Origin of the sequence: Microbacterium sp. AR7-10 (assembly GCF_001878835.1) — a bacterium.
GTDB classification, from domain to species: Bacteria; Actinomycetota; Actinomycetes; order Actinomycetales; family Microbacteriaceae; genus Microbacterium; species Microbacterium commune.
In genome coordinates, this window is the sequence record NZ_MJIR01000102.1 from 393 (window position 1) to 112917 (window position 112525).

111 protein-coding genes, 6 tRNA genes and 3 pseudogenes (1 of these 120 running past the window's edge) are annotated in these 112525 nt (G+C 69.7%); 22 read left to right on the forward strand and 98 right to left on the reverse strand.

Annotated features, from left to right (window positions below):
* Positions 1–171: ATP-dependent helicase C-terminal domain-containing protein (locus BFN01_RS15930; protein WP_256221169.1), on the forward strand; the 171-nt coding region annotated here is incomplete at its 5' end.
* A gap of 9 nt (positions 172–180) precedes the next feature.
* Here the strand turns inward: BFN01_RS15930 and BFN01_RS13325 are convergent.
* On the reverse strand, positions 181–1692 hold the full coding sequence (locus tag BFN01_RS13325; protein WP_071644827.1) for an L-serine ammonia-lyase, iron-sulfur-dependent, subunit alpha: 1512 nt from the start codon (positions 1690–1692) through the stop codon (positions 181–183).
* A 264-nt stretch (positions 1693–1956) separates the two neighbouring features.
* Here BFN01_RS13325 and BFN01_RS13330 point away from each other — a divergent pair, with 264 nt between their 5' ends.
* From BFN01_RS13330 to BFN01_RS13335, 4 genes are all read left to right on the forward strand, one after another.
* Positions 1957–2217, forward strand: coding sequence for a hypothetical protein (locus BFN01_RS13330; protein WP_071644828.1), 261 nt, complete (start codon positions 1957–1959; stop codon positions 2215–2217).
* Positions 2214–2384, forward strand: a complete 171-nt coding sequence (locus tag BFN01_RS15545; protein ID WP_177243877.1) for a hypothetical protein — start codon at positions 2214–2216, stop codon at positions 2382–2384. The genes BFN01_RS13330 and BFN01_RS15545 overlap by 4 nt, the downstream gene beginning before the upstream one ends.
* Positions 2381–2554, forward strand: coding sequence for a hypothetical protein (locus tag BFN01_RS15550; protein ID WP_177243878.1), 174 nt, complete (start codon positions 2381–2383; stop codon positions 2552–2554). The genes BFN01_RS15545 and BFN01_RS15550 overlap by 4 nt, the downstream gene beginning before the upstream one ends.
* A 345-nt stretch (positions 2555–2899) precedes the next feature.
* Complete coding sequence (locus BFN01_RS13335) at positions 2900–3727, forward strand: tyrosine-type recombinase/integrase (protein WP_071644829.1); 828 nt, start codon at positions 2900–2902, stop codon at positions 3725–3727.
* 98 nt (positions 3728–3825) lie between these two features.
* Here BFN01_RS13335 and BFN01_RS13340 read toward each other — a convergent pair whose 3' ends face one another.
* From BFN01_RS13340 to BFN01_RS15565, 24 genes are all read right to left on the reverse strand, one after another.
* Entirely contained in the window at positions 3826–4047 is a 222-nt protein-coding gene (locus BFN01_RS13340) for a hypothetical protein (RefSeq protein ID WP_071644830.1), read from the reverse strand.
* A gap of 14 nt (positions 4048–4061) precedes the next feature.
* Positions 4062–4277 carry a hypothetical protein gene (locus BFN01_RS13345; protein ID WP_071644831.1) on the reverse strand — a complete coding sequence of 72 codons (216 nt, stop codon included), beginning with the start codon at positions 4275–4277 and terminating at the stop codon, positions 4062–4064.
* On the reverse strand, positions 4274–4891 hold the full coding sequence (locus tag BFN01_RS13350) for a M23 family metallopeptidase (protein ID WP_071644832.1): 618 nt from the start codon (positions 4889–4891) through the stop codon (positions 4274–4276). The genes BFN01_RS13345 and BFN01_RS13350 overlap by 4 nt, the downstream gene beginning before the upstream one ends.
* Before the next feature lie 12 nt (positions 4892–4903).
* Positions 4904–5425 carry a hypothetical protein gene (locus tag BFN01_RS13355; protein ID WP_071644833.1) on the reverse strand — a complete coding sequence of 174 codons (522 nt, stop codon included), beginning with the start codon at positions 5423–5425 and terminating at the stop codon, positions 4904–4906.
* A complete protein-coding gene (locus BFN01_RS13360; protein WP_071644834.1) occupies positions 5422–6591 on the reverse strand; it encodes a hypothetical protein in 1170 nt (389 codons plus the stop codon). Before BFN01_RS13360 ends, BFN01_RS13355 begins: the two co-directional genes overlap by 4 nt.
* On the reverse strand, positions 6588–8705 hold the full coding sequence (locus BFN01_RS13365; protein ID WP_071644835.1) for a hypothetical protein: 2118 nt from the start codon (positions 8703–8705) through the stop codon (positions 6588–6590). Before BFN01_RS13365 ends, BFN01_RS13360 begins: the two co-directional genes overlap by 4 nt.
* Positions 8706–8758: 53 nt before the next feature.
* Complete coding sequence (locus BFN01_RS15555; protein ID WP_177243879.1) at positions 8759–8932, reverse strand: hypothetical protein; 174 nt, start codon at positions 8930–8932, stop codon at positions 8759–8761.
* An 8-nt stretch (positions 8933–8940) separates the two neighbouring features.
* A complete protein-coding gene (locus BFN01_RS13370) occupies positions 8941–10008 on the reverse strand; it encodes a hypothetical protein (RefSeq protein ID WP_143187253.1) in 1068 nt (355 codons plus the stop codon).
* Positions 10005–10340, reverse strand: coding sequence for a hypothetical protein (locus BFN01_RS13375; RefSeq protein WP_071644837.1), 336 nt, complete (start codon positions 10338–10340; stop codon positions 10005–10007). Before BFN01_RS13375 ends, BFN01_RS13370 begins: the two co-directional genes overlap by 4 nt.
* A 134-nt stretch (positions 10341–10474) precedes the next feature.
* Positions 10475–10810, reverse strand: a complete 336-nt coding sequence (locus tag BFN01_RS13380; RefSeq protein ID WP_071644838.1) for a hypothetical protein — start codon at positions 10808–10810, stop codon at positions 10475–10477.
* Between the two features lie 11 nt (positions 10811–10821).
* Entirely contained in the window at positions 10822–11211 is a 390-nt protein-coding gene (locus tag BFN01_RS13385; protein ID WP_071644839.1) for a hypothetical protein, read from the reverse strand.
* 1 nt (position 11212) lies between these two features.
* Entirely contained in the window at positions 11213–11653 is a 441-nt protein-coding gene (locus BFN01_RS13390) for a hypothetical protein (protein ID WP_071644840.1), read from the reverse strand.
* A 14-nt stretch (positions 11654–11667) separates the two neighbouring features.
* Positions 11668–12033 (reverse strand): hypothetical protein, encoded by a 366-nt coding sequence (locus BFN01_RS13395; protein WP_071644841.1) that lies wholly within the window; start codon positions 12031–12033, stop codon positions 11668–11670.
* Positions 12030–12362, reverse strand: a complete 333-nt coding sequence (locus BFN01_RS13400; RefSeq protein WP_071644842.1) for a hypothetical protein — start codon at positions 12360–12362, stop codon at positions 12030–12032. Before BFN01_RS13400 ends, BFN01_RS13395 begins: the two co-directional genes overlap by 4 nt.
* 2 nt (positions 12363–12364) lie before the next feature.
* The gene (locus tag BFN01_RS13405) at positions 12365–13948 is read right to left on the reverse strand and encodes an HK97 family phage prohead protease (RefSeq protein ID WP_071644843.1); all 1584 of its coding nucleotides are present in this window, start codon (positions 13946–13948) and stop codon (positions 12365–12367) included.
* Positions 13945–15063 carry a phage portal protein gene (locus BFN01_RS13410; protein WP_143187254.1) on the reverse strand — a complete coding sequence of 373 codons (1119 nt, stop codon included), beginning with the start codon at positions 15061–15063 and terminating at the stop codon, positions 13945–13947. Before BFN01_RS13410 ends, BFN01_RS13405 begins: the two co-directional genes overlap by 4 nt.
* Before the next feature lie 84 nt (positions 15064–15147).
* Positions 15148–16614, reverse strand: coding sequence for a terminase large subunit domain-containing protein (locus BFN01_RS13415; RefSeq protein WP_177243880.1), 1467 nt, complete (start codon positions 16612–16614; stop codon positions 15148–15150).
* The gene (locus BFN01_RS13420) at positions 16611–16934 is read right to left on the reverse strand and encodes a hypothetical protein (RefSeq protein WP_071644845.1); all 324 of its coding nucleotides are present in this window, start codon (positions 16932–16934) and stop codon (positions 16611–16613) included. Before BFN01_RS13420 ends, BFN01_RS13415 begins: the two co-directional genes overlap by 4 nt.
* Positions 16935–17117: 183 nt before the next feature.
* Positions 17118–17486, reverse strand: coding sequence for a hypothetical protein (locus BFN01_RS13425; protein WP_177243881.1), 369 nt, complete (start codon positions 17484–17486; stop codon positions 17118–17120).
* Entirely contained in the window at positions 17483–17773 is a 291-nt protein-coding gene (locus tag BFN01_RS13430; RefSeq protein WP_071644847.1) for an HNH endonuclease, read from the reverse strand. Before BFN01_RS13430 ends, BFN01_RS13425 begins: the two co-directional genes overlap by 4 nt.
* A 189-nt stretch (positions 17774–17962) precedes the next feature.
* Entirely contained in the window at positions 17963–18133 is a 171-nt protein-coding gene (locus BFN01_RS13435) for a helix-turn-helix domain-containing protein (RefSeq protein WP_071644848.1), read from the reverse strand.
* Positions 18134–18233: 100 nt separating this feature from the next.
* Positions 18234–18530, reverse strand: a complete 297-nt coding sequence (locus BFN01_RS13440; protein ID WP_071644849.1) for a hypothetical protein — start codon at positions 18528–18530, stop codon at positions 18234–18236.
* Positions 18527–18682 carry a hypothetical protein gene (locus BFN01_RS15560; protein ID WP_177243882.1) on the reverse strand — a complete coding sequence of 52 codons (156 nt, stop codon included), beginning with the start codon at positions 18680–18682 and terminating at the stop codon, positions 18527–18529. The genes BFN01_RS13440 and BFN01_RS15560 overlap by 4 nt, the downstream gene beginning before the upstream one ends.
* Entirely contained in the window at positions 18679–18825 is a 147-nt protein-coding gene (locus tag BFN01_RS15565) for a hypothetical protein (RefSeq protein WP_177243883.1), read from the reverse strand. Before BFN01_RS15565 ends, BFN01_RS15560 begins: the two co-directional genes overlap by 4 nt.
* A 397-nt stretch (positions 18826–19222) precedes the next feature.
* On the opposite strand from BFN01_RS15565, the gene BFN01_RS15570 reads away from it, so the two are divergent.
* Positions 19223–19591, forward strand: coding sequence for a helix-turn-helix domain-containing protein (locus BFN01_RS15570; RefSeq protein ID WP_071644850.1), 369 nt, complete (start codon positions 19223–19225; stop codon positions 19589–19591).
* Here the strand turns inward: BFN01_RS15570 and BFN01_RS13450 are convergent.
* The 11 genes from BFN01_RS13450 to BFN01_RS13500 all read right to left on the reverse strand — a co-directional run bounded on the left by BFN01_RS13450 (position 19557) and on the right by BFN01_RS13500 (position 29132).
* Positions 19557–19629 (reverse strand) — tRNA-Arg (locus BFN01_RS13450). The genes BFN01_RS15570 and BFN01_RS13450 overlap by 35 nt on opposite strands.
* A 73-nt stretch (positions 19630–19702) precedes the next feature.
* Positions 19703–20335, reverse strand: a complete 633-nt coding sequence (locus BFN01_RS13455; protein WP_071644851.1) for an asparagine synthase — start codon at positions 20333–20335, stop codon at positions 19703–19705.
* 54 nt (positions 20336–20389) lie between these two features.
* A complete protein-coding gene (locus BFN01_RS13460) occupies positions 20390–21049 on the reverse strand; it encodes a GntR family transcriptional regulator (RefSeq protein ID WP_071644852.1) in 660 nt (219 codons plus the stop codon).
* 99 nt (positions 21050–21148) lie between these two features.
* Positions 21149–21283: a methionine/alanine import family NSS transporter small subunit gene (locus BFN01_RS13465; RefSeq protein WP_071644853.1), complete on the reverse strand. Its 135-nt coding sequence runs from the start codon at positions 21281–21283 to the stop codon at positions 21149–21151.
* Entirely contained in the window at positions 21280–22899 is a 1620-nt protein-coding gene (locus BFN01_RS13470) for a sodium-dependent transporter (protein WP_071644854.1), read from the reverse strand. The genes BFN01_RS13465 and BFN01_RS13470 overlap by 4 nt, the downstream gene beginning before the upstream one ends.
* Before the next feature lie 95 nt (positions 22900–22994).
* Positions 22995–23225 (reverse strand): multidrug transporter, encoded by a 231-nt coding sequence (locus tag BFN01_RS13475; RefSeq protein ID WP_071644855.1) that lies wholly within the window; start codon positions 23223–23225, stop codon positions 22995–22997.
* Positions 23226–23227: 2 nt separating this feature from the next.
* Positions 23228–24703, reverse strand: coding sequence for a sulfatase (locus BFN01_RS13480; protein ID WP_071644856.1), 1476 nt, complete (start codon positions 24701–24703; stop codon positions 23228–23230).
* Complete coding sequence (locus BFN01_RS13485; RefSeq protein ID WP_083428822.1) at positions 24700–25926, reverse strand: family 20 glycosylhydrolase; 1227 nt, start codon at positions 25924–25926, stop codon at positions 24700–24702. Before BFN01_RS13485 ends, BFN01_RS13480 begins: the two co-directional genes overlap by 4 nt.
* Positions 25923–26837 (reverse strand): carbohydrate ABC transporter permease, encoded by a 915-nt coding sequence (locus tag BFN01_RS13490; RefSeq protein ID WP_071644857.1) that lies wholly within the window; start codon positions 26835–26837, stop codon positions 25923–25925. The genes BFN01_RS13485 and BFN01_RS13490 overlap by 4 nt, the downstream gene beginning before the upstream one ends.
* Positions 26837–27751, reverse strand: a complete 915-nt coding sequence (locus BFN01_RS13495) for a carbohydrate ABC transporter permease (RefSeq protein ID WP_218161824.1) — start codon at positions 27749–27751, stop codon at positions 26837–26839. Before BFN01_RS13495 ends, BFN01_RS13490 begins: the two co-directional genes overlap by 1 nt.
* A gap of 97 nt (positions 27752–27848) precedes the next feature.
* Positions 27849–29132 carry an extracellular solute-binding protein gene (locus BFN01_RS13500; protein ID WP_143187255.1) on the reverse strand — a complete coding sequence of 428 codons (1284 nt, stop codon included), beginning with the start codon at positions 29130–29132 and terminating at the stop codon, positions 27849–27851.
* Positions 29133–29341: 209 nt separating this feature from the next.
* On the opposite strand from BFN01_RS13500, the gene BFN01_RS13505 reads away from it, so the two are divergent.
* On the forward strand, positions 29342–30496 hold the full coding sequence (locus BFN01_RS13505) for an ROK family transcriptional regulator (protein ID WP_071644859.1): 1155 nt from the start codon (positions 29342–29344) through the stop codon (positions 30494–30496).
* A 36-nt stretch (positions 30497–30532) separates the two neighbouring features.
* Here BFN01_RS13505 and BFN01_RS13510 read toward each other — a convergent pair whose 3' ends face one another.
* The 7 genes from BFN01_RS13510 to serS form a co-directional block, all read right to left on the reverse strand.
* Positions 30533–31519 carry an aldo/keto reductase gene (locus BFN01_RS13510; protein ID WP_071644860.1) on the reverse strand — a complete coding sequence of 329 codons (987 nt, stop codon included), beginning with the start codon at positions 31517–31519 and terminating at the stop codon, positions 30533–30535.
* Between the two features lie 10 nt (positions 31520–31529).
* Positions 31530–32288, reverse strand: coding sequence for an NAD-dependent epimerase/dehydratase family protein (locus BFN01_RS13515; RefSeq protein ID WP_083428831.1), 759 nt, complete (start codon positions 32286–32288; stop codon positions 31530–31532).
* Positions 32289–32332: 44 nt separating this feature from the next.
* Positions 32333–32424, reverse strand: a tRNA-Ser gene (locus BFN01_RS13520).
* Positions 32425–32490: 66 nt separating this feature from the next.
* Positions 32491–33741: an LCP family protein gene (locus BFN01_RS13525; protein ID WP_071644862.1), complete on the reverse strand. Its 1251-nt coding sequence runs from the start codon at positions 33739–33741 to the stop codon at positions 32491–32493.
* Between the two features lie 23 nt (positions 33742–33764).
* A tRNA-Ser gene (locus BFN01_RS13530) sits at positions 33765–33849 on the reverse strand.
* 125 nt (positions 33850–33974) lie between these two features.
* Positions 33975–34769 carry an HAD hydrolase family protein gene (locus tag BFN01_RS13535; RefSeq protein ID WP_071644863.1) on the reverse strand — a complete coding sequence of 265 codons (795 nt, stop codon included), beginning with the start codon at positions 34767–34769 and terminating at the stop codon, positions 33975–33977.
* Positions 34766–36082 (reverse strand): serine--tRNA ligase, encoded by a 1317-nt coding sequence (gene serS / locus BFN01_RS13540; RefSeq protein WP_071644864.1) that lies wholly within the window; start codon positions 36080–36082, stop codon positions 34766–34768. The genes BFN01_RS13535 and serS overlap by 4 nt, the downstream gene beginning before the upstream one ends.
* 75 nt (positions 36083–36157) lie before the next feature.
* Here serS and BFN01_RS13545 point away from each other — a divergent pair, with 75 nt between their 5' ends.
* Complete coding sequence (locus BFN01_RS13545; protein WP_071644865.1) at positions 36158–37156, forward strand: diacylglycerol kinase family protein; 999 nt, start codon at positions 36158–36160, stop codon at positions 37154–37156.
* A gap of 10 nt (positions 37157–37166) precedes the next feature.
* Here BFN01_RS13545 and BFN01_RS13550 read toward each other — a convergent pair whose 3' ends face one another.
* The 3 genes from BFN01_RS13550 to BFN01_RS15575 are packed head-to-tail and all read right to left on the reverse strand — an operon-like array spanning position 37167 to position 39617.
* Positions 37167–37880 carry a hypothetical protein gene (locus tag BFN01_RS13550; protein ID WP_071644866.1) on the reverse strand — a complete coding sequence of 238 codons (714 nt, stop codon included), beginning with the start codon at positions 37878–37880 and terminating at the stop codon, positions 37167–37169.
* Positions 37881–37935: 55 nt separating this feature from the next.
* Complete coding sequence (gene cls, locus BFN01_RS13555) at positions 37936–39390, reverse strand: cardiolipin synthase (protein WP_371261042.1); 1455 nt, start codon at positions 39388–39390, stop codon at positions 37936–37938.
* Positions 39391–39443: 53 nt separating this feature from the next.
* Positions 39444–39617: a hypothetical protein gene (locus BFN01_RS15575; RefSeq protein WP_177243884.1), complete on the reverse strand. Its 174-nt coding sequence runs from the start codon at positions 39615–39617 to the stop codon at positions 39444–39446.
* Between the two features lie 162 nt (positions 39618–39779).
* Here BFN01_RS15575 and BFN01_RS13560 point away from each other — a divergent pair, with 162 nt between their 5' ends.
* Entirely contained in the window at positions 39780–40892 is a 1113-nt protein-coding gene (locus BFN01_RS13560) for a DUF4192 family protein (RefSeq protein ID WP_071644868.1), read from the forward strand.
* Positions 40893–40903: 11 nt separating this feature from the next.
* On the opposite strand, the gene BFN01_RS13565 is transcribed toward BFN01_RS13560, so the two are convergent.
* Positions 40904–42094: a MarP family serine protease gene (locus BFN01_RS13565; RefSeq protein WP_071644869.1), complete on the reverse strand. Its 1191-nt coding sequence runs from the start codon at positions 42092–42094 to the stop codon at positions 40904–40906.
* 13 nt (positions 42095–42107) lie between these two features.
* Positions 42108–43631 (reverse strand): lysine--tRNA ligase, encoded by a 1524-nt coding sequence (lysS, locus tag BFN01_RS13570; RefSeq protein WP_071644870.1) that lies wholly within the window; start codon positions 43629–43631, stop codon positions 42108–42110.
* A gap of 90 nt (positions 43632–43721) precedes the next feature.
* Here lysS and BFN01_RS13575 point away from each other — a divergent pair, with 90 nt between their 5' ends.
* Positions 43722–45518 carry a DUF2207 domain-containing protein gene (locus BFN01_RS13575; RefSeq protein WP_071644871.1) on the forward strand — a complete coding sequence of 599 codons (1797 nt, stop codon included), beginning with the start codon at positions 43722–43724 and terminating at the stop codon, positions 45516–45518.
* Positions 45519–45538: 20 nt separating this feature from the next.
* Here the strand turns inward: BFN01_RS13575 and BFN01_RS13580 are convergent, their stop codons facing one another.
* The 10 genes from BFN01_RS13580 to hpt all read right to left on the reverse strand — a co-directional run bounded on the left by BFN01_RS13580 (position 45539) and on the right by hpt (position 53962).
* Positions 45539–46237: a DUF2520 domain-containing protein gene (locus BFN01_RS13580; RefSeq protein WP_071644872.1), complete on the reverse strand. Its 699-nt coding sequence runs from the start codon at positions 46235–46237 to the stop codon at positions 45539–45541.
* Positions 46234–47979 carry a PH domain-containing protein gene (locus tag BFN01_RS13585; protein ID WP_083428824.1) on the reverse strand — a complete coding sequence of 582 codons (1746 nt, stop codon included), beginning with the start codon at positions 47977–47979 and terminating at the stop codon, positions 46234–46236. Before BFN01_RS13585 ends, BFN01_RS13580 begins: the two co-directional genes overlap by 4 nt.
* Entirely contained in the window at positions 47976–48569 is a 594-nt protein-coding gene (locus tag BFN01_RS13590; RefSeq protein ID WP_083428825.1) for a PH domain-containing protein, read from the reverse strand. The genes BFN01_RS13585 and BFN01_RS13590 overlap by 4 nt, the downstream gene beginning before the upstream one ends.
* A complete protein-coding gene (locus tag BFN01_RS13595) occupies positions 48538–49002 on the reverse strand; it encodes a DUF3180 domain-containing protein (RefSeq protein ID WP_071644873.1) in 465 nt (154 codons plus the stop codon). The genes BFN01_RS13590 and BFN01_RS13595 overlap by 32 nt, the downstream gene beginning before the upstream one ends.
* On the reverse strand, positions 48999–49538 hold the full coding sequence (gene folK / locus BFN01_RS13600) for a 2-amino-4-hydroxy-6-hydroxymethyldihydropteridine diphosphokinase (RefSeq protein WP_071644874.1): 540 nt from the start codon (positions 49536–49538) through the stop codon (positions 48999–49001). The genes BFN01_RS13595 and folK overlap by 4 nt, the downstream gene beginning before the upstream one ends.
* Positions 49538–49906 (reverse strand): dihydroneopterin aldolase, encoded by a 369-nt coding sequence (folB, locus tag BFN01_RS13605; protein WP_071644875.1) that lies wholly within the window; start codon positions 49904–49906, stop codon positions 49538–49540. The genes folK and folB overlap by 1 nt, the downstream gene beginning before the upstream one ends.
* A 1-nt stretch (position 49907) precedes the next feature.
* On the reverse strand, positions 49908–50702 hold the full coding sequence (gene folP / locus BFN01_RS13610) for a dihydropteroate synthase (RefSeq protein WP_071644876.1): 795 nt from the start codon (positions 50700–50702) through the stop codon (positions 49908–49910).
* Positions 50699–51322, reverse strand: a complete 624-nt coding sequence (folE, locus tag BFN01_RS13615; protein WP_071644877.1) for a GTP cyclohydrolase I — start codon at positions 51320–51322, stop codon at positions 50699–50701. Before folE ends, folP begins: the two co-directional genes overlap by 4 nt.
* A gap of 1 nt (position 51323) precedes the next feature.
* Entirely contained in the window at positions 51324–53330 is a 2007-nt protein-coding gene (ftsH, locus tag BFN01_RS13620) for an ATP-dependent zinc metalloprotease FtsH (protein ID WP_071644878.1), read from the reverse strand.
* Between the two features lie 80 nt (positions 53331–53410).
* Positions 53411–53962, reverse strand: coding sequence for a hypoxanthine phosphoribosyltransferase (gene hpt, locus BFN01_RS13625; RefSeq protein WP_071644879.1), 552 nt, complete (start codon positions 53960–53962; stop codon positions 53411–53413).
* Between the two features lie 84 nt (positions 53963–54046).
* On the opposite strand from hpt, the gene BFN01_RS13630 reads away from it, so the two are divergent.
* Positions 54047–54571, forward strand: coding sequence for a DUF937 domain-containing protein (locus tag BFN01_RS13630; RefSeq protein ID WP_071644880.1), 525 nt, complete (start codon positions 54047–54049; stop codon positions 54569–54571).
* Here the strand turns inward: BFN01_RS13630 and BFN01_RS15935 are convergent.
* A partial coding sequence (locus BFN01_RS15935; RefSeq protein WP_256221166.1) for a TilS substrate-binding domain-containing protein occupies positions 54572–55122 on the reverse strand: 551 nt, incomplete at its 5' end.
* Positions 55123–55124: 2 nt separating this feature from the next.
* Positions 55125–55561 (reverse strand): annotated as a pseudogene (locus BFN01_RS15940) (ATP-binding protein); the annotation flags it as partial.
* A gap of 104 nt (positions 55562–55665) precedes the next feature.
* Between BFN01_RS15940 and ppa the strand changes: the two are divergent.
* Positions 55666–56157: an inorganic diphosphatase gene (gene ppa / locus BFN01_RS13640; protein ID WP_071644882.1), complete on the forward strand. Its 492-nt coding sequence runs from the start codon at positions 55666–55668 to the stop codon at positions 56155–56157.
* 75 nt (positions 56158–56232) lie between these two features.
* On the opposite strand, the gene BFN01_RS13645 is transcribed toward ppa, so the two are convergent.
* Complete coding sequence (locus BFN01_RS13645; RefSeq protein ID WP_083428826.1) at positions 56233–57651, reverse strand: M23 family metallopeptidase; 1419 nt, start codon at positions 57649–57651, stop codon at positions 56233–56235.
* Positions 57652–57880: 229 nt separating this feature from the next.
* Here BFN01_RS13645 and BFN01_RS13650 point away from each other — a divergent pair.
* From BFN01_RS13650 to BFN01_RS13660, 3 genes are all read left to right on the forward strand, one after another.
* Positions 57881–57953: transfer RNA gene (locus BFN01_RS13650), tRNA-Glu, on the forward strand.
* Positions 57954–57979: 26 nt separating this feature from the next.
* A tRNA-Asp gene (locus BFN01_RS13655) sits at positions 57980–58053 on the forward strand.
* A gap of 69 nt (positions 58054–58122) precedes the next feature.
* Positions 58123–58195, forward strand: a tRNA-Phe gene (locus BFN01_RS13660).
* A 44-nt stretch (positions 58196–58239) separates the two neighbouring features.
* Here the strand turns inward: BFN01_RS13660 and BFN01_RS13665 are convergent.
* Together BFN01_RS13665 and BFN01_RS13670 are read right to left on the reverse strand one after the other, a co-directional pair.
* A complete protein-coding gene (locus tag BFN01_RS13665) occupies positions 58240–59109 on the reverse strand; it encodes an SDR family NAD(P)-dependent oxidoreductase (protein ID WP_071644883.1) in 870 nt (289 codons plus the stop codon).
* Positions 59109–59750: an NADPH-dependent F420 reductase gene (locus BFN01_RS13670; protein WP_071644884.1), complete on the reverse strand. Its 642-nt coding sequence runs from the start codon at positions 59748–59750 to the stop codon at positions 59109–59111. The genes BFN01_RS13665 and BFN01_RS13670 overlap by 1 nt, the downstream gene beginning before the upstream one ends.
* Positions 59751–59821: 71 nt before the next feature.
* On the opposite strand from BFN01_RS13670, the gene BFN01_RS13675 reads away from it, so the two are divergent.
* Together BFN01_RS13675 and BFN01_RS13680 are read left to right on the forward strand one after the other, a co-directional pair.
* Positions 59822–61300 (forward strand): deoxyguanosinetriphosphate triphosphohydrolase family protein, encoded by a 1479-nt coding sequence (locus tag BFN01_RS13675; RefSeq protein WP_071644885.1) that lies wholly within the window; start codon positions 59822–59824, stop codon positions 61298–61300.
* Positions 61301–61378: 78 nt separating this feature from the next.
* Positions 61379–62299 (forward strand): NADP-dependent oxidoreductase, encoded by a 921-nt coding sequence (locus tag BFN01_RS13680; protein ID WP_071644886.1) that lies wholly within the window; start codon positions 61379–61381, stop codon positions 62297–62299.
* Between the two features lie 94 nt (positions 62300–62393).
* Here BFN01_RS13680 and BFN01_RS13685 read toward each other — a convergent pair whose 3' ends face one another.
* A complete protein-coding gene (locus BFN01_RS13685) occupies positions 62394–62651 on the reverse strand; it encodes a DUF6458 family protein (protein ID WP_071644887.1) in 258 nt (85 codons plus the stop codon).
* Positions 62652–62776: 125 nt separating this feature from the next.
* The gene (locus BFN01_RS13690) at positions 62777–63286 is read right to left on the reverse strand and encodes a MarR family winged helix-turn-helix transcriptional regulator (protein WP_256221167.1); all 510 of its coding nucleotides are present in this window, start codon (positions 63284–63286) and stop codon (positions 62777–62779) included.
* Positions 63287–63396: 110 nt separating this feature from the next.
* Between BFN01_RS13690 and BFN01_RS13695 the strand changes: the two genes are divergently transcribed.
* Positions 63397–63771: a hypothetical protein gene (locus BFN01_RS13695; protein WP_071644889.1), complete on the forward strand. Its 375-nt coding sequence runs from the start codon at positions 63397–63399 to the stop codon at positions 63769–63771.
* Between the two features lie 3 nt (positions 63772–63774).
* Here BFN01_RS13695 and BFN01_RS13700 read toward each other — a convergent pair whose 3' ends face one another.
* Positions 63775–64968, reverse strand: a complete 1194-nt coding sequence (locus BFN01_RS13700) for a glycosyltransferase (protein WP_071644890.1) — start codon at positions 64966–64968, stop codon at positions 63775–63777.
* A gap of 126 nt (positions 64969–65094) precedes the next feature.
* On the opposite strand from BFN01_RS13700, the gene BFN01_RS13705 reads away from it, so the two are divergent.
* Together BFN01_RS13705 and BFN01_RS13710 are read left to right on the forward strand one after the other, a co-directional pair.
* Complete coding sequence (locus tag BFN01_RS13705; protein WP_071644891.1) at positions 65095–65358, forward strand: glutaredoxin domain-containing protein; 264 nt, start codon at positions 65095–65097, stop codon at positions 65356–65358.
* Between the two features lie 37 nt (positions 65359–65395).
* Positions 65396–67132, forward strand: a complete 1737-nt coding sequence (locus BFN01_RS13710) for an aldehyde dehydrogenase family protein (RefSeq protein WP_071644892.1) — start codon at positions 65396–65398, stop codon at positions 67130–67132.
* Positions 67133–67195: 63 nt separating this feature from the next.
* On the opposite strand, the gene BFN01_RS13715 is transcribed toward BFN01_RS13710, so the two are convergent.
* The gene (locus BFN01_RS13715) at positions 67196–68071 is read right to left on the reverse strand and encodes a neutral zinc metallopeptidase (RefSeq protein WP_071644937.1); all 876 of its coding nucleotides are present in this window, start codon (positions 68069–68071) and stop codon (positions 67196–67198) included.
* Positions 68072–68168: 97 nt separating this feature from the next.
* Between BFN01_RS13715 and BFN01_RS13720 the strand changes: the two genes are divergently transcribed.
* On the forward strand, positions 68169–69158 hold the full coding sequence (locus BFN01_RS13720) for a malate dehydrogenase (protein ID WP_071644893.1): 990 nt from the start codon (positions 68169–68171) through the stop codon (positions 69156–69158).
* A gap of 75 nt (positions 69159–69233) precedes the next feature.
* On the forward strand, positions 69234–69701 hold the full coding sequence (locus BFN01_RS13725) for a recombinase family protein (protein WP_071644894.1): 468 nt from the start codon (positions 69234–69236) through the stop codon (positions 69699–69701).
* Between the two features lie 36 nt (positions 69702–69737).
* Here the strand turns inward: BFN01_RS13725 and BFN01_RS13730 are convergent, their stop codons facing one another.
* From BFN01_RS13730 to BFN01_RS13875, 31 genes and pseudogenes are all read right to left on the reverse strand, one after another.
* On the reverse strand, positions 69738–70379 hold the full coding sequence (locus BFN01_RS13730) for a hypothetical protein (RefSeq protein WP_071644895.1): 642 nt from the start codon (positions 70377–70379) through the stop codon (positions 69738–69740).
* Positions 70376–71191, reverse strand: coding sequence for a hypothetical protein (locus BFN01_RS13735; RefSeq protein WP_143187256.1), 816 nt, complete (start codon positions 71189–71191; stop codon positions 70376–70378). The genes BFN01_RS13730 and BFN01_RS13735 overlap by 4 nt, the downstream gene beginning before the upstream one ends.
* Positions 71188–71823 (reverse strand): hypothetical protein, encoded by a 636-nt coding sequence (locus tag BFN01_RS13740; protein ID WP_071644897.1) that lies wholly within the window; start codon positions 71821–71823, stop codon positions 71188–71190. The genes BFN01_RS13735 and BFN01_RS13740 overlap by 4 nt, the downstream gene beginning before the upstream one ends.
* Positions 71820–73064, reverse strand: a complete 1245-nt coding sequence (locus BFN01_RS13745; RefSeq protein ID WP_071644898.1) for a hypothetical protein — start codon at positions 73062–73064, stop codon at positions 71820–71822. The genes BFN01_RS13740 and BFN01_RS13745 overlap by 4 nt, the downstream gene beginning before the upstream one ends.
* Positions 73065–73076: 12 nt before the next feature.
* Positions 73077–73433, reverse strand: coding sequence for a hypothetical protein (locus tag BFN01_RS13750; protein WP_071644899.1), 357 nt, complete (start codon positions 73431–73433; stop codon positions 73077–73079).
* An 89-nt stretch (positions 73434–73522) separates the two neighbouring features.
* The gene (locus BFN01_RS13755) at positions 73523–73810 is read right to left on the reverse strand and encodes a WXG100 family type VII secretion target (RefSeq protein WP_083428829.1); all 288 of its coding nucleotides are present in this window, start codon (positions 73808–73810) and stop codon (positions 73523–73525) included.
* Positions 73811–73912: 102 nt separating this feature from the next.
* The gene (locus tag BFN01_RS15580; protein ID WP_071644900.1) at positions 73913–74461 is read right to left on the reverse strand and encodes a hypothetical protein; all 549 of its coding nucleotides are present in this window, start codon (positions 74459–74461) and stop codon (positions 73913–73915) included.
* Positions 74452–75039, reverse strand: coding sequence for a hypothetical protein (locus BFN01_RS15585; RefSeq protein WP_071644901.1), 588 nt, complete (start codon positions 75037–75039; stop codon positions 74452–74454). Before BFN01_RS15585 ends, BFN01_RS15580 begins: the two co-directional genes overlap by 10 nt.
* On the reverse strand, positions 75036–75524 hold the full coding sequence (locus tag BFN01_RS13770) for a hypothetical protein (RefSeq protein ID WP_143187258.1): 489 nt from the start codon (positions 75522–75524) through the stop codon (positions 75036–75038). Before BFN01_RS13770 ends, BFN01_RS15585 begins: the two co-directional genes overlap by 4 nt.
* Positions 75525–75529: 5 nt before the next feature.
* Positions 75530–76852, reverse strand: coding sequence for a hypothetical protein (locus BFN01_RS13775; RefSeq protein WP_071644903.1), 1323 nt, complete (start codon positions 76850–76852; stop codon positions 75530–75532).
* Positions 76852–77187: a hypothetical protein gene (locus BFN01_RS13780; RefSeq protein WP_071644904.1), complete on the reverse strand. Its 336-nt coding sequence runs from the start codon at positions 77185–77187 to the stop codon at positions 76852–76854. The genes BFN01_RS13775 and BFN01_RS13780 overlap by 1 nt, the downstream gene beginning before the upstream one ends.
* 81 nt (positions 77188–77268) lie before the next feature.
* Complete coding sequence (locus BFN01_RS13785; protein WP_083428829.1) at positions 77269–77556, reverse strand: WXG100 family type VII secretion target; 288 nt, start codon at positions 77554–77556, stop codon at positions 77269–77271.
* Positions 77557–77741: 185 nt separating this feature from the next.
* The gene (locus BFN01_RS13790; protein ID WP_071644905.1) at positions 77742–82250 is read right to left on the reverse strand and encodes an FtsK/SpoIIIE domain-containing protein; all 4509 of its coding nucleotides are present in this window, start codon (positions 82248–82250) and stop codon (positions 77742–77744) included.
* A 22-nt stretch (positions 82251–82272) separates the two neighbouring features.
* Positions 82273–83631, reverse strand: a complete 1359-nt coding sequence (locus BFN01_RS13795; protein ID WP_071644906.1) for an RDD family protein — start codon at positions 83629–83631, stop codon at positions 82273–82275.
* Entirely contained in the window at positions 83628–84341 is a 714-nt protein-coding gene (locus BFN01_RS13800) for a hypothetical protein (protein WP_071644907.1), read from the reverse strand. The genes BFN01_RS13795 and BFN01_RS13800 overlap by 4 nt, the downstream gene beginning before the upstream one ends.
* The gene (locus BFN01_RS13805) at positions 84338–85996 is read right to left on the reverse strand and encodes a serine/threonine-protein kinase (RefSeq protein WP_071644908.1); all 1659 of its coding nucleotides are present in this window, start codon (positions 85994–85996) and stop codon (positions 84338–84340) included. The genes BFN01_RS13800 and BFN01_RS13805 overlap by 4 nt, the downstream gene beginning before the upstream one ends.
* Positions 85993–87369 carry an FHA domain-containing protein gene (locus tag BFN01_RS13810; protein WP_071644909.1) on the reverse strand — a complete coding sequence of 459 codons (1377 nt, stop codon included), beginning with the start codon at positions 87367–87369 and terminating at the stop codon, positions 85993–85995. Before BFN01_RS13810 ends, BFN01_RS13805 begins: the two co-directional genes overlap by 4 nt.
* Positions 87366–88175, reverse strand: a complete 810-nt coding sequence (locus BFN01_RS13815) for a PP2C family serine/threonine-protein phosphatase (RefSeq protein WP_071644910.1) — start codon at positions 88173–88175, stop codon at positions 87366–87368. Before BFN01_RS13815 ends, BFN01_RS13810 begins: the two co-directional genes overlap by 4 nt.
* Positions 88172–89437 carry an RDD family protein gene (locus tag BFN01_RS15990; RefSeq protein ID WP_071644911.1) on the reverse strand — a complete coding sequence of 422 codons (1266 nt, stop codon included), beginning with the start codon at positions 89435–89437 and terminating at the stop codon, positions 88172–88174. The genes BFN01_RS13815 and BFN01_RS15990 overlap by 4 nt, the downstream gene beginning before the upstream one ends.
* The gene (locus BFN01_RS13825) at positions 89434–91821 is read right to left on the reverse strand and encodes a transglutaminase domain-containing protein (RefSeq protein WP_071644912.1); all 2388 of its coding nucleotides are present in this window, start codon (positions 91819–91821) and stop codon (positions 89434–89436) included. Before BFN01_RS13825 ends, BFN01_RS15990 begins: the two co-directional genes overlap by 4 nt.
* Positions 91818–93080, reverse strand: coding sequence for a DUF58 domain-containing protein (locus BFN01_RS13830; protein ID WP_071644913.1), 1263 nt, complete (start codon positions 93078–93080; stop codon positions 91818–91820). Before BFN01_RS13830 ends, BFN01_RS13825 begins: the two co-directional genes overlap by 4 nt.
* A complete protein-coding gene (locus BFN01_RS13835) occupies positions 93080–94051 on the reverse strand; it encodes a MoxR family ATPase (RefSeq protein WP_071644914.1) in 972 nt (323 codons plus the stop codon). The genes BFN01_RS13830 and BFN01_RS13835 overlap by 1 nt, the downstream gene beginning before the upstream one ends.
* Positions 94052–94112: 61 nt before the next feature.
* Positions 94113–100214, reverse strand: a complete 6102-nt coding sequence (locus BFN01_RS13840; protein ID WP_071644915.1) for an Ig-like domain-containing protein — start codon at positions 100212–100214, stop codon at positions 94113–94115.
* 124 nt (positions 100215–100338) lie between these two features.
* Positions 100339–100917, reverse strand: coding sequence for a hypothetical protein (locus BFN01_RS13845; RefSeq protein ID WP_071644916.1), 579 nt, complete (start codon positions 100915–100917; stop codon positions 100339–100341).
* Position 100918: 1 nt separating this feature from the next.
* On the reverse strand, positions 100919–101746 hold the full coding sequence (locus BFN01_RS13850; protein ID WP_071644917.1) for a PP2C family serine/threonine-protein phosphatase: 828 nt from the start codon (positions 101744–101746) through the stop codon (positions 100919–100921).
* Entirely contained in the window at positions 101743–103443 is a 1701-nt protein-coding gene (locus BFN01_RS13855; RefSeq protein WP_071644918.1) for a DUF5684 domain-containing protein, read from the reverse strand. Before BFN01_RS13855 ends, BFN01_RS13850 begins: the two co-directional genes overlap by 4 nt.
* Positions 103440–103850, reverse strand: a pseudogene (locus BFN01_RS15665) (hypothetical protein); the annotation flags it as partial. The gene BFN01_RS13855 and the pseudogene BFN01_RS15665, both read right to left, overlap by 4 nt.
* 2 nt (positions 103851–103852) lie before the next feature.
* Positions 103853–105975: pseudogene (locus BFN01_RS16030) on the reverse strand (transglutaminase domain-containing protein); the annotation flags it as partial.
* Positions 105972–107345: a DUF58 domain-containing protein gene (locus tag BFN01_RS13865; protein WP_071644920.1), complete on the reverse strand. Its 1374-nt coding sequence runs from the start codon at positions 107343–107345 to the stop codon at positions 105972–105974. The pseudogene BFN01_RS16030 and the gene BFN01_RS13865, both read right to left, overlap by 4 nt.
* Positions 107342–108307: a MoxR family ATPase gene (locus tag BFN01_RS13870; RefSeq protein WP_071644921.1), complete on the reverse strand. Its 966-nt coding sequence runs from the start codon at positions 108305–108307 to the stop codon at positions 107342–107344. The genes BFN01_RS13865 and BFN01_RS13870 overlap by 4 nt, the downstream gene beginning before the upstream one ends.
* 46 nt (positions 108308–108353) lie before the next feature.
* Positions 108354–112525 carry the 3' portion of an Ig-like domain-containing protein gene (locus BFN01_RS13875; protein WP_071644922.1) on the reverse strand. 1750 nt of this gene lie beyond the right edge of the window, so the window shows 4172 of its 5922 coding nt (coding positions 1751–5922); the start codon falls outside the window, past its right edge; its stop codon occupies positions 108354–108356.

Sequence of the window (112525 nt, forward strand, 5' to 3'; positions counted from 1 at the left end):
CCCGCCGGCCGTCCGCTCGCAGTGACCGCCGACCTCGCTTCGTTCTGGTCGGGTCCGTATGCGCAGGTGCGGGCGGAGATGCGCGGGCGCTATCCGAAGCACCCCTGGCCCGAAGACCCCTGGTCGGCCACGGCGACGCGGCACACCCGTCGACGGGCGGCTCGCGACTGAGCCGACGAGTCAGCACTCGATGACGTTCACCGCGAGGCCGCCCTCGCTGGTCTCCTTGTACTTCGTCGACATGTCGAGGCCCGTCTGGCGCATGGTCTCGACCACGGCGTCCAGCGACACGTAGTGGTGACCGTCGCCGCGCAGGGCGAGGCGCGCGGCCGTCACCGCGGTCGAGGCGGCGATCGCGTTGCGCTCGATGCACGGGATCTGCACGAGCCCGCCGATCGGGTCGCAGGTGAGCCCCAGATGGTGCTCCATCGCGATCTCGGCCGCGTTCTCGATCTGCCGCACCGTGCCGCCCATCACCGCGGTGAGACCGCCGGCGGCCATGGCGCACGCCGAGCCGACCTCGGCCTGGCAGCCGCCCTCGGCGCCCGAGATCGACGCGTTCGCCTTGAACAGCGAACCGAGCGCGGTGGCGGTGAGCAGGAATCGCCGGATGCCGCGGCGCCGGTTCGCCTCGGCCACTGCGTCGTCATCGCCGTTCGACGCGCTCACGGATCCCTCGGCGGCGGTCACCGCGGGGGACGAGCGGAAGCCGAGCAGGGCGCTGCCGACCAGCTCGCCGTGCGGGGTGACCGCGTTGCCGACGCCCAGGCCGGAGTCGGCGAGGAAGCGCCACCAGTACATCGCGACAGCGGGCAGGATGCCGGCCGCGCCGTTGGTGGGGGCGGTGACGACGCGACCGCCGGCCGCGTTCTCCTCGTTCACAGCGAGCGCGAACGCGCCCAGCCATTCGCCGGGAAGTGCGGGATGCCCGTCGGCTTCGACCGCCTCGAGCTGCTGGCGGATGTCGCCCGCGCGGCGCCTCACCTTCAGGATGCCGGGCAGCGTGCCGCCGGAGTGCAGCCCGGCGTCGACGCAGGATGCCATGGCATCCCAGATCGCATCGAGCCCTGCGGCGACCTGCTCTTCCGAGCGCACCGCCATCTCGTTTCCCCGGGCTATCTCGGCGATGGACATGCCCGTCTCGTCGCACAGCGCGAGCAGCTCTTCGGCGGTGTCGTACGGGTACGGCTGTGCGGCGGCGGCGACGCGGGCCTCTTCCCCGTCGCGGCGGATGAAACCGCCGCCGACCGAGTAGTACGTCTGCTCGAGCACGGGCTCACCCTCGGCGTCGAGCGCGTGCAGGGTCATCGCGTTGGGGTGACCGGGCAGGCGCGTGCGCGGGACGAAGGCGATGTCGTCCTTCGCGAACGGGATGCCCTGCTCTCCCGCCAGCAGCAGCTCGCGCCCCTCGGGCCAGCCGCTCCACAGCTCGCGCACGTCGGCCGGATCGCAGGTCTCGGGGTGCAGCCCCTGCAGGCCGGCGACCACGGCATCCGGAGTGCCGTGGCCGAGCCCGGTCGCCCCCAGCGAGCCGAACAGCTCGCAGCGCACCCGCGCGACGCGACTGAGCAGGTCTTCTGCCGTCAGCCGATCGGCGAAGTCGACTCCGGCGCGCATCGGCCCGACGGTGTGCGAACTCGACGGCCCCACACCGATGGAGAACAGGTCGAAAGCCGAGACGTACGCAGTCACGCATCCAGCCTACGTCCGACCGGTGTTCTCGGGGCCGCCAGGGCTCGCGCCGAGCGCTGGCGGATCAGACCGCAGGAAAGGCGAAATCCCCGCCGCTTTCGCGACGGGGATTTCACTACTGTCTCAACACAGTGCGCGCCCCGAGGGACTCGAACCCCCAACCTTCTGTTCTGTAGCCGAAGCGATCGAGATCGCTACCGAGTGGCTGAGCGCGGGGTTTGATGCAGAGTACCAGGCTCTCCTGAGCGTCGAGGCGGTCGAGCTGTGACTCGGCGCACGGTCGAGACTCCCGATTACGTCGGCTTTGCCGCTCGCGTCATCAGGGCGGCGGGTCGCCGCGTCGGGCAGGGCGATGACTGGGAGCTTGCCGAGCTGCTGAGCCTGCGCGCCGAGATCGAGGATGCGATTGCGGCGGCGGTGGCCGGCCAGCGCGCGCAGGGGCATTCGTGGGCGTATATCGCCGAGGGGCTGGGCGTGACTCGGCAGACGGCATACGAGCGCTACTCAAAGCGGGTGGCGGCATGAGCGAGGGAGCGTGGGACGCGATGTTGCGATGGGAAGAGGACGAGCGGCGGCGGGCTGAGGGGATCAGCTCGACGGCGGGAATCGCTGCGCTGCGCGAGGGTGCGCGGCGGGCAGGTCTGCTGTACGGGCAGGTCACGGAACGCGAGAACGGGAGCGCAGACGCATGATCGACTCCGACATCATCCTCGCCGCACTGGGCGAGATGGAGGCAGTAGCCGGGGATCGAGAGCAGTTGCAATCCGTGCGGCTCTCCATCGTCCGCCGCCGCATCGCCAAGCTGTCGAAGCTCATCGAGCAGCAACGCACAGACCGCGAGAACGGGAGCGCAGAGCGATGAAGCTGCGAAAGCCCAAGTCCAAGCCCGTCGCCAGCATCGAGGTTGTCGAGGTTGCTCGACGTTGGTGGCAACGGCGGAAGGTTCGGCTGCGCTGCTCGTGCGGCTGGGAGTCGCCGCAGACGTGGCCCGCTCGGCCCATGATCGAGCTGGCCTTCGCGGATCGGATGACACAGCGGGCATTCGCCGAACTGCACTTCGAGTCACAAGAGCATACAGACCGCGAGATCGGTAGCTAGCCCGCTTCCTGGTTTCATGGGTGCGGGGGGCGGTGTCCCCCGTACCCGATTCGCGCTTCCGTCCAGTTGGGCGGGAGCTTACTTTTGTCATGCCCTTGAGGGAGGGTCAATGCTTGACGATGAATGGCTGAGCGCGATTGCCGACTACGATGCCGCGCAGATCGCAGGGGGTAAGCCGACGACGACGCGGCGCACGCGGCGGGAGCACTTGCAGCACTTGGCGAGGCGGATGCCGTGCGGGCCGTGGGAGGTAACAGCGGGCGCGCTGCTCGCGTATGTGGCGGGGCAGTCGTGGGCGCTGGAGACTCGGCGAGGTCGCCGTAACACGTTCTATTCCTTTTACGGGTGGGCGGTCGAGTCGGGGCGGGTGGTCGAGAACGTCGGCGCGACGTTGCCGAAGGTGCCCTTGCAGACGCCTCGCGCTCGACCTGCGCCGGATCGCGTCTATCGTGAGGCGCTTATGCGTGCAGGGCATCGTGAGGGGCTTATGCTGCGGCTCGCCGCCGAGGTCGGTATGCGGCGGGCTGAGGTCGCGCAGGCGGCATCGTGGGATCTCATCGAGGATCTGGTGGGCTGGTCGCTGCTGGTGCATGGTAAGGGCAACCGGGAGCGGGTGGTGCCGTTGCCGTCGTCGCTCGCGCGGGCGCTGGTGGATCTCCCGAGGGGCTATTTCTTCCCCGGTGCGGACAACGGTCACCTGTCGCCGCGCTATGTCGGCAAGCTGCTCGCCTCGCTGCTGCCGGAGGGGTGGACGATGCACACGCTGCGGCATCGGTTCGCGACTCGGCTTTATGCCCTGCGGAGTGATCTGCTGCTAGTGCAGGAATCGCTCGGGCACGCTTCGCCGACGACGACGCGGCGCTATGTCGAATATGACCGGACACGGATGCGGGCGGCTATAGATGAGCTTGAGTCGAAGGATGTTCGGTACGGCTGAATCGGTGTCAGGGTCGCCCTGACACGAGATCGCCCCGCACATGGTAGTGCGGGGCGATCGTCGTTCGGGGCCGTCTGAGGGCGTCTGAGGGCCGTTCGTCAGGGTCGCGGCTCGCCGGTCTTGTCCACGAAGAATAGGGCCATGAGTAGCGGGACGGCGACGGGGGTGACGGTGGCCGGGAGCCAGTCGGCCCAGATCGCCACGCCGAGGGCGGCGACGGCGAGGCCGTATGCCCATCGGCGGAATGCGGGCGTGAGGACGTGACCGGCGCGCTCGCGCAGGGCTGCGCGGCGCTCGGCTCGGGTGTTGTACTTGGACACTGGGGGGTTTCCTTTCAGTCGTAGAGGCCAGCGGGCGGGGTCGGCGGGGGCGGCGGGTTGCCTCGGTAGATGTGGTCGATGAGCTGTCGGTTGTAGAGCCAGAGCAGCTGGTTCTGGGCGTACCACTTGGTTAGCTGCACGCCGAGGGTGATCCCCCCGCCGACGAGCGACACGACGACGAGGCCGAGGAACGTCAGCAGGGGGACGATGACCGCGAGCGGGTCGATCATGCAGGCAGACCCTCGTAGTGCTTGGCGAGGTTGCGGATGACTCCCTCATCCTCGATGTAGGGCAGGGTGCTCGCGGGGTCGTGGCCGAGGAAGGTCGCTTTGCCGTCCTTGAGGAGCCACATGCCGCCCGAGCGCTTGCCTGCCTTGCCCTTGATGTTTTGGATCATGTCCTGTTCTCCTGTCGTGCTGGTGGTGGTTGCGCTGGTCGGCGCGGGGATTCTGGGGAGCCGATCGGCGATGTAGGCGAGCGGCTCGGTGCGCTTACCTCGGATGCGTATCTCGAGGTGGTTGCAGGGGCCGGATGCGTTGCCGGTGTCGCCCATGGTGGCGATGGACTGGCCCTCGGTGACTCGATCGCCGCGGCGCACTCGGTGGGTGTCGTTGTGCATGTAGACGCTGGTGACGCCGCCGCCGTGGTCGATGATGATGGTTCGGCCTGCGGCGTTGTTCATCCATCCGGCGAACGTGACGCGGCCTGCGGCGATCGCATGGATGGTGTCGAAGCCGATCAGGTCGGCCCCGGCGTGGAAGCTGCTGATTCCGATTCGGGAGTCGCGGGGGCCGTAGGGGCTGGACACCTTGGGGCGGCTGGTGGTGCCGTTGGGGTAGAGCATGGATCGTTCCTTTCAGCGCGGGTAAACGACGTTGTTGAGGTGGGCGCGTGTGATGATGCCCTGACCGGCGCGGATGTTCACGGCCCCGGACGGCTGGATCGAGACGCTGACGACGGAGCCGTCTGAGGTGGTGGCGTCTTCCACGCCTGCGAAGATCGATGTCGCGTTCGGGCAGGCGACAGCGGGCAGGGTTGCCACGTTCTTCCAGCCCGTGGGGATCGACGCGGCCACGGCGTCGAGGCGTCCGCGATGGAAGACGATCCCGTTAGCAAGCTTCCATTCGAGCGCCACGCCGACGACGAACTCGGCGGCGTCAGGGCCGTTCAGCGGGTAGGGCGTCCAGCCGCCGACCCACGAGCCGCTGATGAACTCGTACTCGGTTTTGTTGTCGAGCTGGTAGACGCGCTGACCTTCGACAGCAGAGATCGCGTTTCGCTCGGTCGCGTTGGCGACGATCGCTCGCCCCTGTCGCATGAGGGTGTTCGCGTCGTCGGCGGTGAGGATCTGGCCGGGGTTGAAGAATTTCCAGCTCATGTGTTTGTTGCTCCGATCAGATTGAGGGTGATAACCCACCGCGTAGGGGTGATGGTGTGGTGAATTGCGGTGATGAGCGTTTCGGCGTATGCGCCGGGGACGCTCACTGTCAGCCGAGCGCCGATTTCGAGGCGTGAGAATCGGGCGAGGTCGCTCTGGGCGTTGATCGTCACGCTGCTGGGCGTGTCTGTCGGGGTGGTGTTTGGGCCGAGCATGCGGAGCATGCAGAGTGCGGAGTCGTCGCCCTGGTCGTAGACGTATGCGAGCGGATAGGTCGCGGGCCGTTCGCCCCATCGGCCGACTGATTGGGGGGCGTCGTAGATGAGTTCGGTCGTTTCGTCGTTGAGCCAGTTGCCGGGGTTGTCGGGGTCGGGGACGGCGGATATCCGGGTCTGGTAGATGCGGTTGGCCCAGCCGTCGAGTCCGCTTGCGGTGTCGGCATGGATGAGGTCGGGATTCCAGACGACGCCGAGGTCGGTCGCTGCGGTGAGGGCGCGGTACTGGAACCGTGTAACGCCATCTGCGCCGACCCACCACATCGCCCCGGCCCCGTTGCAGGCCAGAGTGAAATGGTCGGCGAGGCTCGCCTCGGTGACGATGCGTGCCTGTAGTGCGGTGGGTGACGTGGCGGGGAGCTGCACGCGTTCGCTGGTGGACTGGGCGAGGCGGGAGATCCGGGAGAGGAATGTTTCGGGGCCGGTCGCGCCGTAGCGGGTGATGCTGTTGAACGTCTGCACGGCGTCGGCGAATACGAGAGTCAGGGCGGGGCGGGTGCGTCCGTGCTGATCGCGCTCGATGCTGCGGCGGGCGTCGTACACTTTCCCGGTAAAGAGGGGCCGGTCAGGCTGGCCGGGGACGCGAGCGATGACGCGGGCGGGCTGACCGGGGTGGATGCCTGTCTCGGGGTCGAGCGCTTCGCCGGGATCGATGAGGGTGATCGTCGCGATGCCGGTATCTGCGAAGAGTTCGATACCCTCGGATCGCATGCCCCGGCGGATGGTGATGTTGTTCGCGGTCGCTGTCCAGTCGCGCCATTTGGCCTTGTCGCCGGTCGTGCCGAGCGGGGAGTAGTCCAGCTTGGACTGGTCGAGCACGAAGGGTGATCCGGCGAGGTCGAAAGTCTGCACGTGGATCACGCCGTATAGGGGCCGCTCGATGACGGTCATGCGGGAACCCCGTTCCGCTCGAATCGCTCGTAGTCGCGGATCGCGTTGACGATTGCGCGGCCTGTTTCGACGCTGCTGGTGACGGCGTTGACGGTGATGTTGTAGACGTTCCCACCGCCGATAGCCGAGCTTCCTGCACCGTTGACGGTGACGGCCTGCACGTCGGCGAGGGTCGGGGCGTCGAGGGTCGGCGAGAAACTGTCTGTAACGGCGGTGGAGAGCTTGCGGACGGTGCCGCGAACCTTCGAGATCCCCTTATCGATGCCGCCGCCGAGGCCCTGTGTAAGGAACCCGCCCATGGACGCCATGAGGCGTGACGGGGAGTTGATGCCAAAGAATCGCTTGAATGCGCCGATCGCGTTGCGGGCGATCGAGAGTAGTCCGCTGACGACGCGACCGGCGTTCTGGGCGAGGCCTCGGGCGAGGCCTGCGACGAGGTCGCGACCGGCGGCGAGCATCTGCGGAATCATGCCCTTGACGGCGCTGACCATGCGGGGCAGGAGCCGGATGAGGGCGGGGCCGAGCTTCCCTGCGATCGTGGGGATCGCGGTCACGATCGCCATGAAGAGCTGCTTGCCCGATTCGAGTAGCTGCGGGATCATCCCGATCAGCGTTCGGATGATCTTCGGGGCCATCTCGATCAGCTTGGTGATCAGCTTTGGGATGATCTGCGGGAGGGCGGTGACGAGGGCGGTGAAGAGCTTGACGGCGGCGGTGAGCAGCTTGGGGATCAGGCCGATCAGGGTCGCGATGAGGACGGGGAGCAGGCCGATCACGGCGGCGATCAGGTCGGGCAGGATGATCGGCAGGGCGTCGATCAGCGCGGTCAGGAGCTGCACGGCGGCGTCGAGGATCGTGGGGATCATGCCGAGCAGGACGGGGATTAGGTCGGTGATGATCGTGACGAGGCCGGTGACGAGCTGCGGGACGATGAGCGGGATCGCGGTGACGATCGCGGTGAAGAGCTGCACGGCGGCGTCGAGCACGACGGGCAGGGATTCGATCAGGAATGTCGCGAGCTGCTGGATGAAGGTCACGAGCGCTTCGACGGCGGCGGGGAGGATCTCGGGGAGCGCGTCGGTGATCGCCTGAAAGAGGGTGATCGCGGCTGTGAAGAATCCTTCGCGGGCGTCGGTGAGCGCGGCGAAGACGGGCACGAGGCCGCCGCCCGAGATCCAGGCTGCGGCGTTCTGAATGGCGCTTGTGATCGCGGGGATGATGGAGCCGAACAGCGCCCCGAAGTCGAGCGTCTGGGTGCCGTTGATGATGCCGAACACGAAGTCGGCGAAGGCGTTAGAGGCGTTCGAGAGGTTCTGGGTGAGCGTCTGGAACCACGCGGATTCCTGGATCTTGTTGACCATGGTGCCGACCGAGGCGGTGACGGCGGTGACGGCGGGCAGGAGGGAGGTTCCGAGGGTGGCGACGAGGTTCTCGGCCCCGGCTGCGAGGCGCTGCTGTGCGCCTGCGAGGGTGGTGGACTCGCGGGAGAATGCGCCCTGCGCGTCGGCGGTTTGCGCGTAGAGCAGCGCGAGGGTCGCGGAGAGTTTCGCGTTCTTCTCGGCTTCGCCGGTCAGACCGGCGAGGCCCATCTCGGCGAGCTTGGCTTTCACGGCGGCTTCGTTGATGGACACGCCGTATCGTTCGATGGGGTCGCGTTCGCCGCGCAGGAGCGACGACAGGGCCGATACGGCGTCGGAGGTGGAGCCGCCGAACTGTGCGGCGAGATCCGCGCCGAGGCCGATGAGCTTGTTGGTCTGGGTGCCGAGCTGCGCCTGCGCCACGCCCATGTTCTTGAGCTGCGAGCCGAGGACGGTCGCGAGGCCCGCGTATTCGGATTTGGCGAGGCCGACTGTCGAGGCGGCGGTCGTGGCCCATTTGGTCATCTGACCGGCGCTCGACTTGAACACGGATTCCATCGCGCCCATGTTCTGCTGTAGCTCGGATGCCGACTTCACGGCCTTCGTCCCGAGGGCGACGACTGCGGCCCCGGCGATCGCGGTCGCGGCGGCGGCGACCTTCCCGAACTTGGACATGATCCCGCCCGCGCCGCCCATCTTGCGCTGGAGGTCGCGGGTATCTCCGAGGACGGAAACGATGACGGTATTCTTCGCCACGCTGTCTTACCTACTTTCGAGGGGGGACGATGAATCTCAACTAAGGGTGGGCGTTAGCCGAGCGCTGCGGTCAGGTCGGCAGGGTCGCCACCTGCCGCCGTGTACGTCTGCGCGAGGGCGGTGACCTGTGCGGGGATCGCGGCGAGGTTCGCGCGCCGCTCCATCTCGTTCAGCACGTCGAGCCTGTGCTGGTCGAGCTCTGCGTCGGTGAGTGTCGTGATGTCCATGCGTGCTCCTATGCAGCGGTTCCGGGGAGAGTGGTCGGCCAATCGCGATTGGTCACCCATGATGCAGATGCACCGTAGGCGGTTCCTGTTGCCGTCCCGGCCGGGATGTTGTCGATGAATAGCCGTGCTGAGTTCAGGGAGCACGACAGGGCGAGGGTGCCGAGTGCGACGAGCGTCTTGCGCTGAGGGTTGGTCGGCCCGAAACCTGCCGGGAGGTCGATGTAGCTCGTGGATGCGGTGAATGTAGCGCCACTGATCACCGGACCAACGTCGTTGTTCGTGCGAATGATTCGGATGAACCCCGCGCTGCCGGGCGTCGGCGTCATGCCCGCGACCAGGGGCGCGCCCGACACGACCCCGGCCGAGTCCCAGGATGTGAGCGTTCGCCAGCCAGTGTCGCCCTCCATGACCGTCCAGCCGGTGTTGCCGGTCCCGGTGGCCTTGCGCCAGACGCTCGCGCCCATTGTGGTTGCGGTGTCCACGTAGAGGGTTCCGACACCAGCGGTGACGACGCCGTTCGGCATCCCGGTGCCCTGGAGGATCTTTCCAGCCTGTGCGGCGAGAGCGATCGCAACCTTGCCGGGGATGTCCGCCCCGGTGATCGCCGTGTCCACAGCCGGGGGTACGCGCAGGGCGACTTCGGCGGTGACGAGGGCAGGGAGCTGTTCCGTCGCCTCAGCTGTCACCGCTGGCCCTGCGGCCTCATCCACGAGGGCGGGGATGTTCGCGTCCGTGATCGCCGCGCCGGTGGCTGTGGCGACCTTACCGGGGATGTCCTGAGCGGTCACGGCAGTCGCCACGACATCGTTCGCGACCGGCTGCACCTTCTCACCTATCGTGGCGTTTAGCTGAACACCGAACTGCGATGCCGGATCTTTCGCCACGTCGGCCATGATGGCGTCGTTAGTGAGTGGTACAGACTCGGCGCGGATTGCTGCGGCTTCGGCGGCGAGCTTTGCGGCTTCGGATGCTTCGGATGCTGCGCGTGCGTTGGCTGCTGCGATGACTGCTGCGCCGGTTTCTGGGATGACTGTTACCGGCGTTGGCGGCTGGACGGTCACTTTGATGTTGCTCATCGGGTTACGTCCTTCTCGATGGTGACCCGGCCAGATATCCAGGTGGAGATGTTGAGGCCGTCTGCGTGCTGTAGATCCCAGACGCCCTTGGGGAATCCGATGCCCTCGGTTTCCGCAGCGGGGATCGTGAGGGTGATGATGCCGCCTGCGGCTTCGGTGGCGTCTACGGTCAGCTCGATGACGGTTTCGCTGTGGGGGTTGGGGCGGGCTTGTGCGCGCCAACCAGTGGCGGGGAGTGGGAACGGCTGGCCTTCTACGGTGAACGCGAAGCGCGCGGCGTAGGTGTCTCCGGCGTAGATGCTGAGGTCGTAGGTGCCTGGTGCTGCTCGCACGCCTCCCCGCCTTTCTGGTTAGTGGGCTTTTCGTTGCCTGTTGATTTCGCTGATGATGGCGTTGAGTTCGCCGAGGGTGAGGGCGTCGTATTCGTCGCGTGGTATCCACCCGCACGCGACGACGACGGCTGCTCTTACTCGGTCACGGTCGAGCCGTAGGCGGGCGCTTCCCCCTCGGCGCTCGCGAAGGTGTCGCCCTCGGCGGTGTCGTCGGCGCTGTTCTCGTCGTCGGTGTCGATGCCGAGGTAGGCCTGTGCGTCGAGCATCGAGACGGTGAGGGCCTTGTTGAACGTGAACGTGGGGTCGCCGTTGCGGCGGCGGGCGACCATGTAGAGCGCGGCGAGGAATTTGCCCTGCGGCTTCTCGACGCTGAGCGCGCCGATGCCGTAGCCGGTGAGATCTTCGATGGTGGCGACTTCGCCGAGGGTGAGGCGGTCGAAGTCGAACTTGTTGGGGGTGGTGTCGGTCATGGTGTGGCCTTTCAGGCGAGTCGGTTTTTGCGGATGATGGAGTCGATGCCGTGTTCGAGTTCTCGGATCACGGCGGGGCGGGCTTTGTCGAGTGCGCGAATCATGAATCGGTTGGCTCGGTGCCCTCGGTGGGGGTCGCCGTAGTGGACGACGCCCGCGTGCCCGCCTCGGCGGGCGTAGCCGACGCGGACGACGGCTTTGGTCTTGCCGCGACCGGCTCGCATGGTGCCTGCGAGTTCCCCGGATTCGCGGGGCGGTTGGGCGTTGGCGATGACGATGTTCCCGATCCGGTGCATGAGATCGGGCATGTCTTGGGAGTCGTCGCCGACTTTGCGGAGCTTGGCGTTCAGCTCGCGCAGGCCTTCGATCCGTAGGCCTTTGTTGACGACGACTCCCGACATGTCAGCCTGCCGCGCCGGTGTCCATGGTCGGCTTGTCGTCCAGCTTGAACTCATAGTCGAACTGGAACGAGGACTTCGGATCGGTGGACGCTTCGCCGCCGAGCGCCGGGGGGACGCTGACGGTCAGCATGCCGACGAAGTGCGGCTCGTTGGCGGTGGGTGTCTCGTTGCCGTGGGGTGCGACGGTGTAGGGGACGGACACCATGCCGTTGTTCTCCCAGATCCAGCGCCAGAATGAGGCGGTGGCGGTGGACTGGATCGCTGCGCCTCGCAGGAACCAGTCGCGGCCTTCGCCCTTCTCGGCGTCCTCGAAGGTGATCGCGTCGGCGTCGGCGGCTTCGGATTCGATCTTGTAAGAGAGCAGGTCGGCGGCGTGGTCGGTGCCGGGTGCGGTGAGGGTGAGGCGGGGCTTGCGATTGCCTCGGATGCGGGTCGATCCCATGGTGGGATCTCCTTTCAGTCGAATGTCACCAGGGCGGCGACGTTGATTTCGGTGGCGAATACTTCGGCCCCGTTGAGTTCCTGGATGGCGGGCTGCTGCACGCTTTCGACGGCCCATCCCTTTTTGGCGAGATCTTCCGATGCGCTCTCGATGATCTGGTCGAGGGAGTCGGTTTCGATCTCGTTGAGGCTGGGGTGGGTGCAGACGACGATTTGGAACCGGATGAGGCGATCGCCGAACGTTTCGCCCTGTTCGATGTAGGGCGATCCGGCGAGGACGAATGCGGCGGGTAGCAGCACGCGCCCCGGTACGTGGTCGTAGGTGGTGACGGCGGTGATCGCCTCGGCGAGTCCGGTGCGGAGATCCTTGAGGACGGTCATGCGATCCCCAGGGGTAGGTACGGCGCGAGGATCGCTCGGGCGGCGTTCATGGGGTCGCGGGGGATGCGGAGCGCGCCGCCGTCCGGGGCGGCGTACTGGCTGATTCCGTTGGGGGCCTGCTTGCGGTGGAACAGCTCGGATGCGGCTTCGATCGTCGCCCGGTCGCTGATCACCTGCGGCACGCCCTGCGCGGTTCCGATCGCCTGAGTCACCATGGCCTGCGCTTCGGCGAGGCATTCGTTGAGGTACTCGGCGGGGATCTGCGCGGCGGTCGCGCCGGGTACGACGTACTCGGCGAGGCGGTCAGCGAGCGGGCGAGGATCGGTCATGGTCAGGCGGCGAACTGGACGGGGACGACGAAGCCGGGGATCTCGGCGGCGATCGCGCCGTACCGGTACACGCTGAATGCCTTGGTGAGGTTCAGCACGTTCTCGTCCTGGAGCTGCGCGAGGGGCGAGAGGTATGAGCGCAGGGCGCGACCGTTGACGAACGCGGCGGTGCCAGCCGTGGCCCCGGTGTCGCAGATGACGCGCATCGAGGCGATGTCACCCTGAAGGGCGGTCAGATCCAGCTCGCCGACCGTGCGGGCGTCGGAGTCCACGCGGAACAGCCGGTGCCCGCTCGTTTCGAGGTGGTTGAGCGCCTTGAACACGTCGGTGGACACCAGCAGCGCGTCGATGCCTGCGGCCTTCTCCTCGAAGTTCACTGCGCCGTCCACGACGGCATCGAGCCAGTCGTTGGCATCGGCGGTGGCGATCGCGGGAACGTCCACCACGTCGCCAGCGGTGACGCGGGCGGCGAGCAGCGTGTTGTACGCGGCGCGGAGCTGCACCTTGTGGGCGACGGCTGCGGCCATGGTGAGCGCTTCGAGGTTGCGGTCGAGGATGGGGAGCTGCGAACGCTCGATCTCCTGACGGGTCAGCTCGGTCGCGCCGCCGAAGGTGTGAACCTCGGCGGTGCGCGTCTTGAGCTTGACCTTGCCGAGCGGGAGCGGGTCACCTTCTGCGGCCTGCTTGCCGACGGTGAGGCTGTTCGTGTCCAGCTCGGCGAACTCGATGTTCATGCCGGTCTGGGGCAGGGTGCCGGTCGCGAACAGCGACACGAGAGCGCCGGTCGAGGCGTCGTAGATGCGGGTGAGGTCGCCGACCCACGAATCCTTGATCGCGGCATCGGCGGTCGTGCCGCCCGCGTAGGCGCGCTCGATCAGCTCGTTGTAGGCGCGGATCGTGTCGTCGTCGCCTGCGATGATCGCCTTGAGGATCTGTCCGGCGCTGCGGGTGTCGGTGACCGGCTCGGCGATCTGCACGCCGTTCTGCTGCATGACGGCGAAGGATCGCTTGAGATCTTCGACGCCTTCGCGGAGTTCGCGCATGTCGTCGGCTTCGCGGGTGTGGCCGGGGGTGGTGTCGGGGGTCTGGTCGGGCATGGTGCCTCCTGTGCTGGTCGGGTTGCTGGTGTGGTCGGAGCGGACGTGCTGGACGCGGGCGGACGGGTATGCGGGGAACGGGACGAGGGACACTTCGCGGACGATCGCCTCGTCGTAGACGATGTATTCCCCGAGGTCGTCGCGTTCCATGTGGTACTTGACGGGGGTGAAGCCGACGCTCAGGCCGTCGAGAACGCCGTCGCGGGCGAGCTGGTAGGCCTCGTCGCCGCGCGTGGTGGTCGAAATGCGGGCGGTCGGGTGCCAGCCGGCGGCGTTGTCGTCGGCGTCGGTGACGACGCCGATCGGGTCGGCGTGGCGGTAGAGCAGCTTCGCGCCCTCGGCGCGCACGGAGCCGGGCGCGAACATCTCGCGCTGGCCCCAGACGGTGATGATCTCGCCGTAGGGGACGCCGACGCCGGAAACGGTGCGGGCGTCCGCATCGACGCTGGCCCGGATCTCAAGGGATCGGGTTTCGAGCTGGTCGGTCATGCGGTGACTTCCTTCGAGGGGATGATGGGGCCGAGGCCTTCGATGAGGCGAACTTCCTCGGGCTGCATGAACCCGGCGTCGATCGCGGTTTTGTAGCTCGCGTAGCGGCTGGTGGTGTCGGCGCGGAGCAGGGCTTCGATGTTGAAGCGTGCCCGCTGCGCGCCGGGCATGAGGTCGCTCAGGGCGTCCTCGATCGGGACGAGGTAGGCCATGAGGGTGAAGCGCACGTAGGCGAGCCAGTCCTGCTCAACGTTGCTGTAGGTCTGGCTTCCGCCTTCGACGGCGGCGAGCATGAGCGAGGCGGGCACGCCGAACATGCGGGCGATGCTGGTGACGTTGAACTGCTGCGCTTCGATGAACTGCACGTCTTTGGGGCTGAGAAAGATCGGCTGGTAGCCGAGGCCGCTGCCGAGCACGACGACGCCATTTTTCTGCCCGGCGTTGTCCTTCCAGAACTCCTTGGCCTGCGCGGCCTGGTCGGCGTTGATCGACTGGTCGGACTTGAGGACGCCAGTCGGAACGCCCGACTGGTCGAGCCAGGCGGCGGCGTAGTCGCGGGTGGAGATCGCGCCCCGGAGGTCGGGCTGTGCGGCCTGGATGGGGCCGAGGCCGTAGGCGGAGCCGGGCACGCGAAGCAGGGTGATGTGGGAGATCTGCGCCGGGGTGAACTTGCGGCCCCGGTACTCGTAGCCGGTGGTGTGTCCGTCGCGGTTGGTCTGGATTCGCACGTCGAGCGGGTTGAGGACGGGGAGCGCGACGACGACGCCGAACGCATCCCGGACGATCTCGAAGTAGCAGTTGCCGGATGAGGCGAGCGACACGACGGCCTGCTCGATCCAGCCGGAGCGGGTGCCGTCCGGGTCGGGGCGGCGGGCCAGCGGGTGATCGTCGATCGTGAGGCCGTAGCGGGTGGTGTCGATGCTGAGCTGCTTGGCGGCGATCGCGTGAACCTGGATCGCCCGGTAGACCATGGGGAGCGTGAGCGCTTCGGCGACGGTCACGCCGGTCGCGACGGCTGCGGAGCGTGCGGGCGGGATGATCCCGGTCGAGTCGCTGCTGGTCGTCGTGTCGGCTTCGCGCTTGCGCCCGGTGAGCCATTCCCTGATGCTTGCCACGTCGAACACGATGCAGCCGGGAGGGCCACTTCCCCTAGTCCGGACACGCGTCAAAAAGCCACATAGACCACGGAAGGTGGCACCCTAGAACATCTGCAGTTCGGGGGTTAGCTGTGTCTCGGCGAGCTGCACTCCGATGACGTGCGACATGACGCCATCGATCGCCACGGATGACTCTTTGCGGGAGATCTTGAACCCGTCGCCGGAGTCTTTGCGTTTGGTGACGGGGATCTGCCGTGCGAGCAGGTCGTTTCCGGGGTGCGCGAGCTGGCCCTGCTGAACCTTCGAGTAGAACAGGGCGGAGCCGTTGAGGATGTCGGCGTGGGTGATCATCGTCACGGGCAGGCCTCGAAGTTCGAGTTCCTTGCCGAGATCCTTGAGTGTGAGGCCGTCCATGCCGAACGTGGTCGGGTTGTGGCGGGCGAGCTGCTGGCAGATGTCGGCGAGCTGCGAGATCGTGGGGCGCACGATGGATGCGGCGAGGTCGCAGTATGTGCGCCCGTCTGGCATCTTCCCGAATACTCCGATCGAGGCGTAGTCCCATCCGGGGGTGCGGTCGATGGTGAACAGGGGGCGGCCATCGGGGAACGGTTCGCGGGTGTAGTTCGCGTCCCAGAGATCTCGGGTGATGAACTCGCTTACGGAGTCCACGAAGCGGTTTAGGCGGTAGCGGATCGCGTCTTGGGGTGGCATCCCGCGCACCTCGGCAAGCTCGATTTCCATGTCGCGCCGACCGGATGCGACGGATGGATTCGCGCGGGCGATCTCGCGTGCTAGCTCGGCGTCACCGGCTGCGCCATCGGGCGGGATGTGCGCTTCGAGCGCTTCCCAGCAGTAGAACCCGACGCGCCGATCACCGTCGATCCCTGCGGCGATGGCTTGCTCGCCGAGGTCGTAGAGGTACAGCAGCAGCTCTGATCCGGCGTCGCCTGCGGTGGTGATGCCGACGACGAGCGAGTTTGGGCGACCGCCGAGGCCGTTGATGAGGTCGAACCAGAGTTCGCGGACGAGGATGTGCAGCTCATCGACTAGGCCGACATCGACGGGGATGCCCTGTAGGGCGGCGGATTTCGCGGCCTTGATCTCGTATGTGCCGCCGTCGATCGTCTGGATGCCGCGTGTCTCGGTGAGGGCGCGGAACTTGCGGGCGAGCTGCGGTGTGCCCTTGATCGCGCCCATCGTGCGCTTGTAGACGAGCTTCGCCTGATCGGCGTTCGAGGCGATGCCGACGACGGTCGGGCGGGCTTTCATCAGCAGCGCCCAGAGCCCGATCGCGGCGGCTATCTCGGTCTTGCCGTTCTGCCGCCCAAGGCTGATGATCACCTGCCGGTGTCGGAGCTGCCCGGCGCGCGGGTGGCCCTCGGGATAGATCTCAAGGGCATGGCGGATGGTGGTGATCTGCCACGCTTCGAGCGTGTACCCGAATGCGCGTTCCCAGACGAGGTGGAACAGGGGCAGGTAGCCGTCGATCGCCGAGGCGAAGTCGGGCGAGAGCGGGGGCGTCCAGCGCGCCGGGGGCCACGGCTGGATCTCGGCGGCTGAGGGCTTCACTGGTCGCCCCGCCATATCCCCTTGAAGATGTCGAGCATGGCCGGGTCATTCTGGTCGGGCTTCGCGCCGCCCTTGGCACGCTCGGGATCGCCCTTGTCGCGCAGGGTGCGGTGAATGAGCGTGAATTGGGAGATCAGCGCGGCTTGGAACTTGCCCTTGTCGAGCTGCTGAGCGATCGAGCGTAGCGCCATGAGCTGCGGGGCGTCGGCGGGGGTGAGCCAGGCCGACGCCTCGCGCTGGAACAGCTCGACGGCACTGAGCCAGGTCGAATCGTCGGGGAGTTGGAACGGCTCGGCCTGGTCTGTCGTCGTGTCGCTCATAATCTGGATATTTCAGGTCTGATCTGGTGAAAATGAAAACTGGGGCGGGGTGTCCTGGGGGTGCGTTTCAGAAAAACGCCACGGCCCAGACGGTCGCGGCGATTGCCAGCAGCACGCCGAGTCCGACGATCGGAGCAGGCAGGCTTGCCAGCAGCTCGCCGCTGGATCGGATCAGCTCGCGCATCACCACTCCCCGATGAGTCGGGCGTGTGAGGTGGCGACGATGAGCAGCGCGTCGGCGACGGTGCTGCGCTGGCATGTGCGCTCGATCAGCACGGCGTCTGCGGTGATGCCTCGTAGGCCTACGCCCTGCACGCGGACGGTGATGCGGCCACTCCCCCATGCGTCACTGCTCGCGCCCCATAGGCCGTTGCTGTGCATGAGCTTGGGGTGCTCGCCGTCGCGGGGCCGTAGGGCGTCCTGTAGGGCGCGCATGACTCGGGTGGCGTCGTAGGCCGTGCGCGTCACGATGAGGGCGTGGCGGCGTGCCCTGGCCTCGTCGCGGGCGATGCGTGCGGCGTTGGCGTATCGGCTCATGGGGTGTCCTGTCATGCGGGCTGGGTGATCCAGCGGGGGTTGTAGTAGTTGATGCGGGGGCCGCTGTCGCTGTCTTGCTTGGAGCTGTTGCAGGATCGGCAGGCGGCGAGGAGGTTGCTGTCGGCGTCGGGATCGCCGGGCAGGCCGTCGCGTATCCACTTGGCCTTGGCGATGCTGTGATCGACGGTGGCGTCGTCGCCTTCGAGGTGCTTGCCACAGAAGCGGCATAGCCAGCCGTCGCGGTCGAGGATGCGGCGGCGGGTTTTCTGCCAGACCGATCCGCGACTGCTGTGCTCGCTCATCTGCGGAGCATCCCGGCGAGGCCGACGACGCTGAACGCGACCGTGATCGCGACGAGGGCTATCGCGGCGATCATCAGTGATAGTCCTCGGCGTGCTGGCCGAGATCCTCGGCGGCTTGTTCGGGGGTGCGGGCTAGGCCGGTGTCGTGGCACTTGGGGCAGGCCCATTCGACGGCGCTGACGTACTTGATCACGACAGGGCCAGGCGCTTCTCGATCTCGGCGGCGTCGAACCTGCGATCGCCTCCGAGGGTGCGAGTACAGGGGAGCTTGCCTTCGTCGGCCCACTTCTGCACGGTGTAGCGGTTGACGCCGAAGCGCTCGGCAACCTGACCTGTGGTGAGTTTCTTGCGTTCGGTCATCGTGCGCCCTTCCGGGTGTCGTGTGCTTTGAGGGCGAACCAGATCGCCCAGAGGATGAGAGCTGCGGGAATCCCGATGTGGGGCGGGATCTGATCGGGGGTCATGCGCCGCACAATTCGAGGTCGCGGTGGATGCTGTCCATGAGGCGGGTCGCGGCCTTGATCACGTCTGTCGCCTCGGGGGCGGTGGGGTCGAGCGCGTCGAGCTGGTGGCCGATCGATCGGATGTCGGCGAGCAGGCCTCGGAGTCGAGCGCGTCGAGCGCGTGTGGCGTATCGGCGGCACTCGGCGATGAGTGCGCGCCGTCGAAGTCGGATGAGTCGCTGCTGTCCGGCTTCGATGTGCGTGGTCACGGCATCCGGCTCGACTGCGAGTAGGTGGCGGGTGATGGTCGTCATGTTCGTTCCTTGGGCTGGTAGGTGGGGCCGAGGATTGCTCGGATCTCGGCGCGGGTCGGCAGGTACGGGGTCGAACGGTCGTCGCGTCTGCCGTCGTCGCGGTGGTGTCCGCATGAGCACCAGCCGGATTCGAGGTAGACGTGCTCGGTCACGGCTTGCGGCGATTCCTGCGCTTGGGGCGGGTCTGGCCGAGGCGTCCTGCTGCGTGCTTCGAGATCCGGTGGTTGAAGCGGGGGTTGGGGATGAGGTTTCCGAAGGGGCCGCGAACGATGGTGGGGATGGGTGCGGGGGTCATGTTCTGTTCCTGCCTGCTTGATGGTGAAGGGAAGGTGGAGGGTTGGGAGGTATGGCCCCCCTACTCCCGGCTGAGCGGGATTCGGAGGGGCCTGCTTGACGGAGCCAGGGCGGAGCCAGGGCGGTCAGCGTGGCACGGCGGGTGAGGCCGTCACGGACGGGATATGAGATGCGGGGTCGAGCCTGGGGAGGTCTGTCGCGCCCGGTCATGCCTTAACCGCGACTCCCGCTATCTCTCGGGGTGGCATCTTGGTCGATTTCGCGGAGCGCCTCCCGCGTGTCCCGCCCGGTCGTGGCGTCGATCGTTCCTGCTGGCTGGTCTCCCCTACCGGGGTGCCTGGTGGTGGTCGAGAGCACGCCGTCACGTTTTTGAACATGACGCAAGAGTGCCTAGCGCGATGATGACTATCGAGCATTCAGCGCGGCGTGTCGTGTTTTTGATCAGCCGGAGCGCTAGAGTCATCGGCATGAGCCTTATTGCTGACAACCCGACTTGGACGATCGCCGATCGCATCCGCCGAGCGCGGCTGCTGGCCGGTGTAGATCAGGACGACGTGGCGGCGGCGTGCGGTGTCGCTCGACCTACCGTGAGCGCGTGGGAGACTGGGCGGACTGAACCGAAGTTCTCAAGCCTGGTGCGCCTGGCACGGCTGACGGGTCAGCCGCTCGAATGGTTCGCGGCAGGCGTTAACGCAGAAACGGCCCCCGCCGTAGCGGGAGCCGTCTCAGATGCGCGCCCCGAGGGACTCGAACCCCCAACCTTCTGATCCGTAGTCAGATGCTCTATCCATTGAGCTAGGGGCGCACGGCCCGCTCAGCGGGCCGAAGAACAGCCTACAACACGTTTCACGGAGAAGTGAAATCGGGGCTCGACCGACTCACCCCCGGCGTGTCCAGAGCGCGCGCTTGCCGTCTCGCTCCGCACGCGATCCGTCCTGCTCCGCCGCCTTGTCCGCGGCCTTCTCGCGCTTGCGTCGGGCTCGCTGCTCCGACGAGAGCGCCTGCAGATCGACGAGCTTCAGCGCCTGCATCCGTGCCTCGCGCATCTGCTCGTACTCGGGATCCTGATCCGCGCGCATCCCCTCGACGCGAAGCCTGCGATCGAGGTTGCTGCGCACGTCGGCCCACGCCGCCGCTCTCGCCTCTTCGACGAGCGCGCGCAGCGCCTCGGAGTCATCCGTCATGTCGCGCAGGTGAGTGGCGACGCCGAGTGACTGCTTCGCGCGACGACGCAGGTTGCGCACGTCGCGGTCGCGGTAGTCGTGGGTGCCGTGCGGGTCGGAGTGCCGACCTCGCGCGCGCTTGCGTAGGGCGGTGAGGTGCTCGGCGGCCTGCTCGGACTCGTCGGCCATCGCGCGCAGCGCGACGCGGGCCTCGTCCATGTAATGGTCGATCTCGAAGGTGCCACCCTGAGCGATCGTCCCGACCAGGATCTGGTTCTTCACGGTCAGCCGAACGGCCGCCGTGGCGATCGCTACGCCCTCGGCGACGGCATCAGCTGTTCGTCCCACGAGTACCTCCCGAATCGAGCGTACCGGCACCCCACCGACAGCGGTGGGGTGGGTTCACGGGCGCGGCGCGGATGCCCCGAAAAGACGCTCGTGGGCTGCCGCACGCCCTTCGGCCAGATGCTCGGGAACCAGGCGGCGCAGCACGTCCAGATCCCGCGCGCGGATCGCGTCGAGGATCTCGCGGTGCGTGGATGCCATCTCGGCGAGATCGCCGTGCTGACCGAACAGCCAGCGCAGCCGGGTGACCAGGGAGCTCGCCAGCTCCAGGAGCATCGCGTTCTGCGACAGTCGGACGACGGCCATGTGGAACGCGGTCGAGGCCTTGCGGGCCGTCTCGACGTCGCCGAGCGCCGCAGCGGCCGCCTCCTGCGCGACGAGCGACTCAAGCAGCGCGATGCCGGCTTCGTCGACGCGCTGTGCGGCGAGCACGAACGAAAGCGTCTCGAGCGCCTCGCGCACCTCGAAGAATCCCTGCAGGTCGTGCGGGGAGAACTCGCGCACCGTCGCCCAGCTGCGCGGTCGAGCCACGACGATCCCGTCGGCGACCAGCGCCTTGATCGCCTCGCGCACCGGCAGCCGTGACACCTGCAGCTCAGCGGCGATGTCGCGCTCGACCAATCGGGAGCCCGGCGGACGCCGTCCCGAGACGATGTCCTCCCGGAGCGCGTCGGCGACACGCTCCGACTCGAGGCCCGACATTCCAGCTGACGGCATGATCGGATTCAACCACCCCGCGGGCTATTCGGCCAGTGTTCCGGGATTTCGGCAGGCCGCGTCGGCCGGGCGGAGCTCGGCCGGTCAGAGCTCGACCGGTCAGAGCTCGACCGGCGGCGCCGGCTCATCCTCCGCAGCCTCGGGGTGACGCACCAGGTTCACGACGGCGAGGGCGAGCCCTCCCCACACGGTGACCATCGCGACGATCATCATGACGACGGCGGTGGGGGTCATGGTCGTGCTCCCTTCCGGCGGTCATCCGCCACGGCGATGCTCCCAGTCTCGGCATCCGGTTCGTAGTTCTCGACGACGAGGAACTCGTCGTATTCGGGATCGTCCTTCGCGTGCGAACGGCGACTCCACGGCAGCAGAGACAGGATGATCGCGAACACGATGAGGGCGATGACCATCCCCCAGCCGAAGATCGCCAGGAACCAGAGCGGATAGCCCTCGTAGGGCGTGGTGATCTTGGCGATGATCTCGCTGACGAACAGGTACCCGAGCACGATCGGCGCGAGCGCCCCGACCAGCACCATCCACAGCCGGCCGAGCCGGAAGCTGGAGCGCTTGTTCAGGTGCTCGCGCAGCACCGGCAGCTTCCGCAGGATCCAGGCGACCAGGATGACCGCGACCAGGGCCACGGCCATGATCCCGAAGGCGTTGATGAACGCGTCCGTCGTGTCGAGCACCTGCAGCGCGGTGGTGGTCGAGAAGAACGCGATCGAGGCCAGCGCCACCGGGATCGCCACCGTGAGCGTCGTGCGCACGCGGCTCCAGCCGAGCTTGTCCTGCAGGGCGGCGACGACCACCTCGAGCACCGAGATGAGCGACGTGATGCCCGCGAACACCAGGGCGCCGAAGAAGAGCACACCGAAGATCGAGCCGCCCGTGGCCTGCGAGACGATCGTCGGGAAGGCGATGAACGCCAGACCGATGCCCGACGACGCGACGCCCGAGACATCGGTGTTCTGCGCCTGCGCCATGAAGCCGAGAGCCGCGAACACGCCGATACCCGCGAGGATCTCGAAGCCGGAGTTCGCGAAGCCGACGACGAGGCCCGAGCCGGTGAGGTCGGTCTTGCGCTTCAGGTACGACGAGTAGGTGACCATGATGCCGAAGGCGACCGACAGCGAGAAGAAGATGTGCCCGTAGGCGGATGCCCAGACGCCGGGGTCGGCGAGCGCCTCCCAGTTCGGGGTGAAGAACGCGTTGAGTCCGTCCATGGCGCCGGGCAGGAACAGCGCCTGCACCACGAGGGTGGCGAACATGAGCGTCAGCAGCGGCATGAGGATCATGTTCGCCAGGCCGATGCCCCGCTTGACGCCCAGCGCCATGATGACGATCACGACGAGCCAGACGCCGATCAGCGGGATGCCCACCTGAGGCACGAAGTCGAGCGAGACACCGTTCTTGAGGTCGCCCATCTGGAGGAAGTCGGAGAAGAAGTAGTCCTTCTCATTGCCCTCGCCCCAGGTGATCTGCGCCGAGAACCAGGTGTACATCGCGGCCCAGGCGATGATCACGGCGTAGTAGGTGGCGATCACCACGCAGATGAGCACCTGCCACCAGCCCAGCGGCTCGGCTGCCCGGCTCATGCGCCGGAACGCCAGAGGCGCGGAGCCGCGGAAGCGGTGCCCGATCGCGTAGTCGAAGAACAGCAGCGGAATGCCTGCGGTCAGCAGCGCGCACAGATACGGGATGAGGAACGCGCCGCCGCCGCCCTCATAGGCGACGTACGGGAAGCGCCAGATGTTGCCGAGTCCGACCGCAGACCCGATCGCCGACAGGATGAAGACGTTGCGCGAGCCGAAGGCCTCGCGCTTCTTGGTCTGCGTCGTTGCATTCGCCATACTCCGAGGCTACCGGAGCGGCCGCCGAGACGACGTGACGAGTGCCGGGATGCGCGGATGGATGCCGGGACCCGGTCCGCGCGCAGCGCAGGACGTCAGCGGGCCGGGTCGTCGCGGCCCTCGCCGTCCGCACCCTCGACGCCGGGGCCCGGGCCGGGGCGCACCGCGGCGGTGTCGGCCACGTCGATCCGCACGTTCCCGTCGTGCTCGGTCACCTCGATGCGCGGTGCGGCGTCGGCTTCGGTGGAGTGCTCGGCGCGCAGGAACTGGTCGCGCAGCTTCTGCTCGCGGGTCATGTCTTCTGGTTCGCGGGTGTTGTCGGACATGTTCAGGATGATGACTGCCCGGCGGCGGCCACGGGGAGGCCCTGGCCGGGCGACGGCGTGAGTGGTAGAGGCTGGGCGGGGTGCGGCTCGTCACCGAGTGAGGCCTGCAGCTCCCCGAGCTGCACCTTCAGCTGCTCGCGGACCTCGTGGTAGTCGGCGTGGTGGTACACGTTGACCAGCTCGTCGGGGTCGGTGTGCATGTCGTACAGCTCCCACTCCGGCACGTAGGTGAACGGAGACGATCCGGGAAGCCCCATCCCGTCGCTGTAGAAGTAGATGAGCTTGTAGCGCTCGGTCCGGATGCCGTAGTGCGCGAGCACGTGATGGTTCTCGTCGTCGTTCTCGTAGTACCGGTAGTAGAACGCGTCGCGCGTGGGCTTGTCGGGCTGCTCGGTGAGCTGCGGAAGGAAGCTCTGCCCCTGCATGCGCTCATGCGCGTCGACGCCGGCCGCGTCGAGGAAGGTCTGCGCGAAGTCGACGTTCGTGACGATCTGCTCCATCGGCTCGCCGGGGGCGATGCGGTTCGGCCAGGAGATCAGCAGCGGCATCCTGATCGACTCCTCGTACATGAACCGCTTGTCGAACCAGCCGTGATCGCCGAGGAAGAATCCCTGGTCGGAGCTGTACGCCATCAGGGTGTCGTCGAATTCGCCTCGGTCGCGCAGGAAGTCGATCACCCGGCCGACGTTGTCGTCGACGGACGCCACGCACCGCAGGTAGTCCTCCATGTAGCGCTGGTACTTCCACAGCGCCAGCTCGTCCGGGGCGAGGTCGTCCGGCGGGGCAACCTTGAGGTCCTGCAGGGTCAGGTGCTCGGCGATGCGCATCGTGGCATGCTTCGCCGCGGCCGAGCGCCCGGCGTAGTCGTCATCGAACGTCGATGGCACCGGGATGGGATCGGTGTACATGTCGGCGTGCGCCTCATCGGGCTCCCACGAGCGGTGCGGCGCTTTGTGGTGGATGAGCAGACACCACGGCTCGTCGCCGTCGAGCGACTCGATCCAGCGCAGCGACAGATCGGTGATGATGTCGGTCGCGTAGCCCTTCTCGATGTGCACGCCGTCCTCGGTGCGGATCTGTGGGTCGAAGTACTCGCCCTGGTCCCGCAGCACCGCCCAGTAGTCGAAGCCCTGGGGGTCGTGACCCTCACCCTCGCCCATGTGCCACTTCCCGACGATGGCCGTGCGGTATCCGGCATCCCGCAGCAGCGAGACGAAGGTCGGCTGACTCGCGTCGATCGGCGTGAGAAGAGTCGTCACGCCGTTGACGTGGCTGTAGGTGCCGGTGAGGATGCTCGCCCGGCTGGGTGTGCACAGCGAGTTCGTGCAGTAGCAGTGATCGATGCGTCGCCCAGCCGCGGCGATCTCATCGATCCGGGGCGTCTCGTTGACGACCGACCCGTATGCCCCGATCGCGTGGCTGGCGTGGTCGTCGGTGAGGATCATGACGATGTTCGGGCGCTTGTGTGCGGTGGTCATCGGTGCGTCTCCTTCTCGAGAACCTGCAGCGCTCCGGCTGCGTGGAGCGCAGCGTGCTCCTGCGCGATACGGGCCGCGGCGTCGGCCGGGTCGAGGTCGGGGTTCCACAGCCGCTCGGCCACCGCGAGCAGCCGGGGGAAGAGCATCGACATCAGGTCGTCGCCGTCGAGCACGAACTCCGACCAGACCCCGGCCTGCACGCCGATGCAACGAGGATCGGCCGTCTCGGGCCACGGCGCGGTGAGGATGTCGGCGACCGAGATCCCGGGCACCATGCCCTTCTGCGGCGACTCGGCGTCTGGGTCGATGCGGTTGAGGTACAGGGTGCGGGCGTCGGCGAAGACGAAGCGCTGACCGGCGGCGGCGATGCGCTGCATCCCGCGCGACTCGTCCCAGGCCACGACGAGCGCGTCCTGATCGTCCCAGATCTCGCACGCCTCGTCCCACACCGCGACGCGCTTGCCGTTCTCACGCAGCACGTCGGCGGCGACGTCCATGAACCAGCTCTGCAGCTGCTCGACTCGCGAGACGCCGCGCCGTCGCATCCACTCGCCGATACCCGGATCGGATGCCCATTGCGGGAAGGCGCACTCATCGCCGCCGATGTGCACGTAGTCGCCGGGGAAGAGCTCGGCGATGCGCCGCATGATCGCCGTCACGAAGTCGCGCGCCTCGTCGGTCGGCCACAGCAGGTCGTTGCGCGCGGGCCACCACATGTGCTCGCGCATGGATCCCTCGGGCAGCGGCGCCGCCGCGGGTCGGCCGAGGTGCGGGTATGCCCCGACGGCCGCCATCATGTGACCGGGCAGATCGACCTCGGGCACGATCATCACGCCGTGCTCCGCGGCGTGGGCGACGACCTCGGCGATCTCGGCGTCGGTGTAGAAGCCGTTCGTCCACCTCTCGTCCTGCTCGGCCACGGCGCGCTCGCGGGTGTCGCCGAGCAGCGAGTCGTAGTCGTCGAATCGGCCGCGCGGCAGGAAAGCCCCCTCGGCCGTGAGCATCGGGTACTCGGGCACCTCGAAACGCCAGCCCTGATCGTCGGTGAGGTGCCAGTGCAGACGGTTGAAGCCGTACCGGGCGGCGAGTTCGATGACGCGCGTGATGACGGCCACCGGGTAGCAGGTGCGCGCCGAGTCGATCAGCAGTCCGCGCCACTCGGCGCGGGCGGAGCGCCCGGTGACGGGGCCTACGTCGACCTCGGGCAGATCATGCAGGCTCATCCCTTGACCGCCCCGGCGACCATGCCCTTGGAGATCTTGTTCTGCACCAGGACGAAGATGATGATCACGGGTACGGCGATCAGGGTGGCACCGGCCATCACGCCGCCCCAGTCGGTGGCCTTGAGCCCCTGCTGGAACGACTGCAGCCAGATCGGGAGGGTGACCGAGGAGTCCTTCGACAAGACGATCAGAGCGAGGGTGTACTCGTTCCAGGCGAACAGGAACCCGAACACCGACGTGGAGATGATCCCTGGCACCAGCAGCGGCAGGGTGACCCGGCAGAAGGCACCGACGCGTGAGCATCCGTCGACCATCGCCGCCTCCTCGAGTTCGATGGGCACACCGTCGACGAAGCCGCGCATCATCCAGGCGATGAACGGCACGATCGTGCCGATGTAGAGGATCGACAGTCCGAGCACGGAGTTCAGCAGTCCCCAGCCGTCGAGCATCCGGTACTGGGAGATGAACAGGGCCTCGGCGGGGATCATCTGCACCACGAGAATCGCGATGATCATGATGGTGCGGCCGCGGAAGCGGAATCGAGAGAGGGCGAAGGATGCCAGCAGCGCACCTCCGGATGCGAAGACGACGGTCAGGACTCCTGCGGTGAGCGAGGCGCCGAGCGCCGGCCAGAAGTTCTTGTTCGTGAACGCGGTGAAGAAGTTGTCCCAGGTGAACTGCTGCGGCAGAAGGTGCGGCGGCCAGGACATCAGCTCGGATTCGGATTGGAAGGCGGAGTTGACCATCCAGTACACGGGGATCAGCCAGAGCAGGGCGAGCAGGACGCCGCCGATGTTGGCGAGGGGGTGGGAGAAGAACTCCTTGCGCTTGGCTGCGCGGTGAGACCTCCTGGCCTCGGCGTGTGCGGTGGCGGCGACATCCTGCGTGGTGAGGAGCTGCGGGGTGGTCATCAGTCCATGCCTCCCTGGCGGTAGAGCATCTGCAGATAGCGGCCGGTGAGGATCAGGGTGAGCAGGAGGATGACCATGGCCAGCGCGGATGCCACGCCGTAGTCACCCTTGGCGATGCCGGTCTCGTACACGTAGGTGCCCAGCAGGTTCGTCTCGCTGGCGATGCCGCCGGCCTGCTGCAGCACGTAGATCTGCGTGAAGACGCGCAGATCCCAGATCACCTGCAGCACCCCGATGAGCGAGATGACGGGGGCGATCATCGGGAGCATGATGCGCCGGATCTGCTGGAAGCTGGAGGCGCCGTCGATCTCCGCCGCCTCCAGCACGTCGCCCGGCACCTGCGCGAGCGCGGCGTAGATCGTGATCGCCACGAGCGGCAGGGATGCCCAGACGATGACGGCCGAGGCGATCAGGTAGAACGTCCAGAAGTTCTCACCCAGCCAGTGGAAGTTCTTGAAGCCGTCCAGCCCGATCGACGTGAGGAAGTAGTTCAGCAGGCCCGAGCGCGGGTCGACCAGCCACTGCCACACCGTCAGCGACGCGAGAGCCGGCATGGCCCACACGACGATGAGCGTGGTGTTGAAGATGGCCCGGACGAGGGTGTTCAGGCGCAGCATGAGCACGGCGAAGGCGATGCCCAGCAGCATCGTCATACCGGCGGTCACCGCGCAGAACAGCACCGACTTCAGGAACACGCTCCAGAAGTAGGGGTCGGTGAGGATGGTCTGGTAATTGGACAGGCCGGCCCACTCGGCGGGTCGGCCGAACTGCTGTTCCAGCCCGAAGTGCTGGAACGACATGATCAGCTGACGGACGAGGGGGTATCCGAGAGCGACCAGGACCATGACGCTCGCGGGGGCGAGCAGCATCCAGGGCGCGAGTCCGCGGCGCGTGGTGCGCACCGTGCGGCTCATGGGCTGGCTCCACAGCGAGCGTCGCTTCGACGCGCGAGTGGGCCGGTCTGTCGTCTGTGTCATCTTCTTGCGTGCGCCTCGGTTCGCGGAGCGGTCGTCACTTGTTCAGCGCGGTGTCGAGCTGCTCGTCGAACGCCTTGGCGACGGCGGCGACGTCTTCGCCCTTGGCGATCCGCGTGAAGAACTCGTTGAGCTGGGTGCTGCCGAAGGCGACACCCCATTCCGGGCTGTTCGGGGTCAGCTTGGAGTTCGCGACGATCTCGCCGGCGATCTCACCGAAGGGGCCCGAGACGGCGTCTCCGTACGCGGTGTTGCCCGGCACCCATCCCTCTTCGGCGAGGCGCGCCTGGAAGCCCTCGCCGAAGATCGTCTCCAGCGCCTTCTTGGCCAGAGCGGGGTTCTGGGAGTTGGTCGCCAGACCGATGTTCGAGCCGCCCGCGAAGGTGGCACCGGGCACGCCGGGCTCGTCGGACGGGATGGCGAACACGCCCACCTTGTCCTCGTCCCACAGCGCCTGGTCGATCTTGGTGCCGATGTTGCCGGTGCCGATCAGCACGCCGGTCTTGTTCTCGTTGAAGTAGCGCTCGAACGACTTCTGGCCGGCCTGCGAGTCCAGGCCGTAGGTGGTGCCGCTCTGGAAAAGCTCCTGCAGGTTCTCGAGCGCGGCGAGCGACGTCTTCGACGAGGCCTGACCGACCCACGTGTCGCCGTCCTTCTTGGCGTACTCGAAGCCCTGGGCGAAGAGGTACGACTCCACCCCGTGCGGGTCGACGGCGGCGAGGTACATGCCCGAGAAGTCGTCGACCGCGTCGGGGTTCTTCGCCTGCAGGTCGATGACGGCGTCGGTGAAGTCGTCGATGGTCTGCGGCACCTCGATGCCCGCCTTCTCGAACAGGTCGGTGCGGTAGTACACGCCACGGGCGCCGGCGTAGAACGGGTAGGCGTAGATCTTGCCGTCGACGGTGGATGCGTCGACGAACGAATCGATCAGGTCGTCGCCGCCGAGGGCCTTCTTCATGTCGGTGACGTCGGCGAAGGCGCCCACCGTGGTGAAGGTGGTGGTCTGCGTGTTGCCGATCTCGACGAGATCCGGGCTTTCGTTCTTCGACGCCAACGAGGTCTGCAGCTTGGAGACGATGCCGTCCCACTGCTGAACCTCGATCTTCAGCTCGCTGCCGGGGTTCTCCTCGGCGAACTCGTCGGCGAGGTACTGCTGGGACTCCTCGGAGAGCGAGCCCTCCATCACCCACATGCGAACGGTGCCTGCTTCGGCTTCGTCGGTGGCGGTGGCGTCGGCATCTCCGGCGTCTGAGCTGCACGCGGTGAGGGCGAGGACGGCTGACGCTGCTGCGGCGCCTGCCAGGATTCTGCGAAAGTTCATGATCCCTCCGATGGAATCGTGCTCCGTGAAGCTCACTGCCGCGTGGAGCGCTGTGTAGGGTCTCGGCGTTGAGATTGTGAGCCGACCTAAAGAATGCACGCCGAAATCGAAAGTGTCAAGATTCTGAACAGTATTAGACTGGTCCGCAGGTGCGAGCGCCGTGGCACACCGCCGCGGGCGCTCCACCCAGGCCGAAGGAGTGACCTCGCGTGACCGCACTGACCCCCAACGCGCAGCGACTGCTGCGCACCCTCGTCGCCGACGGCCCCGCGTACCGCGCCGATCTTGCGAGAGCCCTGGGGGTATCCCGCGCTACGGTGACGAACCTCACCAACCGGCTGAGCGCCGACGGGCTCATCGAGGAGACCGACCCGGAACCGGGGGCGCTGAAGAATCTGATCGGCACCACACCGAAGCTGGGCGTGCTCGCCTCCGTCATGTTCCTCGTCGACACCTGCACGGCGACGGTCGCGACGCTCGACGGAACAGTGTTAAAGAGCTTCACACTCGGCCAGCTGGCAGAGGTCTCCGCCACCGACCGCCTCGCTGCGGGTGCCGACCTCCTCGGGCGGCTGCTGGCCGAGCGCGAGCTGACCCCTGGCGATCTCCGGGCTCTTCATCTCGCCGTCGACACGCAGATGGACGCTCGCTCCGGAGAGGTCTACGCGCAGCGCGCCTCGAGCCGCTGGTACGGCGTGAATCCCAAGCGCTACTTCACGGAGCGCTTCGCGGTGTCGGTGCACACCGAGAACTCCGCCCGCCTCGAGGGGCTTGCGGAGTACCTGTGGGGGGCCGGCCGCGGCCATGACAACGTGCTGTACGTCGACGTCAGCTACGGCGTGACCGCAGGGCACATGATCAAAGGGCAGATCCAGACCGGCGCCAGAGGCGGGTCCGGCGAGCTCGGGCACACCGTCTACGACTGGAACGGGCCGCTGTGCACGTGCGGCAACTCCGGATGCCTGATGCAGTACGCGTCGATCCCGGCGATGCTGCGCGATTCCAGCACCGGGACCGGCCGCGTGACGGACTGGGAGGAATTCGTCGCTCTCGCGCACGAGGGCGACCCGGCGGTCATGGCGATCAGCCTGCGAGCCGCCAAGATCCTGGGGCGCGTCCTGATCAACGTCTGCCACATGATCGACCCCGAGATCGTGGTGCTCAGCGGCGAGATCCCGCGCGCGCTGCCCGGCTTCGCCGATGTGGTCACCGAGCTGCTTCGAGACCACGCGCTGCCGCTCGTGGCTCGCAACGTGGCCGTGCATCTGGCCGAGCTCGGCTACGACCACACGGCCAGCGCCCGAGCAGGGATCGAGTCGCTTCGGGCGATCGACGACGTGGTGGCGGAGGCGACGAACGTCTGACGCCCGCGCCTGTCGCAAGGGCTCAGGACGTCTCGGTCACCACCGGGGGTGGACTTGCGCCCGGAACCGGCGATCGTAGAGACCCCGCACAGCCGCAGTGAAATCCGCACCGAGCTCGGGCACCGACCCCGCGGCCGCGTTCGATTCCGCCTGCGCGGTGCTGCGCGCACCGGGGATCACGGACGAGACGCCCGGAAGCTGGGAGACCCACGCGAGAGCCGCCGTTGCCGGAGCGAGGCCTGCTCCCGCGGCAAGCGCGGAGAACTCCTGCGCGGCTTCCACGCCCTGGTCGTAGTCGACGCCCGAGAACGTCTCCCCCTGGTCGAAGGCCTCGCCGTTCCGGTTGAAGCTCCGGTGATCGTTCGCGGCGAACTCCGTGTCGTGGGAGTAGCGTCCCGAGAGAAGCCCGCTCGCCAACGGCACGCGGGCGATGATGCCCACCCCGGCCTCGATGGCTGCGGGAAGGACCTCGTCGAGCGGCTTCAGACGGAATGCGTTGAGGATGATCTGCACGGTGGCGACGCCAGGTCGCGCGATGGCGTCGAGCGCCTCGGCGGTCGTCTCGACGCTCACGCCATAGGCGGCGATCGCCTGTTCCTCGACCAGCGTGTCGAGCGCGTCGAACACGGCGTCGTCAGAGTAGACCGCGGTCGGCGGGCAGTGCAGCTGCACGAGATCGAGCGTGTCGACACGGAGGTTGCGCCGGCTGCGGTCGGTCCAGTCGCGGAAGTTTTCGAGCACGTAGTTCGCCGGCACCTGCTCCACGCGGCGGCCCATCTTGGTGGCGACCGTGAGCGGGGCATCTGGGTTATCGCGCCGCCACGCCCCGATCAGCGACTCGCTGCGCCCGTCGCCGTACACATCGGCGGTGTCGAAGAAGGTGACGCCGGCTGCGGCGCTCGCGTCGAGTACGGCTCGGGCATCCGCTTCACTCACCTCGCCCCAGTCGGCGCCGAGCTGCCATGTGCCGAGACCGATGGCGGAGACGTCGCGACCAGTGCGACCCAGAGTGCGATGCTGCATGCGATCGAGCTTAGGGCGTGGCCGCACCGTCGGCGCCGCCGCGGCTGTGTGACAGGAGCTCGGCGAACAGGGCGTCCAGATCAGGATCGACGCGCTGCAGTTCGGGATGCCCGTCATGCCACTCGATGATCTCGCGCGCCGCATGATGGAGGGCCACGGAAGGCGAGAAATCCGGTACGAGACGGCGGATCTTGGTGTTGTCGAAGACGACGGAGTGAGCCATGTCGCCGCTCAGCTGCCCCGCCCGCTCCGGAGCGAGCCGCTCGATCTCGGTGGTCGGTGCATGCCGCAGCCGTGGTTCCCCGCCGGCGGCCCGCGCGAGGATCGAGTAGATCTCGTTCCACGTGTAGACGAAGTCGCTCGTGATCTGGAACGTGTCCCCGTAGGCGAGCGGGTTGCCGATGAGCCCGACGAACCCGACGGCGAAGTCGGTGGAGTGGGTGAGGGTCCACAGGGACGTACCGTCGCCGTGGACGACGATCTCCTCGCCCCGGCGGAGCCGATCGATTGCCGTCCACCCGCCGAACGCCGGGATCGTCCACTTGTCGTAGGTGTGCGAGGGACGCAGCACCGTCACAGGGAAGTCGCGATCGCGATACGCCCGGGTCAGCAGCTCTTCACACGCGATCTTGTGGCGCGAGTACTGCCAGCGCGGATTGCGAAGTGGGGTCGACTCCGTCATCGGCAGGTGCGCCACCGGCTTCTGATAGGCGGATGCCGAGCTGATGAAGACGTACTTGCCGATGAACAGCACCTTCAACGCAGTCATGCGGTGCACTCTACCGAGGAGCGAGTGCGGGGCGCGGTTTCGATTGGCGGAGACGGAGGGATTTGAACCCTCGGTCCCCTTGCGAGGACTCCACCTTAGCAGGGTGGTGCACTAGGCCTGACTATGCGACGTCTCCAGGCATCCGAACGAAGAAGACCGGATGCGCCTTGCAAGCATACCCGTTCTCACCAGCAGTCACGAATCAGCCGCGCACGTTGCCGTTCGAGCAGGTCTGCACGGCGGCGGAGTTGCCCTTGATCGTGTCGGGCAGGGCGACGACGTCGTCGGGTGTCGGCGCTGCGGTCGCGGATGCCGTCGGCGCCGGAGTCTCGGACTCCTGCACGACGACGCCCTCGTTCTCGGTGTTCTGGTGCGTGATCTGCAGCTGCTTGTTCGCCTTGATGGCATCCCACAGCACGGTCGCGGCGCTCTCGTCGGGGACGACCTTGTTCGCGTCGTACGGGTCCTCCATCGTCGGGTACTGCACGAAGACGATGTCCTCGAAGGGCACGCTCTTCACGGCGAGGGCGATCTGCACGATCTTCATCGGGTCGGCCAGCGACGTCGACGCCTCGAGGTTGCTGAGTCCGGTGTCGGCGAGCTTGAGCATGACCGGCACGTTGCCGAGCACTTCGCTGCTGATCATCTTGCGCGCGAGGCTCGACATGTACTGCTGCTGGTTGCCGATGCGGCCGAGGTCGGAGCCGTCTCCCACGCCGTGGCGGGTGCGCAGGAACTGCAGCGCCTGCACCCCCTGGATCGTGTGGGTCCCGGCCTCCATGTCGAGTCCGGTGTATCGGTCCTTGATGGGGTTCGCGAGACACACCTCGACGCCGCCGATGGCATCCGTGATCTCGATCACGCCGCCGAAGGTGACCTTCGCGGCGAACTCGATGTCTTCGCCGGTGAGCTGGGAGATGGTCTTGGCGACGCAGTTGAGGCCGCCCTTCTCACCGCCGTGCTCGTAGGCGACGTTGAGAGCCTGCTTGCTCATCGCCGGCTTCGTGTCGCCGTTCGAGTCCACGCACTCGGGAATGGGCAGCATGAGGTCGCGGGGAAAGCTCACCGCGGTGACGCGACGCGGCTCGGCCGACACGTGCACGAGCAGGTTCACGTCGTTCAGGGTGCCGCCCGCGTCCTTGCCGGTGCACCGCTCGCCGAACAGGTGCGCGTACTTCTCCTCGCAGGTGTCGACACCCGCGAGGAGGATGTCGAATCCGCCGGGGTACGCGCCGATGTCCGGCGGCAGCTCCTTGGTGCCCTCCAGCTCGACCGCGTTCGCGTTGACGGTCGACGTGAACCCGCCGACCACGTACGCCGCGACGCCCACGCCGCTGACGAGCACGACCGCGAGCACGACGCCGATGATCTTGAGAAGCTGCCCCACTGCACTGGGCGAGCGCAGCTGGCCATGACGTGCCACGGGCTGGCGTCGTTTGACGGACGTGCTCACTCGGGTGGCCTTTCGACAGGAAGCGGAGGGTGTGGGATTCGAACCCACGGGACATTGCTGCCCACTGGTTTTCAAGACCAGGTCCATCGGCCGCTCGGACAACCCTCCCGACGCCGGTTCGCACCGGACGATCAGGGGTCGAGTCTATCGGTTCCGGGGAAGCCGATCAGGACGACCCATTCTTGCGCGGCCGCCTGGGGATCTTCTGGGCGGATGCGGCTGGAGGCAGTGCGTCAGAGGAGGGTGCGGAGGGCGGATGCCAGACCGCCGTCCTCGACGACGCCGGTGAGCTCGCCCGCGGCATCCTTCACCTCGTCGACCGCCTGCCCCATCGCCACGGCGCGCCCGCCGCCGGCGAGAGCCCAGGCGAACATGCCCAGATCGTTGCGTCCGTCGCCCGCGACGAGCACGTCCTCGGGCGGCGTTCCGAGCTGCGCACGCACCCGCTCGAGGGCGGTCCCCTTGTCGACGCCCTTCGGTGCGATGTCGAGCCAGGCCGTCCACCCGACCGCGTACGACACCTCGTTCAGCCCGACCTCGGCGACGATGCGCTGGAAGTCGGCCTCGTCGTGCTCCGGCGAGACGACCACGATCCGCGAGACCGGCTGCTGCATGAGCTCGTCGAACTCGACACGACGACCGGCGTCAAGCGTCCAATCGTGGAGCATGTCGGTGTACAGCCGCTCGCCGGAGCCCAGCTCGACCATGTATCGCGCCTCGGGGAGGGTCTCCTGCAGCAGCGTGAGCACGGGAGCGGGGTCGAAGACCTCGACGCGCCAGCGCTCCCACCCGTCGCCCACGCGACGCATCACCACCGCACCGTTCGAGCACACCACGTACTCGGCGGTCAGGCCGAGCTCGTCGACGTAGCGCTCGGTGCCGCTCCAGCTGCGCCCGGTCGCGATCATGACCTCGTAGCCGGCGTCGCGCACCTCGGCGACGGCCTCGGCGACCCCGGGACTGAACGTCTCGTCCTGCAGCAGGATGGTGCCGTCGACGTCGAGCCCGACCAGGCCGCGGGACCTCACTCGGTGCCCTGCGGGAGAGTCGACTGCTCCGACCAGCCGATCGGACGCAGCACGTCGATGCCGCCGAGGTAGGGCCGCAGCACCTCGGGCACCGTGACCGAGCCGTCGGCCTGCTGGTGCGTCTCGAGGATCGCGACGATCCAGCGCGTGGTGGCCAGGGTGCCGTTCAGCGTCGCCACGGAGCGCGTCTTGGCCGGGGCCGCGTCGTCGGACTCCGGCCGGTAGCGGATGTCGAGGCGGCGCGCCTGGTACGTCGTGCAGTTCGAGGTCGAGGTGAGCTCACGGAACGCGCCCTGCGTCGGCACCCAGGCCTCGATGTCGAACTTGCGCGCAGCGCTCGAGCCGAGGTCGCCGGCGGCCACGTCGATCACCCGGTACGCCAGGCCGAGTGCGGTCAGCATCTCCTCCTGCAGGGCGACGAGGCGATCGTGCTCCGCCTCGGCTGCCTCGGGAGTCGTGTAGACGAACATCTCGAGCTTGTTGAACTGGTGCACGCGGATGATGCCGCGGGTGTCCTTGCCGTACGAGCCTGCCTCGCTGCGGTAGCACGTCGACCATCCGGCATAGCGGTGCGGCCCCTGGCTGAGGTCGAGGATCTCGTCCTTGTGGTAGCCGGCGAGGGGAACCTCGCTGGTGCCCACGAGGAAGAGGTCCTCCTTGTCGAGGTGGTACACCTCGTCGGCGTGCTCGCCGAGGAACCCGGTGCCCTGCATGATCTCGGGCCGCACGAGGGTCGGCACGATCATCGGCGTGAAGCCGTTCGCGAGCGCCTTGTCGAGCGCGAGGTTCATCAGCGCGATCTCGAGACGCGCCCCGACACCCTTCAGGAAGTAGAAGCGAGAGCCGGACACCTTCACACCGCGCTCCATGTCGATGGCGCCGAGCATCTCGCCCAGCTCGAGGTGATCGCGCGGCTCGAAGTCGTAGGTGGGCACGTCGCCGACGCGGCGCAGCTCGACGAAGTCCTCCTCGCCACCGGCCGGCACGCCGTCGATGATGACGTTCTCGATGCGCTCGAGCGCTGCGGCTGCGGCATCCGCTGCCTCGTTCGCCGCCTGCTGGGCGGCCTTGACGCGGTCGGCGAGCTCCTTCGCCTGAGCGACCAGCGCCGCCTTCTCGTCCTTGGGCGCTTTGGCGACCGTCTTGCCGAAGGCGTTCTGCTCGGCGCGCAGAGTCTCGAACGCGTTGAGGGCGTCACGGCGCGATCGGTCCGCCTCGATCGCCGCGTCGACAGTGTCGGGCGCGTTCCCGCGCGCGATCTGTGAGCGTCGGACGAGCTCGGGCTCGTCGCGGAGGAGGGCGAGATCGATCATGACCCAAGTCTATCGACGGCGTCGGGCGCGGCCGGGCGGCGCTGGCGCGGCGCGCGCAGGTCGTAGAGTGGCGGCATGTCGGCATCCGGGGGCGATCGTGCGCACGCGGCTCTCGTCCTCAACCCCGTGAAGGTGGACGTCGAGCGGCTGCGCTCCGGGCTCGTCTCGCTCTCGAAGGCGCACGGGTGGGCTCCCCCGCTCGTGTACGAGACGACGATCGAGGATCCGGGCCAGGACGTCACACGCACAGCGATCGATGCCGGCGCGGCCGCCGTCCTCGCCGCGGGCGGCGACGGCACGATCCGCGCGGTCGCCGAGAGCATGGCGGGCACGGGCATCCCGTTCGCCGTCCTTCCCGGCGGCACCGGCAACCTCTTCGCCCGCAATCTCGGGCTGCCGCTGCTCGACGTCGAGAGGGTGATGCAGGCCGTCTTCACCGGATTCACCCACCCGGTCGACATGGGATGGGCGCGACTGAACCGGCCCGACGGCACCATCACCGAGCACGGCTTCGTCGTGCTCGCGGGAATGGGCCTGGATGCAGACATGATCGCCAACACCCGCCCGGACCTGAAGCGCTCGGTGGGCTGGGTCGCCTACCTCGACGGCGCCGCCCGCTCGCTCCCCGGCGCGAAGCCGTTCCGTGTCGTCTACCAGATCGATGACGGCAGGCTGCACTCCGCCAAAGTGCACAGCATGCTGTTCGCCAACTGCGGCGCCCTGCCGGCGGGCATCGCTCTGCTGCCGGATGCCTCGCTCGACGACGGCGCGATGGACATCGCCCTGATCCAGGCCACCGGGCCACTGGGATGGCTCGGCATCTGGCGCAAGGTGTGGTGGGACAACTCGGTGCTGCGGCGCACGCGCGCCGGAAGGCGGGTGCTCGAGCGGCGCGGACGCGATGCGTCCGTCCGCTACCTGCGCGGTGCGGTGGCGGAGGCCGCGATGATCGGGCCGACGTCGATCGAGCTCGACGGGGACGAGCTCGGCGTCGCCGTGCGGATGGTGTGCCGAGTGCAGCGCGGCGGTCTGAGGATCGTGCTGCCCGAGGGCCACGACACATCCGGGTTCTGAGCCCGGGCCGTCAGCCTACGACGGCGAGCTTGCCGTCGAGACCGCCGCCGACCAGAGTCAGCTCGAAAGCTCCGTCGGCGCGGCCTTCGGGAACCGCGAGGGGCGTCAGGCGGGGAGCCATGTCCATCGTGCAGGGACGATCGATGTCCTGGAACGTGACGGTCGCGGCGGCATCCGTCGTCTGAACATCGTCCACGATCGGCGGGCACGAGCCCGACCCCCAGGTCAGCAGCACGATGCCGTCGTCGTCGAACCAGCCCGCGGACGGCTGATAGTCGGTCTGCCCCTGCGGCGCCTCGGCGAGCGCCTCGAGGTCGGCCGTGTCGGTGCGCTGCCCGTGCACGATCTCGACCTCGACGTCTGCGGCGACATCCACCCCCTCGGGGACCGGCACCATCAGCGCCCGCGGGGCCAGGTCGTCGGTGCACGCCTTTTCCCCGCTCGCGGCGAGGGTCACGCGGATGCCCTTGTCGATCTTCGCGACGTCGCCCAGCGTCGGGGCGCAGGACGACGATCCCCAGGTCAGCACGGCGATGGCACGACCCCCGTCGAGCCACGCCACCTCGACCTCGCTCACTCCGTCGGCGATCGGCGGGGTCGAGACCTCGTTCGGCGTGCGGGAGCTCGTCGGCGCGTCCGAACCGGGGGTGCCGGCGCACGCCGTGGCAAGCAGGGCGACGGCGGCGAGCGCCGCGACGGCGGAGCATGCGCGGAGGGGTCTCATGTCTTGATGGTGTCACGCCCGCGACGATCGTCCCAAAGCGGGCGTGCCGTGGGGCTCACTGCAGCGCGGAGGTGAGCCGGGCGAGGTTGTCGAGCACCGTCGAGCGCAGCGGCTGCTGCATCCACTCCTCCAGCGTCAGCTCACGGCTGAGCGAGCGGTAGTCGTCTTCGACGACCCGCATCTCGTCGACGAACTCCTCGCCTCGCACGAGCATCGACACCTCCATGTTCAAGCCGAACGAGCGCATGTCCATGTTGCTCGAGCCGATCACCGCGACCTGGTCGTCGATCGTGAGGCTCTTGGTGTGCAGGATGTACGGCTTCGGGTACAGCCAGATCCGGATGCCGGCGCGCAGCAGCGCCTCGTAGTAGCTGCGCTGCGCGTGATAGACCATCGCCTGATCGCCCTGCTCGGAGACGAACAGCTCGACCTGCACACCACGATCGACGGCCGAGGTGACCGCCGCGAGCAGCGCCTCGTCCGGCACGAAGTACGGGCTGACGATCATGATCCGATCCTGCGCGGCGTAGAGCAGTCCGAGGAACAGACGCAGGTTGTTCTCGACCTCGAAACCCGGGCCGGACGGCACGATCTGGCAGTCCAGATCACCGGCGCCCGTCTCGGTCCTGGTGATGTCGATGCCCTCCGGAACGGAGTCGGTCTCGGCGTACCAGTCGCTGAGGAACACCGCGTTGAGGCTCGCCACGACCGGCCCGTCGACGCGCACCATGAGGTCGACCCAGTGCAGTCCCAGACGGATGTTCTTCGGCAGGTTGTACGAGGAGTCGGTGATGTTCTGCGACCCGAGGAAGCCGACGACGCCGTCGATCACGAGCAGCTTGCGGTGGTTGCGCAGGTCAGGGCGCTGGATGCGGCCGCGCAGTGGCTGCACCGGCAGCATGAGGTGCCAGTCGGCCCCCATGCTCTCGAGCCGGCGGACGGTCTCGCGATACTTCGGCTTCCAGCGGTTCGCCCAGTAGTCGAGCAGCACTCGCACCGGCACCCCGCGGGCCGACGCCTCCTCCATGGCGCGGAAGAAGTTGTCGGTGGATGCGTCGGCCTGGAGGATGTAGAACTCCACGTGCACGTACTCCTGCGCACCGCGGATCGCCTCCGCCATCGCGTCGAGCGACGTCTGATAGTCGCTGATCAGGTGCGCGCCGTTGTCTCCGGAGAGCGGCAGCGCCCCCATCGCCTGGCTCATCGTGACCAGCGGCGGGAACCACTCGGGCGGATCGGGGCGCAGCGAGCCGAGGTGCAGGGCGCTGGCCGTGTCGGCGATGTAGCGGTTGATCTGCTCCTGCTTCCGCCTGCGCAGCCGGGGCAGCTTCGGGTTTCCGATCAGGAGGAAGAGCAGGATGCCGAGGACGGGGATGAAGAAGATCGCCAGCAGCCACGCCATCGCCGCGGTCGGGCGGCGGTTGCGCGGCACGACGATGATCGCGAAGGCGCGGACGCTGAGGTCGATGACGACATAGCCGAGCACCACCCACCAGGGCCAGCTGTTCACGTCGAGCACAGACCCTCCCCTGCCGATAGCCTCGGCTCAGCGTATCGGGTGCCTCAGACGCGGGGCGGCAGGCCGCGAGCAGCGCGCTCTTCGGCCTCGATCTGGGCGTGCACCCTGCGCTCCGTGCGGTCGAAGCGAAGGATGCCGCGGAGCACGATCACGAAGACCGCGCTCACGACGACGGTCGGCAGAAGTGACCACGCCGCAGCAACCCAGAAGCTCTCCACACTCCCATCGTACCGCTCGCGGCTGTGAGCCGGCCGACGGGGATCGCATGCGCGCGCATCCATCCTGCACCCCGTGGTCGCGGTCGACGGCTGTGCACCACCGCCGGGGACGACGCACCGGGCGCCGCGCGGGCAGTCGGCGACGTCGAGCACACTCCCCTCATGACCACGATCATCCACGCCACAGATCCCGCCGAGTTCCTCGGTCTCGTGCCGGCGCTGGCCGGCTTCACCCCGCGGCAGAGCATCGTCATGCTGCCCTTCCACGGCACGCGCACCCAGGGCGCGATGCGCATCGACCTGCCGGCGGGCGACGTCGATCCCGACCGGTTCGCCGACGTCGCCCTGCGCGCACTGCTGCAGGTGCCCGACACCGACGCCGTCGCCGTCGTCGTCTACACGGACGACGGACCGGCAGATGTGCCCGACGGCCTGCTGCTGCCGCACCTGTTCCTCGCCGAGGCGTTCGTCGACGTGTGCGCCCACGCCGGGCTGCGAGTGGTCGAGGCGCTGTGCGTCACCCCGCACGGCTGGGGCGACTACCTCGACGACGTCCCTCAGGTGCGTCCGCTCGCCGACATCCCGGCCGCTCCCGCGGTGCCGGGCGTCGGGGACGTCAGCGGTGATCAGCTCGCCGGCGCCGAACTGCCTCGCAGCGACCTCGTCGAGCGGGAGAGCGTCGGCCGCGCCCTGCGCGACCTCGGCGACGCGATCGAGCACATGACGCACGGCACGGCGACCGGTTCGGAGAACCCCATCGCGATCGTGGCCGCCGAGGTGGTGCTCGACGACCTGCCGCTCTTCGTCGAGCACCTCCTCGACTCCCCGAGCGACGACGATCCGTTCACGTGCGCCGCTCTGCTGTGGTGCCTGAACCGCCCGCCGCTGCGGGACGCGATCCTCGTGCAGTGGGCGACCGACCTCGACTTCGGGTATCGCGCGTTCGACGCTCAGCTCGCCTTCTCGAGCGACCGCACGACGGTGCCGGATGCCATCGGCGAGGTGTTCATGGGCCGCGGCCCGCGGCCGGATCTCGATCGGCTCGGATGCGCGCTGCAGGTGGTGCGCTCCGCGGCGGCGCGTGCGCCGCGGCACGCCAAGGTCGGCGCGCTCACCGCCGCAGCGTGGCTGTCATGGGCGATGGGTCGCTCATCGCACGCGGGCACCTACGTCGATGAAGCGCTGCGCCTCGAGCCCGGCCACAGCATGGCCTCGCTCATCTCGAGCATCCTCGCGGCGGCCATGCTGCCCGAGTGGGCGCTGCGCAGGCCATGACGGTCCCGCGATCAGCGGGGGATGCACGCCCCGACCGGCACGGGTGCCGAGGCCTCGTCGAGCTGCGCGATGACCGGCAGCAGCTCGTCGTTCGTCATCGCATAGCCCACGTCGGGTGTTGCGGCGTCCTTGGCGAACACCATCCCGGCGACCTGCCCGCCCGCGGTGAGCAGCGGTCCGCCCGAGTTGCCGGGTTCGACCTGCGCCCGCAGGGCGTAGACGCTGCGCAGCGCCGTGCTGTCACCGTAGATGTCGCGCACGGGCGCGCTCGACGACGAGACCACGCCTGCGCCCATGACCCGGAACGGACCGCCGAACGGGTAGCCCATCACCGCGCCGCCCTCGCCCGGGGCCAGCGCTCCGGCCAGGCCCAGCGGCTCAGCCTGCACGTCGGCGGCGATCACGGCGATGTCGTCGATCGGATCGAAGTACACCACGGTCGCATCGCGGGCCGGTTCGCCCGGCACCTCCACGATCGGCGCGCGGACGCCGGCCAGGACGTGCGCGTTGGTGATGATGCGGTCTTCGGCGATCACGAACCCGGTTCCCGTGGAGACGACCCCGCAGCCGTCCGCTGCGCCCGAGACCTTCACGACGGAGCCCGCAGCGCGTTCGAGCTCCGGGGTGGCGAGATCGATCGGCGTCGCCTCCGGGGCCGCGTCCAGCTGCCCGGGCTGCAGCAGCCCCTCGAGGGTGGGCAGCACCGTCTCTCCGAACGCGAACGCGTTGAGGCGGGCGGCGGCATCCGCGAGCGGCTGCGGGATGTACCGCTCGACGGTGCGCAGCACGCTCGACGACGCGACGGTGGCCGACAGCACGGGCACACCCGCGGCGGCGATGGAAGAGCCGACCATCGTGATCGCCAGGGCCGAGGCGACCAGGGCGGTGAGCCCGCCGAGCATCCGCTCCACCAGCCGGAGCTTCAGCCGGTCGGCACCGCGGCGAACGACGCGGCCGATAGCGGCGCCGATGCTCGCGCCCACGGCGAGCAGCGCGACAACCGTGAGCACCAGCAGAAGCCCTCGCGGTCCGCTCTCCGGCACGGCGCGCGCCACGAGGGGCAGCACCCACGGCGCGGCGAGCGCGCCGAGCACCAGACCGCACACCGAACCGAGCACGGCGAACAGTCCCGCGCCGAGCCCCGTGCCGACCGATGCGATCAGCAGCACGGCGATCAGCAGGTCGACGACGTTCGGCGTCATGCTCCCGGTCCGGTCACTTCACAAGCGGGAAGAGGATGGTCTCGCGGATGCCGAGGCCCGTGATGGCCATCAGCAGGCGGTCGATGCCCATGCCCATGCCGCCGGACGGCGGCATGCCGTGCTCGAGTGCACGCAGGAACTCCTCGTCGACGCGCATCGCCTCGAGGTCACCACCGGCTGCCAGCTTCGCCTGCTCGACGAAGCGCTCGCGCTGGATGACCGGGTCGACCAGCTCGGAGTACCCGGTGGCGAGTTCGAAGCCGCGCACGTACAGGTCCCACTTCTCGACGACGCCCGCGATCGAACGGTGCTCGCGCACGAGAGGAGAGGTGTCGACGGGGAAGTCCATCACGAAGGTCGGGCGCACGAGATCGACCTTGACGAAGTGCTCCCAGAGCTCTTCGATCAGCTTGCCGTGAGTGGGGTGCGGCGGGATGTCGACGCCGTTCGCCTCGGCGAAGGCGATGAGGTCGGCCACATCGTCCTGCGGAGTGAACTCGCGCCCCGCGGCGGCAGACAGCGAGCCGTACATCGAGATGCGATCCCACTCGCCGCCGAGGTCGTACTCCGTGCCGTCGGCCCAGGTGACCGTAGTGGATCCGGCGACGGCGACCGCCGCGTTCTGGATGAGCTCCTGGGTGAGGTCGGCGATGCCGTTGTAGTCGCTGTACGCCTGGTACGCCTCGAGCATCGCGAACTCGGGGCTGTGGGTCGAGTCGGCGCCCTCGTTGCGGAAGTTGCGGTTGATCTCGTACACCCGCTCGATGCCGCCGACGACCGCGCGCTTCAGGTACAGCTCGGGCGCGATGCGCAGGTAGAGCTCTGTGTCGAACGCGTTGGAGTGGGTGATGAAGGGTCGCGCCGAGGCGCCGCCGTGCTGCACCTGGAGCATCGGCGTCTCGACCTCGAGGAAGTCGTGCGAGGTGAACGTCGCACGCAGGCTGGCGTTCACGGCTGCGCGGGCGCGCACCGTGGTGCGTGCCTGCTCGCGCACGATGAGGTCGAGGAAGCGGCTGCGCACGCGGCCCTCCTCGCTGAGCTCGGAGTACGCGTTCGGCAGCGGCAGGATCGCCTTCGACGCGATCTGCCAGGCATCGGCCATGATCGACAGCTCACCGCGGCGGCTGGAGATGACCTCGCCGCGCACGAAGACGTGGTCACCGAGGTCGACGAGCGCCTTCCAGTCGGCAAGCGACTCCTCCCCCACGTTCGCCAGCGACACCATGGCCTGGATGCGCGAGCCGTCGCCGGCCTGCAGCGTCGCGAAGCAGAGCTTGCCGGTGTTGCGGCTGAACACCACGCGTCCGGACACACCCGCGGTGACTCCGGTGGCCGTGTCGGGCTCGAGCTCGCCGTACTCGGCCCGCAGCGACGGGATGCTGTGGGTCACCGGCACCGAGACGGGGAACGCGCCACCGCCGGCATCCGCCCGCTTCTCGATCAGCCGCTCCCGCTTGGCGAGGCGAACCGCCTTCTGCTCGAAGACGTCGTCTTCCAGCTCGGCGGATGCGGGGGTCGGCGCGGGCGCGTCAGTCATGGGTGGGGCTCCTTGGAAAGTCCCCTCGAGTCTACCGGCGCGCGCCTGTCGGCCCGGAGCTGCCGTCTGCTGCCGCGATAGCCTCTCGGCATGCGCGCTCCGCGAGAATCCGCCCTGCCCGATGTCCGGAGGGTGCTCATCGCGCTCGCGTTCGCCGTCGGGCTGATCGCCGCGCTGATCCCCGTCGCTCCCGCGTCCGCCGACGTCGACGACTTCTCTTACTCGTCATGGTCGGCCGAATACGACGTCGCCCTCGACGCAGAGGGCAGATCGATCGCCCAGGTGACCGAGACGCTGATCGCCGAGTTCCCGTCGCACGATCAGAACAAGGGCATCATCCGCGGCTACCCGCAGCGGTATCTGGGCGCGGGGCTCGACATCGACATCGTCTCCGTGACGGATGCCGAGGGGCGTGACGTGCCCTTCGAGGTCGAGACCGAGGACGACATGGTGCTCGTGCTCACCGGCACCGACGACTACGTGCACGGCTCGACGACGTACGTGATCCGCTCGACGATGCGTGACGTGATGGTACACGGCACCGAGTCGGGCAACGACGAGTTCTACTGGAATCTCCTGCCCCTGAACAGCACCCAGGCCATCGGCCGCTTCGACGCCGAGCTCCGCTTCGCGCCCGAGCTCGCTTCTGCGGCGACCGGCGACACCGCCTGCTATGCCGGGCAGCAGGGCCAGCGGATCGCCTGCGAGATCGAGGAGTCGGACGACGGCTCCACCTTCCGGGTGCGCTCCGGCGCCCGCGAGGCGGGCGACGGCGTCACCGTGGCCATCGGGTTCGCGGGCGGCACGGTCACCCAGCCCGCCGCGAGAGAACCCGATCCGGTGGCGGACTTCGCGCCGGTCGTCGCCGGCGGCGTGACGCTGGTCACCGCCGTCGGTGCCTGGATCGCGGTCGCGCGCATGCGGCGTCGCCGTCGCACCGCGACGGGCATCATCGTCGCCCAGTTCGATGTGCCCGCCGACCTGCCGCCCCTCGTCGCGGCCCCTCTCATCGTCGGTGCCCCGAACCCCGCGCCCGCGCAGATGGTGCACCTCGCGGTGCAGGGTGCGCTGCGCCTGGAAGACGACGGCGACGATCGGCCGGCCCTGCGCCTGCTCGACAGGACCCGTTCCGGGCATCCTCTCGATGCCGCCACCCTGGATGCCCTGTTCCCCGGAGAGACCACGGTCCGTCGCATCCCGCGCACGAGCACCACGTTCGCCAAGCGTATGCAGAAGCTGGTCGGCAAGGGCGCGGCCGAGGCGAGGCGGCGCGGCTGGGTCACCTCCGAGCGCAGCCGAGCGGCGACGACGATCGGCTGGGTGTCGCTCGGGATGCTGGCCGTCACCCTCGCTCTGCTCATCTGGACGGCCTCGAAGGACCGCGACCTGCTGCCGCTGTCGATCATCGCCTTCGTCATCACCGCCGTCGGTGTCGGGGTCTCGGCGATCGTGGCGTTCAGCCGGCACACGGTGCTCACCCCGCAGGGCGCGGAGCGCTCCGAGTACCTGCGGGGGGTGCGGGAGTTCATCCGGGTCGCGGAGACCGATCGGCTGCGCATGCTGCAGTCGGTCGATGGCGCCGAACGTCGCGCCGACGGCTCGATCGACGTGATCCATCTGTACGAGAAGCTGGTGCCGTACGCGATGCTCTTCGGCGAGGAGCGCAGCTGGTCGACGGTGCTCGAGACGACGTACGCCGACACCGGACGAGACCCCGACTGGGTCAGCACCTACGTCGGCGTCTCCCTCGCGACGCGCCTGTCGACCTACTCCACCTCGATGACCACCGCGGCGACGTACACGCCCGCCTCGAGCTCATCCGGCGGGTCGACCGGCGGTGGCTTCTCGGGTGGCGGCGGTGGCGGCGGCTTCTCCGGCGGTCGCTGACGCGAGCCGCGGCGGAGGGTTCAGTCGGCAGGAGGCGCGAGCGGATCGGATGCCGCGCGCAGCGCCTGCTCGACGGTCGAGCCGACCAGGGCCGAGAGGTAGCCGCCCGGGTTGTCGACCCCGACGCCGCGCAGCAGACCGGTGGCCTGCTGCACGATGGAGCGGGAGAACTCGGATGCCGTGGCGATCGCCTCGGCGTACGTGGGCCGATCCGTCTCGGCGACGACGACCGGCTCGCAGCCCATCTCCACGGCCAGGGCCTGGGCGATCGGCAGCACGGCCGCCGGGGCGGTCACGGCGGCGAAGGCGACCTGCAGCTGTCGCAGGTCGATCGTCGTGCCCGTGAACGAGATGGCCGGATGCACGGCGAGTGGGATCGCCCCGCGCTCGGCGGCCGGGCGCAGCACCTCGGTGCCGTACGCGGGATCGGTGTGCAGCACGAGCTGACCCATCTGCCAGCCTCCGAGCTCGGCGATGCCGCTGACGAGCCCTGGCAGCTCGGCGTGCGGCACGGCCACGATCACGAGCTCGCTGCGCCGCGTCACCTCCAGCGCATCCAGCACGGGCACGCCGGGCAGGACGGCGGCCGCGCGGTCGTCGTCCGAGCCGGAGGTGATGCCGGTGATCGCGTGGCCGGCGCCGGCGAGCGCGGCTCCGATGATCGGGCCGACCCGGCCCGCGCCGATGATGCCGATGCCCAGGCGCCCCTCGCGCGTCATCGCTGCACCCATCCGGGCGGCGGGACCGCCTCGCCGTCGGCGCGCAGCACCTCACCGTCGGGCTGCGCCGGCCTGCTGTCGGATCCCACCGCGTCGGTCACGTGCTCGGCCCAGCGGTGGGTGCGGTCGGCCGACGCGGCGAGCGCGGCCGCCCGGCTGACGCCGTCGAGCAGCGCGATCGCGTCGTCGCGCTCGAGACCCGACATCGTGCCGGTGACGGGTCCCGCGACCGAATGGATCTGCCCGTGCGAGACCCGCTGCAGTCGGTCGATCGGCCCCTGCGAGATCGACAGGCTCTGCAGCCGCGCGAGGGGGAACACGGCGAGGCGTCGCCACAGGAACCCTCGGCGCACCAGCACCGCGTGCTCGGTGAGGCGGTATCCGTGCCGCTTCCACGACAGCGGGCGGCGCCAGGCCGCCCGCGCCGGGATGGTCCGGTACGGATCGTCAGCCCCTGGACCGACCACGCCGTCCTCCCACATCTCCGCGATCTCGGCCGGGGTGATGCCGGGCAGAACCAGTCCGAGGACCCGCTCCACGTCTGCGCGGCGACCGACCGGCAGCACGATGTTGAACTGCTGCGCGCTGCCGGATGTCTGCTGCGCGGCGCTCTTGCCTGTCATGCGGTTGATCTTCACCGTCCACCAGCCGAACGGGCGCCACAGCAGGGACTGCGACACCTCGACCGCGAAGATCCGCCCCGGCGGCAGTGTCTCGGTGACCGTCGTCAGCAGGCCGAAGGTGATGCGCACGCCGTCCGGGGTCGACGCGATCGAATAGCGCAGCGACTTCGAGATCTGCGCCCAGGTGATGCCGACCACGGCGATGATGAGCGGGATGCCGACGCCCAGGCTGACGCCGAGCGTCAGAAGCGCGATCTCGGCGGGGTCCTCGCCGTCGCCGCTCATCCCGAGGAACATCGCGACGACGGAGACGACGTAGATGCCGCCGAAGAAGAGCAGCCACAGCACCGCCGAGACGAGCTGCGAGCCGATCAGCCGCCCGGTGGGGATCTTGACCACGCTCTCGGGTTCGATGTCGGCAAGATCGACCCCTTCGATCAGACCCGTCACACCCGCGTTCATCGACCCGATGATCGCCTCGCGGGCCGTCTGCGGCGGCGTCGCTCCGGATGCCACGAGTCGAGCGCTGCGGGCGCCGGCGGCCAGCCGCAGGATGTCGGCGCGCACCGCCTCCGCGACTCCTGTGGAGAGGTATTCGAGGGGCACGTTCGCGTCGTTGCCGGCGCCGACGACCTCGAGCTTGGCCAGCCCGATCAGGCGCGCGGGGAACGGGCGGGTGAGGTTCACGCCCTGCACCCGATCCAGCGGTGCGCGACGGTGCGACCGGAACAGCAGCCCCTTGCGCACCTCGACGTGCTCGCCCGTGATCCGGAACTGCTGGAACCGCCAGAGGAACCAGAACACGGCGATGAGCAGCACGACCAGTCCGAGCACGGCCAGCAGCGCGAGCAGCACGAGGTCGTTCTCGAGGACCCAGTCGACGGGGTCGCCGCCGCTGGCGCGGAAGCCCGAGTCGGGAGCGAAGAGCCGAACGACCCAGTCGATCACCTTGTCGCGCATGTTGGTGATGATGATGCCCGCCACCACGAGCAGCGCGAGTCCCCCCTTGAACAGGGGGGTGAGCGGATGCATCCGGTGCCACTCGCCGTCGGCGAGCGACGACGACCCGCCCTGGGGCAGGGCGCCGGGCGCCGTGGGGTGCTGCTCCGGGATGCTCACAGACCGGTCCGTCGCGTCTCGGCGACCTCGATGAGGGTGTCGCGCAGCGCCTCGGCTGCCGCCTGTGTCAGACCGGGGATCTGCACGCCGGTGGCGGCCGCGGCGGTGACCATCTTCAGCTGCGAGAGCCCGAAGACGCGGTCGAGAGGCCCCTGCGTGATGTCGACGAGCTGCATCCGCCCGTACGGCACGGCCACCATCCGCTGCCACAGGATGCCGCGGCGGAAGACGATGTCGTCGGGGCGGAGCATGTAGCCGAGCGCCTTCGCCTGTCGCGGCAGGATCGCGAGCGTGATGACGTCGATCGCGATGAGAGCGCCCGCGGGGATCCAGACCCACGTCATCTCGAGAACGACGGCGGCGATGGCCGCAGCGATCGCGACGATCACGATGAGGATCGCGTTCTGCACCAGCTGCGAGGTCACGTAGCGCGGTGAGATCTGGTGCCAGGTCCCGTCGAGCGCGAGGGCTCCGCTGCCGCGCGGGATGCGGATGCCCGAGTACGTGCCCTCGTCGAGCACGTCGGCCGCTGCGGGAGCCGGACGTTCGAGGCTCGGCTCACGAGGCGGGTTCGTCTGGCTGTCGCTCATCAGGATCCTTCGGCAGGGTGCAGAACTGTTCCGCGATGAGGGCCACCCCGACCAGCAGCGCTGCGCAGATGATGAGGGCGATCATCGCCACCACCGACCCTACCGGCGCGGGCACCGGGCGGGTGGAGAGGTAGAGCAGCAGGCCGGCCCCGAAACCGGCGAGGATCGCTCCGAGCAGACTCGACGCTCGCGCCAGGGTTGCGGCGCGCAGCGCGCGGAACGGATCGATGCGCCGACCGCCGCGGGTGCTGCGCCGCACCGGCACGGCGAGCAGCAGCACGGCGATCGCGATGAGCACGAGCAGCACCGGGAGGAAGCCGGACGGGGTGAAGGTCGCGCGTCCGGTGACGGTGAGCATGTGGTCGAACGCGAAGCCGGCGCCGGTAGACAGCAGCGCGAGCAGGAGAAGCGACGCAGCCGAGGTGCGCTTCATCGGTCGTCCGACGATCGCAGTCTGCGCACCAGCTCGTCGACTCGGCCCGCTCCGGGGAGCACCGCGTCGGGATCGATGCTGAGCCAGGGCTCCAGCACGAAGAGCCGTTCGGCAGCACGCGGATGCGGCACCTGCAGGTGCGGGGTGTCGCTGGCGAGGTCACCGTAGGTGATCAGGTCGAGGTCGAGCGTGCGGTCGCCCCAGCGCTCGAGCCGCATCCGACCCTGCTCCTCCTCCACCGCGTGCAGCATGCCGAGCAGCACCTGCGGTGCGAGGCGGGTCGTCATCAGTGCGACGGCGTTGAGGTAGGGCGGCGCGTCGGGGTCGGGGCCGTCGGGTTTCACCGCGACCGTCTCGATGGGCTCCGACATCACGAGGTCGTCGACCAGCGGCAGACGACGCAGCCGCTCCGCGGCGGCACGCAGCATCTCACCGCGGTCGCCCTCGTTGGATCCGAGCGCGATCACCGCGACCTGAGGCAGCCGGCCCGGCCGCGGGTCGGGCGGTGCGGGCAGATGCGTGAGACGGCGATCCATCACGGTCGCCTCCGGCGGACGGTGACTGACACGTCGGCGAAGCTCTGCTGGATCGGCGCGCTCGGCTTGTGCACGGTGACCGCCACGTTCTGCACGCGCGCATCCTCGAGCGCAGCATCCGCGATGCGATTCGCGAGGGTCTCGATCAGGTTCACCGGCTCACCGGCGACGATCGCCGCGACGGTGTCGGCCAGCTCGCCGTAGTGCACGGTGTCGGCGACGTCATCCGTCGCGGCCGCCGCGACCAGCGACAGCTGCAGCATGAGGTCGATCGTGAACTCCTGGCCCTGCCGACGTTCGAAGTCGAAGACGCCGTGATAGCCGAACACGGTCAGCCCGGTGAGGGTGATCTCGTCGAGTTCGTCCATGTCAGGCTCCATCCCACGCGCTCGCCACGGCCAGTGCATCCCGGGTCGCGCCCACATCGTGCACCCGCACCGCCCACGCTCCGGCGCGTGCGGCGAGTGCGCTCGTCACGGCGGTGGCGAGGTCACGGCGCGACTGGTCGGGCTCACCGTCGAGGGTCTCGGCCAGGAAGCGCTTGCGCGACGTGCCGACCAGCACGCGGTGCCCGAGGGCGATGACCTCGTCCAGCCCGCGCAGCACCTCCCAGTTCTGCTCGCCCGACTTCGCGAAGCCGATGCCGGGGTCGAGGATGACCCGCGACGGCGCGATGCCGGCGACGGCAGCCGCCGTGATCCGCTCCCGCAGCTCGGATGCGACCTCGCGGGCGATCCGCGCATACTGCGCGCGGGCGTACATGTCCGTCGACGGTCCGCGCCAATGGCCGATGGCGATGTCAGCATCCAGATCGGCCGCCGTCCTGAGCATCTCGTCGTCGGCGAGGCCACCGGACACGTCGTTCACGATGCGCGCCCCGGCGCGGACGGCTGCGGCTGCGGTGTCGGCGTTGAGCGTGTCGATCGACGTGGGGATGCCGTGGGCGGTGAGCGCCTCGATCACCGGGAGCACACGGCGCTGCTCCTCGGCGCTGCCGATGCGCTCCGCACCGGGCCGGGTGGACTCGCCGCCCACGTCGATGATGCTGGCTCCCTGCGCGCGCATCGCGCGAGCGCGCGCGACGGCGATGTCGAGCTCGACGTAGCGGCCGCCGTCGCTGAACGAGTCGGGAGTGATGTTCAGGATGCCCCAGATGCCCGTCATCCGTGGCCTCCGGCGCCCTGGACACCTGAGCCTGCGGTCGGTGCGCTGATCAGGGCGATGAGCTCGGCACGGGCGGCCGGATCGGTGAACGCGCCGCGTGCGGCGATGGTCACCGTGGTCGCCAGCGGCTGTCGCCCGCCGCGCATGGTCACGCATCCGTGCGAGGCGTCGAGCACGACGAGCACGCCGCGGGTGTCGAGATTCTCGGCGATGGCATCCGCCACCTGCTCGCCGAGCCGCTCCTGCACCTGCGGACGGGTCGCGAGAGTCTCGACGACCTTCACCAGCGCACCCAGGCCGACCACCTGCTCACCGGGCAGATAGGCGATGTGCGCGACTCCGGCGAAGGGCAGCAGGTGATGCTCGCACACCGAGCGGAAGCGGATGTCGCGCATCAGCACCGCCCCGGAGGGCAGGGTGTCCGGCGCCGGCCCTCGCGAGACGCTGATGGTGCGCGCGAGATGCGACGCCGGGTCCTCGCCGACGCCGGCGAAGAACTCGCCATACAGCTCGGCCATGCGGCTCGGGGTCTGCGTGAGACCCGGCCGATCCGGGTCCTCGCCGATCGCCTCGAGCAGTTCGCGGGTGAGCCGCTCGACGCGCGCCCTGTCGACGCTCACGTCACGCCGTCGCCGGTCGGGCCTGCCCGCCGGTCGCGGGTGCGCTCGACGTGCGAGCCGAGCCGGCGGTCTGCGCGGTCTGCGCGGCCACGCCCTCCTCGACGCGGCGGGGCACGGCGATGGGCGGCAGCGTCGACACCGGCCGCTCCTCGCTGGAGAGCCACTGCGGGCGCTCCGGGAGCTTGCGCACCTCGGTGAAGATCTCGGCGATCCGGTTGTGGTCGAGGGTCTCCTCCTCGAGCAGCGCCAGGGCGAGGCGGTCGAGGATGTCGCGGTTCTCGCTGATCACCTTGTACGCCTCGTTGTGCGCCTGCTCGATCAGCGCGCGCACCTCGGCGTCGACGCGCTCGGCGACCGTCTCGGAGTACTCGCGACCGCGCCCCATGTCACGACCGGCGAACGGCTCGCCGCCCTCGGAGCCGAGCTTGACCGGGCCGAGCTGGGTGGTCATGCCGTACTCGATGACCATCTTGCGGGCGATGCTGGTCGCCTTCTCGATGTCGTTCGAGGCGCCGGTGGTCGGGTCGTGGAAGACGAGCTCCTCGGCGACGCGACCGCCCATGGCGTAGGTCAGCTGGTCCTGCAGCTCGTTGCGGGTCACGGAGTACTTGTCATCCAGCGGCATGACCATCGTGTAGCCGAGTGCCTTGCCGCGCGGCAGGATCGTGATCTTCGTCACCGGGTCGGTGTAGTTCATCGCCGCCGCGGCGAGGGCGTGGCCGCCCTCGTGGTACGCCGTGATGAGCTTCTCCTTGTCCTTCATGACCCGGGTGCGGCGCTGCGGGCCGGCGATCACGCGGTCGATCGCCTCGTCGAGCGCGCGGTTGTCGATCAGCTGCGCGTTCGAGCGCGCGGTCAGCAGGGCCGCCTCGTTCAGCACGTTCGCGAGATCCGCACCGGTGAAGCCGGGGGTCTTGCGTGCGACGACCTCGAGGTCGACCGACTGCGCGAGCGGCTTGCCCTTGGCGTGCACCTCGAGGATCTGCTGGCGACCCTTCATGTCGGGGGCGTCGACGCCGATCTGGCGGTCGAAGCGACCGGGGCGCAGCAGAGCGGGGTCGAGGATGTCGGGGCGGTTGGTCGCCGCGATGACGATGACGTTCGCGTTGGGGTCGAAGCCGTCCATCTCGACGAGCATCTGGTTCAGCGTCTGCTCGCGCTCGTCGTTGCCGCCGCCCATGCCGGCACCGCGGTGACGGCCGACGGCGTCGATCTCATCGATGAAGATGATGGCGGGAGCGTTCTCCTTGGCCTGGGTGAACAGGTCGCGCACGCGGGAGGCTCCGACGCCGACGAACATCTCCACGAAGTCCGAACCGGAGATCGAGTAGAAGGGTGCACCGGCCTCGCCGGCCACGGCGCGGGCGAGCAACGTCTTGCCGGTTCCGGGAGGGCCGTACAGCAGCACGCCCTTCGGGATGCGCGCGCCGATGGCCTGGAACTTGGCCGGATCCTGGAGGAACTCCTTGATCTCGTGCAGCTCCTCGATGGCCTCTTCCGCCCCGGCGACGTCGCCGAAGGTGACGGTCGGGGTCTCCTTGCTGACGAGCTTGGCTTTCGACTTGCCGAACTGCATCACCTTGCTGCCGCCGCCCTGCATCGACGAGAGCAGCCACCAGAACAGCAGGCCCAGCAGCACGAGCGGAAGCAGCAGCGAGATGAAGCCGTCGAACCAGGTCGCCCGTGGCACCACGTCGCTGGCGTCCTTCGCCTTGATCTCGGCGGCGTCGATGGCCTCCACGACCTGGTCGGCGCGCGCCTCGACGTAGTAGAACTGCACGTTCTTCGCACCCTCGAACTCCTTCGAGAGCGTGAGGTCGACCCGCTGGTCGCCGTCGGTGTTGACCACCTTCGTCACGGTGTCGCCGTCGAGCAGCTCGAGACCCTGCTGCACGGTCACCTGCGTGGGCGCCGAGAGGTTCGAGATCAGCAGGAAACCGGCGAAGAGCAGCGCGCCGATCAACGCGACGTAGATCAGCGGATTGCGGGAGACCTTCTTGACGTCCATGATGCGTTCAGCGTACCGCTCGGCACTCAGGCGTCCGCTGAACGTTCACCACGGGCGTACCCGCGCCCGGTGCGCTGCGGTCAGCTGTAGACGTGCGGCGCCAGCACGGCGACATCGCGCAGGTTGCGATAGCTCTCGGCGTAGTCGAGGCCGTACCCGACGACGAACTCGTTCGGAATGTCGAAGCCGACGTACTTGCAGTCGATCTGCACCTTCGCCGCCTCGGGCTTGCGCAGCAGTGCGAGCACCTCGATCGACTCGGCGCCGCGCGACTCGAAGTTCTCGAGCAGCCAGCTCAGTGTCAGGCCCGAGTCGATGATGTCCTCGACGATGAGCACGTGCTGGCCGTGCAGGTCGGTGTCGAGGTCTTTGCGGATCTGCACCACGCCGCTCGATTTGGTGCTCGCCCCGTAGCTCGAGACGGCCATCCAGTCCATCGACGCGTTCATCGGCAGCCGGCGCGAGAAATCCGCCATCACCATCACCGCCCCCTTGAGGACGCCGACCAGCAGGAGGTCCTTGCCGGAGTAGTCGGTGGCCACCTGCGCCGCGAGCTCCTCGAGCTTCGCGTGGATCTCCTCCTCGGTGACGAGGATGTCGGTCAGGTCGTCCTGGATGTCGGCAGCGCGCATGCATAGATCTTAGGTCGATCGACATGCGCTTCCGCACTACTGTGAGCGGTGAAGCGGGGCATCCGTCCTGCGTGGAGGGAAGACATGAACGTCGATGAGATCCTGAAGCAGGTGCCGGTCGATGACATCGCGAAGCGCTTCGGCGTCAGCCCCGAGGTGGCGCGGCAGGCGGTGCATGAGGGCGGCGCGACGCTGCTCGGCGGTCTGGCGAAGAATGCTGAGAGCGGCGAGGGCTCGGCCGCCATCGAGAAGGCGCTGAACCGGCACGGCGGCTTCGCCGGCGCCTCGTCGGTCGACGACGTCGACCAGGCCGACGGCGAGAAGATCGTCACGCACGTCTTCGGCGAGCGCAAGGGCGAGGTCGCCGAGAAGCTCAACCAGAGCGAGAAGACGGCCGGCGGCATCGACTTCGGCAAGCTGCTGCCGATCCTCGCGCCGATCATCATGGGCGTCCTCGCGAACAAGAGCAAGGGCAGCTCGGGCGGCGGCCTGGGCGACATCCTCGGCGGTCTGCTCGGCGGCGACCGCAGCTCGGGCGGCTCGTCGGGCGGCGGTCTGGGCGGCGGCCTCGGCGACATCCTCGGCGGGCTGTTCGGCGGCCGCAAGTAGCTACCGCGCGCTGAACACGATCTGCCCGCCTGCCCGTCGTGCGGTGCATGCGGGCAGATCGATCGGCCCCTGGCCCGACCAGTCGGTCACCAGGCGCGCCACTTCGAGGGTCTGCGACCGCGTCAGGCTGACCCCGAACTCGCTGTCGACGACGAGGCGGATGACGCGATTGCGCAGCGCCGCCGGGTTCGCGGCGAGCGCCGCGACGCTCACGGCGATGCCCGCTTCGGGATGCTCGACGATGTCTTCGATGGTCTCGTGGATCATCTCGTCGAACGCCTCGGCGTCTTCGCGCAGCTGCTCCGCGGTGCGTGCCAGCGCCTCGGCGATTCCGGGGCCGAGCTCGGCCTCGAGCACCGGCAGCACCCGGTTGCGGGTGCGGACGCGGGCGTACCTGTCATCGAGGTTGTGCGGGTCGTCCCAGACCTCGAGTCCGGATGCTGTGCAGAACGCGCGCGTGGTGGCGCGGCGCACCGCGAGCAGCGGCCGGATCCACCGCATCCCGTCATCGCCGGTGCGCACCGCCGCCATGCCCTGCAGGCTCGCGGCTCNNGAGCCGCGAGCGAGGCCGAGCAGCACGGTCTCCGCCTGGTCGTCGAGCGTGTGTCCCAGCAGCACGGCCGTCGCACCGCGGTCGGCGGCGCACCGCGCGAGCGCCGCGTGTCGCGCCACTCGCGCGGCGGCCTCCGGCCCGTCCGGATGCCCGGCATCGACCCGCACGGGCAGCACGACGGCATCCACCCCCAGTTCACGAGCCCGGTCGGCGACGCGGGCGGCGACGGCATCCGACCCGGGCTGCAGGCCATGGTCGACGATCGCGGCCACCACGCTGTGGCCGAGCTTCCGCGCTTCGAAGACGGTGGCTGCGGTCAGCGCGAGGGAGTCCGCCCCGCCGGAGAGACCGACGACGACGGGGGCAGCGCCGAGGGGCGCGAGCGCGGCACGGACGGCACGGCGGATTTCGGCGACGGCGGGATCGAGCGAGGGCACGCGTCCAGGCTAGCTGCGGTCACATGTCACGAGAACGTCGCCCGAGTAGGCTGGTCTGCGCATCCACCCGTCTTTCGACACCGTCGATCCAAGGAGAACAGCACATGGGCGCACACGACGCCGTCATCGAGATCCCGCGCGGAAGCCGCGTGAAGTACGAGGTAGACCACGAGACCGGTCGCGTCCACCTCGACCGCGTCCTGTACACCACCTTCGGCTACCCGGCCGACTACGGCTACTTCGACAACACGCTCGGCGAGGACGGCGACCCGCTCGACGTGCTCGTGCTGCTCGACCACGCGATCTACCCGGGCGTCGTCGTGAACGTGCGCCCCGTCGCCGTGCTCAAGATGAGCGACGAGGCCGGCGGCGACGACAAGCTCGTCGCCGTGCTGTCGAAGGACCCGCGCTGGGCGCACATCCAGGACATCGACGACCTGCCCGAGTACACCAAGAAGGAGATCGCGCACTTCTTCGAGCACTACAAGGACCTCGAGCCCAACAAGTGGGTCAAGGTCGACGCGTGGGGCGACGCCGCCGAGGCGCAGCGCATCCTCGACGAGGCCATCGAGCGCTTCGCGAACGACGGTCACTGACCCGCGCACCCCGCATCTGCAGCAGAACCCCCGGCCTGTCGGTCGGGGGTTCTGTCGTTCTCGGCGCTGTGCGGGTCAGATCGCGCCGCGGGCGGCCAGGAAGTTGTAAGGGTTGGTGCGGCCGCCGTTGATGTACACCTCGAAGTGCAGGTGGCATCCCTGGGAGGCGCCGGTGTTGCCGGCGTATCCGACGACCTGACCGGCGCTGACCTGCTGGCCGTACGAGACCACGTAGCCCGACATGTGCGCGTAGCTGGTCGCGACGCCGTTGCCGTGCTGGATGCGCACCCAGTTGCCGAATCCGCCGTTGTAGAACGCGGCGTCCACTCGGCCGCTCGCTGCCGCGTAGATCGGCGCGCCGCAGCCGTTCGCGAAGTCGGTGCCGCCGTGGTTGGTCGAGCGGCAGACGCCGCCCGTGCACACCGGCGGTCGCGGGCCGTAGTGCGACGAGATGTACCCGCCGTGCGGGCGTCGCCACGCACCGGACCCGGTTCCACCGCCGCCGCTGCTGCTTCCGCCGCCGCCACCCCCGCTGCTGCTTCCGCCTCCGCCGCCGCCGCTGGCCTGGTTGTTCTTGGCGGCCTCTTCGGCGGCGCGTCGCTGACGCTCGGCCTCCTCGGCCCGACGGCGCGCCTCCTCTGCCTTGCGGATGCGCTCGCCCTCCTGGTAGCCGGCGACCGTCGCGGTGGTGTTGTCCTTCAGCGCGGCGAGCTGGGCCTGCAGTGTCACGAGGTTGGACTGGCGCTCTTCGAGCGCGGCCTGCGCCGCGTCGGCGGCGCGCTGGGCGGCCTGCATCTTCTCTTCGGCGATCTTCTGCAGCCGGTCGCGCTCGTCGCGCGCGGTGGATGCCTGGTTGCTGAGCGACTGAGCGGTGTCTCGAGCCGATGCCGCGCGCTCGGCGACCGTGCGGTTGTACTCGACGAGCTTGTCCATGCTGCCGAGGCGCGCGAGGAGGTCGTCGGCCCCGTTGGAGGACTCGGAGAGGAAGAGCTCGAGCGCGGCTTCGTCGCCACCGCTGCGGTAGAGCTGGTTGGCGACCTGACCGGCCTTGCGGGCACTGTCGGCGGCGATCTTGGCCTGCTCGTCGGCCTGCGCCTGCAGATCGTCCGCCTTGGCCGCCTGGTCGAAGTACGCCTGCTGTGCCGCGTAGAACTCCTCACCGGCCTTGCGGGCAGCGGCCTCCGCGGCCGCGGCTTGATCGGTGAGCTGCTTGATCAGCGCCTCGATGCGCGTGATCTCAGATGCCTTGGCCGCTTCGTTGGCCTTCGCGCGCTGCACGTCGTCCCAGCTGGGGTAGTCGGCGGCCTGGGCGCCCTGCGTGGTCGCCGAGACGCCGAATGCCGACAGGGCGATGGCACTCAGTGCACCGACGGTCAGTGCGCCGCGGCGTGTGAGCTTCGAGCGTGACCAGAGGGCCTCGCGTTCCGCGGGCGTCGGGGCGCACCCGCAGTCGGCCCCTGCGGATCGGGCATCCGCAGCAATGTCCTCGTTCACTCGGCTCCTTCCGCCGGATTCACAGCTGTAACAGTAACAACATTCGTCACAGTCACACCAGGTGCCGGCTCTTCCGCAACGGCGCGCTGAGGCGCGAGGCGTGCCTCTCCTCACCCCATCGTCCTCCCGAAACGCCCGGGATGTAAGCCGACGCGCCCTCGATTTCGTTTTTGCCGCCGACAGCCCTTATGCTTGAGCGTCGGCAAGGGAAACCCCCGGGAATCTCTTCGGCCCCATCGTTTAGCGGCCTAGGACGCCGCCCTTTCACGGCGGTAGCACGGGTTCGAATCCCGTTGGGGTCACTCTTCCGATACAATTTAAAAGTTATGGCCCTGTAGCGCAGTTGGTTAGCGTGCCGCCCTGTCACGGCGGAGGTCGCGGGTTCAAGTCCCGTCAGGGTCGCTCCGAGCGTTGAGCCTTCTTTCGAGGAGGCTCTTCGTCTAGGGTGCGGCAGATCATGATGTGCCGCACGGCTCTGTAGCTCAGTTGGTAGAGCGTTCGACTGAAAATCGAAAGGTCACCGGATCGATGCCGGTCGGAGCCACACGGCTGATCATTACAATTAGCCCAGAAACCCTCGCCTAGCTTCTACATGGCGGGGGTTTTGCTTTGCCCTGGTGAGGCGTCGTCCGGCAATCCGACGTATTCCGCGCTGCGACGCCACAGCAGGGAGGCGAGCTGCTCGTCGGACGCCTGCGGATTGGTCGCCGCCACCCTGTGCTTCTCGTAGTACTCGCCAGGCACCCAGTCCGTACCGGGATCACCCTCTGCCAACCACACCAGAGGTCGGGCGCCCTTTTCGGGGCTGAGAAGACCCATGAGGCGCGCCAGAGGCGTCTGGTACAGGAACCGCATCACGCTCGTGGTGTCCGAGGCGAAGCTCGTGCGCACGATGCCGGGGTGGAAGGCGACGGCCGACAGACCACGGCGGCCGAAACGACGCTCGAGCTCCTTGGTGAAGAGGATGTTGCAGAGTTTCGCGTCGCCGTACGCCTTGTTCGGCGAGTAGTCCCGCTCGTTGTTCAGGTCGTCGATGTCGATCGATCCGAACAGGCGCGCGGCGGCACTGGAGGTGTTGACGATCGACGCGCTGCTCGCGAACAGAGTGTGGAGGAGGAGGTTCGTGAGCAGGAACGGCGCGAGATGGTTCACCTGCAGCGTCTTCTCGAAGCCATCGACTGTTCTGGTCCTGTCGCCGAAGATGCCACCGGCGTTGTTGACGAGGACGTCGATGCGCGGGTGGGCGCGCTTCAGCTCACCTGCCAGCGCGCGCACCTGAGACAGGTCCGCGAAGTCCGCGGTGAAGTACTCGGCGTCGAGCTCGCCGGCCAGCGCTGCAGTCTTCTGCGGCGAGCGCCCGACGAGGACGACCGTGTGCCCGTCAGCGACCAGCGTGCGCGATGCTGCGGCGCCGATGCCATCGCTGGCACCCGTCAGCACGATCGTCTTCGCGGTCATCAGGGCAGCCGGTTGGCGATCGCCAGATTCTGAGTCAGCTCCTCGGCGTTCTGCCGCACGACGTATGCCGGGCGGTCTCGTTCGACGCGCCACGACTCGCTCAGTGGGCCGATGTTGACCGTGTCGAATCCCAGCTGGTCGTACAGGTGGGTCACGAACTCCGCAGCATCGGCATGGTCACTCGCCGTCGCCAGCGCTCGACGATTCGGGGTGCCGGCGGGCATGCCGCCTGCGGTGATCTGCTCGGCCTGGATGTGGTTGAACGCCTTCGCGACGCGAGACGTCGGCAGGTGCTCCTGCAGCATCTCGGAGGTCGTGGTCAGTCCCCTGTCGAGAGCGTCGATGTGGCCGTCCCGCTCGAAGTAGTAGTTGTTGGTGTCGAGCACGATCTTCCCGGCGAGGGGTTCGACGGGGATCTGCTTCAGAGCATGCAGCGGCACGGTCACGACCACGACGTCACCGGCCGCGCCGGCCTCCTCCGCGGTCGCCGCGCGGGCGCTGTCGCCGAGCTCGGCGACGAGATCCGTGAGGGTCTCCGGCCCGCGGGAGTTCGCGATCACGATGTCATAGCCTGCGCCGATCGCTGCTCGAGCGATCTGGCTGCCGATGTGTCCTGCGCCGATGATTCCGAGAGTCGTCATATCGGACACAACCCGTCGAGCGGGCGGATATTCCGCCGACCGTCACACGGGCGCGTGGCACACTGACATCCATGCCCCAGCAGCCGGATGATCCCCGCCAGACGCGACGACTGCCCGAGACGCTCGACGAGTTCCAGCGGGCGGAAGGGCACCCGCAGTTCCGTGTCGACGTCGAGCGCATCCGCTTCTCGCCGTACTACTCGCGCCTCTCGGCCGTCACGCAGGTCATCTCGCAGGCGGGCGCCGGCCTCGCCGTGCACAACCGGCTCACGCACTCGATCAAGGTCGCGGCGGTTGCGCGGGCCATCGCGACCCACCTCTCGACGCGCACCGACGAGGCGAACCGGATCGTCGCCGAGCTCGGCGGCGCACACCCCGTGGTGGTGCAGGCGGCCGCCGCGGCGCACGACCTCGGGCATCCGCCGTTCGGACATCTCGGCGAGCAGACGCTCGACCGCCTCGCGCGCTCCCGCTTCGGTCTCGCCGAGGGCTTCGAGGGCAATGCGCAGACCTACCGCATCCTCACCCGTCTCGACGAGCACGACCGGCCCGGCGTCGGCCTCAACCTCACCGCCGCCGTGCGCGCCGCGGTGCTCAAGTACCCCTGGCTGCGTGGCGAGGGCGGGCCGCGACGCGGCGGCGGCAGCAAGTTCAGCTTCTACGCCATCGACGAACCGGATGCCCGCCAGGCGCTCTCCGCATACCCGGCGATCGCCGCGGGGCAGCAGACCGTCGAGTGCTCGATCATGGACCTCTCCGACGACATCGCGTACTCCCTGCACGACCTCGACGACTTCTACCGCGCCGGGCTGCTGAACCCGGCGACCCTGTCGGCCGAGTTCCGATCGTGGCGTCGCAACCTCGCCCAGCTGCGCGCGGCGGAGCATTCGACTCTCGCGTCCGACACGCGCACGCCCGGTCATTCCCTCGAGCTGCTGTGGCGCCGGATGCAGGTCAAGGACAGCTGGATCGCCGACCCCGACGCGTTCAGCGAAGCCGTCGCCAAGGTGTCGTCCGAGGTGATCGACGGCCTCGTCGCCGAGCCCTTCGACGGATCGCTCGCCAGCGAGCGCGCACTCGCGCGGTTCACCACCGCGTGGATCGCCCGGCTGCAGTCGTCTATCGAGGTCCACCGGCATCCCGACATCCGCTCCGGGCACGTCAGCCTCAACCGCCAGGCATGGCACGAGGTGGCAGTGCTGAAGTTCCTGCACGAGCGGTTCATCCTCGAGCGGCCCGACCTCGCGGTCTATCAGCGCGGTCAGGCCAGCGTGCTCGAGCGTCTCGTCGACGGGTTCACCGCGTGGCTCGATGATCCGCGTGACGCCCGCCGTGCGCCCCGCCGCCTGATCGACCTCGTCGACCTGGCCACCGACGACCATCGCCGCCTCGGCGGGAGCGGCGCAGACGGCCCTGGCGTCGAGATGCTCGGTCGGGGTCGCGGCATCATCGACTACGTCGCCTCGCTCACCGACGCCCAGGCGATCTCGCTCGACGCGCTGCTCGCCGGCCGCACCGAGCGGCTGTGGGATGCGGGGCAGGGGCTGTAAGCCCGGCACGGATCTCGAGCACGGCCCCGCGTCGCATGAAAGAGTGGATGCCATTCGCACCCACTCCGAGGAGGCATCATGCGCGCTGTCGTGTACGACCGGTATTCGAAGGATCTCGACACTCTCGAGGTGCGCGAGGTGCCCGACCCGAAGCTGCCGCCCGCGGCGGTGCTCATCGAGGTGCGCGCCGCCGGGGTCAACCCGGTCGACTGGAAGGTCATGGGGGGCGGGCTCGACGCTCTGCTGCCCACGCAGTTCCCGGTGATCCCGGGGTGGGACGTGGCGGGTGTCGTCGTCGCCGTCGGGATGGACACCCCCGAATTCGCGGTCGGCGACGAGGTCATGGCCTACGCACGCAAAGACACCGTGAGCGCGGGCACGTTCGCGGAGCGCGTGGCCGTTCCGGTCTCGGCTGTGGCGCGCAAGCCGGCCGCTCTCTCCTGGGAGGAGGCAGGTGCCCTCCCCCTCGCCGGTGGCACCGCGCTGCGGGCGATCGACGCCCTCGGCGACCTGACCGGACGCACCGTGCTGATCCACGGCGCCGCCGGCGGCGTGGGCGGCTTCGCCGTGCAGATCGCCGCGACCCGAGGCGCGAAGATCATCGGCACAGCATCCGAGCGCAACCACGACTACATCCGCTCGCTGGGCGGAGAGCCGACCACGTACGGCGAAGGACTGGCCGAACGCGTGCACGGGCTCGCCGGCGGGCCCGTCAATGCTGTCGCGGACTTCGTGGGCGGGCAGCTCGACGTGACTCTCGACGTGCTCGGCGAGGGCGGGGCGCATGCCTCGACGGCCGATCCCTCGGTGATGCAGCACGGTGGCCGCTACATCTGGGTGCGCCCCGATGGCACGCAGACCGCCCGCCTCGCAGACCTCGCGCAGGAGGGGCACCTGAGAGTCGAGATCTCCGAGACGTTCCCGCTCGACAGGGTGGCAGACGCCTTCCGTGCCAACCAGGCCGGTCACACCCGCGGCAAGCTCGTCATCGTTCCCTGATCCGGTCCGCCAGTCGGACCGCGCCGGTCAGACCACTGCAGACAGAGTTCGCGCCCGGGCCTCACTCGGGACCCGGGCGCGAACGTTCCTCCGGTCAGAAGACCTCGTCGTCTCCAGCCGCGCGCGTGGTGCGACGCGTCTCGTACGCGCCGGGAGCGGCGTCCGTGCGCGTGACCACGTCGGTACGACGCCGACGTGCCATCAGCAGCAGCCCGACGATGAACGCGACGACACCCGCACCCATCAGGATGTAGCCGATCATGGTGAGGTCAGCCCAGCCGACGTCGATGTTGAGTGCGAAAGCGAGGATCGCTCCGATGACGAACAGAACGACTCCAGTGCCGATGGTCATCTCTTGCTCCCTTCGATAGGGCGGACCGTCCGGCCTGCCTGACGTCAAGAATCCCAAGCGCACGCGCGCCGCAGAATGGGGTTGACAACGACCGAGAGGATCGGGCTCGGGTCGAGCGACCGGCCTCAGCCCTGCCGGTACTGCCCCGCGGCCGCGGGCTCGACCCCGTCGACCGCGTCGGTCATCGCGCGGAGGAACCCGGTGACGTTCGCCTGAGCCTGAGCATCCATCCCCGCCGCCACCGAATACATCAGCCCGTGCATGCGACCGAGGGTCTGACGCACGTCCTCGTCGGCGTGCGCGGTGGCGCGGACCGCGGTCGGCGATCCGGCCGCGTCCACCTCGCGCTGCACGTGACCCGACTGCTCGAGCCGATCGATCAGAACCGACGTCGCCGCCGGCGAGATGCCGAGGTAGGCGACGAGGGCGGACGGCTGCGCGGTGTGGCCGGGCTGACGGAACAGGTAGCGCAACGCGAGCAGCTCGTTCTCGCCCATCGACATCTCATCGCGGGTGCGTCGCCGCATGGCACGCTCGGCTGCGCGGTACGTGCGGAGAGCCTCGAGCACCTCCCGCGCGCGCTCACGCTCGCTCCGCTGGTCGTACCAATAGCCGTCTGCCTGTGATTCCGCCACACTTGCTCCTTCAGCGAGCGCCCGAGCTACCCGCATAAGTCATGATAGGAGAGGACAAGGGGATCCAGGCGGTCCACAAGACCGCCAGACGCAGCAAACGGAGGACATCTGTGACTTTTCGAAGCAAGGAGACGCTGGAGACCTGGCTCGAGGAGTTCCGCTCCGCGCGCGAGGCGGGAGACCTCATCCGGGTCATCATCCAGGACGGCTCGGACGGCTCCGACACCGGGCTCGTCATCGTGCCGGTGAAGAACTCCTCCGTCAGCATCTTCATGCAGCCGATCCAGATCGGCGAGGCGCGGTGGAACGTCACGCTCGAGCCGAGCGACGAGAACACCATCCTCAACAGCCACCAGCTGCACTCCCTCGCCAGCGAGCTCGCGGTCGCCGCCGAGCTGTGCTCGTACCTCGAAGCCCGCAGCATCGGTCACGACGAGCAGTCGGACACCCCGGACGACGACGCCGCGACGGCCGACAGCGTCTGACCCTCAGAGCTCTCCCGGCCGCATCGCCTCGGCATCGATGGCGCGCATGACCCGCAGCGCCGCGGTGTCAGCGGGCGGCTCGTCCGTGGCATCCGACCGCCGGCGGGGCGCGTACACGACCAATGCGTGGAACAGGAACCGCGCGAAGAAGGCGATCACCAGCGAGATCGCCGTGGCGATCACGCTGGAGATGTGCCAGGTCTCGACCATCAGCGCCATCAGCGGGATGCGCAGCGCCGCCTCGATGGAGTTGAACGAGACGGATGCCGCGAAGCGCACCCACAGCCGCGGAGCGTCCTGGCGGTCGTCGCGGAAGACGAACAGCTCCTGCAGCACGAAGTTGCCGACGATCGTAACGGCCGCGCCGACGATCGCGGCCAGCACGTAGTCGACGCCGAGGTGGGTGAGCGCCCACATGATGCCGATGTTCACGACCGCGCCGATCCCGCCGATCAGGGCGAAGCGGCCCATCTTGCCGAACCGCAGACGGGCCAGGTGGGCGAGGAACGTCGCGCCCTGCCGCAGGCTCGCCTTCGAGTCGCCGTGCCGACGTGCGCCGAACTCCAGAGGCACCTCGGCGATGCGCAGCTCCCGCCGCTCGCCGCCGCGCACGAGGATCTCGAGCAGGATCTTGAATCCCTGCGGCCGCAGCTCGTCGAGTTCGATGTGCGAGCGATCGATGAGGAAGAACCCGGTCATCGGATCCGTGCTGTGCCACAGGCGCCGCAGGAACATCGCCTTGGTGACGGCGGTCGCCGCCTTCGACACCCCGTAGCGCACGGCCGTGCCGAGGCCTGCCGAGTCGCCCCCGCCGACGTAGCGCGAGGCGGCGACGACATCGACCCCGCCCTCCGCGTAGCGCGTGAGCATGGCCCGGAGCAGCTCGGGCGGATGCTGCAGATCGCCGTCCATGACGATGCACACATCGTGAGCGGCCTCGGCGAGACCCAGCGCGACCGCGCCACCGAGCCCGCCCGTGTTGCGGTCTCGGTGGATGCCGCGCACGGCCAGGGTCGCCGACGCCCCGACGCGGGCGATCTCGTCGATCGTGTCGTCGGCGCTGTCGTCGATGAACAGGATCTCGGCCGTGATCCCGGCGAGCGCGGCCGAGGTGCGGGCGACGAGCTCGGCGACGTTGTCGCGCTCGTTGAACGTGGGCACGATGACGGTCACGGGAGGAAGGGAGGTGGCGCTCACGGGTTCTCCTCCACGGTGTCCTCTGGATTGCGGTGTCGCGCGGCGTCGCAGCATCCATCGTTCCACGGCTCGCTGTGGCCGGGCGCATCCCGCGCCCGTGCACCGGCGCAGCCGTAGGCTGGTGGCATGAGCAACCCCGCCTCCGACACCATCACCATGTTCGGCGCCGACTGGTGCCGCGACTGCGTCCGCACCAAGAAGCAGCTCGACGAGCTGGGCATCGAGTACACCTACATCGACCTGGTCGCCGATCCGGCGGCTGCGGACATCGCCAAGGAGATCTCGGGCCGGATGAACATCCCCGTCGTCGTCTACCCCGACGCGAGCCACCACGTCGAGCCGAGCAACGCCGACGTCGAGGCGAAGCTGCGCGAGCTCTCGCTCATCTGACCTCGGTCCGCTTCCTCACCGCCACCGGGACACGACGATGACGCAGGAGACGGCGCCGGCCGCCGAACTCGACGACGCGCAGCGCGCGGCCTTGGACGCCGACGTCGACGTGCTGCAGCAGGGTTCGCGCACGTGGGCGCGACTCACCGTGGGCCAGCGCGTGACGCTGCTGCGAGCACTGCGCTCGAGCGTCGCCGCCGCGGCGGAGGACTGGGCGAACACCGCAGCGGACTCGAAGGGCCTCGACCGGCGGCATCCGCTGCGCGGCGAGGAGTGGCTGAGCGGCCCGTACTCGGTGCTCGGCGCGCTCGATGCGTACATCGACACCCTCGCGAAGCTGTCGGCAGGCCGCTCGCCGCTCGACGGCGTGACGCTCGGTCGCGCACCGGGCGATCGCACCAGGGTGGCCGCGTTCCCTCTCACCGGGCTCGACCGGTTCCTGCTGGCCGGATTCAGCGGTGAGGTGTGGCTGCGGCCCGGCGTCACCGCGAGCACGGCCCGTGCGAACGCCGGACTGGCACAGCGGTCGGATGCCCCGGGCGGCGTCGGTCTCGTGCTGGGTGCGGGTAACGTCACCGCAATCCCCGTGCTCGACGTGCTGTACGAGCTTCTCGCACACAATCGCGTGGCGCTGCTGAAGGTGAATCCCACGCAGGACGCCCTCGTCGCCGTGTACGAGCGCGCACTGGCGCCGCTGATCGCGCCCGGGTTCCTGCGGATCGTGCGCGGCGGTGCCGCGGTCGGGTCGTACCTCACGGGGCATCGCGACCTGATGCACGTGCACATCACCGGGTCGGCGGCGACCTTCGACGCCATCGTCTGGGGGCAGCAGCCGCAGGCCGCGGCGCGTCGGCGAGAGAACCGACCACTGCTGACGAAGCCGATCACGGCCGAACTCGGCGGTGTGTCGCCGATCATCGTGGTGCCCGGCGAGTGGAGCGACGCCGACACCGCCTTCCAGGCCGAGCACGTGGCGACCATGCGCCTGCAGAACTGCGGGCACAACTGCATCGCCGGTCAGGTCGTGATCATCTCGTCGGACTGGCCGCAGGCCGAGCAGTTCCGCACCGCGCTGCGCCGGGCGTACGCGGCCGCTCCCGAGCGACCGATCTGGTACCCGGGCTCGGCGGCGTGCATGCGGAGGGCCGCGGAGGACTATCCAGATGCCCTGGTGCTGGCCGACCGGCTGCTGATCGAGATCGGCGACGGCGCGGATGCCACGGCGCTGCAGTCCACAGAGTACTTCGCCCCGGTGCTCGGCGTCGTCGAGCTGCCCGGCACCGGACAGGCGTTTCTGGATGCCGCGATCGCCCACGCGAACGATGAGCTGCAGGGCACCCTCGGGGCGAACCTCATCATCGACCCGACCACCGAGAAGTCGCTCGGCAGGGGTTTCGAGCGTGCGATCGCCGAGCTGCGCTACGGGTCGATCGCGATCAACGCGTGGACGGCGTTCGGGTTCATCACGCCGACGCTGACCTGGGGCGCGTTCCCGGGCAGCACCCTCGACGACGTCGGCAGCGGCATCGGGGTGGTGCACAACGCCCTGCTGCTCGACGACGTGGAGCGGTCGGTCCTGCGCGGGCCGTTCCGTCCCTTCCCGCGGTCGCTGCCCCTGCTGAACGGCGGCGGTCGCGTGACGATCCTGCCGACCCCGCCGTGGTTCGTCTCCTCGCGCACCGGATCCGCGGTGAGCGAGGGCCTCACCAGGTTCCGCGCTCACGGCGGCATCCCGGTGCTTCTGCGCACGCTGCTCCGGGCGCTGCGCGCCTGACCTCTCCCTATCCGCCGAAACCCCCAGGTGCCGCCGAGGCGATGGACAGGGTGCCGGCGCCGATCAGAGCTGGTCGCCGGAGACGGCGAAGGTGTCGCAGACGCCGAGGCCGTTCTTGTAGCCGTTGGCGAACCACGCCTGGCGCTGCTCGCTGGTGCCGTGCGTGAAGCTCTCGGGGTTGACCCGACCCGCCTGCTGCTCCTGGATGTTGTCGTCGCCGACGGTGAACGCGGCGTTCAGGGCGTCGGTGATCTGCGCCTCGGTCGGCTTCTGGAGGTACGCGACGCCGTTCTCGTCCTTCTGCGCGGTGACATCACCCAGCCAGGCGCCCGCGTAGCAGTCGGCCTGCAGCTCGGTGCGCACGCCGTTGCTGTCGGGTCCGGTGCCGTTGTTCGGATACTTCTCCATCGTGCCGGTGATGTTCTGGATGTGGTGGCCCCACTCGTGTCCGACGATGTACAGCTGGGAGAGCTCGCCGGCGGACGCGCCGAACTGATCCCGCATGAGCTGGAAGAACGTCGGGTCGATGTAGACGCCCTGCTCGGGCGGGCAGTAGAACGGCCCGACGGCGTTCGAGGCGGTGCCGCACTGGGTGGAGGTCGCGCCGTCGACCACGGTCATCGTCGGCGGCTGGTAGCCGTCGACGTGCTGCTGCCAGTAGTCGTCGAGAAGCACCTGCGCACCCGCCATGCGGCAGTCGTCGTTCGTGTTCGCGTCCTGCCCGGTGTCGCACTCGGACAGCGCCTCACCGCTCGAGGCGGGTTCGTTCCCGCCGCCGGGCGCCCCGCCGACCAGGCCCGTGAGATCGGGACCGCCGAGCATGGCCACGACGAGCGCGACGAGACCGAGAACACCTGCTCCACCACCGGCGATCGCGGCACCCCGCCCACGACGGCGAGTGGTGTTGCCCGAGATGTCGGCATCCGGATTGAAAGTCATGCTGAAAAGGTAGCGCTCCGCGACGTCCGACGACGAGGGCTTGACGAAGCGGCCCCCGGCGGCCATCTGCGCACGAAGCGAGGCCTATGCTCGGGTCATGGCGACGACGATCACGATCACAGGTGCCGGCGGACAGATCGGCTACGCCCTTCTCTTCCGCATCGCGGCGGGAGACATGCTCGGACCGGACGAGCACGTCAGGCTGCGGCTGCTCGAGATCCCCCAGGGGCTGCGCGCGGCGGAGGGCGCGGCGCTCGAGCTGCAGGACGGCGCGTTCGAGCTGCTCGACGACGTGGAGGTGACGGACGACGCCGAGGTCGGGTTCGACGGCGCGAACCTCGCGCTGCTCGTCGGCGCGCGTCCGCGCGGACCCGGCATGGAACGCGGCGACCTGCTCGCCGCCAACGGAGGTATCTTCGGCCCGCAGGGCCGCGCGATCGCAGCGGCCGCGGCATCCGACATCCGTGTCACGGTTGTCGGCAATCCCGCCAACACGAACGCGCTGATCGCCTCCTCGTCGGCCGACGGCGTTCCCGCCGAACGGTTCACGGCGCTCACGCGCCTCGACGAGAATCGCGCCCGCGCGCAGCTCGCCGAGACGCTCGACGCACCGGTCGCCCTCGTGCGCCGCGTGCCGATCTGGGGCAATCATTCGGCCACGCAGTTCCCCGACATCTCGCACGCGACGATCGACGGCGCGCCGGTCGCCGAACGTCTCGAGGCGGCTGTGGGAGACGTGCGCGCGTGGCAGGAGCAGACGTTCATCCCCCGGGTGGCGAAGCGCGGCGCCGAGATCATCGAGGTGCGCGGGTCGTCGTCGGTGGCGTCCGCGGCGAGCGCGACCATCGATCACGTGCGCGACTGGGTGCACGGCAGCGACGACTGGACCAGCGCGGGCGTCGTCTCACGTGGCGAGTACGGTGTTCCGGAGGGACTGATCTCGTCGTTCCCGGTGCGTTCGTCCGGCGGAGCGTGGCAGATCGTCGAGGGCCTGGAGCTGGATGCCTGGGCCCGGGCTCGCGTCGACGCATCGGTGGCCGAGCTCGTCGACGAGCGCGAGACGGTGCACTCGCTCGGCCTCATCTGAGCGCCCGCTCCGCCTCCCGGAGTGCGGACGCCGCCGATGCCGGTCTCGGGCAGAATGGATGCCGGAGGTGCGGCGATGACCGATGCGATGAACCCGACGGGTGGCGAGGCGGAGATTGCGCTGACCAGTCCGCTGCATCTGCCGCATGCCGCCGCGAACTGCCCGAAGTGCCTGGCGGACGATGATCACGGATGGTGGTCGGCCCGACCGGAGGGAACACGTCTGGTGGGGCTCGTCGTCGCGCGCGACGGAATGCCGTCGGTGACTCAGCAGCGCGATGACCTCACCCGGTTCGGCGTGCCCATCGAGGGCTTCCGCCACCCCGCCCCGGAGATCCTGGAGAGCTGGGGCGACCGCCTGGCACGGCTGATCGAGACGCTGCGCCCGGGTGACGTGCTCGTCGTGGCGAATGTGCACGCTCTGGGTCGCGACCGCGATGAGGAGTCGCGCACGATCTCCGACCTGCGCCGGCGCGGCATCATGGTGAAGGTGCTCGGGCATCACGCCCGGCATCTCGCAGACGCCGAGACGCCGCCCGTCTGACGTCGCCCGAAGCTCAGCGCCGACGTCAGGGCCTGATCACTCCGCCGGAATCCAGGTGAGGGTGGACACGCACAGGTCGAACAGTGCCTTCATCTGCAGCAGCGGTGGGTCGTCGGCGGGTACATCCGCTCCGCGCAGCAGGACGAGGGTCATCAGCAGCGCGCGTCGACGTCCGCTGCCGGGAACCGGAGTGAGATAGGCGACGGTCGTGACGCGCAGCTGCTCGCCGTCGAGCATGTCGGTCGTCTCCCGTTCCATGCGCATGATGCGCTTGTCCCCGAGCAGGGGCGTGGCGCCGTCGGCGAGGATGGCCGCCCGCACGTACGAGTCGAGCGTCTGGCCGGCCTCGGCGTGCTGGACGCTCGCGGTGAGCGATGCCGGGAGATATGCACTCTCGGGCGCCTCGTCCGCCGGCGTGAACATCGCCAAGGTCGACACCTTGCGCATCTGGGTGAACGCCTGGTCCACCATCACCCGCAGGCGGGCGAGGAGGTCGGGGCGGTGCGCCTGCATCGTGCGCGTGCGGATCTTCGCCAGCATCCGCTCCTGCTCGTCCTCGTCGACGCCGCGACGCACCCAGCCGGGCGGCAGCACGAGAGAGAAGTCGGGGTCGGGTTTGCCGCCGAGCAGCTCGCGCAGGCCCACGCGCGTCGCGGAGCCGTGTGGGACGTCGGTCACGGCGTGCTCCTTCGGATCGGGTCGAGCGTGAACAGGGTGCCCAGCGGCGCGGCCAGCGCCTGCTCCAGCGCGGCGTCGTCGAGAAAACCGCGTTCGCGCAGGATCTGCAGGGCGGTGTCGCGGTCATGCTGGATGGAGCCGCGCTGGTCGGCGGGCAGCGCGGCGACTGCCCGCGCCGCGCGTTCGCGGTCTGTGATGGTCACGGGTCGGGTTGACTCGGGGGCCGCCTCAGCGGCGCGAACCCGGAAGCGCAGCAGCACGGCCACGGCGAGCAGCGCGCCGAGCGCGAGAGCGCCCCAGACAGGTATGAGCATGACCTGATCGAGCCGGTAGCCGTCGCGCGCGGCCACGGTCGGCATGCTGGCCGAGGCGAAGCCGGCGGCGATGGCGCTGACGACCGCGATGCCGCACACCAGGCCCGACCAGCGGGCGCCGCTGCGCAGCCACAGCAGTCCGGTGACGAGCAGCATGACCGCCCCGACGGCGAACGCGGCAGCGGCCACGGGAACCGAGGTCGCCGCCGGCACCCGGTCGATGAGATACGACTCGGCGCCCAGCACCGCCATGCCGGCGACAGGAGCGATCACGCCGGTGATCGCCAGCACCGCCAGCACCGCAGTGGAGCCGCGCTGTGCCGGGCTCGGCGTGCGCCGGGTGAGGATCTCGGCGACCGCCGCGCCGTCGCTGCCGAACGTCGCCACAAGGTCGGGATGCTCTTGAAAGGCCACCGCCTCCAGCATCCCGAGCCGCGGCTCCTCGGCGGCCGAGCGCGCGCGGGCCCAGGATCGTGCGTCCGGGTGAGTGAGCGTCATGATGCGGTCAGGCTATCAACCCAGGTGTCGGCGTGCTGCGCTTCCAGCAGGCGCGGTGCGCGCGCCCGGCGGGTGCGCTCGTCGGGGCCCACGAGCTGCAGCGATGCCGTGAACGCCTGGATCGACGGCGAGACGATGCCCAGCAGGTCCGCGAAGGTGGGTTCGACCGACACGATCACCACGACGTCGTCGTCGAACGCGAAGACGATGTCGTAGCCGAGCGCGTCGGCGTCGCCGATCCGCTCGGCTCGTGGCACGAGCACGCCCGGCCCCAGCCCCTCGGACTCGAACAGGATGCCGTCACCGGGTCCTGGCGGCTCGCCGTCGCCTCGCGCCATCACGACGTGCACGAAGACGCAGACCGGATGCTGCGCCGGCCACACCTGGAAGGCGAGCGCGTCGTCGCTGCGCCGGTGCGCGAGCCCGGCGCGCAGGATCTCGCGAACGAGCGGCTCGGCATCCGGGGTCCAGTGCTGGGCCCATGCCGTCTGCAGCAGCGCGGTGTTCTCGCCCACCCATGCCGCGGCCTCGGCGGAGGTCTCGAACGCAGGCAGGGCGAGCCAGCCGGCGTCCAGCGAGGTGCCGGTGATGCGCCAGGTGCCGGGCGCCCACCCGGAGGGGAACGAGATCACAGCACTGCTCCCAGCCATGGCACGCGCTTGCTGATCGCCTGATCGCCGTGCCCGGTCCAGTTCGCGATCTTGTCGGTCATCTTGATCGGCCCGGCGATCATCATGTGCGTGAACTCCCACGCGGCCGGCACGGTGGTCGAACGCGCCCAGCCCTGCGAGCCCGCCGTCATGGTCTCGACCATCCCGGTGAGCTTCGTGGTGTCCTTGCCGAGCAGGAAGCGGCTGAACACGTCGCCGACGCCGGCCGGGTTGTTCAGCTGCCAGAACGTGCGCCCGCTCTGCACGAGCCCGCTCATGCCGCCGCCCGCGAACCGCCCCGCCATGGTGACGCTGCGCAGCTGCGCTCCAGCGGCGCTCCACGTGGCGGGTTTGAAGGCGGCGAAGGTGTCGCCGGCGAAGCTGAGCACGCCGCTTCGGCCCTGGAAGAGCTTTCCCGCGCTGCCGAACGGGATCACGCCGACGATCGCGAGTGCGAGGTCCGGCCCGCTCGCATCGTCGCGGAAGAACTGGTAGGCGACCGCCGCCAGGGTCGCAACCGCGACGGCGGCGCTGATCGCGGCGATCACGGGGCCCCCGATGACGATGGCGGCGACGGCGAGCACGGTGCCCGCCGCCTGCAGCACCTGGACGAACACGGCGACGCCGCCGTCGATGTCGTCCCAGGCGCTGTCTTCGATCTTGCCGTCGAAGGCGTCTTCGATCCGGTCGGCGGTGCTGTCGAAGACCTCCTCCCACGAGTCGACGTCGGTGTCGAAGTCCTTCAGGGCGCTCTGGTACTCGTCGTGCAGCCGTTGCTTCTCGCGGTCCTCGGCCTCATTCTGCTCGCCCATGCTCTGCTTCTCGTCGTCGCTGCGCCACGGAGCAGGCTCCGCCCAGAAGGGCCGGTCGAGGTATCCGGGAGCCGCGTCATATGCGGCTCGTGCCTCTTCGCACGTGCGCACGCGCACGAGGATGCGCGGCTGGTATTCGCCGAGCGCGTCGGCGTACTCGACGAGGATGGGGCCGGTCGGCTGGTAGAGGGCGGCGGCGCGACCCAATTCGATGTGGGTGTCGCCGACGATCTCCTGCAGCTTCTCGACGGCCTTGCCCTTCATCCCCGATGCCTGGTCGGCCAATCGCCGCAGGAACGCGGCGCTGGTCTGCATCTGCTCGCCCAGCGTCGTGATCTCGGTTCCGCGCGCCCGGATCGCGCCTGACTCGCCCTCGAGTGCGACGACCTGGCGTCCCTTGGGTGAAAGCATGTCCGTCTCCCGTCACCGCGCCGACGCGGGGGCGTGTGCGGCCGGGCGCGCCTCGCTCTGCGCGCCGGTCACATCGATCTCCATCTGGGAAGCGGTCTCGACATCCCAGTCCCGCAGTCCGTCGAGCACGCCCTGCACATGCTTCTGCACCTTGTCGATGTCGGTGCTGAGCTCGGTGCGCTTGTCGTCCCAGCGGCTCTCGAAGTCGTGCACCCGGCGACCCAGCTTGGTCTTGCCGTAGGGCGACCCGATCGCCTCCTGGACCGCGGCGGTGCGCGATGCCGCGTCGGTCAGCTCCTGCACGATCGACTTCAGCTGGTCGTTGACCTCGCTCAGCTCGGTGTAGCGGACCCAGATCCCATCGGCCATTGCGACCCCTCCCGTCGTGTCGACCCCTGGTGAAACAGAACAGGGGCCGACCGATCATCGGTCGGCCCCTCGGGACTGCGTGCGCGGACTCAGCCGCCGGCGAGCTGCTGATCCAGATCCTGGATCGCGCGCATCATGCCCAGCAGCGACTCCGACATGTCGTTGATGCCGTCCACCGCGGTCTTCAGACCCGTGGTCAGCTCACCGTAGCCCTCACCGAACTTGCCCGACGCGTGCTGCGTCTTGAAGTCCTCACCCAGCAGCGTGTCCACCTGCCCCTTCAGGGTGTCCAGCTGCCCCTGAATGTCATCACGAGCCTGCGACAGCGACGACGCCACCTGCTCCATCTCCGCATAAGACGCACCGAAATCGGCCATCGTCAACACCTCCGAAAATCATCCGAACCGGACCACCCCGGCCCGACACCCCCAAGCTACAAGATGCCCGCACCACCGAGCCATGGGGACAACTCCCCATCGTCAGGACGGCGTCGACACCAGCCGCACTGCGGCGAAGAGGTCGCGCAGATCGTCGAGCGCGAGGGCGAGCACGCCGGGCTCATGGGTCAGCAGGTCCACGACGACCATCATCCCGGCCTGGTCGCCGAGGAATCGGCCGCAGACGACCGGATCCTGCTCGTCGCCGATGAGCACCGCCAGGACCGAGCGGTCATAGCCTTCGACCTCTGTTCGGCTGACCGTCTGCACGAGAAGCCCCAGCCCTGCGTCAGCGAGGGCGACGAGGTCATCCACCTCCGACGCTCCTGGGCTCACGTACACGTGCGCGACATGCGGTCGAGCCAGATCTCCCAGCCACAGCAGCCGCGCCTGGGCGCCGGGGAGGGGCGGCGCAACCGCCTGCAGTTCCCGCAGCGCCGCTGCGAAGGAAGCCCGGCCGCCGTCGTCTGGCAGCACGTCCCCGATCTGAGCAGCCCACTCCTCGACGTCCGGCCAGGGACCTTCCGGGAAGGCGAGCGGGACGGGCAGCCACGATTCGAGCGCCTCGATGGAGAGCGCGTTCATCGCCATCGGAAGGTCTCCATGATGGTGTCGACGAGCTCGACGCTGCCCTCGATCACATCGGGTTCGACGTCATCGGGGTGAGGCAGCACGGCGATGAAGACCAGACCCAGCCGCGCCTGCGGAACGGGTGCAGGGAATGCGTAGCCGAGAGTGACGGTGCGGACCTCCGCGAGCTCACCGGATCCGCTGTGCGAGCTGCGCCACCGGAGGATCTCGCTGAGCGGGGTGGAGACCTTCTCGGGGACGACGCCGAACCGGTTGCGCACCTCGGTCTCGAAGTCGGTTCCGACCGAGCCCGCCACCTTGCGCGCGGCGATCGAGATCGGCGGCCGCCACTCGTTCGTCTCCTGGTCGGGCAGGTACACGGCGAATGCCTTCGTACGCTCGAGCTGCTTCCACTGCTCCGAGATCAGCAGCCGCATCTGCACGTCGAGATCGGGACGGCCGATCGCCTTCATCCGGGCGACGGCCTTGGCCTGGAATGCGGCCTTGCCGTCGGCATCCACTCGGTAGCGGCTCCACCCGCTCGGCATCAGGATCGAGTAGCCCCGGGGATCGTCCTGCGTGGGCTGCGGCGCGCTCACACGTATCCCTCGGGGAGCGTGTCCGCCTGGCGTCTGCGCTCGTACTCGGGGACGAAGCGGATCGCGGTGATCGCCAGAGGGATCAGCGCCACGACGTCGACGATGAGGGCGACGAGGAGGTTCGGGTCATCCTCAACCGTCTGAGCCGCGAAGAAGAACAGCGCGGTGACGCAGGATGCCAGCACGGGACCGAGCAGGCCGACGACGCTGCGCGCGTCGAGCATCTCGGTGCCGACGCAGTACACGGCGGAGCCGATGGCGAGCAGCCCGGCCAGTACGAGAAGCAGCCAGCCCGGAACCGGAACGACGGGGAACAGAAGGATCTGGTCATAGGGCGCGGACTGGTCGCGCAGGACCTGTCCACCGGTCCAGATCAGCGATGCGATGAGGAAGAGGATCAGCAGCACCGGCTGCACGAGCGCGATCAGCACCACCGTCGTGCGAAGCCGGGCGCGTCGAACAGTCTCATGGGGAAGTGCCTGCACGCGCGTCAGCCTACCCGCACACCGGAGAGCACGGGGATCTCAGGCGACCAGCCCGCGAGCTGAGCGATGTCGTTCGCGGTGAAGCCGGTCCACAGACCGGTGTTGAGGATCTGCGTCGGCAGTCCAGGCAGCGAGCGCGAGATGCCGGATATGGTCTGCTGCACCCCCGGGTTGGTCGCCCACTGCGAGGTGCGCATGCTCTGCAGGAACGTCTGCACCTGCACCGCCTCGGTGCCGCCCATGGGGATGGCCCGGAGCGGGTTGACGAACATGCTCGGAGCGGGCAGGCCCGCTCGCGCCACCGCCGGCGCGCGCAGCCATGTGAACGCGTTTCCGATCGCACGAAGGGGGTGGAAGATGGGGATCCGGAACGGCGTCAGCGGAATCGACAGGCGGGTCACCACCGAGGGCAGGCCGCTGCGGATAGCGGTGACGACCGCACCTCGGCCGGCGCTCATCGCCGAGCCGAGCGTCGGAAGCCCGCGGGAGAGCACCTTCCCGATGCCGAACGGAAGAAGACCGACGGCGGCCAGTGCCACATCCCCCAGGGATGCCCTCCCGAACGCGAACTTGAGCACGTTGAGGGCCAGCACGGCGGCGGAGAGGGCGAGGATGATCCCGCCGAGCAGTCCGGTCAGCGGAGCCCCGATCACCAGCGCGATGACCGACAGGACGAGCAGGACCACGGCGAGGACGTCCAGGACGGCATCCACGGACTCCCAGAAGCCGTCATTGTTGCCGGCTGTCTCGTAGGCCTTCTCGATGGACTCGACGGCATCGTCGTATGCGTCCGACCATGTCTCGAAGGTGTCGTCGAATGCGGTCCACATCGCATCCCGATGCCGCTCGGCCGATCCGAGGGTCGCGGCGGCAGCGCTGACGTCTCCGGCGGCCGCGTCCACCTCACTCTGTTCGGGATCGTCCTCCCAAGGCATCACGCGCTCGAGCGATCGCTGCCGACCGACGGCGTCTTCGTGCGAGCTCTGAGCGTTCTGATACGCGTTCTCCGCGTCGCGGACGTCGTCCTCGTTCGCGCGCAGCCAGCTCTGGGCCGCTTCGAGCGCTTCGGCGTAGATGCGCAGCGCCTTGCCGGTGTCCGTGTACCGCACGGCCGCGGCCGACAGGTCCACCGCGGTCTCGGAAGCCATCTCCGCGAGCTTGTCGGTGCCCTTGCTCTTGTGCACCGAGGAATCGCCGATCGCGGTGAGCTCACCCGCCGTCTCATTCATCTGTGTGCCGAGCGTGACCCAGTTGTCGCCTCTGCTCCAGATCTGTGAGGCGGATCCGGCGAGCTGGCGCAGTTCGACGTCGGTGTTCGGAGATCGCATCACTGGATCCTCGCGATCCGGGCGCTGGTGGTCTGCTCAGAGCCGGCGCTCTCGAGCTCGGCAGCGGTCTCGGTGTCCCACTGGTCCCAGTTGTCGACGATCGACGTGAGCTGGTCGCGGATCGAGCCGAGATTCTCGTTCAACTTGTCGCGCTTGCGGTTCCATGCCGACTCGAAGTCGCCGACCTTGTCGCGCAGTGACGAGCGGTCGTCGGGGCGATCGACCGCCTCCTCGAGATCGTTGTTGATCGCCGCCGCCTCGTCGAAGGCGGTGATGGCGGCGTTGAGGCCTGTCAGCGCCTCGCGGAGGCGAGCACGGTCGAGCATGATGTCCATCGGATTCCCCCATCGAAGGCGAGGACCGGCCTAGTCAGCCGGCCCTCGACGTCGAGTCTGTACTGGTTCTGGTGTGCGGACTCAGCCGCCGGCGAGCTGCTGATCCAGATCCTGGATCGCGCGCATCATGCCCAGCAGCGACTCCGACATGTCGTTGATGCCGTCCACCGCGGTCTTCAGACCCGTGGTCAGCTCACCGTAGCCCTCACCGAACTTGCCCGACGCGTGCTGCGTCTTGAAGTCCTCACCCAGCAGCGTGTCCACCTGCCCCTTCAGGGTGTCCAGCTGACCCTGAATGTCATCACGAGCCTGCGACAGCGACGACGCCACCTGCTCCATCTCCGCATAAGACGCACCGAAATCGGCCATCGTCAACACCTCCGGTAAATCGTTGAGTCCGGACCACCCCGGCCCGACATCACCAAGCTACAAGATGCGCGCACCACCGAGCCATGGGGACAACTCCCCATCGTCAGGACGGCGTCGACACCAGCCGCACTGCGGCCTGCGGCCTGCGGCCGCGCTTGCACGGCGCATCGCGAAGGTCCGCTCTCTCACGCCAGCGCATCCCCCTCGACCAGCGGCAGCTGCACCGTGACCTGGCGACCGGCCTGCACGAAGATGCCGCGACCCTCGGGGAAGTCGGTGCGCTTGACCTTGGGGAAAGGCACCTTGAACACCGCGTCGCCGTCGAACGAGTCAGGCTTGAGGATGACACCCTTGCGGCCGGCCTTGAAGTCGCCGATGAAGCCGAATCCGCTCGTGACCTGCGTCACGTCGGCGTCGCCGATGAGGAAGTGGTCGCTGCGGTTGACAGCCTGGAACAGCGCCTTCATCTCACGCTCGGCGGGGCTGTCTGCGAACTGCGGCACGTCTTCGACCACGATCATCACGCGCAGCGGGAGGGCGTCGTCCGCGATGAGCTCGGTGATCTCCTTCGCCAGCTCCTTCGCGTCGTCGGGTGTCACCGCGCTGCGGGTCCAGTCGGCGTACTCCTTCAGCTGCGAGCGGCGTCCGCCGAAGTGGAACAGCCTGACCTCCGGATCGAACCGGCGCATCGAGGTGATCATCGCCTTCAACGCGTTGGTCTTGCCGGCCAGCGGCGGCCCCGCCACCACGAACGTGCCGACGGGGTCGAAGTCGCGCGCCGACAGGGTGTCCTCGGCGACGCCGAGCACAGGGAACTCGCCCAGGCGTTCGGGCAGATCGCGCACCGAGAGCCGGGTCGGCAGCGCGCCGATCTCGGCGACCTCGCGCGCTCCGGCCGCACGCAGCTCGGCCGCGAGCTTCTCGAGCAGCTTGGTCTGCTCGGCGACGTTGGGCGTGCCGCCCAGCGTGGCGATCTGGGTCTCCAGTCCGTCCATGATGGCGCGGCCCGGGGCGGAGCGCTCGTCGAGCACGTCCTTGGGCGCGTTCAGCATCGCGTACGCCGACTCGTCGGCCAGGCGCAGCACCACCCGTCGCGACACGTTCGCGCTCACGGCCGTGGGCACCGAGCCCGAGCGATCGGCGGTGGCGACCACGTGCACGCCCAGCGGGCGGCCCTCGCCGAGGATGCGCATGAACGTCTGGTAGAACGGCATCCGGGCGGTGGTCGACTCCCACTCGGAGCGGAACTGCGGGAACCCGTCGATCAGGAAGAGGATGCGCGACTCGTCGCGGCCGGTGATCTCGCGGTACTCGGTGAGGCTGGCGGCGTTCGCCGCGCTGAACCGCTTGCCGCGGTCGTCGAGCACCCGGGCGAGCGAGCGCAGGATGCGCTGCACGCGCTCGGCGTCGTCGCCGGCGATGATCGACCCGACGTGCGGCAGCACCTCGAGGCTGCGCAGCGACCCCGAGCCGAAGTCGAGGCCGTACACCTCGACGCTGCTCTTCGGGTCGTGGCCGGCGGCGATGGCCAGGGTGCGCAGCACGGTCGACTTGCCCGATCCGCTCGTGCCGTACACGAGCAGCGAGCCGTCCCTGTCGGGCACGAAGTACGTCGGCTCCTGCAGCTGCCGTGCAGGCACGTCCATCTTGCCGAGCAGGATCTCTCCGTCGCCGCGCAGCGGCAGGTCGCGCAGGTCGACGGCCCGCTCGAGATCGTCGAGCCAGGGTCGGCGCGGCGCCGGGATACCCGCCTGCGCGGACGCCTTCACCAGCGTCGCGACGATGCGCTTCTGGTCGGTGGGACCGAGGTCCTCATCGTGCGAGTCGGACTCCGGAGCCTGCTCGGCTTCCCAGAGCTGGGTCGAACCGAAACGCAGCTCGGCGATCTTCACCTCGGCGACCTGCGCCTCGTCGGTGGTCCACCCGCCGGCGTACGCCGACTGGAAGGGCACGAGACGCCCCGGTCCGGTCTTGGCGATGCCGCGACCGGGGATCGACGGCGGGAAGGATGCCGCGATCGGGTCGTCCACGACGTCCTTCGAGTCGGACTCGTCGGCCATCCGCAGAGCCACGCGCAGGTTCGTGTTGGCGCGCAGATTGTCCTTGATCACACCGGCGGGCCGCTGCGTGGCCATGATCAGGTGGATGCCGAGCGAGCGCCCGCGCTGGGCGATGTCGACCACGCCGTCCACGAACTCGGGCACCTCGCCGGCGAGTGCGGCGAACTCGTCGATCACGAGCACGAGCGCGGGCGGGGTGTCGGGATCGCGGCGCTTCTCGAGCTCGAGCAGGTCCTTGGCCTTCTTGCGGTTGAAGAGGTGCTCGCGATGGTGCAGCTCGGCGCGCAGGCTGGTGAGCGCCCGGCGCACGAGGTGCGGGCTGAGGTCTGTGACCAGGCCGACCGTGTGCGGCAGGTCGACGCAGTCGGCGAACGCCGATCCGCCCTTGTAGTCGACGAACAGGAACGTGACGCGGTCGGGACTGTGCGCTGCGGCCATGCCGAGCACCCACGCCTGCAGGAACTCGCTCTTCCCCGCGCCCGTGGTGCCGCCCACGAGGGCGTGCGGGCCCTGCGTGCGCAGGTCGAGGGTCATGGCATCCGTCTGCGACTGCCCGATGATCGCGCGCAGGTTGCCGGCCTTCTTCAGCCGCGACTGCGGGGTGCCGGAGCGGTCGATGATGGTGTTGTTCTGCCGCCAGCGGTCGATGACCGCGGTCGGGTCGGATGCCACCTCGCCGCCGACCAGCGAGAGGAACATCACCGAGTTCGGGATGTCGGAGGAGTCCTCGACGACCGTGCTCGAATCGACGACGGGAGCGAGGCGCTTCGCGAACATCGTCATGTACGCGTGCGACACGCCCTCGACCTGCACGCCGGTGTACGAGACGCCGTTGCGGACCGTACCGACGCGCGCGTTCTCGAGTCCGCCGGTGACGTCGATGAAGCTGCGGCATGCGGCCGGCAGCGCCTCGACGACGGGCGCGACGAAGAGCCCGTAGACGCCGACGTCGGCCCCTCGTTCGAGGATCTGGGTAAGCCGAGCGCGGTCGACGGGTGCGTCGTCGGTGATGATGACGAGCACGGCGGTCTGGCCGGGGAAGCTCGCCTCCTCTGCAGCGCGCTTCACGTCGGTGCCGAAGAGCGTGGGGTCCCAGTCGTCGCCGTAGGGAGGGCGGGGAGCGGATGCCGCCTTCGCCCGGCGCATGACGAGCTCTTCCAGCCCGTTCAGCAGCGCGGCGCCCGTCGATGCCGAGTCGGCCAGCGGCACGTCCTTGAACGGGTTGCGCTCACTCGAGGTGTGCGGCAGCCACTTCAGCCAGTCGAGCTCATTCGCCCAGCCCGGCTCGGTGATCGCCACGGTGACGAGCTCGTTGGGCGAGTGCATGCCGAACAGCTGCACGGCGAGCCCTCGCAGCGCGTCGCTGGCCGACGAGGTGGGGCCCGCGACGCCGATCGAGCCGACGCTCTGCAGCGACTCGAGGATCGGCACGTCGCTGATCATCCGGTAGCGGTCTTCGAGCCGGTCGACGCGCTCGACGTACTCGACCAGCGCCTCGGGCACCTCGGCGCGCTTGACCTTGGTGCGCGATTCGTCTTCGCAGGTGCCGAGGCGAACGGCGAGGAAGTTCCAGTGCTCGGGGCGCCGGGTCCACAGCATGGGACCCAGGCGCATCGACTCGTCGAAGACGATCGCCACGGCCGGCACCTCCGCCTGGCGCACCTCGCGCTCGCGCGGCTGGGCGTGGTAGAGCTTCTCCTCGAGGCGTTCGAACTGCTCCTCGAACGATTCCACCTCTTTGCGCAGTCGCTGACCGATGTGGGTCTTCTGCGAGATGTAGTTGCCGAACATCATCATCGGCGACATGACCATGATCAGCAGCGAACGCGGGTTGTCGAAGATGAAGAACATCGCCGCGCCGAGCAGGATCGGGGCGATCAGCATCGGCCACGGGAACAGCCGCTGCACCTGGTCCTTCGGGTACCGCGGCTCGTCGAGGTCGGCCCCGGTGTAGCGCTCCTCGACGCGCGGGCTGCGGTTGAACAGCAGTGCTCCGCCGCGTTCGAGCACGGGGTCGGCGGCGGCCGAGCCGTCGTAGTCGCTGACCAGGTGCACGACCAGCTCGCAGTCGCCGAGCGTGAACTTCTGGCCTGGGATGACTCTCAGCCGCTGCACGAGCCCGCCGTCGACGAGGATGCCGTTCGCGGAGTTCAGGTCGACGATCTCGACGAAGGTCGATGCCACCTCGATGCGCGCGTGTCGCTTCGAGACGAGCGGGTCGGTGAGCACCACGTCGTTGGAGGGGTCGCGGCCGATGAAGAAGTGTCCCACCGGCAGCGGGAACTCCTGCCCGGCGGCCGGCCCCGAGACGACCGTCAGCAGTGCCGCCGCGCGGCTGGACAGCATCGCCGTGGCGGCGCGGTTGGGGCCGAGGTTGACGACCTCGGCGAGGAATCCCGAGCCGACCGGCGCGTCGCCGATCAGCAGGTCGGGGTTGAGGGTGATGAGCTCGTCGCTGGTGGGTGGGGCGACCGAGAGGCTGAGCACGTCGCCGCTGGATGCCACGACCGAGCGCTGCGGGTCGGTGCCGGCGATCTGCCCGGCGACGTCGGCGACCGTGGCCGTCGAGTCCGCCATGACGACGATGTCGGTCAGGGGGACACCCGGGCGCCGCAGCGTCAGCTTGATTCTCATCGGTTCTCCTGGTTGTCGACTGTCATGCCCGCTCGACGGTCAGCGTGCGGTCGCCGAAGCGGACCACGTCGCCGGCCTGCACGGGCACCGGATCGCCGGGGGTCAGGGGCAGGTCGGAGCCGTCGCGGACGACGGCGCTGCCGTTCGTGGATCCTCGGTCGACGACGAGGACTCCTCGTCGAGACGGGAGGATCGCGAGATGGGTCTTCGACACGGATCGGGTGTCGTCCGCCACGGCGACGAGCTGCACAGCGCCCTCCCCCGCGACCGGAGCCGGGGCGCGGCCGAGCAGCGTGGCACCGCGCACCTCGACGCGGCTTCCGTCGTCGAGACGCAGCACCGCGCGCACCGAGGGAACCCCGCCGGCTGCGGATGCCGTGGGCGCAGCCGCCGCGGGACTCGGCGCCGGCTCATCGGAGCCGGCTGCGCTCGGCGGTGTCGGCGCCGCAGGACTCGGGGCGAAGGAGTCGAGCAGCTGGCCGGCCACGAGGGGCGGCGGCACGGCATCCACCATTCCGGTCGGCGCGACGGCGGGCGCGAACGGCGTCGCGGCTGCCGGCGCGGCGGGCGTGGCTGCCGACGAGGACGGCACGCCGGGCGTGACGGGCGCGCCGGGCTGAGGCGGCGACATCCTGCGGTGGGCGCCGATCACGCCGCCCGACAGCCGTCCCGACGGGGTGTACTGGGCTGGAGCGTCTCGCTCGACCGGGGTGGCCAGGGAGGGAAGCGCGGGTCCGCTCGCGTGCTCGGTGATCCGCACCGACTTGCGGGCGATGCGCATGCGCTTCACGTCGTACGGGTTGAGCCCGCGGCGCACGTCGACCATCCACGTCGCACCCGCCTGGTCGAGCCAGCTGCGGCCGCGGCGTTCGGAGTCGAAGAAGGGCGACAGCGCCACCACGAGCAGCGGCCCGAGCAGCGGAAGCAGGAACGACAGCGACAGCACCAGGTAGCGCACGACCGCGCCGCGCCAGAAGCCGGGGCGTTCCAGGGTGCGGACGTTGACCGTACGCAGGCCGAAGACGGCCTTGCCCGCCGTCACTCCCTTCCGCCCGAGCAGCACGAGCTGCACCACGATGAACACGGTGGCGAGCACGTTGCCGACGGCGAGGGTGACGATCGGCCACACCAGTGCCCCGTCGGCCAGCATCGCGCCCGCATCACCGGCCCCGCTGAGGATCTCGGCGAGCGCCGGCGTCGCCACCAGCAGCGCCGGCAGGGCGAACAGCGCGAGCACGAGCAGCTCCGCCAGGGTCGCCATCGTCCGACGCCCGAAAGGCGCGGGCAGCAGGCCGAGGGATGCAGCGTATCCGGGGTCGGGGTGCCCGGTGGCATCGAGGCCCTCGATCTGCTTCTCGCCGTCGTCGATCTCCCAGATCAATCCAGCTCTCCTTCGGGTTCGCTCTGGGGCGCGTCCAGCATGGCGAGGTCCTCTCGCGTCACCAGTCGCGAGGCGATCGCGTGCTCCACGAGCCGCGCGCGCCGGTTCGTGGCGAAGCTGCGCTGACCGCCGCGCATGCCGGGCACACCGATCCGGTCGAGCTTGTCGCACACGTTGTCGAGCTTGCGATTGAAGCGCGTGACCGTCCAGCCCAGGCGCTGCGCCGCCTTGGCCGAGCTGGGGATCTCGCTCATCCCCGTTCCGTCGCGGCGCAGCTGCGGCTCGGCGAGGGCGAGGATGAGCAGCTTCTGACTCTCGGTCAGCGGCACCGCGCCGATCGTCGAGACGCCGTCGCCTTCGGCCTCGCGGCGCACCGCGCGGAACGGCGGCTCGGCGGAGTGCACGGTCATCTCGTAGGTGGTCGGTCCGGCGGTGAAGACGATCGTGGTCCGCTCGAACACCAGCGGCAGACGGGCGCCGGGTGCCAGCCAGGCCTGCACGCCGCCGGCCGAGTCCGTCACGGTCGCCGAGAGGCGGCTGCCGATGTTCGTGAGCCACCACAGACCGTCGTCGTGCGCGATCTCGAGGAAGTGACGGTGCAGGAAGAGGTTGTCGTCGAGTTCGAGATCGCCCTCCCTGCCCACGGTGAACGACGTCGAGGTGTCGACGGGGAAGTACTCTCCTGCGAACTCCACGGTCACAGCGGTCATCCGACGCACCCTCTCACTTCCTGCGCGGACCGACCATCAGCACGGACCAGGCTGACGTCGATGCACGTGCGGCCGGGGTGCGGCCCGTCGAGGGTCACGGTCGTCTTCTCCGTGGTCTGCGCCTGGAGGGTGCCGTCGAGCGTCACCTCGGCCCAGATGTACGAGTCGCCCTCTTCCGGGCTGGGGTTGCTCCACGTGAAGGTCACCGTGTCGCCGCTGCGGGTGCCGGTGACATCGTCGACCGGGGGGACGATGCCCGAGATGACGTCCTGCGGGGCGGGTTCCTCGCCATCGACCGGCGCAGCCGTGGACCGCGCCGCCGTGCTGAGGCTGCCGCCCAGCCAGATGCCGCCGCCGATCACGACGACGAGGGCCACCGCCGCGGCCCACAGCCACGGTGCCACGCGACGCCGGCCCGTGGGGAGCTTCTCTGCGGCGGACGCCGCCGCTGCCGTGTCCGCGGGCGCCAGAGGGGGGATGCTCGCGGCACTCGGCGTGCCGGGCGCACTCGGCGAGAGGACGGTCGGCGGCCGCAGCAGGGTGCGCTCGTCATCGTCCATGGGCGGTGCGGGTGCCGCAGGTGCCGATGCCCTCCGCACGGTGTGCTCTGCGGACTCCTGCGGCGCGGGGGTGTCGAATCGGGGCACCCCGATCATGCCTCCGCCGGCGAGCCGCGGCTCGGTCGCCGCCGACGGGCGGGTCGCCGCGGGGCTGTCCGGGCTGATCGACTGCACCTCCCGCACGCGGGTGAGGCCGTCGTCGTCGTCGCGCATCTCGTCGGCGGAGGGATGCTCGTCGACGATGTCGATGGGGGTGACGGAGTGCGCGAGTTCGATCTGCACCTTCTGCAGCGCCCGTGCGAAGGCCACCGCGCTCGGATAGCGATCGTCGGGGTTCTTCGCCATCGAGCGCGCGAGGGTCGCCTGCAGGCTGCCCGGCGAATCGGCGCGCGCGAGCACGGGAAGAGCCATCCGCTCGATGCGCTCGATGAGGTCGGCACTCGTGTTGCGCTCCCCCGGACGCTCGAACGGCGAGCGGCCGGCGAGCAGCGTGTACACCGTGGCGCCGAGCGCGTACACGTCGGTGCGCGGTCCGCTGCGCGGCGGCTCGGCGAACGACTCCGGCGGCGACCACGGGATCGACATGCCCGCAGCCTCGGTGACGGCGCCGGCGGTCGACGCGATCCCGAAGTCGGTGAGCGCGGGCCGGTTGTACTCGGTGACGAGGATGTTCGCCGGCTTGATGTCTCGATGCAGCACTCCGGCCCGGTGCGCGGTCTCGACGGCTCCGGCGACCTGGATGCCGACGCGCAGCGCTTCGGCGACCGAGAACGGCTCGCGACGCGCACGCGCCTGCAGGTTCGGTCGCGGGCAGTACTCCATCACGAGGTACGGCCGGCCGTCACCGGCGACCCCCGCCTGGTAGATCGTGACGATCGCCGGGTGGGTCGACAGCATGGCCATGACGTTCGCCTCGTCGGTGAACTCCTGGGCCGCCCCCGTGGTGATGCGGTCGGCGAGCAGCACCTTGACCGCCACCTTGCGGCGCGGCATCTCCTGCTCGTACAGGAAGACGTCGGCGAACCCGCCCGCTCCCAGCGGCTGCAGGTACGTGAAGCCGGGCAGCTGCGGCGGAGGCGACGGCGTGCGATTCATGTGAGTCCCTCGAAGGTGACGGTGACCCCGTCGCCGAGGTCGACGACGTCTCCGCTGAGCACGAGCGTGTGCTCGCCGGGGTGCAGGCGCACGGGGTCGGCGCCGGGGCGCAGCAGCGTCGAGCCGTTCGTGGTGTGCAGATCGATGACCACGACGGAATCGCCCTCGGGGCGGATCTCGAGGTGGCTGCGCGAGATGTCCTGCTGGGGGCTGTCGACAGCCACGAGATGCGGCAGGCTGTCGCCGCTCGCGCGTGTGGCGCGAGGGCGCCGTCCGATGATCACGACGCGATCGAGCGCGACCACCTGACCGGTCGACAGGCGGGCGGCCCCGTGGGCGACGGCCGAGTTCTCCACGGCCGGCAGCACCTCGGTCGGCGTGTCGGGCCCGGCGGTTCGTGCGGCCTGCCCTGGCGCCTCGCCGGCCTCGCGCATGCGCCGCAGTTCGGCGAGAGAGATGGTCGAACCGTCGTGGTCGCCCGCGGGCGCATCGGGGGCGGCGGCGGGGCCCCGCGGCACGGAATGCACGGTGGCGTCGAGGACGTCGTCGTCTGGAGAAGACGGCGGCGCGGGCGCGAAGGTGTACTCGGTGGGGACGAGGGTCGGGAATCCTGCGTCGACGGCGGGAGCATCCGGTGCGGCAGTCACGGGCATCGCCTCGGTCTGCACTGGATCGGCGTGCTCCGGGTCTCGGACGTCCGCCTCCCCTGCCGTCGCGTCGGCCTCGGCCGCCGGCGCGAGTCCAGCCGGTGCGAGATCAGGCTGCGCATCCGGTGCTTCTGCGGGGTCAGCCGCCGCGTCAGCCGGCGGCGTCACGCTGTCGGCCGGCGTCGCCTCGACGGGTTCCGCATCCGCCGGCGGCGTGACGACCGGAGCACTCACCTCGGCCGGCGCTGCCGCTGCCGTCTGCACGCCGGCACGCCCCTCCGCTGCGGGCAGGTCGTCGCCGGGGAACGCGACCGACGCCGCCAGCACCGTGCCGGAGCGCACGACGAGCGAGGTGGTCGACTGGCCGTCCTCGAGCGACACGAGGAAAGAACGCGGGTCGGTGATGTACCGCTCGGTCCAGGTGCTGATCTCAGCCCCGGAGACGACCTCGTCGCCCTCCGTGCCGGCCACGGTCACCGTGACGTCGCCGCGCACGGCGAGACGCGCGAAGCCGTCCCCGAGCAGGGCGACGACGAACGAGCCGAGCGACGCGATCCTGCCACCCGTGAGGACGTCGATGACCTCGGTCAGCTGGGGTGCGCCGTCGTGCATGAGCCCGGACAGGGCGGCGACCCTCTCGACCGGAGTGTCGCCCGGAACCGCGATCATGCCGTGCTGCTCCGCGATCACCTGCCAGCTGCCGGGTCGGTACGCGAACTGGTTCATCGAACCCCTCCATTCAACGATTCCCGCGGTCTGGTGTCGTCGTCGACGTCCGAGAGCACGATGGTTCCCGGCCGTGAGGCGACCGAGACGGCATCCACGACCACGACGGTGACGTTGTCGCGGCCGCCCGCCTGCACCGCGTCGGCGGTGAGCTGCGCGGCCGCACGCTGCGGATCGGGTTCGCTCTGCAGCACCTCACGGATGCGCGCTTCGCCGATCTCGGATGTCAGGCCGTCGGTGCAGATGAGCATCCGGTCGCCCCGCTCGGCGGGGAACAGCCAGAAGTCGGCGTCGCCCGTGCTGCCGGCGCCGATCGCACGCGTGATGATGTTGCGCCGGGAGTCGTGCGGTGCGTCTTCGGGACTCAGCTCACCCGAGTCCAGGAGCTCCTGGATCACCGAGTGGTCGACCGTGATGCGCTCCATCTCGCCGTCGGCGAGCCGGTACGTGCGCGAGTCGCCGATGTTGACCGCGAGCCAGTAGCCCAGCCCGTCTACCGACGAGATGACGACGCCGCTGAGGGTGGTGCCCGCACGCGACTCGCCGGACGTCGCGAGGTGCTCGACGACCTCGCGTGCCCTGGCCAGCGTCTGGCGGACGTCGTCGAGGCTGAGCGCCTCACGGCCCACGAGGGTCGCGAACTCGTCGACGACCGCGGCGCTCGCGCGCTCTCCCGCCTCGTGACCACCCATCCCGTCGGCGACGATGAAGACCGGTGCGGATGCCAGCTGCGCGTCCTCGTTGAGCACGCGGCGCCGCCCGGTGTGGGTCGCCGCGCCGGAGTTGACGAGCACGGGCGCGGTCATGCGAAGCCGCCGATCGTGAGGATGCGGTCGCCGATCTCGACGGCGTCGCCCAGGCGCAGCGGCACACGCTGTCCTGGCGGGCATGCGATGCGCACGCCTTCGCGCACGACCACGGTGCCGTTGGTCGACTGCCGATCCATGATCCAGCCGCCGGACGGCGCGGAGGCCGCCTCGAAGTGCGTCTTCGACAGCGACAGGGTCTCGTCGCGCACGGAGATGACCACCGCGCCCGGCTCCTGCTCGGGGTTGCGCCCGAACACGGTGCGCCCGGCCACCGTCACGCGCTGCCCGTCGTCCCAGGTGAACACGAGGCGGTGACCCGGGATGCTGATCCGCGTCGACTCGACGTCGTCGTCGGCGGTGGCCGGCGTGGCCGGCGCGGCTGGGGCAGGCGGTGCGGCCGGGGCAGGGGGTGCGGCCGGGGCGGGACCGGTGGGAGCCGGGGTGGAGATCGTCGGAGCCTGGGGCGGAACCGCCGGGGCTGCAGACGTCGCGGACCCGCCGGGCTGCGTCACCCCGGGGACGAACGAGATCAGCGGGTCGCCCGGCACATCGGCGCCGGGACGCGGAGCCGCGACCGTCTGGTCGGGTGCCTCGTCGGCCGCAGCCGTCGCAGCCGCCGGGGAGGGCCTGGGCGGCACGACCGTCTCGTCGACGGCATCCGGACGCAGCGCAGCGCTCGGCGCCGCGGACGCGGGGGGTGTCGCGACACCGGCGCGTGCGTCGGGCGCCGGTGGCCTCGGCGGCGAGGGGAGCGCGGTGGCCGTCGACGCGTCGGCCGCGGCGTCGCGTGCGGGCACGGCCGCGGCATCCAGCATCACGGCCCCGCCGACCTTGTCATGCCAGCCCTGATAGCGGCCGGATCCGTCGAAGAGCGGCGAGAACATCCCGACCACGAACGCACCCGTCACGGCGAAGACGACGTTGCGCAGGAGCGCACGCCAGAAGGTCACGGGCGCGAGGTCGGCCGCGCGGACGAGCCGGATGCGCTGCGCGCGCATGCCGATCGACCCGCGTCCGGTCTGCATGAGTGTGTAGATCACGAACCAGGCGAGGATCAGCAGGCCGAACACGCCCGACACCACCGCCACGGAGACCATCGCGCCGGCGGCCGACTCGGGGTCTCGCAGCGCGCCGACCGTCATGGTCACCGTGATGACCAGGGCGAGCATCGGCAGCACGGCGGCGATCAGCGCATCGATGATGTAGGCGATGACCCGTCGCGAGGTCGGCGCGACGTCGCCGGGGGGAATCGTCGTCATGGGGTCTCGCTCTCGGCCGTCGGGCTGTTCTTGTCGATGTTGCCAGGTTCACGGCGCACGCGGGCGGCCGCGGCGTCCCTGAGCTCTTGGACGCGTTCGCTCACCCTGCCGTTCCCGGTCAGCGAGCGCACGCTGAGCCGCGCCTTCATCCGCCCCCAGAAGGTGGTCGCGCTGCGCATGCCGTTCACCGCCTCGTCGACCTCGCGCCAGAACGCCTCGACCTCCTCGGCGGTCGGCTCGCCCGGCCCGAAGACCTGGCCGTCCGCGCGCTCGGCCAGCGTCGTGGCCGCGGGCAGAGGGAGGACGGATGCCACCACACCGGCCTCTTCGACACGGGTGCCGCCCGGGGGGATGCGCGCACCGTGATCGATCGCGCGATCGGTCAGCTCGTCCCAGCCGCCGCTGATCCGGTCGGAATGGCGCTGCGCGTTGCGGCGGGCGCGGCGTCTCGCCGCCTTCCACGCACCGATCACGATGAACGGCGATGCGAGCAGCAGCAGCACGCCGAGCGAGATCCCCGCGATCGCGAGGATCAGGCCGATGATGCCGAGCACGTTCAGGCTCTCGTCCTCCGCCTTGCGGTCGTCGGGCACCGTCGGCGGCAGATCCACCGGCTCCTGCGGCGGGGGTGGCGGCTGCAGCACCTGCGGCTTGGGATCGACGCGCGGCTTCGTGTTCTGGTCCTGTGGGACCTTGTCCTCGGGAGGCGTGGGGTCGAACGGGATCCATCCGAAGCCCTCGAACGCGATCTCGACCCAGGCGTGCACGTCGTCACCGGTCGCGGCGAAGACCGGCTCGTTCCTGCGACCGGCATCCGGGTAGTAGCCCATCACGACGCGCACCGGCATCCCGACCTCCTGCGCGGCCAGCGCCATGGCGACGGCGTACTGCTCGTCGTCGCCGATCATCTGATCTCCCCCGAGCAGAGTGCTGATCCGCTCGGCGGTGTGTCCTGCGCGCGAGAGCACCTCGCCCTCGAGACCGTGACTGAAGAACCCGCCCTCGGCGAAATACGTCTCGAGGGCCCTGGCCTGCTCGATGGGCGTCTCGGCGTCGGTCACGATGTCGGCCGCCGTCGCCGAGAGATCCTCGGGCGAGTACGACGAGACCTTCTGCTTGATGTTCGCGAACGGCGCGTCTTTGAGCTGCTCGTCGCCGACCTTCGGCGCGATGATCGCGTCGACGGTGTACGCGTCGCCCTTCTTCAGGCCTGCGGTGACGACCGTCGTGTCGGTCGCGGTGTTGCTGTACGCACTGCGGCGCAGCTCATCCGCACGCGGGCCGTCGAACGTGACGTCGTCGACGACCGTGGTGCCCGGCAGCCACACCCCGGAGTAGTCGGCGATCTCGAAACGCAGCCGCGCGGGCACGCCCTCGACACCGGTCGCCATGTCGCTGCGCAGGGGAAGGAAGGCGCTGGATGATCCGGGGCCGCCGTCGGTCACGTTGTAGACCACGCCGTCCCAGCCGTCCATCGCCGCCAGACGCACGCGTGCGTCCTCCGGCAGCCCGGTCACCGTGAACAGCGTCTTGGTCTTCTGGTCTCGGACCGTCTTGCGGAAGCCCTGCATCGGGCTCGCGTAGTCGCGGATGTTGAACGGGGGGATGATCGCGTCGCGGAACACGTGCCGCGGTGCGGAATCCGCGGCGATCGCATTCACTCCGGCACCGGCGCCGGCTGCGACCGCGACGACCGCAAGACCGCCGACGAGCCTGCGGGTGCGCATGTGCCTCGCGCGAGCCGGGTCCGCCTCGCTGACGTTGACCGCCGACGACTGCGGCGCCCACCAGGAGCGCAGCGACAGCCAGCCGGCGGCGACCGCCGCGATCGCGATCCCCTGCACGAGCGGGAAGGCCGCTGTCGGCACGCCCAGCGCGATCACCAGGAACAGCGCGGCGACGATCGGCAGCAGCGACCAGGCGAGATGACGCAGCCGCAGCGCGAGCGACGCCGCGACCACGCTCGCCACGAGGCCGATCAGGAAGGGCACGAGCAGGTGGCCGTCTGCGGCCGAGACCGGCGCCACGGTGGTCAGCAGCTGCTTCCACGACGTGATCACTCCCGTCGCCAGCCCGACCAGGGTGTCGATCGCGGGGATCACGCCGAGCAGCGCCGTGTGCGGCAGCGCGAGCGCACCGCCGAAGACGAAGTAGACCGCGACGGTCGCGCCGGTGATGATCAGGATTCCCCACCCGCGCCATGCGCACACGGCGGCGACGGCGAGCCCGAGGACGACCCCTCCGACGGCGGCGAGCAGGAAGCTCGGCCCGGCGAACGTGGTCCAGAAGCCGATGAGCGCGGCGATCAGCAGCATCCCGACGGCGACGAGGTCGAGAATCCAGCCGCGGCGCAGGCGGGACGAGGTGGTCATCGGAGCGGTCATGCGAGAACCCTCTGCAGTGCGGCGGGGAGCTGGTCGAGGGCGCCGACGGTCACGACATCCGCTTCGCCGATGCGGCGCAGCTCGGGTCGGTCGAGCCCCGAGCGGGCGACGACGGCGAGCGCACGCGCACCGAACGGCAGCCGAGCGCAGGCTCGGCGCAGATCCTCGACGTCGACGGCATCCCCGCACACGAGCACGACGACGCTGGCCAGCGGCATCGTGGCCGAGACCACGCCGGCCAGCTCGGCGATACCCCCCTCACGTGCCTTGGACTGCTCGACGGCCGAGAGCGAGTCGAGCAGCTGCTTGCCGGTGCCGGATGCCAGTTCGCGGCCCTGCACGCGCACGTCGACGCGCTGCGAGTCCTGCAGCGCGCGCAGCCCGATGGAGCCGGCGATCGAGATGCCGAGCTCGAACTCGTCGTCGTCGCGGTAGTCGCCGCGCGAGCGGGACAGACCGATCACGAAGTGCGACCGACGCGTCTCCTCGAACTGACGCACCATCATGGTGCCGGTGCGCGCCGTCGAGCGCCAGTGCACGTGGCGCAGGTCGTCGCCCGGCTGGTACTCGAGCAGCGCGTGGAACGACACGTCATCTCGCGAGAGATCCGTGGCGGGGAGGCCCTCGAGATCACGCAGGAAGCCGAGCGACTGGCCGCCGAACCGCACGGTGCGGGGATGCACGAACAGATCGACGGGGTCGTCGCGTCGGTGGGCGCGTTCGAACACCCCCAGGGGGTCGCCGCGCACGACGCTCACCGGCCCGACTTCGACCACACCACGGCGCTGCGTGGGGATGGCGAACAGCTCCTCGGCGCTCTGACCGGCGGCGAGGCGCTGGATCGAGAACTCCCCCCGGCCGGCGCCGACCGGCAGCACCACACGCGACGGGAGGATCGCTCGCGTGCCGCGGTTCTCGAGCTTCAACGCGCCGATCGCGCGCTCCCCCACCACGACCCGGGTGCGAGCCAGGTCGAGCGACACGTCGTACTGCGTGCGGCCGATGAGGAAGAGCGCGCAGATCACGAGCAGGAACGCCATCACCCAGGCGGCGACGACGAGCTCGCGCCAGCCCTGCACGGCACCGACGATCCAGAACAGCACGGTGAGTGCCATCAGCATCCATCCGAGCGGACGCACGACGCGTGCGGCCGTCTCAAGGTGCTGCAGGGCACGTCCGCCGAGCACGGCGGCGACATCGCGCCAGCCCGCCTGCTGCTCTGCGGAGGCCTTCCCCTCCGCCACCGTCGCCTGCGACATCAGACCGCGGCGCGGGCCTGCGGCGCTGCGACGTTCTCGAGCACCCGGCCGATCACGCTCTCGGCGGTCGTGCCCGCGAACTCGGCCTCGGCGTCGAGCAGCAGACGGTGCTGCCAGACGGGACGGGCGAGCGCCTTGATGTCGTCGGGCAGGACGTAGTGCCGGCCGTGCGCCGCGGCCCACACCTTCGCGATGCGGATCATCGCGATCGCACCGCGCACCGACACACCCAGACGGATGGCGGAATCGGCGCGGGTCGCCTCGGCGAGCTCGGCCGTGTAGCGCAGCACCGCAGGCTCGACGTGCACGCTCGCGCCCAGGTCGGCCATGTCGGCCACCGCACTCGTGGTGATCACCGCGGCCAGCCCGGCCGACGGGTTTCGCTGCGAGGCGCCGGCGAGGATCCGCTCGGCGACCTCCAGGTCGGGGTATCCGATCGACGTCTTGATCAGGAAGCGGTCGAGCTGAGCCTCGGGCAGCTTGTACGTTCCGGCCTGCTCGATCGGGTTCTGGGTGGCGATGACGAGGAACGGTCGCCCGGCCTCGTGGGTCACGCCGTCGACGGTGACCCGGGACTCCTCCATCACCTCGAGCAGCGCCGACTGGGTCTTGGGCGAGGCGCGGTTGATCTCGTCGGCCAGCACGATGGATGCGAAGATCGGGCCCCTGTGGAACTCGAAGCGGTGCTCACGCTGGTCGTAGATCGTCACGCCGGTGACATCGGACGGCAGCAGGTCGGGCGTGAACTGGATGCGCGAGCTGGTGCCCTGCACCGTGGCCGCCAGGGCCTTCGCGAGGCTGGTCTTGCCGGTGCCGGGCGCGTCCTCGAGCAGCACGTGCCCTTCGGCGAGCATCGCGGCGATGACGAGACCGACGACCTCGCTCTTGCCCTGCAGTGCCTTGTCGACGTTCTCGACGAGGCGGTGGAAGGTGCCCTGGAACCAGGCAGCCTGTTCGGGGGTCATGCTCATGCGTCGGTGTCCTTCTGTTCGTGCGTCGTGTCGAGGTCTGGGCGGGCGAGGTTCTCGTCCGTCAGTAGAACGTGCCGTAGGCGTTGCCCGGGTTGCCGCCCTTGATGACGAGCTGCTTGTCGTTGGAGTATCCCGAGTAGCACTGCAGCTGCTTGCTGCCACCGGAGGGGATGTCGACGGGGAAGCCGGCGTTGTTGCCGAGGAGCCTGCCGCTGACACGGCACTCGATGTTGTAGCTGCCGCCCTTGAAGTACTGGTTGGTCGACACCTTGAAGTAGTGACATGCCCCGCCGCCGACCGCGGTGCATCCGGGCACCACGGAGCCCGCAGAAAGCCATGCCTTCGGCGTGGTGTCCGGCTTCGGACCGGAGGTCGCGCTGTAGGTGGGCGATTCCGCGGAGCCGCCCTCGGACGCGGTCGCTCGCACCCTGATGGTGTGCTGCGTGCTGTACGTGTCGCCGACGATCCTGCTGCCGCTCGTGGCGACCTGCTGCCAGCCGCCGCCGTCCACGCTGATGTACGTGGTGATGGGTCGGCCGTTGTCCGATCCCCCGGCGTTCCAGGTGACCTCGACCGACCGGTCACCCGATGCTCTCGCGGATCCGGTCGGCGCGAACGGCGCCCCGAACGGGGTCACGGAGTTCGACGCGGTGGACGGCCCGGTGTTGGACTGCTGCCCGCCGACCACCGAGTAGGCACGCACCCGCACCGTGTAGGGGGTGCCGTTGTTCGCGGGGATGTTCGAGCGCCCGTCCCAGGCCTGCCACGCCTGCGAGTTGAGCTGGTACTGGTAGCGCATCTCCCCCTCGGAGGCGCCGTTGCGGGCGGCCTCCGTCATGGTGAAGGTGACCGCGATCGCCCGGTCCTTCGGCGTCGCGCTGACGCTCGACGGTGCACCCGGCTGGCCGAACGCGCGCTGTGGAGCCGACTGCGGCCCCAGCTGGCCCCACTGCGGTGCCTTGTTCTTCGCTCGCACGGCGTACGTGTAATCGGCCGTGCTCGTGGGCACCCGCACGGTCTGCGACGTTGCCGTGCCCGTCGTCGTCCGCGACACCTCGGCACCACCGCGGTAGGTCACGAGCTCGTACTGCTCGATCGGGGCGCCGTTCGTGTCGGGCTGGGCCCAGCTGACGGTCATCTGCGCCTCGGAGCCGACCGACGGAGCGCTGCTCACGCTGGGCGCCGCGACGGCCGCCGGCGGGCCGGCGGGGATCTCGGCCGCCGAGTAGATGCTCCAGCCGGAGGGGTCGGGCGCCCGGTTGTGCGCCTGGATGCGCACGCTGTAGCTCGTGCCGTTCTCGAGCCCCTCCCAGCGCAGGGAGGTGCCGGTGACGCCGGTCTTCTGTCCCATCCCCGAAGGCGGGGTGGGCGAGATCTCGAGGGTGTACGACTCCACCGGCGACCCGCTCGACGTCGGCGTCGTCCACGTCACGTCGAGCGCGCGGTCGCCGAACTTCAGCTTCGGCGGCAGGGGCGTGTCGGGGCGGGTGTCAGGACGGGCGATGTCGGATGCCGGTGACGCCGGGCCCTCGCCGACGCGGTTCGTCGCGGTCACCGCGAAGGTGTACTCGACGTTGTTGGTGAGCCCGTCGAGCGTGCACGTCGTCGATGCGCACGCCTTCGTGTACGGGTTGCCCGAGACCGACTTCACGGTGTACCCGGTGATCTCGGCGCCGTTGTTCGAGGGCGCCGACCAGTTGAGCACGACGGTGCGGTCCTCGACCGTCGTCACCGTCGGCCGTCCGGGTGCGTCGGGGATGCCCTGCACGGTCACCGTGATGCGGCCGTCGACCTCGCGGTCGGGGTCCTTGGTGGCGTCTTGAACGCGGTATCGCACCACCATCACGCCGACGAACGACTTGCTCGACGTGATCTCGACGCCCTCGCCGGCGACCTTCGCTCGCCCCTCACCGCTCTCGACGGTCGCCGAGAGGATCTTGAGCGCCTTGCCCTCGGCCTGGAACGGGTTGATGTCGTTGGCCAGCGCGGGCACGGTGATCGTCTCGCCCTGGTCGGCTTCGTCGACCGAGTCGGGGCTCGCCACGGCGAGCGAGCGGGTCGACGCCGTCACCGCCACCTGCACCGTGCCCTGCACGGGCTCGGTGGTGCCGTCGGTCACGCTGATGCCGACCGTGGCCGTCGTGCCCTTGGGCGTGTCGGACCCCGTCTCGGCGTACAGCGTGGTGCCGTCGATGCGCGCATCGATGCCCTTGCCCGGCTTCGACGTCACCGAGAAGCGCAGCTTGCCCGCATCCTTCGGATCGGGATCCGTCGCAAGGCCCGACAGGTCGAGCGCGGTCGCCTTCTCGCCGGGTGCGATCTGCATCTCGGCGCTGCCCAGCGTCGGCGGCTGGTTGTCGGGCGGCAGCACGGTGATGGGGATCGTCAGCGTGGACTTGCGCCCGTTCGGGTCGTCCGGCCCTTCTCCGTCGGTCACCTCGAACGTCAGCGCGTCCTCGCCGAAGAAGCGGTCCTTCGAGGTGTACACCAGGGTGGTGGTGTCCTTGATCAGCGAGTCGCCGTTCGTGAACGAGGCGCTCACCTTGGAGGCCTCGGTCAGACGCACCGTGCCGCCGCCCGCGACGACGACGTACTTGTCGAGCGGGATCTCCTTGGTCTCGCCGCTCTTCACCTCGAGCGGCTTGGTCGACTTCAGCCGCGGACGCAGCTCACTCAGCGCGGGTACGAAGATGAACGCCGACGAGCTGAGCTCGTCCTGGTCGGTGATCACGTAGCGGATCAGCTGGCGCTGCTCGCCCACGGTCACGCGGACCTTGCCGTCGTCGAGCATCCGCGCGCCGTCCTCCAGCGTCACGTCGACGCCTTCGATGGTGCCGTCGGGATCCTCGTCGTTGCGGAGGATGTCGAGATCGACGGTCAGATCCTCCTCGACGTCCTCGACCTGCACGCGGTCGTCGCGCGCGATCGGGTTCATCAGCGGGACGTCCTCATCGACCTTCACGAAGATCGCGGCGGTCGTGCGCGCGCCCTTCGCATCACTGATCGTGTACTGCAGCGAGGTCTCCAGCGCCCTGTCCGGCACGACGATGACGACCCGGTCACCGGAGATCTTCGCCGACATGCCCTCCACGTCGGGGGGCAGCGTCAAGCCCGACTTGACGATACCGATCTGATCGCCCTCGGGGTCGGAGTCGTTCGCGAGGACGGGTACGGCGACGGAGCGGCCGGGACGCACCACGACCGAGTCGTTCACCGCGTACGGCGCCTGGTTGGTCGCCTCCGGAGGAGCGATGCCCACGCGGATGGTCGCCCGACCCTCCGCGCCGAGGCGATCGCGGACACGGTAGCTCAGGGTGTCGACGCCCTTCGCGTCGTCGTACGCCTCGTAGGTCAGATAGTTCGCGCCCTGCTCGACGATGCGGCCCTTGAGCGGTGCGCTGTCCACGCCGATCAGCTCGACCGAGTCGCCGTCGGCATCGAGCCCGTCGAGCGGCACCGGGATGTTGATCTTCGACCCCGCCAGGGTGCGGGCCGTCAGGTCGCGTGGGCGCGGTGCCGCGTTGGTGCCGTCCTCATCGACCGGCAGCACCTGCACGGCGATGTACGCCCCGGCCTTCTGGCCTCGGGAGTCCACGGCTTCGTAGGTGATGTAGACCGTGCCCGGATTCTCACTCGCCCGGAAGCGCACGGTGTCCTGGGAGACGAACGCCTCGCCGTCTTCCGGTTCGACCAGCGGCTCGACCAGGTCGGGAGCGACGTGCAGCTTGTCACCGCTGGGGTGGACGTCGTTGTCGAGCACCGGGATCGTCACGACGTCACCGGCGCGCACGACGGCCTCGTCGTCCTTGGCGACCGGGGCGAGCAGCTTGGTCGGTGCGGGAATCGGGATGACGACCACGTCGGCCTCCGCCGAACCGCTGCCGTTCGAGATCCGGTAGGTGACGCGCACCGGCTCCTCGAGACCGCCCTGATCGCTGATCCGCAGCGTCTCGTGATTGAGGACCGAGACGTTCAGTCCGCTGCTGGGCGGAACGGTGACGGACTGCACGACCAGCACGCCGCCGGCTGGATCGCTGTCGTTGCCCAGCACGCCCACGAGCGCCTCGCTGCCGCTGGGGAGCATGGCGACGTCGCGCACCGCCACGGGCGGCAGCTCGCTCTGCTGCTTGTCGAGCACATCGACCCGCACGATGCCCTTCGCCGGCTTGGGGCCCGCCGTCGCCAGATACTGCACGTAGTAGGTGCCGGCCGCCTGCGCCTTGAACGAGAACTTGCGGTTGGCGTAGTCGCGGTCGATCTCGGCGCCCGGGGTGTCTTCGACGCGGGCCAGGCGAAGCTGCTCCCGACCCGAGCTCGTGTCGTTCGCCAGCGGCGACACGGTCACCGACTCCCCCACGCGGGTGACCACGTGGTCGGCATTGGTGACCGGGTTCGTCGACCCCTCCGGTTTGACGTCGAGCAGGATCCTGCCTTCGGTGCCCTTGCCCATGGCATCCGACACCAGAACGGTGATCTCCTTGCGCCCCTGCAGGCTGGCCACGGCGCGGTAGGTGATCTTGCCGTCGGTGGTGAACTCGACCTCGTCGCCGTCGGCCGCCACCACGCCGCTCAGATACAGATCATCGCCGTCGGGGTCGCTCCAGTCGGGCAGCACGTTGTACGAGACGGTGCCGCCGACTTCGACGGCGAGCTTGCTGGCTCGCTTCGGCCGCGGTGCGCCGTTGGTCTTCTCGTCGTGCACCGAGAGCGTGACGATCGCGGTGTCCTTGCCGCCACGGCCGTCCTCGATCTCGTACTCGAACGACGCGGTTCCCGTCGCGTCGTCGGGGACGGAGATCTGCAGGGCCGCGCCGTTGAGGATCGGACGCACCTCGCCCACCGACGGCTGCTTGCCCACGAGAGAGGCGACGAGCACATCGCCGTCGGGGTCGTTGTCGTTGTCGAGCACGGGCAGCAGGGTCGTGCCGCCGGGACGCACACCGAGATCGGGGTCGTCCTCCGCGGTGGGAGGGGTGTTCTCCTCCTTGCGGTCGGGGAGCGAGGTCTCGACCGTCTCCTGGGAGGTGTTCTCGTCGTCTTCGCTGTCGCCCTCCGGCGGCACCAGCACGCTCCAGTCGTCGACGCGCTGCAGGCTCTTGTTCGCCAGCCACGCGGCGCCGCCGACGATGTCGTTGAGCACGATGACGTCGCGGTTGACGCGGAACGTCAGCGATCCGGCATCCTCCGCTCCGGGGATCGTCTCCTTCACATCCAGGGAATCGCCGGAGCAGTCCCGGATGAAGGTCGCCGAGATCGCCCACGCACCGTAGGTGCAGCCGCGCAGCTGCACGGGGACGGCCGGGGTGCCGGTGCCGTCGGCCGGGGTCTCGACCGGCTCGCCGCCGTCGAGCGGCACCTGCACGAGCGCGGTGGGCGTGGCGAGGGCGACGGCGTCGGACTGCGCGGATGCCTGCTGCAGCACGGCGTCGGCGGCCTGATCGATCTCGGTGCGGAACCCGCCAGGCGTGGTCAGGATGCCGGCCGCCGCGTCGAGCACGACCGGCGTCGAGCCCACGGCGGTGATGCTCGGCGTCTTGCTGACGTCGATCTCGCCGACCGACTGGGACGTCGGCTCCTGGGGCAGCCCGTCCGGGTCGACCGGGACCTCGACGACCTCGCCGCGCTCACCAGACAGGGCGAAGACGGTGCCGTCACGCCCGACTGTCACATCGGCGCCCTTGCCCAGCTCGGCGGTCGGGTCGGCCGCCTTGATGTCGAAGCCCGACAGCGCCTTCGCCGCGGTCACCCACAGATCGCCGGATTTCTGGTCGAGGATCGCGACGGTCTTGGCGCCGAGCGCGACCTTGGCGCTGCCAGGCACCGACGCGCTGTCGCTCAGCGCCATCCGCGCCGGGTCGACCGCGGTGAGCGTGCCGGCGCCCTCGTCGGCCACCAGCACCGTGCCGCCGTCCTGCAGGATGTCGTAGTCCTCGCTGGCGGCGCGCATTCCGCCGTCGAGCACCGTGGATTCGTGGTTGAAGTGCCCCACGAGGAAACTCGACGACTTGGTGAGCCAGACGCCGGCATCGTTGAGATCGACTTTCGTCGTGGGCAGCCCGTCGTACGCCACAGCCATGGTCGTCAGCGCCACCGCGCCGATCACCACACCGGCCACGGATGCTGCGGCCTTCGGCCGAGACCGCACCCACGACAGTGCCTTCATGCGTTTCCCCCGGATTCACAACTGGTCCGCCCCGCGTCACCGCGTGGCGGGCATACCGGAACATCCTAACCGCGGCGTGATCCGCTCCCCATGGGGAGAGATACCCATCCGGCGGCCTCAGCCGTCAGCTCAGCAGCGCGACGACCAGGCCCACGAGACCGGCCATCGAGACCACGCACGCGACGCCGACCGCGGTCACCGCGATCGCACTCGACCGTCGATCCCGCCGGACGACGGACGCCAGGACGGCATCGGTGTCGCGCGTCGGCGCCGTAGCGCCGACCACCGCCGGCGGCCTGGACGGCGCGACCGGAGCCGGACGCGGCTTGTAGATGGCGGGAGCCGCGTCGCCCGGACGGCGTCGGGGCGGCGCGGCGATCGTGTCGGCCGTCGACGGGTCGTCCTCGGTGGGGGCGGGCCGAGACCGCACGACGATCGTGTCGGCGGCCGCCGGGTCGGGGTCGGATGCCTCGGATCCGGCGCGCAAGGCCTGCGCCCCCAGGCCGGGCCGCCGGTCGACGACCACCGTGCGCTCGTCCGCATCGTCGCGGAGGATCACGACCGTGCGCTCGTCCGCATCGTCGTCCGAGAGCGCAGACGCTCCCGCGTCGGGCGCATCCGGCCGCGCATCGACGTCGTGCCCGCGGCGCGCGCGGCGGGTCAGCTCGCCGGCGGCCGCCGCGTCGGGGTCGTGTGCGCCCATGTCAGCGTCGCCTGCGCACGGGAACGGTGGTGCTCTCGAGCATCGAGTCGGTGCGCGGTCCCGACGACATGCGGCTGTCGGTCGCACCGTCCGATGCTCCCGCCGCACCGCCGGCGACCACATCGATCACGATCACCGAGATGTTGTCCCGACCACCGGCCTCCTTCGCGCGGCGCACCAGCGCCTCGGCGGCCGTCTCCGGCCGCCCGCACATGGTCAGCGTCGCGCGGATGCTCTCGTCGCTGATCTCGCCGCTGAGCCCGTCCGAGCAGATCAGCAGCCGCTCGCCGTCGACCACGGGCACGAGCCAGCTGTCCGCGACGCTGTCGGCGGCGCCGACCGCTCGGGTGATGACGTTGCGCTGGGAGAAGTCGGCCAGGTTCTCGGGCCGCAGCTCGCCGGCATCCACCAGCGCCTGCCCGAGGGAGTGGTCGACGGTCAGCTGGTCGAGGGTCGATCCGCGGTGCCGGTACACGCGGGAGTCGCCGACGTTGAAGACCAGCCAGTGCGGTGCGCCGTCGTGTTCGACCAGCGCCGCAGCCGCGACCGTGCTTCCCGCCCCGCGGGCGTGCTGCGCCGAGATCGCCGATACCGTCTCGTTCGCGCGGGCCAGGGCAGCACCGATCAGCTCGGTCGATACGGGCGATCCGACCAACGGCGCGAACGCCTCGACGATCGCGGCGCTGGCCTTGTCGCCGGCTTCGTGCCCGCCCATCCCGTCGGCCACGAGGAACACCGGCGACTCGGCGAGCACCGCATCCTCGTTGATCGCCCGCTTCAGACCCACGTCGGTGAGGGCGGCGACGTTGAGCACGACACCCGTCGTCACGCGCCGGACTCCACGGCCACGTGCATCCCGACCTCACCGAGGATGAAGCGCCCGGCGCCGATCACGCTCTCCCCGGGATCGAGCAGCGTCTCGGCACCGTCGTCGGCCACGACGACGACGCCGTTCGTGGAGCGCAGGTCGGTGAGGCGCCACTCGTCGCCCTGGACGACGAGGCGTGCGTGCGTCTTCGACAGCGTGCGCGTCCGGTCGGGGATCGGCAGTCGCTGCTCGCCCGGCTGGCCCTCGGGGTTGCGGCCGATCACGATGCTCGTCGCCGACAGCGCGAAGCGTCGACCGTCGTCGAGCACGAGCACGCGTCGCGCCCCGCGTCGACGGGAGACGACGACCGTGGCGTCGAACTCCTCGTCCTCGTCTGCGGTGGGTGCGGGTGCCGGGATGCGAGCCGGCGGGGCGGCCGCGGCCGGCGGCGCCGGGCGTACCTGCGCTGCCAGGTCGGCCCGGGTGACCGGAGGAGAAGCCGCGGCACCCGCCGGCGGCGCGAACGGCGAGTCGGCGTCTCCGGCGCGCCGCGCAGCCGGCGGGGCGTCGACGGTGTCGGCCGTCGCGACGTCGGAGGCTGCCGTGGAATCCTCACCTGGCGCGGCCGGAGCAGCGGGTGCCGGGTGCACGAGAGGCGCAGACTCGGCATCCGGAAGGGCGGCACGGGCGGATTCCGCAGTCGGCTGATGCAGGAGGCGCGCAGACGCGCGCGTCTGCGGGGCGTCGACGGACGCTGCCGCGTCCCCGGGAGCGGGTAGGTCAGTCGAATCCGTCGTGTCCACCGCGGCCGGAGCGGCCGACACGGCCGGGCGCGCGGGAGCGGGAGGCGGTGCCGGTGCGGCGGGAGCCGACGCGGCGGGCACCGCGGGACCGGACTCGATCGGCGACATCGCCGTGGCGGGCGGAGGCGGAGGGGGGCTCGTGACCCCCGGCTGTCCCGAGGTCCACGGCACAGACTCGATCAGAGCCGCCGAGCCGCTGCCGCGCTCGGGATCCTGCGGCCGAGCAGCGCGATCAGCCGGAGCAGCCGGGGAGTCCGGGGACGCCGGAGGAGCGGCCGTAGGCGCAGGCTCGAGAGGAGGTGCGAGGGGCGGAATGACCGATGCCGCGTGAGCGGGCATCGCGGCGACGCCGGGCGCCGTTCCCCGATCCCCGGGCTCTGTGCGCGCGGGAGGCGCGACCGGCCCTGGCGGCAGGATCGGCGGGGCCAGGTAGCCGTGCGAGTCGACCGGTCCGGCATCCGCGGGCTTGCGAAGCGGACCCGGCCGGATGCCCGCCAGCCGATCGCCCTCGGGGTAGGGCGGCGGCCCGGCGACGAGCACGGTCGCCCATGCCGGAGGCAGCAGCACGGCCAGCACGGTCATGCCCGCCCCGCGGTCGAATCGCTGATTGATGCGGTGCACCGCGAGGATCTTCACGAACAGTCCGTACAGCTGCACGATCGGGATGAACAGCAGCACGGCGTTCCAGGCGGGCTTGCCACCCAGGGTGAGGATCGTCGCCTCGTTGAGGACGGGGATCCAGCCCTTCCAGCCCTCCTCGCCGAGCCGGGTGAACAGCTTCGAGAGGGCGATGGCGTACCAGATGTACACGCCCAGACCCACGATGAGATAGGCCGCGATCACGACGAGCGTCGGCACCGGCATCCCGCCCCCGGCCGCTGTCTCGAACGACCGCGGATCTGCGAGCGCATTCATGCGTCCTCCTCCTGCCGGCGTGCGCCGGCCACTGTGAGCGTATCGAGCAGGCGGCTGCGAATCGAAAGCGCCGGGGTCCGGCCCGGGCGGATCCGCTCGAGGAGCGATCGCATCCGCAGACGGGTGCGAAGCCGCCGCCACCGTCGATCACCGCGGCCGATGTCCGAGCGCTCGCGGTCGACGATCGCCCACGCGGCCGAGGCGTCGGTGTCGGCGGGCGGATGCGGCGAGAAGACCCCCGCGTCGACGAGTCGGGCGAGCTCCTCGGCCGCCGGCCGCCCCGACGACTGCGCCCGCTGCACGCGCGTGCCGTCGCCCGGCATCGCCACCCCGTGGTCGACGTACAGGTCGACCAGATCCTCCCAGGCGCCGACGAGACGGATCTCGGCGTCGCCGGCTGTGCGTCGNNCGACGCACGACCTTCGCGACGAGCAGGGTGAGCAGCGGCAGGGCGAGCAGCAGCAGCGCGAGCAGACCGATCGCGATCGCGCGGAGCGCGGGCAGGAACCCGCCGAGCAGCGGCGGATCTCTCTGGTCGAGGGGAGCCGCATCGGCCTGCGCGTCGTTCTGCGCCTGGGGCGGGTCCAGCGCTTCGCTGCGCGGCTGCTCGGGAACAGTCGGATGCTGGGGAAGCTGCTCGCCCTCGGTGATGGTGCTGGGCAGCACCGCGAACTGCGGCGTCACGTCGACAGCGACCCACTCGGCACCCGGAGCGCGCACCTCCACCCACGCGCTCATGCTGGCGCCGGTGCAGGTCTCGGTGCAGGAGGCGATGCCGGGCACCTCGTCGGTGGTGCCGAGGCGCGCGCCCATGACGACCCGCGACTCGAGGCCCCAGTACCGGGCCAGCAGAGCCGCGGCGGCAGCGAACTGCTCGTCGTCGCCCACCGCCGAGACGAGCATCTCCGGCGGGGCGTCCGAGCCCACCTTCGCCTCCTGCCGTCGCAGTGCCGCGAACACCTCCTCGACGCGGGCCGAGGAGTGCCCGGCGTAGCTGGCGGCGAAGGAGTAGCCCTCCGAGCCCAGGGCAGCGATCCAGCCGGCCGCGGCCGCGTCGTCGAGCAGGGCGTGGCTGAGGTAGCCGCGCGAGCGGAGCCGATCGATCAGCTCGAGATACCCTGCACCGGTGCGCGGCTGCTCCTGGAGCTGAGCCCAGTCGACGAGCTCGGGGTACGCCTCGGCATCCAGCAGCGACGGCCCGCCCTGCGCCGTCGAGAGGTCGTCGCGATCTCCGCCGGCAGCCGCTGCGAGCACGGTGTAGCGATCCCCCGGCACCAGTCCTCTGCCGCCGTCCGGCGCCTCCGCGATCGTGATGGCCGAGTCGCCGCCGTCGTCGATGTGGAAGCCGTCGGCCAGCGCGTCGGCACGGGGCCCCGAGAACGTCGGGGCCACGATGAGCTCGCCGGGCACCGGGGTCCAGATGCCGCGGTACGCGTCGCCGATCGTGATCGTCAGCTCGGCGCGGTCCTGCCCCGGCGCGCTCGTGCGCGGCAGCCGACTGAAGCGCGCGTCGGGTGAGACGTGGAAGTCCTGTCCGTCGTACCGATCGAGCGTGACCAGCCGGATGCGATCGATGGCGCCCACGTCGCCCTCGATGCTCAGCACCGTCTCGTCGAGACGGTCGCCGGCGAACCACGACCGGTACGACGCGAGCGGGCTCGGCTGCTCGCGCACGACGACCATCGGGTCCACGGCATCGCGAAGCACCGAGCGTTCCGACCAGTCCGCCGCCGCGGGCGCCACGAGCGCACCCGCGGCGAGCGCGGCTACCACGAGAGAGCCGGCGAGCAGACGCCGGCGCACGGCGGGCCAGATCGGGGTGCCGCGCCGTGCCACGCCACGAGCGGCGACGGCGCGCAGCGCCGCTGCCCGCTGCAGCCGGGATCGTCCGACCAGCCAGGCGAGGGATGCGATGAAGAGCAAGACCCCGAGGGTCAGCTCCCGAGGCGCCGGGATCGTGACCGGCCCCAGGATCAGGGCGGGGCTCGGCGCCGAGACGCCGAAGGCTGTGCCGAACACGCCCATCGCCGCGACCACGACGACCGCCGCCGCGGCGCGGCGGCCGGGGTGCAGGGCCAGGAGGGTCGCGACGAACGCGCCGAACAGGCTGACGACCAGCAGGGGCACGAGCACCGCCTGGTACTCACCGAGCGGCGGCGCGAGGGTGAGGATCTGCTTCCAGCCGACGACGACGCCGAGCACCGCGTCGCGCAGTCCGGCGAGGAACGCCGGAGCGGACCTCAGCCCGGAGGGCACGGCCAGGGGCACGGCGAGCACGAGGTAGCTGCTCACCACCGCGACGCCGCCGAGCACGGGGCCGAGGCGACGCGGGCGCACGAGCACGCCCAGCCCGATGCCGGCCAGGCCTCCCACCGCGGCCACGGCGATCGCCCGCGACGACTCGTACACGGGCCACGCGCCGGCCGCCGTCACGGCCACGCCGACGAGCACGTAGCCGAGACCCCACAGGGTCAGCGCTCGCGAGCGCGGCGGCCGACGGCGAGGCCGCGCGGCGGCATCCGTCCTGCTCATCGCAGCGCTCCCCTCGCCAGCATCTTCGGCAGGTCGCCCAGTGCGCCGAGAGTGAGCACGGAGAGCTCGCGCGCGTTGCGCAGCGTGGGCTCCGCGCCCAGCTCGCTGCGCACGGCGACGGCCCCCCCCGCGGCGGGCAGCCGCACGGCGGCATGCCGCAGCCGGTCTGTCGGCATCCTCGATCCGGTCAGCAGGAAGGCGATCGAGAGATCGGGGTACGCCTGGGCGGTCAGGGCGGTGACGGCCTCGAGGCGCATCACGTCGTCGGCGAGGTCGACCGTCGAGGTGCCGTCGAGCAGCGTCCGGGGGGTGAGGGTCGAGAGCGTTCTGATCGACTGCGTCGTCGTGGCGCCGTGCTCGGAGACGATCCCGCTGACGGCGAACAGCACGTCGCGGCCCTCGAACACGCCCTGCAGCGCGAGAGACGCGGCGGCGCTGACGGTGTTCTCGAACTCGTCGTCGCCGTCGTACGAGTCGGCCGCGAGATCGAGCAGGACGGCGATGCGCGCGTGGCGCGACTCCTCGTACTGCCGCACCATCAGGCGGCCGGTCTTGGCGGTCGACTTCCAGTGCACGTGCCGCTGCGAGTCGCCGACCACGTACTCGCGCACGGCGTGGAACGAGAGGTCCGCATCGACGAGCGTGCTGCTGGGTGTGCCCTCGAGGTCGCGGATGAGCCCGGCCGCGGTACTGGGGATCGCGACGGTCACCGGATGCACGTGGATGCGCTGCACCTCGGGCCAGCTGAGCTCGCGGCGCAGCAGGCCGATCGGGTCTGCGCGGGTGATGGTCATCGGGCCGACGTCGATCACCCCGCGACGGTGCGCGGCGATCGTCAGCTCTTCGTGGTGCTGCGCACCGGGTCGCAGCAGGGGCACGTGCGCTTCGATCAGGCCGTCGCCGACGGGCACGTCGACGACGCCCGGCAGCGACAGGCGCGCGCCCTCGTTGCGCACGTCGAGAGTCGCCGCGATCTCGGATCCGGCCACCACGCGGTCCCGGTCGAGCACGAGCCCGATGCGGTGATCGTGCGCGCCGAGCACGAACGGGATGCAGAGCACGAGCAGGGCGAGCGAGACGGCGGCGACCGCCCACGCCTCCACCCAGCCGAATGCCCGTCCCGCGGCCACGCCGAGCACGAGCGCGACCACGACGAGCGCCCCGGCCGCGGTCACGGTCTCGTGCACCCACGCACCGACGGCGCGGCCCGCGCGGCCGAGGGCGCGCAGGGTCCTGCGAGCGCCGGACACCGCGCCGCGGACAGCACCGCGCTGCGTCGTCGTGGAGTATCGCGTGACGGTCGAGGTGCGGGTCGACGTGCTCGTGCGCGCCGCCGCCCTGGTGATCCGCGATTCGGTGCTGAAGCTCACGCAGTGCCGTTCTCGCGCGGGGGATCGACGTCGAGCAGGATCTGGCCGATGACCGCGATGGCGGTGACGCCGTCGAACTCCGCCTCGGGCTCGAGCACCAGGCGGTGGGCGAGGGCCACCACGGCGAGCTCGCGCACGTCATCAGGGGTGACGAACGTGCGTCCGTTCTTCGCGGCCCACGTCATCACGAGCCGGGACAGGGCGAGCGCGCCGCGCACGCTGACGCCCAGGCGCACCTCGGATGCCCGTCGGGTCGCGTCGACGATGCGCATGATGTAGTCGGAGATGAGCGGGTTCACGTACACGCCCCTGGCGATCTCGCCCATCGTGAGCAGCGTGTCGGTGCCGACGAGCGGTGCGAGCTTCTTCTGCGGCTCGGGTGCCGCCTGCAGGATCCGCATGGTGGCCGCGTCGTCGGGGTAGCCGATCGAGGTCTTGATCATGAAGCGGTCGAGCTGCGCCTCGGGCAGCCGGTACGTGCCGCCCTGCTCGATCGGGTTCTGCGTGGCCAGCACGAGGAACGGCGAGCCGACCTCACGGCTGACGCCGTCGACCGTGACCGTGCCCTCCTCCATCACCTCGAGCAGGGCGGACTGCGTCTTCGGGCTCGCCCGGTTGATCTCGTCGGCGAGCACGATGTTGGCGAACACCGGACCGGCGTGGAACTCGAACTCGCCCGCTTTCTGGTCGTACACCGTGATGCCGGTCACATCACCCGGCAGGAGGTCGGGCGTGAACTGGATCCGGGTGCTCGTGCCCGTGATCGTCTGTCCGATCGAGCGCGCGAGCGCGGTCTTCCCCGTGCCCGGGAAGTCCTCCAGCAGCACATGCCCTCCGGTCACCGCCGTCGCGAGCACGAGCTCGATCACGTGCCGCTTGCCGAGGATCGCCTGCTCGACGTTCTCGGAGAGGAGCGAGAACGTCTCGGCGAACCAGGAGGCCTGTTCGGGGGCGATGGTCATGGAGCATCCTCTCGAAGGGGGCGGGCGACGGGGGCACCGCGGAAGGTCACGGGCATGCGGTCATCCGCTGGGTGATCGCAGACAGGGTCCCGTACGCGCCGTTCCACGACAGCGTGACGTCGTACGAGCCCGGCGCGTCGGCCGCCTCGGCCGCCGCCACCCGGTACGAGCCCCGCGCTGCAGCGGAGACGCTGACGGCGTCGGACGGGTCGGTGGGTGACAGGCACGCCGCGAAGTCGACCTGGACGATGGTCGGCGCCGTGGTGGCGGTGACCTTCACCGGGTCGGAGCACCGTTCAGTCTCGGTCGCGTGACAGGCGCGGGCGCGCACCTGGCCGGGCGACGCGTCGGGGCTCAGCGTGAACTCGTCACGCCACGACCCGTACATCTGATACTGGGCGACGAATCCCGGTTCGACGTCGATCGCGGGTGCCGAGGCGAGCGGGTACGAGTACCGATCACCCTGACGGGTCGGTGTCTCGGCGACCCGGTAGGTCGTGTCGCCGCCCGGGCCGTCGACGAAGGTGAAGGTGAACACGCGCGCGGTGGTCGACTCCGCGACGCCGTAGCCGTTCGACACGCAGGCCTTCACGCTGTACGCCTGGTACGCCTCGAGCCCCTGCAGCGAGGGCGACGACGAGGTGACCTCCGCTCCGGAGACCCGCAGACCACCGGAATCGTCGGCGCTGCACGTCGCCCCGCCCGATCGCCACGCCAGGTAGACGACCTCGAGCGGCTCGTCGCTGCCGTTGCCCTGCGGCGAGATGCCCGACACGTTCACCGCGGTGTTCGAGACGGCGGTGGCCTGGGTCTGAGCGGGGTCGAAGTACGGTGCGCCGGCGACCGTGACGGAGACAGGGTAGGCGGCCCCCTCGTTGCCGCCGCCGGTCGGCGGCTGGAACTGGCTGACCGGCACGAGCGTGATGGTCTGCGCTCCCGGAGCCAGCGTGAGCTCGGCGGTGGTGGTGGCTCCGGTGCGCGGGATCACGTCACCGGTCTCCGCCACACGGAACGCGCGGGCGTCGCTCGCGGCGGTGATGGCCAGCGAGACCACCCCTCTGCCCCGATCGTTGCCTCCCTGCCGGTACACGGGTGTCGCGGTGGCCTTCGAGATCACCGGCGCCTCGTACGCCCAGCTGGTGTGCGCCGAGGTCGCGGCCGATGTTCCCACGGCGTTCACGGCGGCGGCGGTGAAGGAGTGCGGCACACCGTTCACCAGACCGTTCACCGTGCAGCGGACGGTGCTGCCCGCCGGCCGGCAGGCAGCACCCGCCGGTGAGCCGTCGCGCAGGATCGTCACGCCGGTCAGTGCCGGATGCGCCCGCGCGGCCTGGCCGAGCGAGACCTCCAGCTCGACGCTGGATCGGCCGAAGTCGATCGTCGTGAGGCTGGCCGGCGGCTGGGGGAAGCCCTGCAGATCGAGCGTCAGAGTGCCTCCGCCGGTACGGCCCTGAGCATCCGCGACCGTGAACGGCACCGTGCACTGGCCGCCGGGAGCCTGTCCGCCGGACGGCCAGCTGACGGCGATGGCTCGCTCGTTCACCGCAGCGAGAGCGGCGACGTCGCAGCGCGCCCCGGCGCCCAGCGACACCAGCTGCAGCCCGGCGCCGGGCTTGCCGGCGAACGGATCGTACTCGCCGGCGACGTCGACGACGTCGATCGAGCATCCGCCGCTCGTGACCACGCACTGACGGGTCAGGGTCGCCCCGCGCGGTGCGTCCGGCGGTGCGGCGCCGACGACGAGACGCAGCACGGCCGTCGGCTCACCGTCGGACGGAACCGTCACGGCGACCTGCTCGACGGCGCCGGATCGGGCGTCCGCCCGCGCCTCCACGCTCAGCGTCGCGCCCTTCTGGGTGACGATGAACGACGATCCCGAGTACGCGATGCGGTACTGCAGCGACGACCGGTCGCCCTCGCGTCCGCCCTCCCAGGAGGCCATGCCGGCGTACAGGTCGATGTCGGTCGTCGCGCCGGGGGCGACGGTGTGCGCGATCGACGACAGCACGAGCTGCGGCGCCGACGGCCGGATGCCCACCGGCACGTCGACGTACGACCAGGTGCGCTGTCCGTTCAGACGCACGGGCACGAGGCAGGTGTCCGACCACGGGGCCTCGCGGCCGGCCGTGTACACGGCTGTGGTGCCCGAGCCTGCGGTGCAGGTGGCGGCACCGCGCTGTGCGAGGAACGGCCCCTCGCCGAGCTGCACCCCGTCGGATGCCGGCAGATCGAGCATCTCGCGCACATCGAAGGTCGTCGACGCATCCTCGTCGACCGTCACCGGCTTCACACCCTGCTTCAGCTGCACCCGCATGTCGTCGAAGGCGGGGATGTGCAGGAATCCGTATCCGACGACGTCACGCCCCGCGGGGGACGTGCCGGTGACCTGGAACGGCACGAGAGCGCCGTCTTCGGGGACCGGTCCGATGATGCGGCTGCCCTTCACGGTGTAGCCGCCGGTGTCGCCCCACAGGCTCAGCGTCAGCGATCGCACATCGCCCGACGCCCACTGCACACGCTCGCCGAGCACGTCGATGCCGCCCGACGCCAGCTCGGCCCGATCGCGCGCGGTGAGCACCGTGTCGGACACCACCGGCTGGTCGACGACCGCGCCGTCGGAGACCGAGACGACGATCAGTCCCTGCGCGGTGCTCGCCGTCCGGCTCGAGCGCACCGTGTAGAAGTACGAGTTCGTGCCCGCCACATCGGCCGCACGCAGCACGATCCGTCCGTCCTCGAGCGACGTGTCCGGGTCGACGAGCGCGTCGAGCCGCGCATACAGCGGGTTGCCCGGCACGGCAGGGGCGTTGGGCACGAGGTCGACGATCTCGAGCTCTCCCTGCGCGGGATCGGAGTCGTTCGCCGCCGGGTGGATCACCACCGGCGTCGCGGAGCCGGTCTCGACGCGCACGTAATCGCTGTACGCGACGGGTGCGGCGTCGCTCACCCTCGCGTCGAGCACGCCGATGCGGATCCGGGCCGAGGCCGTCTCGCCCTGCGAGTCGCGAACCGAGTACCGGAACGTCACCTGACCGCCCTCCACCCCGCCGGCGGGGGCGCGGTAGACGATCGCATCACCGGCGGCGGAGATCGTGGCCGTCCCGCGCCCGCGATCCGGCTGCTCCACCGCGGCGAGGGTCACGCGGTCGCCGTCGGGATCCACGCCGTCCGTCGGCACGGTGAGCGAGACGGTCTGCCCGCTCAGCACGCGTCCGGTGAGTGCCTTCGGGCTCGGTGCGCGGTTGGTGCCGGAGGGGACGACGGTGACCGTCACCGCTCCGCTGTCGAACAGCTCGGGGCTGCGCTCGAGCGACACGGCGTAGGTCAGCCGGTACGTGCCGGGCGTGGCCGGTGCGAGATAGCGCAGGGCGCCGCCGTCTGCGAAGACCAGTTCGCCGTCCTGGCCGGACCCGCCCACATCGGAGCGCACGATCAGCGGCTCTCCGCGCGGCGCCACGTCGTTGCCGGTGACGTCGATCCTGGTGAGGGCGCCTGCGCGCACGGTGACCGCATCGGGGAACACGATCGGTCGTGTGACGGTCGACGGCGGGGTGAGGAACACCGTCACCGTGCCCTCGACCGCCGCCCCCGACCCGTCGGCCACCGTCACCGTGGCCCTGCCGATGACGCCCGGCTCTCCGTCGGAGGTGGTGCCGCTGACGCGGAGCCGCTCGTTGCCGACGACGTTCGCCGTCAGCTGCGGGGTCGAGCTCATCGCGCCGGCGAGGAGCAGCACGCGTCCGCTCGTGTTCCGCACGGCACGCAGCACATCGACCGTTGTGTCCTCCCCCGCGCGGACGAACGCGGTCAACGGCGCCATCGTCAGCGGGGCGGCACCGTCGACAGCGGTGATCCGGATGACCGCGGACTGCTCGGCCTGGGTCATCGTGTCCTGCGCGGTGTAGGTGACGACGTACTCGCCGGCCTCCGGCACCGTCACCTCGACCACGCCGGATGCCGTGTTCGGCACCACCGTCATCCCCTCGGCGGTCGCGGCGGTCTGCACCGCGTCGACGAGTCGGTACGATCCGGATCCGCCGGTGAGATGATCGCCGATGCGCACGCTCTGCGGCTCGCCGATGCGCGCCGTGATCGCCACCGGCGCGGCCCGCATCGCCGGGCTGCCGTTCACGCGCACCTCGAGCGTCTTCTCGGTGGCCGCTCCGCGGGCGTCGGCCACGATGACCGTCACGGGGATCACGGCATCCGCCGCGTTGG

Excerpts from the sequence above, each read along its gene's own strand:
- folP (WP_071644876.1), bottom strand. The coding sequence starts at position 50,702 with ATGACGGGCATCTGGGGCATCCTGAACATCACTCCCGACTCGTTCAGC.
- BFN01_RS13370 (WP_143187253.1), bottom strand. The coding sequence starts at position 10,008 with ATGAGCAACATCAAAGTGACCGTCCAGCCGCCAACGCCGGTAACAGTC.
- BFN01_RS13345 (WP_071644831.1), bottom strand. The coding sequence starts at position 4,277 with ATGATCGACCCGCTCGCGGTCATCGTCCCCCTGCTGACGTTCCTCGGC.
- BFN01_RS13805 (WP_071644908.1), bottom strand. The coding sequence starts at position 85,996 with ATGAATCGCACGCCGTCGCCTCCGCCGCAGCTGCCCGGCTTCACGTAC.
- BFN01_RS13545 (WP_071644865.1), top strand. The coding sequence starts at position 36,158 with ATGTCGGCATCCGGGGGCGATCGTGCGCACGCGGCTCTCGTCCTCAAC.
- BFN01_RS13685 (WP_071644887.1), bottom strand. The coding sequence starts at position 62,651 with ATGACCATCGGCACTGGAGTCGTTCTGTTCGTCATCGGAGCGATCCTC.
- BFN01_RS13440 (WP_071644849.1), bottom strand. The coding sequence starts at position 18,530 with ATGACGACCATCACCCGCCACCTACTCGCAGTCGAGCCGGATGCCGTG.
- BFN01_RS13560 (WP_071644868.1), top strand. The coding sequence starts at position 39,780 with ATGACCACGATCATCCACGCCACAGATCCCGCCGAGTTCCTCGGTCTC.
- BFN01_RS15990 (WP_071644911.1), bottom strand. The coding sequence starts at position 89,437 with ATGACGACGATTCCCCCCGGCGACGTCGCGCCGACCTCGCGACGGGTC.
- BFN01_RS13785 (WP_083428829.1), bottom strand. The coding sequence starts at position 77,556 with ATGGCCGATTTCGGTGCGTCTTATGCGGAGATGGAGCAGGTGGCGTCG.
- BFN01_RS13720 (WP_071644893.1), top strand. The coding sequence starts at position 68,169 with ATGGCGACGACGATCACGATCACAGGTGCCGGCGGACAGATCGGCTAC.
- BFN01_RS13400 (WP_071644842.1), bottom strand. The coding sequence starts at position 12,362 with ATGACCGATCCTCGCCCGCTCGCTGACCGCCTCGCCGAGTACGTCGTA.
- BFN01_RS13705 (WP_071644891.1), top strand. The coding sequence starts at position 65,095 with ATGAGCAACCCCGCCTCCGACACCATCACCATGTTCGGCGCCGACTGG.
- BFN01_RS13350 (WP_071644832.1), bottom strand. The coding sequence starts at position 4,891 with ATGCTCTACCCCAACGGCACCACCAGCCGCCCCAAGGTGTCCAGCCCC.
- BFN01_RS13870 (WP_071644921.1), bottom strand. The coding sequence starts at position 108,307 with ATGACCATCGCCCCCGAACAGGCCTCCTGGTTCGCCGAGACGTTCTCG.
- BFN01_RS13830 (WP_071644913.1), bottom strand. The coding sequence starts at position 93,080 with ATGTCGCAGGCGACGGTGGCGGAGGGGAAGGCCTCCGCAGAGCAGCAG.
- BFN01_RS15570 (WP_071644850.1), top strand. The coding sequence starts at position 19,223 with ATGATGACTATCGAGCATTCAGCGCGGCGTGTCGTGTTTTTGATCAGC.
- BFN01_RS15545 (WP_177243877.1), top strand. The coding sequence starts at position 2,214 with ATGAGCGAGGGAGCGTGGGACGCGATGTTGCGATGGGAAGAGGACGAG.
- BFN01_RS13575 (WP_071644871.1), top strand. The coding sequence starts at position 43,722 with ATGCGCGCTCCGCGAGAATCCGCCCTGCCCGATGTCCGGAGGGTGCTC.
- BFN01_RS13460 (WP_071644852.1), bottom strand. The coding sequence starts at position 21,049 with ATGCCGTCAGCTGGAATGTCGGGCCTCGAGTCGGAGCGTGTCGCCGAC.
- BFN01_RS13710 (WP_071644892.1), top strand. The coding sequence starts at position 65,396 with ATGACGCAGGAGACGGCGCCGGCCGCCGAACTCGACGACGCGCAGCGC.
- serS (WP_071644864.1), bottom strand. The coding sequence starts at position 36,082 with ATGATCGATCTCGCCCTCCTCCGCGACGAGCCCGAGCTCGTCCGACGC.
- BFN01_RS13385 (WP_071644839.1), bottom strand. The coding sequence starts at position 11,211 with ATGTCGGGAGTCGTCGTCAACAAAGGCCTACGGATCGAAGGCCTGCGC.
- BFN01_RS13630 (WP_071644880.1), top strand. The coding sequence starts at position 54,047 with ATGAACGTCGATGAGATCCTGAAGCAGGTGCCGGTCGATGACATCGCG.
- BFN01_RS13490 (WP_071644857.1), bottom strand. The coding sequence starts at position 26,837 with ATGACCACCCCGCAGCTCCTCACCACGCAGGATGTCGCCGCCACCGCA.
- BFN01_RS13590 (WP_083428825.1), bottom strand. The coding sequence starts at position 48,569 with ATGAGCGACAGCCAGACGAACCCGCCTCGTGAGCCGAGCCTCGAACGT.
- BFN01_RS13405 (WP_071644843.1), bottom strand. The coding sequence starts at position 13,948 with ATGACCGACCAGCTCGAAACCCGATCCCTTGAGATCCGGGCCAGCGTC.
- BFN01_RS13470 (WP_071644854.1), bottom strand. The coding sequence starts at position 22,899 with ATGGCGAATGCAACGACGCAGACCAAGAAGCGCGAGGCCTTCGGCTCG.
- BFN01_RS15565 (WP_177243883.1), bottom strand. The coding sequence starts at position 18,825 with ATGACCCCCGCACCCATCCCCACCATCGTTCGCGGCCCCTTCGGAAAC.
- BFN01_RS13355 (WP_071644833.1), bottom strand. The coding sequence starts at position 5,425 with ATGAGCTGGAAATTCTTCAACCCCGGCCAGATCCTCACCGCCGACGAC.
- BFN01_RS13465 (WP_071644853.1), bottom strand. The coding sequence starts at position 21,283 with ATGACCCCCACCGCCGTCGTCATGATGATCGTCGCGATGGTCACCGTG.
- BFN01_RS13420 (WP_071644845.1), bottom strand. The coding sequence starts at position 16,934 with ATGAGCGACACGACGACAGACCAGGCCGAGCCGTTCCAACTCCCCGAC.
- BFN01_RS13395 (WP_071644841.1), bottom strand. The coding sequence starts at position 12,033 with ATGACCGTCCTCAAGGATCTCCGCACCGGACTCGCCGAGGCGATCACC.
- lysS (WP_071644870.1), bottom strand. The coding sequence starts at position 43,631 with ATGACTGACGCGCCCGCGCCGACCCCCGCATCCGCCGAGCTGGAAGAC.
- folK (WP_071644874.1), bottom strand. The coding sequence starts at position 49,538 with ATGGATCGCCGTCTCACGCATCTGCCCGCACCGCCCGACCCGCGGCCG.
- BFN01_RS13845 (WP_071644916.1), bottom strand. The coding sequence starts at position 100,917 with ATGGGCGCACACGACCCCGACGCGGCGGCCGCCGGCGAGCTGACCCGC.
- BFN01_RS13550 (WP_071644866.1), bottom strand. The coding sequence starts at position 37,880 with ATGAGACCCCTCCGCGCATGCTCCGCCGTCGCGGCGCTCGCCGCCGTC.
- BFN01_RS15550 (WP_177243878.1), top strand. The coding sequence starts at position 2,381 with ATGATCGACTCCGACATCATCCTCGCCGCACTGGGCGAGATGGAGGCA.
- BFN01_RS13665 (WP_071644883.1), bottom strand. The coding sequence starts at position 59,109 with ATGACCGCGAAGACGATCGTGCTGACGGGTGCCAGCGATGGCATCGGC.
- BFN01_RS13680 (WP_071644886.1), top strand. The coding sequence starts at position 61,379 with ATGCGCGCTGTCGTGTACGACCGGTATTCGAAGGATCTCGACACTCTC.
- BFN01_RS13840 (WP_071644915.1), bottom strand. The coding sequence starts at position 100,214 with ATGAAGGCACTGTCGTGGGTGCGGTCTCGGCCGAAGGCCGCAGCATCC.
- BFN01_RS15555 (WP_177243879.1), bottom strand. The coding sequence starts at position 8,932 with ATGGACATCACGACACTCACCGACGCAGAGCTCGACCAGCACAGGCTC.
- BFN01_RS13670 (WP_071644884.1), bottom strand. The coding sequence starts at position 59,750 with ATGACGACTCTCGGAATCATCGGCGCAGGACACATCGGCAGCCAGATC.
- BFN01_RS13775 (WP_071644903.1), bottom strand. The coding sequence starts at position 76,852 with ATGCGATCTCCGAACACCGACGTCGAACTGCGCCAGCTCGCCGGATCC.
- BFN01_RS13485 (WP_083428822.1), bottom strand. The coding sequence starts at position 25,926 with ATGAGCCTGCATGATCTGCCCGAGGTCGACGTAGGCCCCGTCACCGGG.
- BFN01_RS13735 (WP_143187256.1), bottom strand. The coding sequence starts at position 71,191 with ATGACGCTCACTCACCCGGACGCACGATCCTGGGCCCGCGCGCGCTCG.
- BFN01_RS13755 (WP_083428829.1), bottom strand. The coding sequence starts at position 73,810 with ATGGCCGATTTCGGTGCGTCTTATGCGGAGATGGAGCAGGTGGCGTCG.
- BFN01_RS13380 (WP_071644838.1), bottom strand. The coding sequence starts at position 10,810 with ATGACCGACACCACCCCCAACAAGTTCGACTTCGACCGCCTCACCCTC.
- BFN01_RS13815 (WP_071644910.1), bottom strand. The coding sequence starts at position 88,175 with ATGACCGCGCCCGTGCTCGTCAACTCCGGCGCGGCGACCCACACCGGG.
- BFN01_RS13475 (WP_071644855.1), bottom strand. The coding sequence starts at position 23,225 with ATGTCCGACAACACCCGCGAACCAGAAGACATGACCCGCGAGCAGAAG.
- BFN01_RS15580 (WP_071644900.1), bottom strand. The coding sequence starts at position 74,461 with ATGGCGATGAACGCGCTCTCCATCGAGGCGCTCGAATCGTGGCTGCCC.
- BFN01_RS13825 (WP_071644912.1), bottom strand. The coding sequence starts at position 91,821 with ATGACCGCTCCGATGACCACCTCGTCCCGCCTGCGCCGCGGCTGGATT.
- BFN01_RS13750 (WP_071644899.1), bottom strand. The coding sequence starts at position 73,433 with ATGGCCGATGGGATCTGGGTCCGCTACACCGAGCTGAGCGAGGTCAAC.
- BFN01_RS13565 (WP_071644869.1), bottom strand. The coding sequence starts at position 42,094 with ATGACGCCGAACGTCGTCGACCTGCTGATCGCCGTGCTGCTGATCGCA.
- BFN01_RS13855 (WP_071644918.1), bottom strand. The coding sequence starts at position 103,443 with ATGAATGCGCTCGCAGATCCGCGGTCGTTCGAGACAGCGGCCGGGGGC.
- BFN01_RS13725 (WP_071644894.1), top strand. The coding sequence starts at position 69,234 with ATGACCGATGCGATGAACCCGACGGGTGGCGAGGCGGAGATTGCGCTG.
- BFN01_RS13810 (WP_071644909.1), bottom strand. The coding sequence starts at position 87,369 with ATGAACCAGTTCGCGTACCGACCCGGCAGCTGGCAGGTGATCGCGGAG.
- BFN01_RS13435 (WP_071644848.1), bottom strand. The coding sequence starts at position 18,133 with ATGACCGAACGCAAGAAACTCACCACAGGTCAGGTTGCCGAGCGCTTC.
- BFN01_RS13430 (WP_071644847.1), bottom strand. The coding sequence starts at position 17,773 with ATGAGCGAGCACAGCAGTCGCGGATCGGTCTGGCAGAAAACCCGCCGC.
- ftsH (WP_071644878.1), bottom strand. The coding sequence starts at position 53,330 with ATGGACGTCAAGAAGGTCTCCCGCAATCCGCTGATCTACGTCGCGTTG.
- BFN01_RS13515 (WP_083428831.1), bottom strand. The coding sequence starts at position 32,288 with ATGACTGCGTTGAAGGTGCTGTTCATCGGCAAGTACGTCTTCATCAGC.
- BFN01_RS13480 (WP_071644856.1), bottom strand. The coding sequence starts at position 24,703 with ATGACCACCGCACACAAGCGCCCGAACATCGTCATGATCCTCACCGAC.
- BFN01_RS13835 (WP_071644914.1), bottom strand. The coding sequence starts at position 94,051 with ATGAGCATGACCCCCGAACAGGCTGCCTGGTTCCAGGGCACCTTCCAC.
- BFN01_RS13360 (WP_071644834.1), bottom strand. The coding sequence starts at position 6,591 with ATGACCGTCATCGAGCGGCCCCTATACGGCGTGATCCACGTGCAGACT.
- BFN01_RS13780 (WP_071644904.1), bottom strand. The coding sequence starts at position 77,187 with ATGGACATCATGCTCGACCGTGCTCGCCTCCGCGAGGCGCTGACAGGC.
- BFN01_RS13390 (WP_071644840.1), bottom strand. The coding sequence starts at position 11,653 with ATGGGATCGACCCGCATCCGAGGCAATCGCAAGCCCCGCCTCACCCTC.
- BFN01_RS13495 (WP_218161824.1), bottom strand. The coding sequence starts at position 27,751 with ATGAGCCGCACGGTGCGCACCACGCGCCGCGGACTCGCGCCCTGGATG.
- BFN01_RS13790 (WP_071644905.1), bottom strand. The coding sequence starts at position 82,250 with ATGAGAATCAAGCTGACGCTGCGGCGCCCGGGTGTCCCCCTGACCGAC.
- BFN01_RS13675 (WP_071644885.1), top strand. The coding sequence starts at position 59,822 with ATGCCCCAGCAGCCGGATGATCCCCGCCAGACGCGACGACTGCCCGAG.
- BFN01_RS13715 (WP_071644937.1), bottom strand. The coding sequence starts at position 68,071 with ATGACTTTCAATCCGGATGCCGACATCTCGGGCAACACCACTCGCCGT.
- BFN01_RS13580 (WP_071644872.1), bottom strand. The coding sequence starts at position 46,237 with ATGACGCGCGAGGGGCGCCTGGGCATCGGCATCATCGGCGCGGGCCGG.
- BFN01_RS13500 (WP_143187255.1), bottom strand. The coding sequence starts at position 29,132 with ATGAACTTTCGCAGAATCCTGGCAGGCGCCGCAGCAGCGTCAGCCGTC.
- BFN01_RS13595 (WP_071644873.1), bottom strand. The coding sequence starts at position 49,002 with ATGAAGCGCACCTCGGCTGCGTCGCTTCTCCTGCTCGCGCTGCTGTCT.
- BFN01_RS13335 (WP_071644829.1), top strand. The coding sequence starts at position 2,900 with ATGCTTGACGATGAATGGCTGAGCGCGATTGCCGACTACGATGCCGCG.
- BFN01_RS13800 (WP_071644907.1), bottom strand. The coding sequence starts at position 84,341 with ATGACCGCTGTGACCGTGGAGTTCGCAGGAGAGTACTTCCCCGTCGAC.
- BFN01_RS13745 (WP_071644898.1), bottom strand. The coding sequence starts at position 73,064 with ATGCTTTCACCCAAGGGACGCCAGGTCGTCGCACTCGAGGGCGAGTCA.
- BFN01_RS13425 (WP_177243881.1), bottom strand. The coding sequence starts at position 17,486 with ATGACAGGACACCCCATGAGCCGATACGCCAACGCCGCACGCATCGCC.
- ppa (WP_071644882.1), top strand. The coding sequence starts at position 55,666 with ATGGGCGCACACGACGCCGTCATCGAGATCCCGCGCGGAAGCCGCGTG.
- BFN01_RS13510 (WP_071644860.1), bottom strand. The coding sequence starts at position 31,519 with ATGCAGCATCGCACTCTGGGTCGCACTGGTCGCGACGTCTCCGCCATC.
- folB (WP_071644875.1), bottom strand. The coding sequence starts at position 49,906 with ATGGACGAACTCGACGAGATCACCCTCACCGGGCTGACCGTGTTCGGC.
- hpt (WP_071644879.1), bottom strand. The coding sequence starts at position 53,962 with ATGCGCGCTGCCGACATCCAGGACGACCTGACCGACATCCTCGTCACC.